Source organism: Nocardia sp. CA-084685, from assembly GCF_050955785.1.
In the GTDB taxonomy this organism is placed as follows: domain Bacteria; phylum Actinomycetota; class Actinomycetes; order Mycobacteriales; family Mycobacteriaceae; genus Nocardia.
Genome location: NZ_CP192094.1, coordinates 4,357,535 through 4,472,877, shown reverse-complemented (window position 1 = coordinate 4,472,877; position 115,343 = coordinate 4,357,535). Strand labels below are relative to the sequence as shown.

101 protein-coding genes and 4 pseudogenes (2 of these 105 running past the window's edge) are annotated in these 115,343 nt (G+C 65.3%); 46 read left to right on the top strand and 59 right to left on the bottom strand.

Going from position 1 to position 115,343, the window contains the following annotated elements; all coding sequences use genetic code 11:
• On the top strand, positions 1–155 hold the 3' end of the coding sequence (locus ACQP2U_RS20185; RefSeq protein ID WP_433716080.1) for an FAD-dependent monooxygenase. 1,363 nt of this gene lie to the left of the window's left edge; the window shows 155 of its 1,518 coding nt (coding positions 1,364–1,518); its start codon lies beyond the left edge, outside the window; it ends in the stop codon at positions 153–155.
• Between the two features lie 51 nt (positions 156–206).
• Here the strand turns inward: ACQP2U_RS20185 and ACQP2U_RS20180 are convergent, their stop codons facing one another.
• The 7 genes from ACQP2U_RS20180 to ACQP2U_RS20150 form a co-directional block, all read right to left on the bottom strand.
• Positions 207–716, bottom strand: a complete 510-nt coding sequence (locus ACQP2U_RS20180) for a nitroreductase family deazaflavin-dependent oxidoreductase (protein ID WP_433716079.1) — start codon at positions 714–716, stop codon at positions 207–209.
• Positions 717–949: 233 nt separating this feature from the next.
• Positions 950–1,387, bottom strand: a complete 438-nt coding sequence (locus ACQP2U_RS20175) for a nuclear transport factor 2 family protein (RefSeq protein ID WP_433716078.1) — start codon at positions 1,385–1,387, stop codon at positions 950–952.
• A gap of 89 nt (positions 1,388–1,476) precedes the next feature.
• Positions 1,477–2,373: an N-acetylmuramic acid 6-phosphate etherase gene (gene murQ / locus ACQP2U_RS20170; RefSeq protein ID WP_433716077.1), complete on the bottom strand. Its 897-nt coding sequence runs from the start codon at positions 2,371–2,373 to the stop codon at positions 1,477–1,479.
• A 16-nt stretch (positions 2,374–2,389) separates the two neighbouring features.
• Positions 2,390–3,253: a MurR/RpiR family transcriptional regulator gene (locus ACQP2U_RS20165; RefSeq protein ID WP_433716076.1), complete on the bottom strand. Its 864-nt coding sequence runs from the start codon at positions 3,251–3,253 to the stop codon at positions 2,390–2,392.
• Between the two features lie 3 nt (positions 3,254–3,256).
• Positions 3,257–4,417, bottom strand: a complete 1,161-nt coding sequence (locus ACQP2U_RS20160) for an anhydro-N-acetylmuramic acid kinase (protein ID WP_433716075.1) — start codon at positions 4,415–4,417, stop codon at positions 3,257–3,259.
• Positions 4,417–5,946, bottom strand: coding sequence for a sodium:solute symporter (locus ACQP2U_RS20155; RefSeq protein ID WP_433716074.1), 1,530 nt, complete (start codon positions 5,944–5,946; stop codon positions 4,417–4,419). The genes ACQP2U_RS20160 and ACQP2U_RS20155 overlap by 1 nt, the downstream gene beginning before the upstream one ends.
• A gap of 63 nt (positions 5,947–6,009) precedes the next feature.
• On the bottom strand, positions 6,010–6,939 hold the full coding sequence (locus tag ACQP2U_RS20150) for a BadF/BadG/BcrA/BcrD ATPase family protein (RefSeq protein ID WP_433716073.1): 930 nt from the start codon (positions 6,937–6,939) through the stop codon (positions 6,010–6,012).
• 196 nt (positions 6,940–7,135) lie between these two features.
• On the opposite strand from ACQP2U_RS20150, the gene ACQP2U_RS20145 reads away from it, so the two are divergent.
• The 7 genes from ACQP2U_RS20145 (at position 7,136) to ACQP2U_RS20115 (ending at position 14,555) form a co-directional block, all read left to right on the top strand.
• Entirely contained in the window at positions 7,136–7,729 is a 594-nt protein-coding gene (locus ACQP2U_RS20145; protein WP_433716072.1) for a hypothetical protein, read from the top strand.
• A 57-nt stretch (positions 7,730–7,786) separates the two neighbouring features.
• Complete coding sequence (locus tag ACQP2U_RS20140) at positions 7,787–8,194, top strand: TIGR03668 family PPOX class F420-dependent oxidoreductase (protein WP_433716534.1); 408 nt, start codon at positions 7,787–7,789, stop codon at positions 8,192–8,194.
• Between the two features lie 87 nt (positions 8,195–8,281).
• On the top strand, positions 8,282–9,112 hold the full coding sequence (locus ACQP2U_RS20135) for a mycofactocin-coupled SDR family oxidoreductase (RefSeq protein ID WP_433716071.1): 831 nt from the start codon (positions 8,282–8,284) through the stop codon (positions 9,110–9,112).
• 25 nt (positions 9,113–9,137) lie between these two features.
• Entirely contained in the window at positions 9,138–9,347 is a 210-nt protein-coding gene (locus ACQP2U_RS20130) for a TOBE domain-containing protein (protein WP_040690806.1), read from the top strand.
• A gap of 324 nt (positions 9,348–9,671) precedes the next feature.
• Positions 9,672–12,023 carry an arylsulfatase gene (locus tag ACQP2U_RS20125; protein ID WP_433716533.1) on the top strand — a complete coding sequence of 784 codons (2,352 nt, stop codon included), beginning with the start codon at positions 9,672–9,674 and terminating at the stop codon, positions 12,021–12,023.
• A 400-nt stretch (positions 12,024–12,423) separates the two neighbouring features.
• Positions 12,424–12,954 carry a hypothetical protein gene (locus ACQP2U_RS20120; RefSeq protein WP_433716070.1) on the top strand — a complete coding sequence of 177 codons (531 nt, stop codon included), beginning with the start codon at positions 12,424–12,426 and terminating at the stop codon, positions 12,952–12,954.
• Positions 12,955–13,490: 536 nt separating this feature from the next.
• Positions 13,491–14,555: a fatty acid desaturase family protein gene (locus ACQP2U_RS20115; RefSeq protein ID WP_433716069.1), complete on the top strand. Its 1,065-nt coding sequence runs from the start codon at positions 13,491–13,493 to the stop codon at positions 14,553–14,555.
• Here ACQP2U_RS20115 and ACQP2U_RS20110 read toward each other — a convergent pair.
• From ACQP2U_RS20110 to ACQP2U_RS20085, 6 genes are all read right to left on the bottom strand, one after another.
• Complete coding sequence (locus ACQP2U_RS20110; RefSeq protein WP_433716068.1) at positions 14,492–14,743, bottom strand: LuxR C-terminal-related transcriptional regulator; 252 nt, start codon at positions 14,741–14,743, stop codon at positions 14,492–14,494. The genes ACQP2U_RS20115 and ACQP2U_RS20110 overlap by 64 nt on opposite strands.
• A gap of 114 nt (positions 14,744–14,857) precedes the next feature.
• On the bottom strand, positions 14,858–15,757 hold the full coding sequence (locus ACQP2U_RS20105) for a glycoside hydrolase (RefSeq protein ID WP_433716067.1): 900 nt from the start codon (positions 15,755–15,757) through the stop codon (positions 14,858–14,860).
• A 381-nt stretch (positions 15,758–16,138) separates the two neighbouring features.
• Positions 16,139–17,131: a TIGR03557 family F420-dependent LLM class oxidoreductase gene (locus tag ACQP2U_RS20100; RefSeq protein ID WP_433716066.1), complete on the bottom strand. Its 993-nt coding sequence runs from the start codon at positions 17,129–17,131 to the stop codon at positions 16,139–16,141.
• Between the two features lie 130 nt (positions 17,132–17,261).
• The gene (locus tag ACQP2U_RS20095) at positions 17,262–17,735 is read right to left on the bottom strand and encodes a CinA family protein (protein WP_433716065.1); all 474 of its coding nucleotides are present in this window, start codon (positions 17,733–17,735) and stop codon (positions 17,262–17,264) included.
• 49 nt (positions 17,736–17,784) lie between these two features.
• Positions 17,785–18,855, bottom strand: a complete 1,071-nt coding sequence (locus ACQP2U_RS20090; protein WP_433716064.1) for a CHAP domain-containing protein — start codon at positions 18,853–18,855, stop codon at positions 17,785–17,787.
• A 382-nt stretch (positions 18,856–19,237) separates the two neighbouring features.
• Entirely contained in the window at positions 19,238–21,403 is a 2,166-nt protein-coding gene (locus tag ACQP2U_RS20085; RefSeq protein ID WP_433716063.1) for an acyltransferase family protein, read from the bottom strand.
• 196 nt (positions 21,404–21,599) lie between these two features.
• Here ACQP2U_RS20085 and ACQP2U_RS20080 point away from each other — a divergent pair, with 196 nt between their 5' ends.
• Both ACQP2U_RS20080 and ACQP2U_RS20075 read left to right on the top strand, forming a co-directional pair.
• Positions 21,600–22,301: an SDR family oxidoreductase gene (locus ACQP2U_RS20080; protein WP_397035504.1), complete on the top strand. Its 702-nt coding sequence runs from the start codon at positions 21,600–21,602 to the stop codon at positions 22,299–22,301.
• Positions 22,302–22,329: 28 nt separating this feature from the next.
• Complete coding sequence (locus ACQP2U_RS20075; protein ID WP_433716062.1) at positions 22,330–22,752, top strand: tautomerase family protein; 423 nt, start codon at positions 22,330–22,332, stop codon at positions 22,750–22,752.
• A gap of 60 nt (positions 22,753–22,812) precedes the next feature.
• Here the strand turns inward: ACQP2U_RS20075 and ACQP2U_RS20070 are convergent, their stop codons facing one another.
• From ACQP2U_RS20070 to ACQP2U_RS20040, 7 genes are all read right to left on the bottom strand, one after another.
• A complete protein-coding gene (locus tag ACQP2U_RS20070) occupies positions 22,813–23,496 on the bottom strand; it encodes a hypothetical protein (RefSeq protein WP_433716061.1) in 684 nt (227 codons plus the stop codon).
• A gap of 203 nt (positions 23,497–23,699) precedes the next feature.
• Positions 23,700–24,479, bottom strand: coding sequence for an enoyl-CoA hydratase-related protein (locus ACQP2U_RS20065; RefSeq protein ID WP_433716060.1), 780 nt, complete (start codon positions 24,477–24,479; stop codon positions 23,700–23,702).
• A gap of 157 nt (positions 24,480–24,636) precedes the next feature.
• Entirely contained in the window at positions 24,637–24,762 is a 126-nt protein-coding gene (locus tag ACQP2U_RS20060; RefSeq protein WP_433716059.1) for a hypothetical protein, read from the bottom strand.
• Between the two features lie 127 nt (positions 24,763–24,889).
• Positions 24,890–25,501, bottom strand: a complete 612-nt coding sequence (locus tag ACQP2U_RS20055) for a flavodoxin family protein (RefSeq protein WP_433716058.1) — start codon at positions 25,499–25,501, stop codon at positions 24,890–24,892.
• Between the two features lie 366 nt (positions 25,502–25,867).
• Positions 25,868–26,437 (bottom strand): hemerythrin domain-containing protein, encoded by a 570-nt coding sequence (locus tag ACQP2U_RS20050; protein ID WP_397035510.1) that lies wholly within the window; start codon positions 26,435–26,437, stop codon positions 25,868–25,870.
• Positions 26,438–26,681: 244 nt separating this feature from the next.
• Positions 26,682–27,572, bottom strand: coding sequence for a manganese catalase family protein (locus tag ACQP2U_RS20045; RefSeq protein WP_433716057.1), 891 nt, complete (start codon positions 27,570–27,572; stop codon positions 26,682–26,684).
• Between the two features lie 444 nt (positions 27,573–28,016).
• Positions 28,017–29,213 carry an Ig-like domain-containing protein gene (locus ACQP2U_RS20040; RefSeq protein ID WP_433716056.1) on the bottom strand — a complete coding sequence of 399 codons (1,197 nt, stop codon included), beginning with the start codon at positions 29,211–29,213 and terminating at the stop codon, positions 28,017–28,019.
• Between the two features lie 890 nt (positions 29,214–30,103).
• Here ACQP2U_RS20040 and ACQP2U_RS20035 point away from each other — a divergent pair.
• The 13 genes from ACQP2U_RS20035 to ACQP2U_RS19975 all read left to right on the top strand — a co-directional run bounded on the left by ACQP2U_RS20035 (position 30,104) and on the right by ACQP2U_RS19975 (position 50,929).
• Positions 30,104–37,072, top strand: coding sequence for an SDR family NAD(P)-dependent oxidoreductase (locus ACQP2U_RS20035; protein ID WP_433716055.1), 6,969 nt, complete (start codon positions 30,104–30,106; stop codon positions 37,070–37,072).
• Entirely contained in the window at positions 37,065–41,534 is a 4,470-nt protein-coding gene (locus ACQP2U_RS20030) for a beta-ketoacyl synthase N-terminal-like domain-containing protein (protein ID WP_433716054.1), read from the top strand. The genes ACQP2U_RS20035 and ACQP2U_RS20030 overlap by 8 nt, the downstream gene beginning before the upstream one ends.
• Complete coding sequence (locus tag ACQP2U_RS20025) at positions 41,531–41,869, top strand: acyl carrier protein (protein ID WP_397035515.1); 339 nt, start codon at positions 41,531–41,533, stop codon at positions 41,867–41,869. Before ACQP2U_RS20030 ends, ACQP2U_RS20025 begins: the two co-directional genes overlap by 4 nt.
• Before the next feature lie 8 nt (positions 41,870–41,877).
• Entirely contained in the window at positions 41,878–42,615 is a 738-nt protein-coding gene (locus ACQP2U_RS20020; protein WP_433716052.1) for an alpha/beta fold hydrolase, read from the top strand.
• The gene (locus tag ACQP2U_RS20015; RefSeq protein WP_433716051.1) at positions 42,608–43,447 is read left to right on the top strand and encodes an alpha/beta fold hydrolase; all 840 of its coding nucleotides are present in this window, start codon (positions 42,608–42,610) and stop codon (positions 43,445–43,447) included. Before ACQP2U_RS20020 ends, ACQP2U_RS20015 begins: the two co-directional genes overlap by 8 nt.
• Entirely contained in the window at positions 43,444–44,610 is a 1,167-nt protein-coding gene (locus ACQP2U_RS20010) for a glycosyltransferase (protein ID WP_433716050.1), read from the top strand. The genes ACQP2U_RS20015 and ACQP2U_RS20010 overlap by 4 nt, the downstream gene beginning before the upstream one ends.
• The gene (locus ACQP2U_RS20005) at positions 44,607–45,698 is read left to right on the top strand and encodes a hypothetical protein (protein WP_433716049.1); all 1,092 of its coding nucleotides are present in this window, start codon (positions 44,607–44,609) and stop codon (positions 45,696–45,698) included. The genes ACQP2U_RS20010 and ACQP2U_RS20005 overlap by 4 nt, the downstream gene beginning before the upstream one ends.
• A complete protein-coding gene (locus tag ACQP2U_RS20000) occupies positions 45,695–47,590 on the top strand; it encodes a class I SAM-dependent methyltransferase (protein WP_433716048.1) in 1,896 nt (631 codons plus the stop codon). Before ACQP2U_RS20005 ends, ACQP2U_RS20000 begins: the two co-directional genes overlap by 4 nt.
• Positions 47,587–48,777, top strand: a complete 1,191-nt coding sequence (locus tag ACQP2U_RS19995; protein WP_433716047.1) for a glycosyltransferase — start codon at positions 47,587–47,589, stop codon at positions 48,775–48,777. Before ACQP2U_RS20000 ends, ACQP2U_RS19995 begins: the two co-directional genes overlap by 4 nt.
• Before the next feature lie 178 nt (positions 48,778–48,955).
• On the top strand, positions 48,956–49,456 hold the full coding sequence (locus ACQP2U_RS19990; protein WP_433716046.1) for a hemerythrin domain-containing protein: 501 nt from the start codon (positions 48,956–48,958) through the stop codon (positions 49,454–49,456).
• A 124-nt stretch (positions 49,457–49,580) separates the two neighbouring features.
• A complete protein-coding gene (locus ACQP2U_RS19985) occupies positions 49,581–49,754 on the top strand; it encodes a CsbD family protein (protein WP_433716045.1) in 174 nt (57 codons plus the stop codon).
• A 78-nt stretch (positions 49,755–49,832) separates the two neighbouring features.
• Positions 49,833–50,294: an SRPBCC family protein gene (locus ACQP2U_RS19980; RefSeq protein ID WP_397035524.1), complete on the top strand. Its 462-nt coding sequence runs from the start codon at positions 49,833–49,835 to the stop codon at positions 50,292–50,294.
• 479 nt (positions 50,295–50,773) lie between these two features.
• Positions 50,774–50,929 (top strand): DUF6131 family protein, encoded by a 156-nt coding sequence (locus ACQP2U_RS19975; RefSeq protein WP_433716044.1) that lies wholly within the window; start codon positions 50,774–50,776, stop codon positions 50,927–50,929.
• 241 nt (positions 50,930–51,170) lie between these two features.
• Here ACQP2U_RS19975 and ACQP2U_RS19970 read toward each other — a convergent pair whose 3' ends face one another.
• The 9 genes from ACQP2U_RS19970 to ACQP2U_RS19930 all read right to left on the bottom strand — a co-directional run bounded on the left by ACQP2U_RS19970 (position 51,171) and on the right by ACQP2U_RS19930 (position 59,813).
• Entirely contained in the window at positions 51,171–51,611 is a 441-nt protein-coding gene (locus tag ACQP2U_RS19970; RefSeq protein WP_433716043.1) for a hypothetical protein, read from the bottom strand.
• Between the two features lie 97 nt (positions 51,612–51,708).
• A complete protein-coding gene (locus tag ACQP2U_RS19965) occupies positions 51,709–52,017 on the bottom strand; it encodes a hypothetical protein (RefSeq protein WP_433716042.1) in 309 nt (102 codons plus the stop codon).
• Between the two features lie 28 nt (positions 52,018–52,045).
• Positions 52,046–52,966 (bottom strand): universal stress protein, encoded by a 921-nt coding sequence (locus ACQP2U_RS19960; protein WP_433716041.1) that lies wholly within the window; start codon positions 52,964–52,966, stop codon positions 52,046–52,048.
• A gap of 15 nt (positions 52,967–52,981) precedes the next feature.
• Positions 52,982–53,857: a universal stress protein gene (locus tag ACQP2U_RS19955; RefSeq protein ID WP_433716040.1), complete on the bottom strand. Its 876-nt coding sequence runs from the start codon at positions 53,855–53,857 to the stop codon at positions 52,982–52,984.
• A gap of 37 nt (positions 53,858–53,894) precedes the next feature.
• Entirely contained in the window at positions 53,895–54,809 is a 915-nt protein-coding gene (locus ACQP2U_RS19950) for a universal stress protein (RefSeq protein WP_433716039.1), read from the bottom strand.
• Positions 54,810–55,067: 258 nt separating this feature from the next.
• Positions 55,068–56,804, bottom strand: a complete 1,737-nt coding sequence (locus ACQP2U_RS19945; protein WP_433716038.1) for a GAF domain-containing protein — start codon at positions 56,802–56,804, stop codon at positions 55,068–55,070.
• Between the two features lie 59 nt (positions 56,805–56,863).
• Positions 56,864–57,514 (bottom strand): response regulator transcription factor, encoded by a 651-nt coding sequence (locus ACQP2U_RS19940; protein WP_433716037.1) that lies wholly within the window; start codon positions 57,512–57,514, stop codon positions 56,864–56,866.
• 32 nt (positions 57,515–57,546) lie between these two features.
• Positions 57,547–59,058 (bottom strand): AAA family ATPase, encoded by a 1,512-nt coding sequence (locus ACQP2U_RS19935; RefSeq protein WP_433716036.1) that lies wholly within the window; start codon positions 59,056–59,058, stop codon positions 57,547–57,549.
• A complete protein-coding gene (locus ACQP2U_RS19930; protein ID WP_433716035.1) occupies positions 59,055–59,813 on the bottom strand; it encodes an SDR family NAD(P)-dependent oxidoreductase in 759 nt (252 codons plus the stop codon). Before ACQP2U_RS19930 ends, ACQP2U_RS19935 begins: the two co-directional genes overlap by 4 nt.
• A 228-nt stretch (positions 59,814–60,041) precedes the next feature.
• On the opposite strand from ACQP2U_RS19930, the gene ACQP2U_RS19925 reads away from it, so the two are divergent.
• Together ACQP2U_RS19925 and ACQP2U_RS19920 are read left to right on the top strand one after the other, a co-directional pair.
• On the top strand, positions 60,042–61,034 hold the full coding sequence (locus tag ACQP2U_RS19925; RefSeq protein WP_433716532.1) for an Acg family FMN-binding oxidoreductase: 993 nt from the start codon (positions 60,042–60,044) through the stop codon (positions 61,032–61,034).
• Between the two features lie 129 nt (positions 61,035–61,163).
• Complete coding sequence (locus ACQP2U_RS19920) at positions 61,164–61,580, top strand: universal stress protein (RefSeq protein WP_433716034.1); 417 nt, start codon at positions 61,164–61,166, stop codon at positions 61,578–61,580.
• Positions 61,581–61,836: 256 nt separating this feature from the next.
• Here the strand turns inward: ACQP2U_RS19920 and ACQP2U_RS19915 are convergent.
• The 5 genes and pseudogenes from ACQP2U_RS19915 to ACQP2U_RS19895 form a co-directional block, all read right to left on the bottom strand.
• Positions 61,837–63,695, bottom strand: a pseudogene (locus tag ACQP2U_RS19915) (putative PEP-binding protein).
• Positions 63,696–63,716: 21 nt separating this feature from the next.
• Positions 63,717–64,271 (bottom strand): flavodoxin domain-containing protein, encoded by a 555-nt coding sequence (locus ACQP2U_RS19910; protein ID WP_433716033.1) that lies wholly within the window; start codon positions 64,269–64,271, stop codon positions 63,717–63,719.
• Between the two features lie 109 nt (positions 64,272–64,380).
• On the bottom strand, positions 64,381–64,605 hold the full coding sequence (locus tag ACQP2U_RS19905; RefSeq protein WP_433716032.1) for a hypothetical protein: 225 nt from the start codon (positions 64,603–64,605) through the stop codon (positions 64,381–64,383).
• A gap of 272 nt (positions 64,606–64,877) precedes the next feature.
• On the bottom strand, positions 64,878–65,072 hold the full coding sequence (locus tag ACQP2U_RS19900) for a hypothetical protein (protein ID WP_433716031.1): 195 nt from the start codon (positions 65,070–65,072) through the stop codon (positions 64,878–64,880).
• Positions 65,073–65,215: 143 nt separating this feature from the next.
• Positions 65,216–65,746, bottom strand: a complete 531-nt coding sequence (locus ACQP2U_RS19895; RefSeq protein WP_433716030.1) for a DUF2267 domain-containing protein — start codon at positions 65,744–65,746, stop codon at positions 65,216–65,218.
• 370 nt (positions 65,747–66,116) lie between these two features.
• Between ACQP2U_RS19895 and ACQP2U_RS19890 the strand changes: the two are divergent.
• The 6 genes and pseudogenes from ACQP2U_RS19890 to ACQP2U_RS19865 form a co-directional block, all read left to right on the top strand.
• Positions 66,117–66,878: pseudogene (locus tag ACQP2U_RS19890) on the top strand (AMP-binding enzyme); the annotation flags it as partial.
• Positions 66,875–67,354 (top strand): annotated as a pseudogene (locus ACQP2U_RS19885) (thiamine pyrophosphate-dependent enzyme); the annotation flags it as partial. The pseudogenes ACQP2U_RS19890 and ACQP2U_RS19885, both read left to right, overlap by 4 nt.
• 13 nt (positions 67,355–67,367) lie before the next feature.
• The gene (locus ACQP2U_RS19880) at positions 67,368–67,712 is read left to right on the top strand and encodes a transketolase C-terminal domain-containing protein (protein ID WP_433716029.1); all 345 of its coding nucleotides are present in this window, start codon (positions 67,368–67,370) and stop codon (positions 67,710–67,712) included.
• A 129-nt stretch (positions 67,713–67,841) separates the two neighbouring features.
• Positions 67,842–69,149, top strand: a complete 1,308-nt coding sequence (locus tag ACQP2U_RS19875; protein WP_433716028.1) for an E3 binding domain-containing protein — start codon at positions 67,842–67,844, stop codon at positions 69,147–69,149.
• Positions 69,142–69,462: a 2-oxo acid dehydrogenase subunit E2 gene (locus tag ACQP2U_RS19870; protein WP_433716027.1), complete on the top strand. Its 321-nt coding sequence runs from the start codon at positions 69,142–69,144 to the stop codon at positions 69,460–69,462. Before ACQP2U_RS19875 ends, ACQP2U_RS19870 begins: the two co-directional genes overlap by 8 nt.
• Positions 69,463–69,485: 23 nt before the next feature.
• Positions 69,486–69,740, top strand: coding sequence for a phosphopantetheine-binding protein (locus tag ACQP2U_RS19865; protein WP_433716026.1), 255 nt, complete (start codon positions 69,486–69,488; stop codon positions 69,738–69,740).
• An 87-nt stretch (positions 69,741–69,827) separates the two neighbouring features.
• Here the strand turns inward: ACQP2U_RS19865 and ACQP2U_RS19860 are convergent, their stop codons facing one another.
• The gene (locus ACQP2U_RS19860; RefSeq protein ID WP_433716025.1) at positions 69,828–70,814 is read right to left on the bottom strand and encodes an Acg family FMN-binding oxidoreductase; all 987 of its coding nucleotides are present in this window, start codon (positions 70,812–70,814) and stop codon (positions 69,828–69,830) included.
• A gap of 287 nt (positions 70,815–71,101) precedes the next feature.
• Here ACQP2U_RS19860 and ACQP2U_RS19855 point away from each other — a divergent pair, with 287 nt between their 5' ends.
• Both ACQP2U_RS19855 and ACQP2U_RS19850 read left to right on the top strand, forming a co-directional pair.
• Complete coding sequence (locus tag ACQP2U_RS19855; protein ID WP_433716024.1) at positions 71,102–71,335, top strand: SHOCT domain-containing protein; 234 nt, start codon at positions 71,102–71,104, stop codon at positions 71,333–71,335.
• A gap of 363 nt (positions 71,336–71,698) precedes the next feature.
• Entirely contained in the window at positions 71,699–72,658 is a 960-nt protein-coding gene (locus ACQP2U_RS19850) for an acyl-ACP desaturase (protein WP_433716023.1), read from the top strand.
• Positions 72,659–72,762: 104 nt separating this feature from the next.
• Here ACQP2U_RS19850 and ACQP2U_RS19845 read toward each other — a convergent pair whose 3' ends face one another.
• Positions 72,763–73,764 carry an Acg family FMN-binding oxidoreductase gene (locus ACQP2U_RS19845; RefSeq protein ID WP_433716022.1) on the bottom strand — a complete coding sequence of 334 codons (1,002 nt, stop codon included), beginning with the start codon at positions 73,762–73,764 and terminating at the stop codon, positions 72,763–72,765.
• A gap of 68 nt (positions 73,765–73,832) precedes the next feature.
• Positions 73,833–74,504, bottom strand: a complete 672-nt coding sequence (locus ACQP2U_RS19840; protein ID WP_433716021.1) for an SRPBCC family protein — start codon at positions 74,502–74,504, stop codon at positions 73,833–73,835.
• Positions 74,505–74,784: 280 nt separating this feature from the next.
• Here ACQP2U_RS19840 and ACQP2U_RS19835 point away from each other — a divergent pair, with 280 nt between their 5' ends.
• Positions 74,785–75,681, top strand: a complete 897-nt coding sequence (locus ACQP2U_RS19835; protein ID WP_433716020.1) for a universal stress protein — start codon at positions 74,785–74,787, stop codon at positions 75,679–75,681.
• A gap of 51 nt (positions 75,682–75,732) precedes the next feature.
• On the opposite strand, the gene ACQP2U_RS19830 is transcribed toward ACQP2U_RS19835, so the two are convergent.
• The 7 genes from ACQP2U_RS19830 to ACQP2U_RS19800 all read right to left on the bottom strand — a co-directional run bounded on the left by ACQP2U_RS19830 (position 75,733) and on the right by ACQP2U_RS19800 (position 82,341).
• Complete coding sequence (locus tag ACQP2U_RS19830; protein WP_433716019.1) at positions 75,733–76,581, bottom strand: universal stress protein; 849 nt, start codon at positions 76,579–76,581, stop codon at positions 75,733–75,735.
• A 159-nt stretch (positions 76,582–76,740) separates the two neighbouring features.
• Positions 76,741–78,282 carry an HAD-IC family P-type ATPase gene (locus ACQP2U_RS19825; RefSeq protein ID WP_433716018.1) on the bottom strand — a complete coding sequence of 514 codons (1,542 nt, stop codon included), beginning with the start codon at positions 78,280–78,282 and terminating at the stop codon, positions 76,741–76,743.
• Complete coding sequence (locus tag ACQP2U_RS19820) at positions 78,279–79,397, bottom strand: HAD-IC family P-type ATPase (RefSeq protein WP_433716017.1); 1,119 nt, start codon at positions 79,395–79,397, stop codon at positions 78,279–78,281. The genes ACQP2U_RS19825 and ACQP2U_RS19820 overlap by 4 nt, the downstream gene beginning before the upstream one ends.
• Positions 79,398–79,779: 382 nt before the next feature.
• On the bottom strand, positions 79,780–80,229 hold the full coding sequence (locus ACQP2U_RS19815) for a CBS domain-containing protein (RefSeq protein ID WP_433716016.1): 450 nt from the start codon (positions 80,227–80,229) through the stop codon (positions 79,780–79,782).
• Between the two features lie 288 nt (positions 80,230–80,517).
• Positions 80,518–81,117, bottom strand: a complete 600-nt coding sequence (locus tag ACQP2U_RS19810; RefSeq protein ID WP_433716015.1) for an Rv1733c family protein — start codon at positions 81,115–81,117, stop codon at positions 80,518–80,520.
• Positions 81,118–81,122: 5 nt separating this feature from the next.
• Entirely contained in the window at positions 81,123–81,422 is a 300-nt protein-coding gene (locus ACQP2U_RS19805) for a DUF1918 domain-containing protein (RefSeq protein WP_433716014.1), read from the bottom strand.
• A gap of 19 nt (positions 81,423–81,441) precedes the next feature.
• Complete coding sequence (locus ACQP2U_RS19800; RefSeq protein WP_433716013.1) at positions 81,442–82,341, bottom strand: hypothetical protein; 900 nt, start codon at positions 82,339–82,341, stop codon at positions 81,442–81,444.
• Between the two features lie 211 nt (positions 82,342–82,552).
• On the opposite strand from ACQP2U_RS19800, the gene ACQP2U_RS19795 reads away from it, so the two are divergent.
• Complete coding sequence (locus ACQP2U_RS19795) at positions 82,553–83,032, top strand: hypothetical protein (protein WP_433716012.1); 480 nt, start codon at positions 82,553–82,555, stop codon at positions 83,030–83,032.
• A gap of 281 nt (positions 83,033–83,313) precedes the next feature.
• Here the strand turns inward: ACQP2U_RS19795 and ACQP2U_RS19790 are convergent, their stop codons facing one another.
• On the bottom strand, positions 83,314–83,586 hold the full coding sequence (locus ACQP2U_RS19790; RefSeq protein ID WP_433716011.1) for a hypothetical protein: 273 nt from the start codon (positions 83,584–83,586) through the stop codon (positions 83,314–83,316).
• 123 nt (positions 83,587–83,709) lie between these two features.
• Between ACQP2U_RS19790 and otsB the strand changes: the two genes are divergently transcribed.
• Both otsB and arsA read left to right on the top strand, forming a co-directional pair.
• A complete protein-coding gene (otsB, locus tag ACQP2U_RS19785) occupies positions 83,710–87,708 on the top strand; it encodes a trehalose-phosphatase (protein ID WP_433716010.1) in 3,999 nt (1,332 codons plus the stop codon).
• 251 nt (positions 87,709–87,959) lie between these two features.
• Positions 87,960–89,738: an arsenical pump-driving ATPase gene (gene arsA, locus ACQP2U_RS19780; RefSeq protein ID WP_433716531.1), complete on the top strand. Its 1,779-nt coding sequence runs from the start codon at positions 87,960–87,962 to the stop codon at positions 89,736–89,738.
• Between the two features lie 76 nt (positions 89,739–89,814).
• Here the strand turns inward: arsA and ACQP2U_RS19775 are convergent.
• Positions 89,815–90,084, bottom strand: a pseudogene (locus ACQP2U_RS19775) (glyoxalase/bleomycin resistance/dioxygenase family protein); the annotation flags it as partial.
• A 288-nt stretch (positions 90,085–90,372) separates the two neighbouring features.
• On the opposite strand from ACQP2U_RS19775, the gene ACQP2U_RS19770 reads away from it, so the two are divergent.
• The 3 genes from ACQP2U_RS19770 to ACQP2U_RS19760 all read left to right on the top strand — a co-directional run bounded on the left by ACQP2U_RS19770 (position 90,373) and on the right by ACQP2U_RS19760 (position 94,036).
• Entirely contained in the window at positions 90,373–91,863 is a 1,491-nt protein-coding gene (locus ACQP2U_RS19770) for a GNAT family N-acetyltransferase (protein ID WP_433716009.1), read from the top strand.
• 113 nt (positions 91,864–91,976) lie between these two features.
• Positions 91,977–93,815, top strand: a complete 1,839-nt coding sequence (locus tag ACQP2U_RS19765; RefSeq protein WP_433715866.1) for an AMP-dependent synthetase/ligase — start codon at positions 91,977–91,979, stop codon at positions 93,813–93,815.
• 80 nt (positions 93,816–93,895) lie between these two features.
• Positions 93,896–94,036, top strand: a complete 141-nt coding sequence (locus tag ACQP2U_RS19760) for a hypothetical protein (protein WP_433716008.1) — start codon at positions 93,896–93,898, stop codon at positions 94,034–94,036.
• Positions 94,037–94,135: 99 nt separating this feature from the next.
• On the opposite strand, the gene ACQP2U_RS19755 is transcribed toward ACQP2U_RS19760, so the two are convergent.
• Together ACQP2U_RS19755 and ACQP2U_RS19750 are read right to left on the bottom strand one after the other, a co-directional pair.
• Positions 94,136–96,568, bottom strand: a complete 2,433-nt coding sequence (locus ACQP2U_RS19755) for a hypothetical protein (protein WP_433716007.1) — start codon at positions 96,566–96,568, stop codon at positions 94,136–94,138.
• Between the two features lie 825 nt (positions 96,569–97,393).
• On the bottom strand, positions 97,394–97,837 hold the full coding sequence (locus ACQP2U_RS19750) for a pyridoxamine 5'-phosphate oxidase (protein ID WP_433716006.1): 444 nt from the start codon (positions 97,835–97,837) through the stop codon (positions 97,394–97,396).
• A gap of 315 nt (positions 97,838–98,152) precedes the next feature.
• Between ACQP2U_RS19750 and ACQP2U_RS19745 the strand changes: the two genes are divergently transcribed.
• The 3 genes from ACQP2U_RS19745 (at position 98,153) to ACQP2U_RS19735 (ending at position 101,718) form a co-directional block, all read left to right on the top strand.
• A complete protein-coding gene (locus tag ACQP2U_RS19745) occupies positions 98,153–98,551 on the top strand; it encodes a hypothetical protein (RefSeq protein ID WP_433716005.1) in 399 nt (132 codons plus the stop codon).
• Between the two features lie 290 nt (positions 98,552–98,841).
• Complete coding sequence (locus ACQP2U_RS19740; RefSeq protein ID WP_433716004.1) at positions 98,842–99,078, top strand: hypothetical protein; 237 nt, start codon at positions 98,842–98,844, stop codon at positions 99,076–99,078.
• 630 nt (positions 99,079–99,708) lie between these two features.
• Positions 99,709–101,718, top strand: a complete 2,010-nt coding sequence (locus ACQP2U_RS19735; RefSeq protein ID WP_433716003.1) for a polyprenyl synthetase family protein — start codon at positions 99,709–99,711, stop codon at positions 101,716–101,718.
• A 64-nt stretch (positions 101,719–101,782) separates the two neighbouring features.
• Here ACQP2U_RS19735 and ACQP2U_RS19730 read toward each other — a convergent pair whose 3' ends face one another.
• The 4 genes from ACQP2U_RS19730 to ACQP2U_RS19715 form a co-directional block, all read right to left on the bottom strand.
• On the bottom strand, positions 101,783–102,607 hold the full coding sequence (locus ACQP2U_RS19730; protein WP_433716002.1) for an ABC transporter permease: 825 nt from the start codon (positions 102,605–102,607) through the stop codon (positions 101,783–101,785).
• Complete coding sequence (locus ACQP2U_RS19725; protein WP_433716001.1) at positions 102,604–103,209, bottom strand: ABC transporter ATP-binding protein; 606 nt, start codon at positions 103,207–103,209, stop codon at positions 102,604–102,606. Before ACQP2U_RS19725 ends, ACQP2U_RS19730 begins: the two co-directional genes overlap by 4 nt.
• Positions 103,210–103,258: 49 nt before the next feature.
• Positions 103,259–103,384, bottom strand: coding sequence for a hypothetical protein (locus tag ACQP2U_RS19720; RefSeq protein WP_433716000.1), 126 nt, complete (start codon positions 103,382–103,384; stop codon positions 103,259–103,261).
• Between the two features lie 203 nt (positions 103,385–103,587).
• On the bottom strand, positions 103,588–105,603 hold the full coding sequence (locus tag ACQP2U_RS19715) for a polyprenyl synthetase family protein (RefSeq protein ID WP_433715999.1): 2,016 nt from the start codon (positions 105,601–105,603) through the stop codon (positions 103,588–103,590).
• Between the two features lie 263 nt (positions 105,604–105,866).
• Between ACQP2U_RS19715 and ACQP2U_RS19710 the strand changes: the two genes are divergently transcribed.
• Positions 105,867–106,457: a TetR/AcrR family transcriptional regulator gene (locus ACQP2U_RS19710; protein ID WP_433715998.1), complete on the top strand. Its 591-nt coding sequence runs from the start codon at positions 105,867–105,869 to the stop codon at positions 106,455–106,457.
• A gap of 243 nt (positions 106,458–106,700) precedes the next feature.
• Here the strand turns inward: ACQP2U_RS19710 and ACQP2U_RS19705 are convergent, their stop codons facing one another.
• Positions 106,701–107,927, bottom strand: coding sequence for a glycosyltransferase (locus ACQP2U_RS19705; protein ID WP_433715997.1), 1,227 nt, complete (start codon positions 107,925–107,927; stop codon positions 106,701–106,703).
• A gap of 774 nt (positions 107,928–108,701) precedes the next feature.
• Here ACQP2U_RS19705 and ACQP2U_RS19700 point away from each other — a divergent pair.
• Positions 108,702–109,193, top strand: coding sequence for an STAS domain-containing protein (locus tag ACQP2U_RS19700; RefSeq protein ID WP_433715996.1), 492 nt, complete (start codon positions 108,702–108,704; stop codon positions 109,191–109,193).
• A 118-nt stretch (positions 109,194–109,311) separates the two neighbouring features.
• On the opposite strand, the gene ACQP2U_RS19695 is transcribed toward ACQP2U_RS19700, so the two are convergent.
• The 6 genes from ACQP2U_RS19695 to ACQP2U_RS19670 form a co-directional block, all read right to left on the bottom strand.
• The gene (locus ACQP2U_RS19695) at positions 109,312–110,589 is read right to left on the bottom strand and encodes an MFS transporter (protein WP_433715995.1); all 1,278 of its coding nucleotides are present in this window, start codon (positions 110,587–110,589) and stop codon (positions 109,312–109,314) included.
• Entirely contained in the window at positions 110,586–111,713 is a 1,128-nt protein-coding gene (locus ACQP2U_RS19690) for a PLP-dependent cysteine synthase family protein (RefSeq protein ID WP_433715994.1), read from the bottom strand. Before ACQP2U_RS19690 ends, ACQP2U_RS19695 begins: the two co-directional genes overlap by 4 nt.
• A gap of 102 nt (positions 111,714–111,815) precedes the next feature.
• A complete protein-coding gene (locus tag ACQP2U_RS19685) occupies positions 111,816–112,250 on the bottom strand; it encodes a hypothetical protein (protein ID WP_433715993.1) in 435 nt (144 codons plus the stop codon).
• A gap of 200 nt (positions 112,251–112,450) precedes the next feature.
• Positions 112,451–113,302 (bottom strand): hypothetical protein, encoded by an 852-nt coding sequence (locus ACQP2U_RS19680; RefSeq protein WP_433715992.1) that lies wholly within the window; start codon positions 113,300–113,302, stop codon positions 112,451–112,453.
• 281 nt (positions 113,303–113,583) lie between these two features.
• The gene (locus ACQP2U_RS19675) at positions 113,584–114,258 is read right to left on the bottom strand and encodes a TetR/AcrR family transcriptional regulator (protein WP_433715991.1); all 675 of its coding nucleotides are present in this window, start codon (positions 114,256–114,258) and stop codon (positions 113,584–113,586) included.
• Between the two features lie 345 nt (positions 114,259–114,603).
• Positions 114,604–115,143, bottom strand: coding sequence for a MarR family winged helix-turn-helix transcriptional regulator (locus ACQP2U_RS19670; RefSeq protein WP_364352622.1), 540 nt, complete (start codon positions 115,141–115,143; stop codon positions 114,604–114,606).
• Between the two features lie 120 nt (positions 115,144–115,263).
• On the opposite strand from ACQP2U_RS19670, the gene ACQP2U_RS19665 reads away from it, so the two are divergent.
• Positions 115,264–115,343, top strand: the beginning of a protein-coding gene (locus tag ACQP2U_RS19665; RefSeq protein ID WP_433715990.1) for an MBL fold metallo-hydrolase. The gene runs 883 nt beyond the window's last position; 80 of the gene's 963 nt are visible here — the first part of the coding sequence; the start codon lies at positions 115,264–115,266; its stop codon lies beyond the right edge, outside the window.

Sequence of the window (115,343 nt, the reverse complement as noted above, 5' to 3'; positions counted from 1 at the left end):
ATCGGGTGCGCGTGGTGACCGCGAAACCCGTTGCACCACGCGAGCTTTCCGCAATGCTGATTCGACCGGACGGTTGCGTTGCCTGGGCAGCGGATTGCGGCGATCGCGATGGACTTGCCGAAGCGCTGTGCCGCTGGTTCGGCGATAAATCCTGATCGGCTGGTGCCAGCCCGGCGATCAGGGACCGGGCTGGCACCATCGGAGCATCAGGCCTCTTGGCGATACACCGCGACGACCGGAATCACCCGAGACGTCTTCGCTTGGTACTCACCGAAACCCGGCATGATCTCGACCATCCGCGCATACAGCTCATCGCGTTCGGCACCGGTCACCACCTCGGCCTTCGCCGTATAGCTTTCGGTACCGAGCTCCACGGTGAATTCCGGGTTCGCGCGCAGGTTGTGGTACCAGGCCGGATGCTTGTCGGCACCGCCATTCGAGGCGATCAACACGATTCGTTCGCCGTCGGGGAGATAGACCAGCGGGCTGGTGACCTGGCGGCCGGATTTGGCGCCCGTCGTCGTGATCAGCACCATCGGCGCACCCTCGAACATGCCGCCGACCTTGCCCGCATTGGCGCGGAACTCATTGATCACCTGCGCGTTGAAGTCGTTCACTGCACTCCCATCGGTTGTTTTCCGCACCAACCCCAACAGCGGTCCGGAAATTCCGGCCCACGCCTTGCCGACCAGCGGACGCGGAATCAGTACCTCCATTCTTCGAACTACTCGGCAGACCGGCTGATCGCCTGGTTATACTTCCCGGCTATAGCTCAGGCGGCAAGCCCTACTTCGGAAAGGTTTTGGGATGGTTCCCCAGCGTTCTTCCCTGTGCTTGTGGTCCGGACTGCCGGTGCGGTTGCCAGGATGGCGGCAAATGCTCCTGCGGCGATAAATGCCAACACGAATGATCGATCGAGGCTCCCGAATTCGGGAGCCTCGATTCGTATTCAGGCACTGCCGGGCGCGACGAACATGAAGCTCTTCTCCTCGACACGCTGCTTGATTCGCCACCGACCATCGATACGGGCGAACGTGTCGTGATACCAGAGCCCGCACAGCATCAGACTCTGTTGACCTTCGCCGGTCGAGACCAGCATGGGGTTGTGACACATGGTGCGCCCGGTTGCGCTGTCGCCGTCGACACTGATGGACGAATTGCTGATCAGATGTTGGAACGCAAGGAAGTTCGGCATGACCGTGGACAGGAACTTCTTGGTGGATTCCAGATCACCGGCAGGGCCGCCCATCGCCGAGTAATCGATATGCGCATCCTCGGTGAAGATCTCATCGAGCAGAGCCCATCGCTGGGTGTCGACCGCATGTGAGTATCGGACCATGAGGTCCTCGATCTCCAGGCGGTCGGAAATCTCCTGCAGGGACAGCATGGTGCCTCCGAATCGCCGACACATCGTTCCGGCGGTGTCGCGGAACTGTGGGTCAGGGTAGCCGGTTGGTCGTGCGGCGAAGGGGATATTCAGTGCTGGACCGCGTCGCGCACGCGACCGTCCGCTTCGTACAGCAGTGCGCGGGCCGCCGACACGTCGACTCCGGCCAGGCGCATAACGATGGCCGTTTTGACCTGACCGTCGGCCGCGTCCAGTAGTGCTGCGGCTGTCGCCGAGTCGGTTCCGGTCGCCTCGGCGACGATACGGCGGGCGCGGTCCACGAGTTTGGCATTGGTGGGCTGCACATCCACCATCAGGTTCCGGTAGACCTTGCCCGACCGCACCATGGCTGCGGTGGAGAGCATATTGCACACCATCTTCTGCGCTGTGCCCGCCTTCAACCGGGTGGAGCCCGTCAAAACCTCAGGGCCCGTGTCGATTTCGATGCCGACGTCGGCGCAGCTGCTGGCTTGCGCATTGCGGTTGCAGGAGATCGCGACCGTCGCGGCACCGATCGAGCGGCCGTATCGCAGCGCACCGATGACGTAGGGGGTTCGACCGCTCGCCGCCAGCCCGACAACGACATCGTCGCTGGTGAGTGCGATGGCGGACAGGTCGGCGGCGGCCAACACCGGATCGTCCTCGGCGCCTTCGACGGCCCGCAGCAGTGCCTGCGGTCCACCCGCGATTATGCCGAGGACCTCGCCGGGAGCGGTGCCGAAGGTCGGTGGGCATTCGGCGGCATCCAGTACGCCGAGGCGACCGCTGGTGCCCGCGCCGAGGTAGATCAGCCTGCCGCCCCGCCGCCGCGCCGCGACGATGAGCTCGACCGCCTGTGCGATCTGCGGGATCGCCTGCGCGACAACCGAAGCCACACCGGCATCCGCGGCGTTCATGGTGCGCAGCAGCTCAGCGATCGGCATCGAATCCAGCGTGGTGGTGCGTGGATTCGACGCTTCGGTTGTCAGCGAACCGATTTCGGTCACCGCGACACCGGGTACTTCATTCGGCCTCCTTGTTGCGACGATCGGCTACCGCCTCGTAGGTGCGCCGCAGCGCCCTGGCCGCCGACGGTGTGCGTTGCAGGACACCGACATACAGCGCATCGACGATGAGGAGTTGACTCATCCGACTCGCCATCGCCGCGGAACGGAATCCGTCCTCCCGTCCGGCTACCAGCACCGTGTGCGCGGCGGCATTCGCGAGTCCGGATCCCGCCCCGGCCGTCACAGCAACCGTCGTCACGCCCGCGTCGACGGCCCGGTGCACGGCTTCGACGATCGCGGCGGTTTCGCCCGAATGCGAGAACGCGACCGTTACATCACCGGTCTCCAGCAGGCTGGCCTGCACAAGTGCGTCGTCCTCGGATGTGCATGCCCCGCACCACATTCCGATGCGCGTCAGCTTCTGCGCCATATCCATCGCGACAAGTCCGGACGCGCCGATGCCGACCAGATGCACCCGCCGCGCGCCCACCAGTGCGTCGACGACGGCTTCCATGGTCGCCGGATCGGCGAGTTCGGCGGTTGCCATCATGCCCTCGGTTTCGAAGGCGGTCAGTTTGTGCAGCACCTTCGATAGGGCGTCGTCGGCATCGATATCGGTGGCGAATACCGGCGTGCCCTCATCGCCGCCGACCGCGGCCATGGCCAGTCGCAGCTGCGGATAGCCTTCGTAACCGAGGGTTTTCGCCAACCGGACCACCGCGGAGGTGCTGGTCGCCGACCGCTCGGCGAGTTGGCTCACTGTCAGCTGTGCGGCGGCGGCCGGATCGAGCCGGATCACCTGCGCGACGCGCAGTGCGGTCGGCGTGAGTCGTGGCAGCGCTGCCAGCAAGCGAGTGCGTACGTCGTCGGAATCGGGCATCGTTCATCCCGCCAGCGTGAGTCGTAGGGGCACGGTTATCGGCGCAGTGGGCAGCGTGAATCCGGCCGCACCCGGGGTGATGGAACCGAGCACCGCCGCGCGACCCGCTCCGGTACAGGCGCGATGGTTACCCGCGAGACCGTGAGCGGTGAGGAAGCCGAGCACGGCGAATGCGGTGGCCTCCTTCGCCGCCGACGGTATGCCGAGTTCATCGGATGTGCGCACTTTCGTGGGCCCCAGATATGCGCCGAGCATTGCCATCAGCGTGGGATTGCGTATGCCGCCGCCCGACGCGATGACCTCGGTCGGGCGCAGTGGTGCGAGGGCGTCGGCGATGGTATGGGCTGTCAGCGCGGTCACAGTGGCGACAATATCGTCGGCGGAGGCCGCATGGCCGTCCAACACGCGCTCCAGGTAGGCGCGGTTGAACAGCTCCTTCCCGGTGGTCTTGGGGGTCGGTGCGCGGTAATAGGGTTCCGCGAGAAGGGTTTCCAGCAGATCGGTATCGATATCGCCGCGGGCGGCGCGTTCCCCGGCGCGGTCTAGATGCTCGACGCCGCCGGTGCACAATTCGACCGCCGCATCGATCAGTGCGTTGCCAGGTCCGGTGTCGAAGGCGACCGGTTTGTCGCCGGTGACCGTGACATTCGCGATCCCGCCGATATTCAGCGCGGTCGCGCGTTCGGAACGTCCAGCCAGCCACAGCAGATCGAACAGCCCGACCAGCGGTGCGCCCTGTCCGCACGCCGCGATATCGCGCGCACGAAAGTCGCTGACGACCGACAACCCGGTGCGTTCGGCGATCCATGCGGGCTGACCCAGCTGCAGCGTGCCTCGCACCGCACCGTCGCTCACCCAGTGGTAGACGGTCTGCCCATGGGAGGCAACGAGATCGGCTGTGCCGCCGAAGAACTCGTACATTGCCGCGATTGCCGCATCGGCGAAGGTCTGGCCGATCGCGGTATCCAGACGGCACACGGTCGCCATGTCTATGGCACCGGGCGGCAAGGCGGCGATGAGTTCCGAGCGCAGTTCGTCGGGATACGGTCGGCTGAGATGTCCGACGAGTCGCACCTGAATCGTCGTATCCCGCAATACGATATCCGCGCCGACGGCATCGATACCATCGTGCGAGGTTCCCGACATCAGCCCGATGACACGCACTACGCCACCGCCGCAATAGGCTCCGGCTCATCGGGAGCCGACGCTGGATGGAACAGGCTCGCGATACCACCGACGACCAATGTCACGAGCACGCCGATCGGCACCAACCACTGTGCCGCGATACCCTTTTCGACCACCTTCCCGGCGACGGTCACATCGATCTTGACCACCCGCACCACGAATGTCATCACGATCACCGTGGCGATGAAGGCGAGGATCGCGTCGAACTGGTTGGCGCGCGCGACCAGTCGCCCGAGCAGGAACGCACCCAGCAGCGCACCGTAGGTGTAGCCCGCGATGGTGAGCGCCGTCAGATACACATTGCCCGTCGTCGCACTGAAACCCATGGCGAACAGCGCCATCAGCGCCGCCCACACCAGTGTCATCACGCGCGCCAACCGCAGCAGCGTGTCATCGGCGAGTGTGCGCCGGGAGAAGCTACGAATGATATCGGCGACCGTCGAATTGGCCATGGAATTCAACGCCGAGGACAGCGAACCCATTGCCGCGCCGAGGATTCCGGCGACCAGCAGCCCGGAGACCACCACCGGCAGCCCGTGCAGGATGAAGTTCGGATACAGGCTGTCCGAACTGGCCAATCCGAGTTCCTTGGCCGTCTTGCCGCCGTTATAGGACCACAGCAGCACACCGACCAGGGAGAAGGCGGCGAACTGGATGGCAACGAAGATGCCCGAACCGACCATCGCCTTCTGACTGTCGCGCAGCGACCGCGTCGCCAGAATGCGCTGCACGATCAGCTGATCCGAGCCATGCGAGGCCATGGCGAAAATCGCGCCACCGACGATCGCGGTCGGCAACGCAAAAGTGCTGGTGAGAATGTGCGCGAGACCGAAATCGGTATCGAAGACACGGAATTTGCCCGCATGCAACGCATCCGACCAACCGGAAGCACCGACATGGCCGGTGAGCACGCAGATCGCGATGAGCGCACCGGTGAGGTAAAGGCCCATCTGCAAGGCGTCGGTCCAGATCACCGCCTTGATGCCGCCGAGGTAGGTATACACGACGGTCAGCAGCGTGAGTGCCACAATGATCGCGTCGTAGCCGAAGTCGAGTCCGAATTCGTTGAGCAGTAATTTGATCGGAATGGCGGAGGCGAACAGCCGCACGCCCTCGGCGAGCAGCCGGGTGAATACGAAGGTTACCGAGGCCACTCCCTGCAGATAGCGACCGAAACGCAGCTCGAGGTATTGATAGGCGCTGACGAAACCGCCGCGCTTGTAGAGCGGGATCAGCACGATCGCCACGGCCGTGCGCCCGATGACGTACCCGATGGCCAATTCCACATTTCCGAAGGCTTGATCGGTGTACGCGCCTCCCGGAATCGAAATGACGGTGAGCACACTCGTTTCGGTGGCCACCACCGAGAAACACACCGTCCACCACGGCATACGGCCCTCACCGACGAAATAATCGCTGCTGGACTTCTGTTTTCCGGACAGCCGCAGCCCGATCCACGCGACGGTGAACAGATAGACGACGATGACGGCGAGATTGAGGGCGTTCAACGCAGCTCCCCGGTGACGCGATGGACTGAGTGCAACTAAGTGTCAGGCGTGTCACTGATGCTGTCAATAAGTGTCAGAGATTCGAGTGACCAGCGCTTCGAGCACAGTGGTGGCATCGACGGCGAGCAAGGCTGCGCCGTCGATCGGATCGCCGAGCGGATCGCGGCGGTCGATCGCGTGCGCGATCTGGCGGTCGAGCGGCTCCAGGAGTGGCGCGCCGAGTTTGGTGAGACCGCCCGTGATCGCATAGGGGACCGGTGGCCGAATTCCGGATCGTTCGATCGCGGCAAGGACGGTGCGAGCGAGTGCGCCTGCGGCGGCCGCCATGATCGCGACCGCGGTATCGTCGACAGCGGCCGCTACGGCGGGTGCGAACTCGGCGGCGACCAGAGCCGGATTATCTTGTTCTCCAAGATATTTCGGCAGCGCGTCCAGTTCGATGCCGTAGTGTTCGCGAACCTTCTCGACCAGGGTGGTGCGTGGCCCGCGGCCGTCATGGGCACGTAGCGCGGCGCGTAGACCTTCGAGGCCGATCCAGCCGCCACTGCCCTCGTCGCCGAGTTGCGGCCCCCAGCCGTCGACTCGGGTGAACCGGCCCGCCTCGTCGACGGTGGTAGCGACGGCTCCGGTTCCGATGGCAAGCACGACTCCCGGGGACCCGCCCAATGCCCCGGCGTGTGCGGTGACGGCGTCGGAAGTCACGGCGACCGCTGCCGCGCCGGGGATTTGCGCCAGCCGTCGAGCAAGCGCCGTCGCCGCGTCCGGTGCTGATGCGGCACCCGCTGCGCCGACCGACAGCGTGAATGTTGTTGGCAGCGAGGCGATCTGATCTGTCACCGCGTAGATCGCACGCTCTGCCGCAATGACACCCGTCGCATGTGCCAGCCCGGGCGCACCCGGTGCTTGCGCATAGGCGACCTGGCTTCCGTCGACGCGCAATGAACCGCGACAGCCGGTCTTGCCGAGATCGATAGCGAGGACATGGCGGGTCATAGGAACATCTTTACCGTCCGTGGACTGGAGTCGCTTCGCATCGTACGGCCGGACAGTGTGCGGACCACCGTGGCGATGCGACGAGCGCGCTCGAGTTGATCTCGTCGGATTTCCAGCAAACTACCGGCACACCGTCGTATGCTCCGTCAAGAATTCGGTTTGCACCTGCTGCGATGACGTCCAGGAGGTCATGCGCGTGGAAGACAACCGATACCTGGCCGAAGCCGACGACGAGACCGTGCGCGAAATGCGCCGCAGAATCGCGCTGGCGCCGCCAGCGTTCGGCCTGATGCTGCCCGTCGTCTGGAAGGGCTCCAACGGTAACGCTGTCGAGCCGTTGACAGTCGAATTTCCGACCATCGCAGACCGGTCTCCGGGTCCGGGCACCACGATTCACGGCTTGGCCGACCTGAACTGGCAACCTGCTCCCGGCGCACCGCCCCAGAGCTTCGAAACCGCCGACGTGCTCGGCTCACCTCGCGGCCCCGGTTTCTACGCCAGTTATGCCCGCTGGCACCCCGGTTGGATAAGCGCACCGCACGCCTACGCCTTCGACCGCCATGCCGTAATGCTCTCGGGCGTATGGACCGTCGGCGCGGGCCCCACCATCGACCTCACCACCACCGCGCCCATGTACCCCGGCGAATTCGCCACGCGCACAGCGGGTACACCGCACTACGACGGCACTTTGAGCGACAGCCCGGAGCCCGCGGTGTTCATCCTGTTCGGAATCGGCCCTGCCGTACCGATTCCCGTGGATCCCGCGCGGCCACTGTTCGTCCGCATCTAGTCACCGAGCGGGTGAGAATGGGTCTATTGCCGATCGTAAGGCGGAGGAGCGGTGCGACTGAACGCGAAAGCAGCGCGGGAACGGTTCACAGCAGAACCGGTGGCCCGACTCGCCACCGTATCCACGGACCTGCATCCACACATCGTGCCGATCGTATTCGCGGTCATCGACGACATCATCTACAGCGCCGTCGATGCGAAGCCGAAGACGACAACAGCGTTGCGCCGCTTGGCGAATATCGCAGCGAACCCCACCGTCGCCGTGCTCGCCGACCACTACAGCGACGACTGGACGCACCTGTGGTGGACCAGAGCCGACGGCACCGCACGAATCGCCGACGCTCCCGAAGCGCAGCAGGCGCTGAAGCTTCTGACCGCGCGCTATCCCATCTACCGCACCCAGCCGCCCCCCGGACCGGTGCTCGCCATCGACGTCACCCGCTGGTCGGGCTGGTCCGCGACCTGACCCGTGGTGTGGATCGCGCTGCTATTTCGACTGCGCATGTGCCACGGATCATGAAAGCATGGGATCACCGGTCGAAAGGGGACGCGCATGGGGCAGCTGGCGGGCAGGGTTGCGGTGATCACGGGCGGCGCTCGCGGTCAAGGACGTTCGCACGCGGTGACTTTGGCGGCCGAAGGTGCCGACATCGTGCTGTGTGATATCAGCGAACCGATCGGTAGCGTGCCTTATCCGTTGAGCACCGAAGACGACCTCGCCCAGACCGTCAAGCTCGTCGAGGAGACCGGGCGGCGCTGCGTCGCGGTACAGGCCGATGTTCGCAGCCGCGCGGCGATGGACGAGCTCGCCGACCTGGCCATCGCCGAATTCGGCCGGATCGACATTCTGCTCGCCAACGCGGGCATCGCCTCGGGCGCGGCCATCGCCGAGATGGACGAGCAGATGTGGCAGGACATGATCGATGTCAACCTCACCGGCGTCTTCCACGGTTTCCGCGCCGTCGTGCCGCATATGATCGATCGCCGATGGGGCAGAATTGTTGCCACCTCGTCGATCGTCGGCCGTATGGGGGCTGCGAACTCCGGCCATTACGCCGCAGCGAAGTGGGGCGTCATCGGATTGGTCAAATCGCTTGCCCACGAAGTAATTCCGCACGGCATCACCGTCAATGCGGTACTTCCGGCCGGTGTGCGCACCGATATGATCATGAATCCGGCAATGTATTCGGCGATGGTGCCCGATATCGAGAATCCCACGCTAGAGGATGTGGAGGCGATGTTCGCCGGCGGTCCACCGAATGGTGATCTGATTGTGCCGCAAGAGGTTTCCCAAGCGATCCTGCTCCTCGTTGGTGAATCCGGGCGCCATTTCAACGGCGAAGCGATCACCATTTCCGGCGGCATGAGCGCGGGCACCACCTGAGACTGAAACCCGTAGGATCACAGCCATGCGACTATCCACACGTAACCAACTCGATGGAACAGTCGTCTCGGTCACCCGCGGCGAAGCGATGGCCGTGGTCCGTGTCCGGCTGGCCGGCGGCGACGAAATCACCTCCTCCATCACCCGCGACGCGGCCGACGACCTCGAACTCAGCGACGGCTCCCGAGTCACCGTCCTCATCAAATCAACCGAAGTCGCCCTCGGCGTCGACTGAAACTCCCGCTGGCGCGACCACCTGCCCGGCATTGCGCCCTGCGGGACTGACCGCAACTGCTGACACGGCGCCGTCCGACGCCGTACTCTCTGAGTACGGAAGGCGTTGATCAGCAAATATTCGGACATCATGTCCGCGAGGTGCGTGACCACCACACGTCGAATCGAATATCCGTACCCCTCTCCGCCATCACCGGAGCTGGGCGTGCCCGTCCCGACATCACGGCCGCACCGATCGGTGTTCGCGTTGTACCCCGCATGAGGTCCGGAGCCTGGGCAGCAGGACGAATGGCAAACGAACAGCTCTCGTTATCGGAGGTGGATGATGGCCAGGAAGTTCGAAGGGAAGGTCGCGCTCGATATCCGTGATTCGGTCCCCGATTGGGGGCCTTATGCGGAGCCGACCGCACCACGGGACGCGCCGAATGTGCTGTATCTGGTGTGGGACGACATCGGAATCGGCACCTGGGACTGTTACGGCGGTCTGGTCGAGATGCCGAATATGAAGCGCATCGCCGATAGCGGTGTGCAGTTCACGCAGTTCCATACCACCGCCCTGTGTTCACCCACGCGTGCCTCCTTGATGACCGGCCGGAATGCGACCTCGGTCGGTATGGCGACCATCGAGGAGTTCACCGACGGGTTCCCGAGTATGTGTGGTCGCATACCGGCCGAAACCGCGCTGTGCTCGGAGGTTCTCGCCGAGCGCGGGTGGAATACCTACGCGGTCGGCAAATGGCATATGACTCCACTGGAAGAGGAGAATCTGGCCGCGTCCAAGCGGCATTGGCCGCTGGGTCGCGGGTTCGAACGGTTCTACGGCTTCCTGGGCGGCGAGGCCGACCAGTGGTATCCGAATTTGGTCTACGACAATCACCCGATCCCACAGCCGTACCCTCCGGAAGACGGATATCACCTGTCGAAGGATCTGGCAGAGAAGGCGATCGAGTTCATCCGCGACTCGAAGGTGGTCGCCCCAGACAAGCCGTGGTTCACCTACTTGTGCCCAGGGGCCGGGCACGCCCCGCACCACGTGCCGCGGGAATGGGCCGACAAGTACCGCGGCCGGTTCGACATGGGTTATGAGAAGTATCGCGAGATCGTGCTGGAGAACCAGAAGCGCATGGGTCTGGTGCCGGAGAACACCGAGCTGTCGCCGATGAACCCGTATGCGAATGCCACCAGTGCCGACGGAAAGCCGTGGCCGATGCTGGACACGGTGCGAGCGTGGGATTCGTTATCGGAGGACGAGAAGCGGCTGTTCCGCCGGCAGGCGGAGGTGTTCGCCGGATTCCTGTCCTACACCGACGCGCAGATCGGCCGGCTGCTGGACTATCTCGAAGAAAGCGGCCAACTGGACAACACCATCATCGTCGCCTTCTCGGACAACGGTGCCAGCGGCGAGGGCGGTCCGAACGGCACCGCCAACGAGATGAAGTTCTTCAACGGCTACATCGACACGGTCGAGGACAGTCTGGCCAAACTCGACGAGCTGGGTTCGCCGACCACCTACAGCCACTACAGCATCGGGTGGGCGATGGCGTTCAACACCCCATACAAGCTGTACAAGCGATACGCCTCGCACGAAGGCGGCATCGCCGACCCGTGCCTGATGTCGTGGCCGGCCGGGGTGGCGGCCCGCGGCGAGTTGCGCCACCAGTACCTCAACGTCTGCGACGTCACACCGACCGTCTACGACCTGCTCGGCATTACACCACCGGACACGGTGAAGAACGTGCGACAGCGTCCTTTAGAAGGCGTCAGTTTCCGAGCGCTGTTCGATGACGCGAACGCGGACGTCGGCAAGCACACGCAGTTCTATTCGATGCTCGGCACGCGCGGGATCTGGCACGACGGATGGTTCGCCGACGCCATTCACGCGGCATGCCCGTCCGGTTGGGGGCATTTCGACCAGGACCGCTGGGAACTGTTCCATATCGAGCAAGACCGCAGTCAGATGCACGACCTGGCCGAGGTTCATCCCGAGAAGTTGGAGGAGCTGAAGGCGCTGTGGTTCTCGGAGGCCGAGAAATACTACGGCTTCCCGCTCAACGATCTCGACGTCGTCTCGATGATGACCCGCTCCCGCCCGACGTACGGCGCCAAGCGCGACAATGCGGTCTACTATCCGGACGTCGCGGAGGTGGGACCCGGTGCGGCGCTGGAGATTCAGGGGCGGTCGTTCGCGCTGCTCGCAGAGGCGACGATCGACAGTGCCGATGCCGAGGGGGTGCTGTTCGCCCACGGCGGCCGGCTCGGTGGACACACCCTGTACGTCAAGGACGGCCGCCTTTGTTACACCTACAACTTCCTCGGCGAGGAAGAGCAGACCATCGTCTCCGATCGGACCGTCCCGCTGGGCGACCACATCCTCGGGATCCGGTACGAACGCCGCGGTACCCGCCCCGACAACTTCACACCCACCGGCGAGGCCGTCCTCTACATCGATGAGGACCCGGTCGGCTCCCTCGATGACATGCGGACCCAGCCCATCGTCTTCTCCGGCGTCGGCGAAGGAATCCGCGTCGGCCGTGATAGCGGTCAGTCCGTATCCGCGAGGTATCGCTCACCGTTCCCGTTCACGGGCGGAACGATGCACCAGGTCATCGAGGACGTGAGCGGCAAGCCGTACCAGGACCTGGAAATGGCTGCGGCCGCGGCGTTCTCGCGTGATTGAGGCGGCGATCCGGGGCTATCGGGACCGGTGCCATTTGGACCACTGGCGCCGGTGGTGGTAGGTGCCCGGCGCATGCTGGCGTCCCCGCGCGGGCCCGGCAGCACTCTCGACGGACGCGATCGTCACCCGGCCACCCGGGTCGCCCACGAGGACGCGGCGGCATACGCGGCCTAGTTCGGCAAAAGCTGCCGACCGAGGCCGAACGGGAGTATGCCGCCCGCGGCGGACTGGACGGTGCAACCTAGGCCTCGGGGGAGCAGCTAGAACCCACCGGCCGAGGTATGGCCAACATCTGGGTCGGCGCATTTTGCGTGGCAATTCCCCCGGTCGCGGGCAGGCCGCGACGCCCGGCACCACAGCGGTCGGGACTTATGCACCGACCGGCTACGGTGTGCATGATATGGCGGGCAACGTGTGGGAGTGGACTTCCGCCCACAGCACCCGACGTCGACCTGCTGTGCCCCACACAACCCTCGTGTGGACACCCCCGAACCAACAGCGCCGCAACGATTTCCACGCCGCATCATCAAGTGCGGATCGTATCTGTGCGCGGCGATTCTGCCTTCGGCACCGGGCCCGCTGCCCGACGAGGTCAGACCGCGGACACCGCTACCGACCGTCTCCGCCTGCGGTGCGTCGCGCACGACGCACCGCAAGCATGAAATTGCGTCCTCGACCGGCTAGCCCAGTTCGAGGGTGCCGAGAAGCTCAGATGCACCAAACGACGCTACCGAGAGGGAAACAAATTGCGACCGAACCACCACCGGCCGGAGTGGCGGCCGACGGCGAGTCAGCAGAAGCTGCGGGCGCTGCGAGGACAAGCAAGGGCAAGGCCATAACAGTGGCGGCAACGGTTTTCACTGTCTTAGTGGACATTTTTCATCCTTCAACTAAATGGTTGAATCGAGAATTATTCTCAACATCTCCGTAGTCGCCCTGATGGGCCATGCACCCCTTTGTCCAGTTCGACGTGGGCGCCGAATTCGGTGATGTAGACCCCGACGAGCTCTATGACGTCCGCGAACTCGGCCACGTTGCCGAGTTGCCGGAGTCGAGCTCTGAATGCGTCACGTGCCGTATCGACTACTGCTGACACGCGATGGTTGGTGAAGTTCACGTAATTTGCCCCGGGTTGGAGCACATCTTCCGGCGGGGCCGACATTTGCTGCATCGGCCGGACCGAACGGGACGCCATCTGGTACCACGGAAAAGCGTCAATAACAGCTTACCGCTGGCTACCACGCGAATCGGCCGAAACAAGGCAACATTTCGAAGATGACTGTCCGGTTTAAGACTTGAAGACCGAGCCACCCTCGGTTTTCAGTCGCCGAAGTGGGAGCTCTGTTCGGCAGTCGATCGCCACACCGCCCCCCGAGTGTTCGGGCTGTGTGAGGCTATTGTTCGGTTCACACCGCTAGATTTGTGGGCATCCTTGGCGACCGGTGATGTATCGATAGGGGCCAACGCGTGACACCAACCGAAACCGACCCGCGCGTCGAACGCGACCGAGTAGGGGAGCGGGGCAGCGACTACGCCAGATTGTCTCGCCGAGTGCGACAGGCGGGACTGCTCAACCGGCGGCCGCGGTACTTCGGTTGGCGGATCGCGGTCACGGTGGCGGGGCTGACCGCCGGGTGGACGGCGTTCGCGCTTGTTGGTGACTCGTGGTGGCAATTGGGCACTGCGGTGTTTCTGGCCGCGATCTTCGCTCAGTTCGCCTTCCTGGGCCACGACGCCGGGCATCAGCAGATCTTTCGCACCCGGCAGGCCAATCAACTGTTCGGCATGATCTGCGGAAACCTCGGCATCGGGGTGAGCATCGGCTGGTGGGTCGGCAATCACAATCGGCACCACGCAAACCCCAATACCGAGGGCGCCGACCCCGATGTCATGGGCGTGCTGGCGCATTCCGAGGCGCGGGCGCGGGACGGCTTCGGCATCCGGCGACTGATATTCCGATACCAGGCATGGCTGTTCTTCCCGATGCTGTTCTTCGAAGCGGGCAGCCTGCACACCGCAAGTGTTCGAGCCGTGGCACGACGGGCGACGCCGTACTGGGCCTGGGAAGCCACGCTACTGGGCGCCCACGCGATCTTGTATCTGTCTGCCGTGTTCCAGGTGTTGTCCCCGGCTAAAGCGATTGCCTTCGTGGTGGCGCAGCAAAGCCTGTTCGGGTTCTACATGGGGTGCGCTTTCGCACCCAACCACAAGGGGATGGCCGTACTGCCGACACCTGGTTCAACCGACTTTCTGCGCCGTCAGGTGCTCACATCTCGTAATGTCCACGGCGGGTGGTTGACCGATGCTGCCCTCGGCGGCCTGAACTACCAGATCGAGCACCACCTGTTCCCATCCATGCCCCGGGCCAACCTGCGCCGGGCCCAACCGCTGGTCGCCACATTCTGCGCTGAAATCGGTGTTCCCTATTGCCAGACCAGCCTGTTCAGCTCATACGCCCAGGCGCTACGTCACCTGCACACCGTCGGTCGATCGGCCGGCGCGACCTCCTCCTCGTTGCGTTCGACGAACTGAGCTGTTCTGGACAGCGAAGCCGTCAGCACCCGAACCAGTTCTGCCTGTCGATGCGTACCGGTCTTTTCGAAGACGTGTTGCCGGTGCGTGCGCACGGTGTTGGCCGACACCGCCAGTTCCTTCGCGATCGACGGCGAGCCTTCGCCGCGGAAAGCCGCCGCCGCGACGCGCGCCTCGGCTGCGGTCAACCCGTGCAGTTGCCGAAGCGCTTTCGGTCCTCCGGGTATTTCATGATCCGGGTCGACGATGACCGTGCGCGCCGCCGATGTGCCAGCCCGACGCTCGCCACCACGGCGGTCGCATCAACTATCGGGCTGTTCGATGAACTCCGGGTAGACCGTGAAATGACGAACCGTGCCCGATAAGTCGGGCAGTTCGAGAGGTGTTGTCCACGTACGGAAGTCGTCGTGGCAGTCGCTGTAGAGGTACTGATGATCGGTGTAGGCGTCGAAATAGATTCGCCAGCCTCCGCCAGGTAGCGCGATGACGCATTGTCCTTCGACGGGCGCGCCCCAACCGGCCCAATCGTCGGTTGCCACAAAGGTGTACGGGCCGAGCAGATGATCGGCGACGGCGAGTTCGATGTATTTGGTGGATTCGTTCTTGGTGAACGCGTAGTAGCGCCCGTCGGCGCGGACCACGGTGGTGTCGATATAGCCGTAGGAGGTGTTGTCGGGCTGGGCCAGCCCGATCATCGGCCTCAGCGCGCTCCATGAGCGCAGTTTCGGATCGGCGGTGGTCAGGTGCGGTGTGAACCGGTAGCCGTCCGACAGTGAGACGATCACATTGATGCTTGCGTCGGTGTCGATGAACCACTCCGGCGCCCAGGTCGATGTGACGCCCGGCAGCGGCACCATGATGTCGTAGAGATGACTCCAGTTCAGCCGGTCCGCACTGTAGGCGAAACCGATGGTTCGCCCTTCCCAGCCGGTTGTGTATGTGAGGTAGTAATAGCCATCGACATTGCGAAAGACGCTGGGGTCGCGCAGCAGACCCGCCGGCGGCCGGTAGGCGGGCCCGCTCAGCTGCCGGAAGGTGATCGCATCGTCGGATTCGTAAACGTACAGATCGGTTTCGCTGGCATCGGTGAACGCGGTCATGGTGTACCGCGGGACCGAAGGTGGCCGCTGCGCGGCCGCCGCGTGCCCGGCGGCAGGTAGCGCCGCGGCCAACGCCAGCAACGATCTTCGGCTGAGGACCATCCGCTGATTGTCCCGCCAAGTCGGTTGAGCTTTTGCCGACACGCCGAAAGGTGTCGATGGGTCTAAAAGCAAGGCCTGCGGGGTTTTTCGCACAACACCGCGCCATGTAACCGCTTACCCCTGCCGGGGCACTCGATCTGGTAGGTCACCTCGACAAGAGATAAGGAGTAGTCGCCTACCCGTGTCCGTAGCTATGCGCCATTCGAGAATGAATGCGCAGGTCGAAGCCGGTCCAGGCGGTAAGACACAAGCCTTTGATGTGTTCGGCAACCGCACGGCAACGAGTTGATTGACAGCGCCACCAGCGGAGCCGACTAGCTGAGGCAGATCGCCCGATAAGAACACAGCCATCGTAGGCGGCTCGACCGGTGGCCCATGAGCTCAGGAATCGGTATCGGCGGCACGGAGTTTCGCCAGCAGCGGTTCGGCTGCCTCGGCGAGGAACCGGTCCTGCTGTTCGTCGCCGATTTCGACGACAGCGATGTCGGTGAAGCCAGCGTCCTGGTAGGGCCGCACCGCCGCAACGATGGCGTCGAGGTCGGGACCGCACGGGATCGTCTCGGCGATATCTTGCGGGCGAACGAACTGCGTCGCGGCCGCGAAACTCGCCGGCGTAGGCAGGTTCGAGTTGACATCCCAGCCGCCCACCGACCACCGGAACTGTTCGTGGGCGCGCTGGATTGCTTTGTCGCGGTCGGTATCCCAGCTGATCGGCAGTTGTCCGGTGACGCGGGGCTTCGCCGCAGCGGAGTCGGTCGCGCGCATGCGATGCCATGACCGAACGAGTTCAGCATCGGGACTGGTGCTGACCATCTCGTCGGCCAACGGGGCGAGTCGTTGCACTGATCGTGGTCCGGATACCGCGACCGCGATCGGTACCGGCTGGTCCGGCAAGTCCCATACCTTGGCGGCGTCGACTCGATACCAGTCGCCGAGCCGGCTGACGGTCCCGCCCGCGTGCAGATCACGAATGATGCCGATGGCCTCCGCGAGTCGCTCCAGCCGTTCCTCGAGCCCGGGCCAGCCCGCGCCGATCACGTGTTCGTTGAGGCTCTCGCCGCTTCCGAGTCCGAGGGTGAACCGCCCTTCGGCCAGGATCTGCAATGTCGCCGCCTGCTGCGCCACGATCGCCGGGTGGTAGCGCATGGTCGGGCACGTCACGTAGGTCATCAATGGGATTCGCCGGGTCGCCTGTGCGACGGCCCCGAGGGTGGTCCAGGCGTTCGGGGCGTGTCCCTGCTCCTCGAGCCACGGTGCGTAGTGGTCGCTGCTGACCAGGAAGTCGAATCCTGCCTTTTCAGCGGCGACCGCATAGCGGACGAGTTCGCGCGGGCCGCTCTGCTCGGTCATCAGTGTGTATCCGAATCGGGTCACTGTCGCTCCTTCTCGCTCGGCGGTGGATATCGGTGGGCTACCCGTCTACCGCGTAGTTATCGGTGACGCTTTCCACGCATGCGAGCAAAGGGAAGTCGCGACCCTGGTAGTACCGGGACCGCCGGATATGTCAGTGTGCGGTGTCGTCCATCGCCTCGCGCACCATGTCGAGCGCGACTTCGACCGTGCGCCTCAGCACGTCTTCGGGTCCGCCATCGAAGTGCTCATGCCGTGCCCAGGTCACGGTCTCGCCGTGCACCGCCAGCCATACCGATCCCGCCGGTTCACCGTCCTGGGGATCGGGACCGCCCACCCCGGTCACAGCCACGGCGACGTCGGCGCCGAGCAATTTCCGCACGCCGCCCGCCATGGCTCGCGCCGCGGTCTCCGATACGACAGGTACCTGGGGCACCCCGAGCACCTGGTGTTTGACATCCGCACTGTAGGCAACCACACCACCGCGCAACCACTGCGCCGAATCCTGGGCTGCGCCCAACGCAGACGACAACTGGCCGCAGGTCAAGGATTCGGCAACCGCCACCGTCCGTTTCGACCGCATGGCGACCGCGGCCACTCGGCTAGCACACTCATCGATTCTGGACATCGAACCACCCTATCGACTCCAGCGGATCCGCCGCCCTTCCAGTTGGCGGTTACACGTTGGCCGGAGTCTTGGCCGGTGGGTGTATGACGCCGGTGAAATTTCCGCTGGCCAGGTTGTAGGTGTGCTGGCGTACGGCGTCGCCGGAATTGCCTTCGATGGTAGTGATGGTGTTGCCATTGCGGGCCACCACGACACCGATGTGGTGTTGGCCGCCGAAAACGACCATGTCTCCGGGGCGGGCGCTCGACATGTCGCTATCGGCCAAGCCCTTACCGGCGGCGTCGGACCAGACGCTGGGCACGTAGTTCTTGTTGCTCCAGTCGACGTCGATGCCCGACTGTTTCCAGACCCAGGTCGCGAAGGACGCGCACCACGCGTCATCGATGTTGTACGGGCGGTTCACATGGTTGGTTCCGATTTCGGTGACGCCGAGTTCGTTTGCGGCGAATCCCTTGATCTTGTCGATGGTGCTGGCGTCGGCGGGTGGCACGTAGCTGTGGCCGGACCACGGTGTCGTCAACGGCGCCGTGGTCCCACCGTAGCCGCTGCTGATCGGGTTATCGGGGGCGGAGTTGTTGATATGGTCGGCATGGCGCTGGATATCGGTCGCGGCGTCGCGCATCCGCTGCTCTACTGTCGCGGCGGCGGTGGCGCACGCGGTCCGGAGTGGGCCCTCCACCGATTCCGGCCAGTATTGTTTGCCTGTCGGGTCGACGCTGGGCCCGGGCGCCTTCATTGCGTCGTTGATGGTGCCTTGGAGCTGGTTGACCGCTCGCTCGATATCGTCATATGTGTCGCCCGCGACGGAGTAGGTTCCGTAGGTCGAGCTGTCGACGCCTTCGTCGTTCGCGTCCATCGAGGCTTCGATGTCGCGCAGTGCGGAGACGGTTTCGTTGTGGTTGGTGGTGGCGATCGACTGATTCTTATCGTCGATAAGCTTGTTGTCCCGCAGCAGTTTCACAAATTTCGGGGCCCTGGCCGGCGTGCCAGCGCCCAGATTGTCGACGTTGGCTTGGATCGCCTTGCGGGTGGCGCTGACGATGCCTTTGAGTGTGTCCGATGCGTAATCGGGAACGGTCAGCTCCGGAACGATCCGATAGTGGTCGACGGTCGGGCTCATCTCAGTACCCCGTTGTCGCTCGGCTGCGGACCAACGAATCGCGACATCCGTCATCCTCTACTGACTCGGACCGGTGCGAATCGAGTATCGGCCATTCCCAGCATCGGGAATCCCGGTCCAGCCACTGTTGCCCTGATCGCGCGGTAGTGACCACGCGGAACACATTGGGCCGCTGTGGTTTCACCGAAAGTTGAGCCGGGGACCGCGCATCGCGGCTGTCGTTGCGGCCGCGGAGGACGAGGAAGGCCATCCATGCGGCGCCGAGAACACCGAGTAGAGCGACGATGCCGATCCCCGACTGGGCCACAGACTTTCTGGGAAACAGATGAACGCATTGATGTTCGGCTGCCTGAACATCCAACTCGCACCTGCATGGCCAGCTTCACCCATTGGCGAGCGCATGGTCAGCGAGTGCGGCGATGACCGGTCCGAGTGTTCTGGCGTAACCGACGGTGAGGTGATTATCGTCGCGGTACACCAGGTTGTCACCGATGATGAGGGGGCAGCGGGCGGCCGTGCAGAACAGCGGGGTCAGATCGGCGTACTGGCCGCCACCGGCGGTGGCCGCCGCCTGCTCGGCCGCGATGCCCGCGTCGTTGACCGCGACCGGCCGTGCCGGCGTGCATGGCGCGGGATCGTCGATATGTTCGGACAGGCATACCGGCACAGTGGTGTGCGGATCCGGGATCGACCCGAGAACCAGGACCGCCGCTCCGGTCGCTCGCAGTTGGCCGACGAGGCGGTTGAGGCTCTCGACCCAGGCCTGGTCGTAAGAGCTGAAGCCGAAGTCGGCGCCGTAGCGCCGGGACATGCTCAGCACGATGAGGCTGGGGCGTTCAGCCCGCAATCGGGTCAGGATCTGGTCGCGCCACTGCTCGCATTCGGTGTACTCCCGGCCCAGATAGGGGCTGGTGATGGGCAAGCCGAGCAGTGGGCAGGTGACCTTGGCCATGGTTTCCAGGCGCCAGTGCCGCTGCGCGGCGATCGGCTCGAACGCCGGATGCCACATCGCGGCATGCGAATCGCCGACCAGGGCCACTGTCGTGGTCGAGTCCGGATCGCCGGAGGCGCACTCGGCCTGTCCCACCTCACGCCACGACCGCACGCAGCCGTCGACGAACACGCCCGCCTTGTCCCCGGGCGCGTCGGCCAGCGAGGGAGTGAGATTCGAAGGGACAGCTGGGATTTCGGCCGAGGCAGCGACTGCGGCCTGCGTCTGTGCGGTCAGCTGCCGGACCGCCGCGTCGCGCGCGTCGGCGCTGGAAGTCGCCGGCGCGGCGGGTGTGGCGAGCGTGAGAGCCGCGGCCGCCGCACCATGGCCGACCGGGACGGGAGTGAGCACGAGCAGCGTCAATCCCACACAACCGGCCACCGCGGTGATCGCGCCACCGCAGGCGAGGCTGCGTGCGGCCGATCCTCGCAACGCAGCGGCGAAGCGAACCGGATTCTCGACCAGCCACAACGTGAGCATGGCTAGTCCACCAGCCATCATGACCGCGCCCATTGAGCCGCTCAGTCCGAGCTGATGACCGAGCACACGCGGCGCCAACAGCAAAACCGGCCAGTGCCACAGATACCAGGAGTACGACACCCGGCCGATCGCCCGCATTACGGGCAGTGCCAGTCCGCGCCCAACCCCGAATCGTGTTCCCACACAACCCGATACGATCACCAGGGCAGTACCGATAACGGGCAGTATGGCCGCGGTGCCGGGATATGGTGTCTGCCCGTTCAGCCGGGCACACGCCACGACGATCAGGACCAGCCCGATCCATCCGGCAGAGGCGGCGACCGCTTTCGGCAAACGCGACCACGCAACGGCCGACAGCGCGATCATGCCGCCGACACCCAGTTCCCACGCCCGCGTCGGCAGCGAGAAGAACGCCCATGCTGGCAGATTGCGGGTCCAGATCAGCGAGATCGCGAAGGAGAGCGCGGCGACAATCGCAAGAACACTCAGGTACGGGAACACAGCTGCCGTGCCGATCCGGCGGCGCCGCGCGAACCAGGCCGTTACCGCGATCAGTACGGGCCACAACAGATAGAACTGTTCCTCCACACCCAGCGACCAAAAGTGCTGAAACGGCGACGGAGACGTGTCACCGGCAAGGTAGTCGGTGCCGCGCAGCGCGAGCCGATAGTTCCCGGCATACAAGGCACTGGCGATCCCATCGCCGAGCACCTGGCGAGCCTGCAGCGGTGGCAGCAGTACGGCCGCTGCGATCGCGGTGACAACCACCACGAAACCTGCTGCGGGCAGCAGACGGCGGGCCCGCGCGCCGTAGAACCGGACCAGCCCGACGGTGTCGGCGGAAGCCGCTTCCCGCCAAAGGATTCCGGTGACGAGGAAGCCGGAAATGACGAAAAAGACGTCGACACCGACGAATCCGCCCCCATCCCCGGGCATGTTCGCATGAAAGAGCACAACGGCTAGTACGGCAACTGCTCGCAACCCCTCGATGTCGGGCCGAAATGTCGCGCGCGGTGTCGTATTGAGCGCCTGATCAGCCCGCCGATCTATCAATCCGCCGCTCGCCGCCACCGTCATGCGCGGCATTGTTATCGATCACGTCAGCTATGTCACGGCAACTCACCGCACGCCAGGCTTCGGTCTTGCGGCCCCACCGGCGATGAAACGCGACCACCGCCCGAGCCTTATCAGTGGCCAGTTCGTTATACACCTCTGCTATTTGACTATAGTGTTGTATAGTCAGCGGCGACGTCATCGCATCAGGAAGGCAGACATGACCACAATCGAAGGCGCTATCGCATTGGTGACCGGCGGGCAGCGCGGCCTCGGCCGTGCTTTCACCGAGGAGCTCCTGGCGCGTGGCGCGGCCAAGGTCTACGCCACCGCACGCAAAGTCGAGGCAGGCGAAGACTCTCGGGTCGTCCCGCTCGAATTGGAAGTTACCGACCCGGATTCGATTGCGGCCGTGGCTGATCGGGCCACTGACGTGAACATCGTCATCAACAACGCGGGTGTATTGCGTCCAGCGCCGCTACTGCACGCCGAAATGGCCGATGTTGTCGAAACATTCGAGACCAACGTCTTCGGCCCCCTGCGCATCGCCCAGGCCTTCGCCCCTATCCTCGCGGCCAATGGTGGTGGCGCACTAGTGGATATCCACTCCGTGCTGTCCTGGAGCTCCGGGGCCGCGGCGTACGGCGCGTCCAAGGCGGCCTTGTGGTCTCTGACCAACTCCCTGCGCGTCGAACTGGCGGCGCAGGGTACCCAGGTCGTCGGCGTCCACCTCGGCTTCGCCGACACCGACATGGTGAAGGCCATCGATGTCGTCAAGCTCAGCCCCGCCACGGTCGCCGCCGCACTCGCCGATGGCCTGGAACAGGGTGCGCACGAGGTCCTCGTCGATGAGTTCACCCGGCAGGTGAAGGCCTCTCTCTCCGGTCCCGTGGAAAACCTGGTCCTTCCGTTCCGTCGCTGAAACTTCGCTTCGTCCAAAGGAATCCACCATGCCGCTCTGGCACATTTACCACCCCCCGAACACCTACACCAGTGAGGACAAGCAAAACTTCGCCCGGGACATCACCGCCTACTATGCCCGCGTCGGTCTGCCGGAGTTCTACGCCGTAGCGCTGTTCCACGAACTCCCCGCCGACTCCTTCTATGTGGGCGGCGAACCCACCACCGCCTCGGTGCGCATCACCATCGACCACCTCGCCCGTCAACTCGACGACCCCGAGATGCGAAAGCGCATGACCCGGGGCCTCGACGCCCTCATGACCCCTTATACGCACGACCGCGGCCTGTACCTCGAATTCAATATCAACGAGGTGGCCCGCGACACCTGGATGATCGCCAGCCTCTTCCCGCCGCCGATCGGCAGCGATATCGAGCAGACCTGGGCCGAGGAAAACAAGCCTATCCCGTACTGAAGCCGGGGCCGTATCGCAGCTAAGCGGGGCGATGCCGACTGTAGCCGGGGCGGCCGTTCCTCACTGGTTTACGACGCTTTTGGCACCCACCATGCGTACCAAGCTCAGGATCGGCAGTCCGATCACCAAATGTTCGATCGCGGTGGAGATTCCGATCCAGAGGTGGCTCGACAGTGCCAGGGGAATGATCACGGCCGCGGCGGTGAGGATTCCCACGATCCAGTTGAAGAACAATTCCGGTGACGGAGTGCCGAGGCGCAGCAGATACCAGAGCACCCCGGCCAACAGCGTGCAGATGAAGGCCACGGCCGCGAACCAGTACGCATCCTGCGCCATCGGGTTCCACACCCCGAACTTGCCGCTCTCGGTCACCCGGGTGGCAATGATCTCGATGATCCAGGCGCACAGCCAAGCGGCGAGCGCGGTCACCACCGCAGCCGCGAATACACCGCCGACGAACATACCGATGTTGACATCCGGACCTTGCTGTCGTCGAGACTGCCGGTCCGGATAATCGGATTGCTGATACGTGCTGTATCCGCGGTCTCGGCTATATCCGTGATCCTGGCCGTAACCGTGATCCTGGCTGTAACTGGCGTCTTGACTGTAACCGTGGTCTTGGCTGTAGCCAGGATCCTGGCTGTATCCGTGATCCTGGCTATAGGCGGGGTCACGGTAGTTCCCCGGCTGAAAACCGGATTCGTAACGTGCGGTGTGCTGGTCGCGCGGGTCCCTGGGGTTCAACCGCCGATCACCTCCGTCGAGAGCATGCGTGTGCGTCGAGTGTAGGGCGGCCGCGAACAGGCCGCTGCCCGCTTGTCTTTTCCGGCGTTCCGTTCACTCTGGGTCGGCACAGCTTTACATACGCCGCTGTCGGGTTCGCCCGTGGCCGTCGACAGACATGCGCTGAGCGCCAACAATGTTCGATCGGCAACGAGCGGTGAGCATTAGTCGCGCCAGACGGGCGGGCGCTTCGTGAGAAAGGCCGCCATCCCTTCGCGGGCACCGGGAAGTTGGGCGGCGGCGGCCATGACTTCCAGGGCGAGGGCGTAGGCATCTGCTTCGGGGCGGTCGAGTTGGCTGTAGAGGGTGCGTTTGCCGAGCGCCTTGCTGGCCCGGCTGCCTCTGGTTGCGCGGGCGAGCAACTCATCTACGGCGGTGTCCAGCTCGGCGTCCGGCACCGCTCGGTTGATCAGCCCCCACTGCTCGGCGGTGCGGGCATCGATCGGGTCGCCGGTGAGCGCCAGTTCCATCAGGCGTTTACGGCCGACGGCGCGCGCCACCGGCACTGCGGGAGTGTGGCAGAACCAGCCTCCCTTGCCGCCGGGAAGTGCGAAACCGGCCGATTCGGCGGCGACGGCAAGATCGCATGAGGCCACCAGCTGGCAACCGGCGGCCGTGGCCAAACCGTGCACCCGGGCGATCACCACCTGCGGCACCGACTGGATGGTCGACATAAGCTCGGTGCACAGTGTGAGCAGTTCCCGCACGCCGAGTAGATCGCGCGCGGCGACGTCGGCGAAATCATGTCCCGCGGAGAACACCGGACCGTGCGCCCCCAGCACTATGCCGGTGGCGTCGGTCTCCCCAGCAGCCCGGAATGAGGCGAGGAGTTCTGCCAGATACTCGCCTGACAGCGCATTGCGCCGCTGCGGCCGGTTCATGGTGATCCGCACGGTGTCGCCGTCCCGCGCGACCAGCACATGCTGATATTCCAAGGCGGTCATCTGTCCACCGTAGATCGTCGACGCCGCCTCAACAGGGCCTATCGACCCACGACAGTGGGACCAGTGGCCCTGTCCCGGCCACGCTCGAGTAAATACCGTCGGACGAAGCGATCCACGAATGAGCAGGGCGGAAGGGCACGAGATGACATCGGTGAGATCAGATAGGGCCACGTCCGACTTCGTTGTTGCCGATGCGATCGAGCACCTTCGACACGACTTCCCCGCTGTCGCCGCCGATGTTCTGCACGCCGCCGCTGCCCGCGCGCGCCACGATCTCTGCCATTCGCCAGCTGATTGGTTGCCCGAACTCGCCGAACGGTTGGCGTGGTGGCGGCTCGAAACGGCTTCGGCTGCGTTCCACCCGTGGAGTCCGAGCCGTCCCGCGGCAACGACCTGATCAGGTTCAGCGGTCAAGCTGACGCGGGGTAGAGCTCGGAGTGCAGCAGGCGGGCCAGGTGTGCGGCATTGCCAGCAAGTGTGCGTGTGGTGGTGGCGACGGTCTCCGGGGTGCTGTCGAGGTCTCGGAAATCGGTGCTGCCCATGGCTTCTCCGTTCCAGTAGGTGCAGCCCTGGGCGGGGATGGTGAAGCCGATGTCGTTGAGTCCCTGGAACAGATCGGCGACGATCTTATGTGCGCCGTCTTCGTTGCCGACTACCGCGGCGACGGCGACTTTGCCGAACATGGCGGGACGCCCTTGTGAGTCGGTATTCGAGAGCTCGGCGTCCAAACGTTCGAGCACTCGCTGGGCAATCGACGACATGTGCCCCAGCCAGGTCGGGGTGGCCATGACGAGGATGTCGGCGGCCACGATGTGGTCTCGCAGCACGGGCCATTGATCACCCGGTCCCTCATCCGCGGTGATGCCGGGGCTGACACCGAAATCCACCACCCGCAGCATATTTCCCTTGACCTGATGCTCGGCCAACTCGTCGAGAACTTGTCGGGCGATGGTCTCGCTACTCGACGGCGCCGGGGACTTCTTCAAGGTGCAAACCAGTGCGACTGCGTTCAATACGGGCATGGTCTATGCAGCTCCTGTGAATAAAATTGTCCGAACTCAGCTTTCGACGGATACCCGTTCAGGCCCGGCCAAACGTATTCGCGGCCGTGGGTTTTCGATCACCGGCGGATCATCGCCGCCAACCACGGAACGCGGAGCGGTGAGTACAGCCCATATGCGGCATCGGCTGCTGCGGCCGCCGGTTTCTCCGTTGAGATCACGCGTCGCCATCGCCGTTGCACGCGGACCACGCTGCCGGGCGGCTCGTCGCAATGCGATCACGAGGCCGCGGATATATTGGGAGGCAACGGCGTGGTCCGCGCTCACCACGTCAGGAAATGGTGTCGTCAACGGCTGAAAACAGGCCCCGCACCGTGTGAGTGGTGATCATTTCGTGTGGGGTTTGCTGATGGCGTCTTTGGCGCGGTCCATCATCGCCGCGAATGGTCCCACGAGCAGATTCGCGCCCGCGGACTCGACGCCGGGATGCGGACGTGTCGGTGCCATGGCTTCGGCGAATTTCACCGCATTGCGCAGACGTGCCAGCTCATCGGGTTCCAGTTCGGAACGCAATCGGTTGAACTCCTCGTGCTCCTCGTGTTCGGCGTGTGCGAGCACCCCGTCGCGCAGGGCCGCGAGCTTGGCGTCGAACTCGGGGGAATCGATATCGACCGCTTCGATGTCGGCGAGCTGGCGCTTGGCCTTGTTCTCCTCGTCGAGACGCGCCTGGATGATGTCGGCACCGTCATGGACTTCTCGCCGGAAGCGCGGGTGGATGATTTCTTCCTCGGCGGTTTCGTGGACCGCCAGCAAGCGGCGCAGTTCGTAGAACTTCTGCTCCCGCTGCTCAGCCGTTGGGGCCTGCTCGACCTGGGCGAACAGTTCGCGGATACGCACGTGCTGCTCGATCAAAAACGTGACGACATCATCGGTGGTGTTGATCGACGTTGCTTCCACGATGGTCTCCTTGGACAAGTAGTACGGTCAGCGCGACTTGCGCTGCTGCGGCCTTACCCTTGGAAGGGGACAGCAAACACCTCGCGAGCTGGGCACCGGTCTGCGATAACGGTGCCGAGCAGCGCGGACTGCTCGGCACCGCGAAAGTCCTCTGCAGGCCAGAAGAATTGCTACTCGCCGGCGTCACACCGGGAGGCGACCATCACCGATCTCGTGGCGAAATCTGATCGAATGATCGAACTGGTCAGCCCGGAATGTGCTGTTCGTGCGTGAACGGCTTGCTGCCCTGCACCACGGGCTCACCGCCCGGGTTCATCTGCGTGCCGTGGTTCTCGCGCTCACCGCTGCGCAGCCACTGGCCGACCGGATCCTCGACGTAGCGCCATTCCATCCCTTCCGGCCACGGACCGCGTCCCTCGTTCCATGGCCCGCGCGCACTCTCGGCGCCGTTCGACATGTTGAACGCGACGTTCTGGAAACGATCGTCTCCTGGCAGCGTTCCGGGAGGGAAGTTGACCGGCAGGTCGTTCAGCGCCGCGGTGAACTGCTGGAAATGCGCGACCTCACGAGTCATCAGGAACGACAACGTATCCTGTACACCCGGGTCGTCGGTGAACTGCTTGAGGTATTCGTAGACGATCTTCGCCCGCGACTCCGCCGCGAGGTTGCTGCGCAAGTCCACCGACGGCTCGCCGTTGGAGTTCACGTACGCCCCCGACCACGGCACACCCGCGGAATTGCCAACATCGGGGCCGCCACCCTGCAACGCGAAGAACAACGGATCCGCGGCCACGTGATGGATCGCCTGTTCCCGTCCATCCGAGTTCGTCACGACCGGCATCCAGTCACACCGTTCGTTAGCCTGCTTCAGATCGTCGTTCAACCCGTCCAACAGCATCGTGATCATCGAACCGACGATCTCGAGATGACTGAACTCCTCGGTCGCGATGTCCATGAACAGGTCGTACATCTTCGGGTTCTTACGGCGCAGGACAAAAGCCTGGCTGAAGTACTGCATCGCCGCCTTCAATTCGCCGTTGGCGCCACCGAATTGTTCCTGTAGCAGGGTCGCGAACCGAGGGTCCGGTCGATCCACCCGCACCTCGAACTGCAGACCCTTGTTGTGAATGAACATCGCTCTCCTTGGTCGTCGACGTCACACTCCGAATACCTCGCGCCTACTCGCGATCATCGACCGGAAACCGCGCCAGCGGAACTCGGCTACGGCCGACATCCGCGTCACAAACGGCTATTCGACGACGAAACGGCACCGCGCCTCTGACGCATCTCGATTTTGTCCGTCACCCGCCGCAGTCGTAGAACTGCGATGCCGCCCCACTGACATCGCTCATCTGGCCCATCATGCTCCCTCTCCACATACAAGGGGTCACTATCAGTAAATTTTCAGCAACACTGCTCGATCGTGCACGTCGCGTCCCTTTGGCCAAACTGCGGGTTCGGCAGAACGACCTGTCAGCAGAGCACGAAGTTCATCCGCCCGGGTCCTGAGGTGCCGCTACCTCGCGCCCACCCTGAGCGGAAGTGATGAATTCTGTTGCAATGCAACGAATCTGCATTGTCATGTGTGGGCGCCGCCGTGCAGCCAGTCGGACCAGGGGATGCCCCAATCGCCGTTCTGCCAGATGTCGAGGGGGTCGCCGCCGGTATTGCGGACTTCGACGACGTCGCCGGGGATCACGAAGTCGTAAAACCATGCGGCGTCGTTGGGGGAGATGTTCAGGCAGCCGTGTGAGACGTTGGTGTTGCCTTGGGCCCACATGGTTGCGGCAAGTTCGTGCACGTAGATTCCGTCGTGGCTGATGCGGACCGCATGGTTGATGCTGGTGCGGTAGCCGAGTCCGGAGTTGGTGGGCAGGCCGTAGCTGGCGGAGTCCATGATCACCGGGTCTTTTTGGTCCAGCACGGTGTAGATGCCCGGGCGCGTCCAGAACGACATGGCTCGGCCGCCGATGACCGCGGTGCCGCCCCTGCCCATCGATGTGGGCATGGTGCGCACCAGGTTTCCGTTGTCGAAGACCTCGATCTGTTTGGTGTCGTCGTCGGCGATCGCGACGTGCGCGGGCCCGATGATCACCGACACTCGTTGGTCGCGCAGGCCGTAGCGGCCCTCGCCGAGCGCGAGGCCGAACAGTTCGGCCGCGATCGTGATCCTGGTTCCCGGTGCGTGATAGTGCTCTGGGCGCCAGTGTGCGTTCTGATCGTCGAGCCAGTACCAGGCACCGGTGACACGCGGATCGGTGGTGACCTCGAGGTGGGGTTCCACGGCTGCCCGGTCCACGGGTTCGTCGAAATGGGCGACGAGCACGAAACCTATTCCGTAGGTGTCGTTTTCGGCCAGTTCGACGAGATTGGCGGAGCGGAGGGAGACGTCGACGAGCTGTCGGGGTCGCACCGTGGTGCAGGTTGTCGTCGCGGTGACATCGCCGGTCTCGCCGTTGGCCACCGCTGTGGCGGTGTAGGTGTGTCCGTAGCCGAGTGGTTCGGCACTGGTCCAGCTGCGGTGATCGGGCGACGATGCGCCCGGCAGCGATCTGCCCGTTTCATCTGTCCAATCGACCGACCGCAGCGTCCCGTCGGTGACGGTGATCGTGGCGCGGCTGCGCGCTTGGACATCGTGGGTGCCGGGTGGGGGATCGAATCCGATTGTGGCGGATGTGGATGGCGGCGCGGATTCTCGCACCCACCCGCACCCGGTCAGGGCCAGGCCTCCCGCACCAGCGAAGCCGATCAGCAGCCGACGACGTCCCAATGCCACCGTCTATCTCCCTTCTCCGGGGTGCTGGGCCGACCTGTGTCCCGTCAGCATGCGGCAGCTATGTGCCGACCGGGACACCGACGACCAGCATCTCCACCGATCCGTCGCACAACCGATACCGTTCGGCGATTGATCCGGGTATCCGCTGAGACGGTCATCGGCGGTCCGCAAAAACCTCTGACGGTCACACGGGCTGATTGCGCAAAGGTCAGCTGTAAACCGACTCAGGGCCGCACGATGGCGACCAGGCTGATCAATGATCGGCGGCTGAAGTGCGGCCGATACCTCGGATGTAGTCCCGGGTCGAACGGGTGCACCGGAAGATCCGAATGGCCAGCATGCCGGCTTCAGCCGCTCCAGTGGCCGGATCGCCGTTCTACCGATGCGGGATTCTTTGTCCCACAACCGACCTGCTAGGACATATGCGTCAATTACACAGCGCCGCTGAGGTTTTCAGATTGGCGCGGGCTCGTTCCTCGACGCCCGTAGCTATCGGTGTTTCCCGAACTGCCGCAGCACCTTTCGTGCGCAGGTGCTGGACTTTCTGGAGCGCTACCAGCGTCGGACACGATCAACTTGCCAGGGACGCGAGTTGGCTGGCCAGGCCGGTGTCCGACTCTTGGCGACGCTTCCGATCCGGCTGTCGCGGCACACCGCCATCCACGCGCCGCTGCGTATCGCTGAATAGCGCGAGACCTCAGAATATCGGACTGATGGGCTCCCGCCGCAGCCTCGGCGAGGACTATGCTCGGGTAAGAGCGTCAGGGGTGTTGACGTCAGCAGGAGCTGTTCGACGATCCTTAGCAGAACCATTCGACTCCTCCGTTGAGTCGGCCGCAGCAATGGTCGCGCAAACGAAGGGGCAAGCGGTCCTCCGGAGGGAGCGGCGCATGCTTGGTGCACTTGGTTCGAACGACCTGATCATAGGTATCAATCCATTCGATGAGCCGAACGCACGGCTGGTCGTCGCCGTGGAACGAGCAGGCGGCCTAGGTGTCCTGGCTCTGAAGGGGGAAACGGCACAGGCAGACCTCGCGGAGGTGTGCGCTTGGTGGCCGGGAACTTTCGGGGTTCGGGTGCCGCGAGATTGCGATCTCACCCCGCACGATCTGCCTGAGCGGGTCGACACCGTAGTACTGCCATGTGTGCCCCGCCCGGACTCGCCTTGGTGGCCAGCGGTCGTCGAGCCAGGTCAGCGGGTGTTGATCGAAGTGATCTCGCAAGTCGAGGCACGCGCCGCTGTCACGGCCGGGGCGGACGGCCTGATTGCACGTGGCGGTGAAGCAGGCGGGCGAGTCGGTCGTTCGACCACTTTTGTGCTGATGCAGCAACTGTTGGCGGATTCGCAGATCACGGTGCCCATCTGGGCCGCAGGTGGGATCGGCGTACGCACGGCCGCCGCCGCGATCGCGGGCGGGGCCGCTGGCGTCGTATTGGACGTCCAGTTCGCACTAACCGCCGAGATGGATCTCCCGTCGGAGGTGTCGAGCGCAATTCGGGCGATGGACGGCAGCGAGACCGCGGTGGTCGGCGGGTACCGCTTCTACGTCCGGCCGGACCTTCCGCTGGCCAGGAGCATGGCCAGCGCCGGTGAGGTCGACCCTGAGACGATCGCCGCTCGGTTGGGCGCAAGTGACCTGCGTGAACAACTGCTGCCGGTCGGTCAGGACGCCGTCACGGCGGCGCAGCTGGCGTCGCGCCACGTCACCGCGGGCGGTGTGGTCCATGCGATTCGCGGCTCCGTTATGGCCGCGTTGACTACCGCGCAGACATGCCGGCCGCTCGACTCGGGCGCGGCCTTCGCCGTCGCGCACGGACTGCGCTTCCCTATCGCGCAGGGTCCGATGACACACGTGAGCGATAGAGCCGCCTTCGCGTCGGCAGTCGCGGACGCAGGTGGACTGCCGTTCCTAGCGCTGTCTCTGCTGTCCGGGGAGAAAACCCAGGCACTGCTGGAGCAGACTGCCGGGCTGCTGGGCGATCGGCCTTGGGGCGCGGGAATCCTCGGGTTCGTACCGACCGAAATCCGCGAGGCGCAGCTTGCGGCGATACTCGCGGTCCGTCCACCTTTCGCGCTCATCGCGGGTGGGCGGCCGTCGCAGTCGGCGGAGCTGGAAGCGGCTGGCATCCCGACCTTCTTGCATGTGCCATCACCAGGCCTGCTCGACCAGTTCTTGGCCCAAGGCTCGCGTCGGTTCGTTTTCGAGGGCAGTGAGTGCGGCGGCCATGTTGGTCCCCGCAGCAGCTTCGCGCTGTGGGAGACCCAGATCGAACGCCTGCTGGCGTTCGGCACAAGCCCCGCTGCGGGCGAGCGGTACTTCGAGGAGCTGCAGATCCTGTTCGCCGGCGGCGTGCACGACGAGCGGTCGGCGGCCATGGTCGCTGTGCTCGGCGCTCCGTTGGCCGAACGCGGCGCCGGGCTCGGCGTGCTCATGGGCACCGCGTACCTCTTCACCGAGGAGGCCGTCGCATCGGGCGCGATCACATCCACATTTCAGCGCGCGGCACTGGACTGTGCGCACACCGTGCTCCTGGAGACCTCGCCCGGGCACTCCACCCGGTGTGTGGACACGCAGTATGTGAGTACATTTCTGGAAACCAAGCGCCGGCTGACCGCTGATGGAGTCGGACAGCAGCAAATGTGGGCCGAGCTGGAGAAGCTCAACCTCGGCAGGCTGCGCATCGCAAGTAAGGGGCTGCGCCGACAGGGTGCGGACATCGTGCCGGTCGACGAGAACTTTCAAAGCGCCGACGGCATGTTCATGATCGGCGACGTCGCCACGCTACGGGCGGCCACGACGACGGTTGAGCGACTGCACAACGAGGTGAGTGCGGGCGCCACCGATATGGTCGCGGCCAGGGCTGCCGAGCTGGGGCTCACCTCGCCATCAACTCCGGCCGGGAAATCGGATGCGGAGGCATCGACGCTGGACGTGGCGATCGTCGGCATCGCCGGTGTCTTTCCGCAGGCAGGAGATACCGCACGGTACTGGTCCAACGTGGTCGGCGGCGTAGATGCCATAACCGAGGTCTCGGCTGACCGCTGGGATCCCGCCATCTACTTCGATTCGGATGCGGTGGGGCGCGTCGGGGGAGGTAAGTCGCCGTCGAAATGGGGCGGATTCCTGCCGGACGTTCCGTTCGACGCGCTCGCGTACGGAATCCCGCCCGCGTCCCTCTCAGGTGTCGAGCCGGTCCAGCTCCTCGCGTTGGAGGTAGCCACCAGAGCGCTGCGTGATGCCGGATACGGTGACCGCGAGTTCGATCGGCAACGTACCTCCGTGGTGTTCGGAACAGAGGCGGGAACCGACCTGGGAACGGCGTACGGTTTCCGATCGCTTTTCCCCGCCTATTTCGGTGCCCTGCCATCAGCTCTGGACGCCCACTTGCCCGCCATGAGCGAGGATTCGTTCCCGGGCGTGCTCGGCAACGTGATCGCCGGTCGCATCGCCAACCGGCTCGACCTGCGCGGCGTGAACTACACGGTGGACGCAGCGTGCGCCTCGTCGCTCGCGGCCCTCGACTCGGCCTGCAAGGAGCTGGGGGCCGGCACCAGCGACATGGTGCTGTGCGGGGGTGCGGACACCCACAACAGCATCTACGACTACCTCCTCTTCGCCGCTGTGGGCGCCCTATCCGGCAGCGGACGGTGCCGAACGTTCGACGCGGCGGCCGATGGGATAGCTCTCGGGGAAGCGGTTGGTTGCCTAGTCCTCAAACGTCTGGCCGATGCCGAGCGCGACGGTGACCGCGTGTACGCGGTGATCAAGGGGATCGCCGGCTCCAGCGATGGACGTTCGTTGGGGCTCACGGCCCCGCGGCTCGAGGGGCAACAGCTTGCGATGGATCGGGCTTACCACATGGCTGGCCTGTCGCCCGCGAGACTCGGTCTCGTCGAAGCGCACGGCACCGGCACCATCGTGGGGGATCGTACCGAGCTCGCCGCGCTGACCCGGGTGCTGACCGAAGCCGGCGCCACCCCGGGTGTCTGTGCGCTGGGATCGGTGAAGTCCCAGATCGGCCACACCAAATGTGCGGCCGGTATCGCAAGCCTGATCAAGGTGGCGCGGGCGATCTACGCAGGCGTGCGTCCGCCGACAAGCAACATCACGGCGCCGAACGGATACTGGAAGCGAGAGTCGAGCCCGTTCTTCTTCGATACAGCGGCTCGGCCATGGCTCGCGCACCCGGCCGATCGGATCGGGGGTGTCAGCTCGTTCGGGTTCGGTGGCACCAATTTCCACGCGGTGCTCGCGGGGTACCGCGGCGCCCCCGAGCCGGCGCATGGCCTCGACGAGTGGCCAGCGGAACTGTTCTTTTTCCGCGGCGCCGATGAAACCGAGGCAGTGCGGGAGATGGACCGCATATCTGAGCTGATCGCAACCAATGACACCGCCGGACGGCCCTGGCGGCTGCGGGATCTCGCTCGCACCGCATCGGTGACCCCTTCGCAATGCCCGGTGCGAGTCGCGGTTGTGGCATCCGATCTGGACGAGCTGGCGGGCAAGCTGGCTCGCGCTCGGGCTTTCGAACCCGCGCCCGAGGACGGGATTTTCGTTGCGTCGGATGGGAGCGAAACCGGTCAGGTGGCGTTTCTGTTTCCTGGCCAGGGATCGCAGCGAGTCGGGATGCTCGCCGACCTTTTCGTGGCCTTCCCCCGGCTGCGGCGCTACCTGCACCTCGGGGCCCAGTGGTACGAAGCGATGTTTCCGCCGGCAGCCTTCTCGCCGGAGGAGACCACTCGCCAACGCGCCACGCTGACCGATACCCGGGTTGCCCAGCCCGCGCTCGGTGTCGCAGAGATCGCCATGTCCGACCTGCTCGCCACGGTGGGCGTTCGACCTGATGTGGTCGCGGGCCACAGCTATGGCGAACTTGTCGCGCTTTGCGCAGCCGATGCGCTCGACGAGGGGGAGTTGCTCGGGTTGAGCCGGGCGCGTGGCGAGGCAATCCTGGCCGCGGCCGGGGAAGACCCGGGTCAGATGGCGGCAGTGAGCGCCGCACCCGAGCGGGTGCGGGATTTCCTCGCGCGCGACAAGTCGTGCGCCGAACTGGTGGTAGCCAACCACAACGCCCCCGAACAGACTGTTATCGCCGGCGCGACTCGAGCGATCGAAACGGCACTCGCCAAGCTCGGCGAGCACGGCATTTCCGCGACGAAGGTGCCCGTGGCGTGCGCGTTCCACAGTCCGGTGGTCGCCGCGGCTGGTGACCTGCTTGCCGACGAACTCGGCCGTTGCTCAGTGAGCGCGCCGAGAATGCCGGTGTGGTCGAACACGACCGCCTCACCGTATCCCGCCGACGCGGATGGCATCCGTGAGCTGCTCGTGCGCCAGGTCGCCGAACCAGTTCGCTTCGTCGAACAGATCGAGACGATGTTCGAATCCGGCGTCCGCGTTTTTGTCGAGGCCGGGCCCGGGCGTGTGCTGACCGGACTCGTCGACAACATCCTCGACGGTCGCCCACACCGGGCGATAGCTTGCGACATTCCGGGCGAGCCCGGACTGCGTCGGTTGTTGCTGGCGCTCGCTGAACTCGCGGTGGCGGGGGTGCCGGTCGATCCAATGCCGCTGTTCCGCGGGCGAGACGCGGCCGTGGTATCGGCGTCCACAGCGCCGCGCCGACCGGGCTGGGTCGTCAACGGCTATCTGGTGCGCACCGCCGATGGCCAATATCTCCCCGGCGCGTTTCAGCCGGCGCGGGAGCTGGGGACGCAGGCAGCTCCCGCGCTTCCCGGCATGCCGACCGAGGTCGGCGCAGCCCGCGACAGCACGATGATGGACTTCCTACGCTCCACTCGCGAGCTGATGGCCGCACAACGCGACGTGATGCTGGGCTATCTCGGCGCGCCGGTTGAGCCGCGCCTCACGAATTCCGCGCCGGACAACGTGGCGTCGGCGCCGAACAGCGCTGCCCCCGCTGCCGCGGATGTCCCCTTACCCACTAACGGCAGTGCGCCGCAACCTGATGCCCCGTTGACGCCGGACCACGCGCTGGCGGCGCTGCGGACGATCGTCAGCGAGCGCACCGGATACCCCGAGGACATGCTCCAAGCAGACCTCGACCTCGAAGCCGATCTCAGCATCGACTCGATCAAGCGCACCGAGATCCTCGGCGCCTTGCAGGAGCGGGTAACCGCGTTCGGTGCCGGCCTCGCGGCGGTCGACGAGTCCGGTGTGGAGCAGTTGGCCCGCCTCAAGACGCTGCGCGCCATCGTCGATTGGCTCATCGGCCGCTCGAATGGGTCGCCGGTCCCGGGCGGATCGCACGAGGCTGGCGAAGACGTGGCCCCCAGCGGTCAATCCACGCCGACGAGCGCGGGTTCGTCGCCCGCCGCTGGGTGCGAGCGGTTCGTGGTCGAAGTCGCCGAGCTGGAGGAATCCGTCGTGGCGGCGAACAGTAACGGCGCTGCCCTCGCCGATCGCCGGTTCGCAATCGTCGAGGCGGGGCTTGGCATCGACCACGAACTTGCTGCCCTGCTGGAGCGGCACGGCGCGCAAGTTTGCATTGTGCGCGGACTCGAGGACGATGACGCAGCGCTGCGGGAGGCCGATACGGTCGTGCACCTCGCTGCCGTCGTTCCAGGGACAAAGCCGGTACTGCCGGATGGGTTTTCCGGGATCCGCGACATCGTTCTGGGCGGAACTCGTAAGTTGCTGATAGCGACCGGGTTCGGCGGTAGGTTCGGCAGGGAGGGTACCGAGAGCGAACTCGTGCACGACGCGGGACTGGGCCTGCACGGATTGGTCCGCGCGCTTGCCCGCGAATTCCCGGAGCTCGACGTACGTGCCGTCGATATCGACGTCAACGACGAGCCGCACCGGATCGCTTCATACCTGCTTGCCGAATTGCTATGCGCGGATGCCCCCGCTGTTGTCGGTTACCGCGACGGCAAGCGTGCCGCACCGCGTGTCACGTCTGCTCCACTGCCAGTCGCGCCGACCAATGGCGATATCGCGGCACTCGGGCTCGAGCCCTCCTCCGTTGTTCTGCTGACGGGAGGCGCTCGCGGAATCACCTCCGATGTCGCGATCGGCCTGGCCCGAGCGACCGGCTGCCACATCGAGCTGGTTGGGCGAACTCCCGCGCCGAGCGGCCAGGAGGATCCCGAGACGGCGAAGGCAACCGACCGCGTCTCCATGCGACGTGTGGTGGTCGAGCAGGGCATCCGTTCTCCGTCCGAGGTCGAGGCGGTGACCAGTCGGCTGCTCAAACAACGGGAGATCCAGGCCACCATGGCCGAGCTGAGTCGGTATGCCGGCTCGGTGCGCTACCACGCGGCCGACGTGCGAGATTCCGCGGCGATGCGCGGTGTTGTCGAGGACATTTACGGTCGGCACGGACGTCTCGACGGTGCGGTCCACGGCGCCGGCGTGCTGGACGACCGGCTGCTATGCGATAAGACTCTCGCCGGGTTCGAACGAGTCTTCACGACCAAGGTCGACGGCGCCCGGGCACTCATTGCCGCAGTCCGGCCCGACCTGCGTTTCCTCGTGCTCTTCGGCAGCATCGTCGGCGTATACGGAAACCGCGGCCAGGCGGACTACGCGGCGGCCAACGACGCTCTGGACACCATGGCCCACGCGGCCTCATCGCGATTCGCTGGGCGCGTCGTGTCGGTGGACTGGGGCCCATGGGCGACCGCCGAGGGCGGTATGGTCTCGGCCGAACTCGAGCATGAGTACGCCCGTCGCGGGCTCGGGGTCATCGACCACGACGACGGTGTGGCCTGCCTGCTTAGGGAACTGGCTCACGGTGGCGACTCGGGCGCCGCGCAGATCATCTATGTGCGTGGACATCCCGAAGCGATTGTCGGGAATGGGCAGGCCCACGGTAGGCAAGAGCGGATCGATGCCTGAATCGCCACTCGGGCTCGACGCGGCGGTCGTCGGATTAGGGGCACTCTTCCCGGGGGCGCCCGACACTGCGACGTTCTGGCGCAACATCGTCGACGGCGTGGACGCCATCACCGAGGTGCCGGCGTCCCGCTGGGACCCGAGTTACTACGAGCCGGACGCGCCCGCCGCAAGTGACCGTATGTACTGTCACAGGGGCGGTTTCGTCGACGAACTGGCAACTTTCGACCCCGCGCGACATGGCATCATGCCGGTCGCGGCCGCTGGCGCCGAGCCCGACCAGCTCCTGGCGCTACGGGTAGCGACCGAAGCGATCGATGATGCCGGCGGCGAAGACCGGTTACCGGATCGCAGCCGGGTAGGGGTCATCCTGGGTCGCGGCGGGTACCTGTCGGCGGCCGGAGCCCGCTTGGACCAGCGGGTACGAACCGCGCACCAGCTCATTGCGACCCTTCGTGACCTTGTTCCGGGTCTTGCAGAGGCGGAGCTGAACAAGGTACGGGAGGCCTTCCAGGAACGGTTGGGACCCGAGCGGCCCGAAGCGGCGATTGGTCTGGTGCCGAATCTGGCTGCCTCCCTCGTCGCCAGCCGGCTCGATCTGGGAGGTCCCGCATATGTCGTGGACGCGGCCTGCGCGTCCGCTCTGATCGCCGTGGATCAAGCCATCGTCGAACTCGCCTCGCGGCGGTGTGACGCGGTAATCGCCGGTGGGGTGCACCACACCCACGACATCGTGATGTGGAGTGTCTTCACCCAGCTCGGCGCTCTCAGCCGCAGCCAGACCATCCGCCCGTTCCACCGTGGCGCCGACGGCATGCTGATAGGCGAGGGCACCGGGATGGTTTTGCTCAAGCGGCTGGAGGACGCCCAGCGTGACGGCGACCGAATCTATGCGGTTATCCGCGGCACCGGAGTGTCCAGCGACGGGCGGGCTTCTACTCTGATGGCGCCGCGGACACAGGGGCAGGTGCTCGCGCTGCAGCGCGCCTGGCACGCTGCCGGCCTCGATCCCACCGCTCCTGCGTCGATCGGCCTGCTCGAAGCGCACGGCACCGCGACGCCGCTCGGTGACGAGACCGAGCTCGACACGCTCACTCAGGTCTTCGGACCTGGTAACGGCACTCGCGAGAAGCGCGGGCCGCACCCGGATATCGGCATCGGCTCGGTCAAATCCATGATCGGGCATGCCATGCCCGCCGCTGGCATCGCTGGACTGATCAAAGCTGTCCTCGCGGTGCACTACGGTGTCCTGCCACCGACGCTGCATTGTGAGGAGCCCCGCCGCGCCCTCGCCGGCACCCGGTTCATCCCGGTCACACAGGCCCGGCCCTGGGATGGCCCAGCCCACATTCCGCGCCGCGCTGCGGTCGACGCCTTCGGATTCGGCGGGATAAACACCCACGTGATTGTCGAGCAAGCGCCGGGAGCCTCGACCGCCGCCGATGCGCCGCACTCCACCAACCGGCATGCGGATATCGAGGGCGAACACCTGCTGCTGTTGACCGGCGCTGACACCGATGAAATCGCCCGCAGCCTGGCTGTTGATGACGCGCGGCTGCTCGAGCGGGACGATGCTGCGGGCCACGCGGTGGACGGCGGACCGAGTCGGCTGGCGATCGTCGCCCCGGATCCGCGGCGGCTGGCCTTGGCGCGCAAGATCGTTGCCCGAGGCAGCCCGTGGCGTGGGCGCAACGATATCTATTTCGAACCGTCGCCCCTGCTCAATGGGACTGGCGGGATCGCCTTCCTCTTCCCCGGTCTGGAGCAGGACGTCGAGTACCAGGTCGACGATGTGGCCGAACACTTCGGCCTTCCGGCGCCGCGACTGCGCCGCGGCAGCCACTTCATCGAGCAAGCGGTCGACGCGATCACTGTCGGCCGTCTGTTCGCAACAGCCCTCGGCGAGTTGGGCGTCGTCCCGAACGTGGTGGCCGGGCATAGCCTCGGCGAGTGGACTGCCATGGTCGTCGGCGGGATCTACACACGGGAGAGTCTGGACGGTTTTTTGGAATCGCTCGGGCCTGACTTCGCGCAGCCGCTCGACCTTGTGTACGCGGCGCTCGGCTGTTCCGCCAAGCGGGCCGTTGCTGTCCTCGGAGACTTGGCGGGCGCGACCAGTGTCGTTGTGTCGCATGACAATTGCCCGCACCAATCGGTTATCTGCGGTCGCCCGGACCGCATCCGAGCCGCGGTAGCCAGATTCCGTGACCATGCGGTACTCGCTCAACTGGTTCCGGTTCGGACCGGCTTCCACACGCCGATGATCGAGCCGTACCTCGCCCGGGCTCACGACGCGCTGCACCAACTGTCCCTGCGGCCGCCCGACGTACCGGTCTGGTCGGCAACTTCCCTCGCCCCATTCCCGGACGCACCCGACGAAGTCCGCGGTCTGGTGATCCGACACCTGATCGAGCCGGTGCGGTTCCGACAGCTCATCGACGAGCTCTACGACTCCGGGATCAGGGCGTTCATCCAAGTGGGACCCGGCAGTCTGCCCGGGTTCGTCGAGGACACGCTGCGCGGACGTGAGCACTTGGTGGTGGCGGCCGCTGCGCCGGGTCGAACCGGCCTCGATCAACTGCGCAGAGTTTCTGCTGCGCTGTGGACCGCCGGCCGGTCTCCGCACTTTCATCGGCTGCCCGGTGCGCGCGTACCGACCACGCAATCGGCCACGGTCATGCGGCTCGACCTGGGTAATCCGCTTGTCCACATCCACGAAGCGATCAAACCGCTCACCATCTCGACAGGACCGAACCCTCTCCCCGTCGACCACGCGCGCGACCACCCCGTTCTCGCCGAATTCGACACCCTTCTTTCCGATGTGACCGCAGAGGCGAGATCGGTGGTCGATGCCTGGCGCGCCGGCGGGACTTCGACCGCGCCGGTCGTCGGGGACCCCATCGCGCCTCCCACCGAGGTCACGATCAGCCAAGTCTGCTCGCTGGAAACAATGCCCGAGTTGGTAGACCATTCCCTGGCCGCCGTACCGGCGGGGTGGCCCGATCCCTCCGATGCGTTTCCCGTGGTTCCGCTGACGGTGATGCTCGAGATGATGGCCGACGCCGCGCGAACGTTGTTCCCGGACCGGGTGCTGGTCGGCTGGGCGAAGGTGCGTGCTGTTCGCTGGCTCGTCGCCGCCCCACCAACGACCGTGACCATACATGCCAAGGCGGACGGTCACGGTACCGATGGTGTCGAACGGGTCACTGTGCGAATCGAAGGGCATGCCAGCGGTACGGTCCTGCTCGCCGCGAGCTACTCCGAACCTCCCGCCCCGAGCACCGAGCCGCTGACGGGAGAACGGCCACCGGTAGTCGGCGCGCCAGCGGTGTACACCGACCACTGGGCGTTCCACGGTCCGCGCTTCGCCGGGATCGCCGATATCTTGTGTAGCGCGGACAACGGTCACCGCGGCGTCCTCGTGAACCTGCCGACCAGGGGAGCGCTGTTGGACGCCGCTGGGCAGCTCATCGGCCACTGGGCACAGATCAGCCTGGACGCCAACAGGGTTTGCTTTCCGGTCAGCGTCGAGGCGATCCACGTCTACGGGCCATATCCCGACGTCGGAGCGCGGTTGACCCAGACCGTGTGGGCTCGACGGATCACCGATACCGAGGTGTGCGCCGATTCCGAACTCGTCGACGAGACAGGCCACCTCTGGGCTCGGATGCAGAGCTGGACCGACCACCGTTTCGCCAGCGATGAAGTCACCTGGCCGATGAAGTTCGACCCGGCGTCGACCGGGATCGGCGAGATGCAGCCGGGAGACTGGTGTCTGGTGCGGGAACGCTGGCCCGATACGGGTTCGCGTGAGCTGGCGATGCGCCGATACCTGCGAGCTGATGAGCGTACCGAGTACGAACACTTGCCCCCGCTAGCCCAACGACAGTGGCTACTCGGCCGGATTGCCGCCAAGGACGCGGTACGGAATTTGTCCTGGGGTCGCGGCGGCGGTCCGGTGTACCCGTGCGAGGTCGGTGTCGGCACGGACGAGCAGGGCCAGCCGTACGTTATCGGTGGACCGGTCCCCCCGGAGTTACGGGTCTGCATCGCGCAGAGCGAATGTCGGGGGCGCGCATCTGGCCTCGGTGTCGCGCTCGCCGGAATGAGGCCGGTCGGCATCGATATCCAAGCAGTGGCCCAGCGAACCGGCACAGCCGACTTGTCGCTCACCGAGAGCGAACGGACGCAGCTGGATCGTCTGGCCGGGGATCGGACGACATGGTCGACCCGGTTCTGGACGGCTAAGGAGGCACTCGCCAAAGCACTCGGGACAGACCTGCGTGGCCAGGATTTCGTCGTTTCGGCCACGGCAAGCAGTGATGACGGTGACGAAGTCCTCACCGTGAAGGCGGTCGCCGGCGACTCAACGACCTGGCGAGTCCGCACCCGCCTCGTCGACCGCGCGAATGAAGCACACGTAGTCGCCTGGACAGGAACGGACGATCGAGAGGACGCTCAATGACACTCGACAGCAAAGAGATTCGCGTTTTCGACGAAGTGGTCAGCCTGCTGACCCAGGTGATCGGCGCAGACTTCCTCTTGGACGTCGAGATCACCCCGGCTACTACCTTCAGCGACGACCTGGCGATGGAAAGCATCGAGATGGTGGCATTGGGGGAGAAGCTCCAGGAGCGCTTCGGCGCGAACGTCGACTTCGTGGCTTTCGTCGCCGACATGGATATCGACGAGATAATTTCGATGAACGTTGGCCGCCTGGTGACACACATCGAGCGCTGTCTCGCGAGCCCCGCCGCTGACACCGTGCCGGGCCAGGAGCCGGTCCCGACGCCGGAGTGAGCGAGGCGATGCCATTCGTAACCGCACGCGGGGCGCGTTTCCACACGGTGGAGCTGGGGACGTCGGGCCCGTTGGTCGTGATGCTGCACGGATTGTTCACCGGCAGCGTGGCCTCCTGGTACCTGACGGTGGCCCCGCTGCTCGCGGCACGGTGCCGGATCCGACTCATCGACTGGCGCGGCCACGGGCTCAGCGAGCGAACGCCGTCGGGTTACGGCTCGACGCACATGGCCTCAGATCTGGACGCGTTGACCGCGGATCTGGAGCCGTTCGCGGTCGTCGGGCACAGCTTCGGCGCGATCGTCGCGTCGCGTTTCGCACTCACTCATCGCGATCGAGTCACCCGAATCGTCATGGTCGATCCGCCATTAGCGGAACGGGCTCGGCCGTGGTGGACGCCCGACGAAAGCTCGCAGGCGCTCGAGCAAGCACGAACGGCTGCGGTCGAATCCTGCGGGAACCGCCGGGCTGGACTGGCTCTCGGCTTGGTCGAGGAGACGACTTTGCTGGCCGAACTCGAGGCGGAACCTGCGCTCACCGCCACCGACCTACGGGAATTGGCTCGGATTCCGACATTGATCGCCGTGGGATCCCAGTCCAGGTATCGCGCCGTAGCCGAGGGGATGGCCCGTGACCAGTCTGCGATGACCTGCCGCGTCCTGCCGGGCGGTCACGATCTCCACGTCGAATCCCGGCGTCCGCTCGCCGACATCGTGAGTAACTTCCTGGGGGTTACCGATGACTGAGATCGTCGCCAATCGCCTTCGGTTCCACGTCCAACGGTTGGCACCGAAGGGCCCGAGTTCGGCGAATTCCCCGACGGTGGTGTTCCTGCACGGCCTTGCCGTCGACGACCTGTCCAGCTTCTACTACACGCTCGCGGGCCCGGTGTCGAAGGCCGGCGCCGAGGTGATTCTCTACGACCAACGTGGCCAGGGCCGGTCGCAACGACCGCGGACCGGTTATCGCCTAGCCGACGCCGTGGGGGACCTGTTCGCGATTCTCGACGTCTTGGACCAACGCCAGCCGGTACACCTGGTCGGCAACAGCTACGGCGGCATCTTGGCCGGGCTCGCCGCGCTGGAGCGCCCGGATCGGGTTGCGAGCGTGGTCTTCATCGACTCCTGCTGCGCGGGCGCGGCGGTCGAGGCGTGGTTGGAGAGCATGCTCAACACCCTCAGCGCGGCGGCCCTGTTATACGAGTACGACCGGCTCGACGAGCAGTGCGCGGCTGTTGGCTGGCGCAAAATAGCCAGGCAAGTGCGCGGCATGTCGGGACTGCTGAGCGAGACCACACTCATCGAAGACTTGGCCGCCAGCCCAACGGTCGACCCGACGCGTTTGGCCGAGATCCGCTGTCCAGTGCTCGCGGTGTTCGGCGAACGGTCCGACATGGTTTCCGCAGCCGGTGATCTGACCCGCCACGTGCCGGACTGCACCTTGGAGATCCTTCCGGGAATGGCCCACACGGTGCTACGCGAGTCGACCGACGTGCTCTGTGAGGTTGTGGTGTCGTGGCTCAGCCGACACGGATCGAACGCGCGCACTGCCGCCCGCGGAGGCGGTGAAATCCGTTGAGTCGCTTCCTCTTTGTCGTACCGCCGCTGACCGGGCACATCAACCCCACGGTATCCGTGGGAGGGGAGCTGGCCCGGCGTGATCATGAGGTGGCGTGGGTCGGCCACACCGAAGCTCTCCGAACTCTGCTGCCCGGGAATACCCGGATATTTTCAGTCGCCAACGACTTTTCCGCCGATCGGCTGCATTCCTTCGGGGATCAATGGTTGCGCCTGAAGGGATCGGAAGAACTGAAGTTCTTCTGGGAGGAGTTTCTGGTCCCGCTCGGGCACGCGATGCTCCCCGCGGTTACGGCGGCAATCGATGCGTTCGCCCCGGACGTGATCGTGTCCGACCAGCAGGCGCTCGGCGGTGCGGTAGCCGCACGCCGATCGGGAGTGCCATGGGCGACCTCGGCCGTCACATCCTCCGAGCTGGTTCGGCCGCTTGCCGCCATGCCTAAAGTCGAGGAGTGGGTGACCGAGTGCATGGCTGGCTTCCAGCGAGCCCACGGCATCGCCGACCCGGTCGATCTACGCTGGTCCGACCAGCTGGTGCTCATTTATTCGACCGCGGCGCTGATCGGCCCACTCGACGGTGTTCCCGCGCACTACGTGTTCCCTGGCCCGGTGCTCACCGCCCGGCCGCAAACAACTCCATTCCCCTGGTCGTGGCTGGATCCGGAGCGGCGAAGGGTGCTCGTTTCACTCGGGACGCTGAACACCGACGTGGGTGGCCGTTTCTTTCGTACGCTGCTGGACGCAGTAGCCCAGGAGGGCGAGCGGTGGCAACTGATCGTGGTGGCCTCGCCCGCGTCGATCGGTCCCACCCCGCCGCATGTTCTCGTCCAGGAGTCCGTTCCGCAATTAGCGCTGCTATCCCGCATCGACGCAGTCGTGTGCCACGGCGGCCACAACACAACCTGTGAGGCGCTCTCTTATGGGTTGCCGCTGGTGGTGGCACCGATCCGGGACGACCAACCGATCGTCGCCCAGCAGGTCGCCGACGCCGGTGCGGGAATCCGAGTGAAGTTCAATCGCGTGCGATCCGCAGAGCTGCGCGAAGCGGTACTCGCCGTTCTCGACGAACCCTCTTACCGCCACGCTGCCCGCCGGGTGCAGGCATCCTTCGCGGCAGCCGGCGGCACTGTTACGGCCGCGGACCATCTGGAGAAAATGACATGACTGATCTTGTCTCGCAGCTGGACGCGGCCCTCGACCTCCGCGTGGTCGGCCATTTCTACAAGAAGCTTCACGGCAAGCACCCCGCTGGATACTGGCATGCCCCCGGTGCGATCACGCTGCTCGGCGACGGCGATGCCGCGCTCGCGATGGCAGTTCGGTGGGGGGCGATCGCGGCTGTCGAACCCCGCAAAGACGACACCATCATGCTGCGATCGATCAATCGCCTCGGTGAGAAGTACAAGTCGAATCTCGCCGACCTCGCTCCGAACGCATATGGCGTCGGTGCGGCGACTCGAGACTGGGTCGTCGAGCCCCTGGCGGTCCTGTGGGCCATGCGCGAAGCCGGGCATAGATTCGGCGGCGCGACCGTCACCGTCATGACCGATATTCCGCGCGACTCAGGACCGGCGGTCTCGGTGGCCATAGCCTGTGCGACCGTCCTCGCCTTCCGTGACCTGTACGGGCTCGACATCCGGTCCGCCGAGAGCGTCGAACTCGTCGGCCGCGCACTCAGCGCCTTCCGCGTTCCCGTCCACGGGCCCGGTGTGGCAGCCGCCTCCCTGCTCCTGGACGGCGGTGTGGCACTTGCTCGCGACGGCCGGGACACGGCGAACCAATACCTGCCGCTCAACCTCGGGTCGGCGGGCTTGCGCTTGTTGATCATCGATACTCGGGTACGTCAGGGCACCGCCGAGATGCTCCGGACCGACGCCCTGGATGTAGACGAGCGCGACGTGGTGCAGGCTGGGGTGGCGAGTCTGCGCCGCGGTGACGCCGAAGGCCTGGGTCCACTTCTCACCTCGGCTCACAGCCGAGCACGCGATGCCGGACGGACCAGCGCCGAGCAGAACCTCGCGGTGACCACCGCGGTCGCGGCGGGAGCGCTGGGCGCTCGGGCAATAGCAGACCGAATGGGGCGACCGGCGATCGTGTTGGTGCCCACCGCCCGAGTCGCCGCCGTCCGATCCTCGATCGTTCGGGCATTCGGTGAAAGTGGGTGGCGTACACCACGATTCATGACCTCGGCTGCCGTCCGCCGCGCCGGACGCATCGCCGGACCGACTACGAAGACGGAGAGCCGATCATGATCTCATTGGCATCGAACCGAAGTAAGTCGTTCGGCCTGCTGCCGCTGCTGACCGCGGCAGGGATAGTGGGAAATGGGATCCGCATCCGCATGCGCCTGCGCCGCCTGCCGGTCCTCGAGCCATCGACGGAACCGGTCGGGCCCGCCCACCGATTTCTTACCGCTGCTGGAGTGCGGTTGGACGACGCGACCCGGCGCGCCGCAAGCGCGCACGCCGCTCGGCGCGGGTTGCAGGTTCTCGACCTCATCCCGGATGGTCTGCCAGCAGAGACGATATTGGAATTGCTGCGCAGGTATAACCCGGCTACGTTCCGTTCCGATCCGTTCGCCCCAGCGCGCAGCGCATCGCACGCGATACTCGCCGACGCGGATGTGCTGGAGCGAGCCGGTATCGGCCAGTTCGAGATGCTCGAGCCAACGGAGCTCGCCGGAATCGCACTGCGACTCAAACAGTACGCAGGAACCTCCACCGACGCTGCCCTTGTGCCTGGTCTGTCCGCCCTGCCCGATCACAGTAATGTGCAGCGTGCGTGGATCCGGGCCGTAACGGATCAGCCAGCGTCCGCTGCCGAGTTGCTGACCACCTTCGCGGGACCACCTTTGACCTTCGCTGCCCTCGTTTTCGGGTGTGCCATGGCCAATCCGGTCTGTGGCGCCCTTGCCGTGTTGGCATTCGGACTGCAGCCGTTGCTGACTTCGGCAGGGTCCGGTTCGATCACAGCTGATATCTCTGTGCGAGGCGTGATCGGCAGGACGTGGCGCAGGCCGAAGGTGTGGGCGGGGGCCGTGCGAGAACAGAGCGCGGCTGCGCGGTCCGAGCTCCTGGAACAGATCGAAGAGCGCCGGCCCGCCTACGAAACCGAGCTGGCCGCCGGGACGCAGCGATTCTTCGAGGCGCGCCGGGAAACCTGTCCGTGGTGCGGCGCGGCGGACTTATCGGTTCGCCTGGTCACGGCCGACCTGCTCCAGCACAAGCCGGGCAGGTTCACTCTGGAGGAATGCCGCAGCTGCCGGCACGTCTTCCAAAACCCTCGGCTGTCGCTGGCCGGTCTCGAGTTCTATTACCGCGACTTCTACGACGGTCTCGGCGGTCCGGTCACCGAACAGGGTTTTTCGCTCACCAAGGGCACTTATCTGGATCGAGCGCGAATGGCGCTGCCGTTCACCACACCAAAATCTTGGCTCGACGTAGGAACCGGTCATGGCCATTTCTGCACTGCCGCCCGCGAGGTCTGGCCGCAGACGGTCTTCGACGGGCTGGACCGTGCCGACGCCATCGAGGAGGCCGAGCGTCGCCACTGGATCCGCCGGGGCTACCGGGGAATGTTTCCCGGGTTCGCCGACGAGATGGCCGGCCGGTACGACGTGGTCAGCATGTTCCACTATCTCGAGCACACCCGCGAGCCGTTTATCGAGCTCGATGCGGCCGCTGCGGCTCTCACCCCCGGCGGTCATCTGCTGATCGAGCTGCCGAACCCCGAGTCGAGTTTCGGCCGGCTCCTCGGACGGTGGTGGATGCCCTGGCTTCAGCCACAGCATCAGCACATGATCCGGCCGGACAACTTGATCCGCGCACTGACGGACCGCGGCTTCACGACGGTGGCGGTCCACCGCGGCGAGGCGAACCAGCGGGGTAGCGACCTGACGTGGGGACTGGTCCTCGCCGTGAACGCCATTACCTACGACCCGAAGCTGCCGTGGCTGCCGCAGACCCGGCTGCGCAATTCACCGATGTTCCGAGCGGCTCAATTGGCGCTGCTAGCCGCCGCGTTTCCGGTGGTCCTCGTCGCCTGGATCGCCGACTCGGTGTGCCACCAGGTCGTTCGTCATACCGGCGGCGGCAACGCGTACCGGGTCCTGGCCCGCAAAGAGCGCGGGACCGGTGTCGCATGAGCCGATTCCTGTTCGTCGTTCCTCCGCTGGCCGCTCATGTCCACCCGACCGGAGCGGTCGGGCAGGAGCTGGCCGCGCGCGGTCATGACGTCGCCTGGGTTGGGCACTGCGAACGGATCAGACCGATGCTGCCAGCGGGCAGTCAGCTGATCGAGGTGGGTTATCCCGCCGACGGTTCCGCCGAGCCGGTTGGGTCGTACGGGTGGGGATGTTCGATAGAGGCACGCAGACGGGGGAGGCGGGGGCCTGAGGCGTTTCGCTTCCTATGGGAAGATTTCCTGATTCCGCTGGCCAACTCGATGGTGCCCGGTATCGAAGCCGCCGTCAGTGACTTCAACCCCGACGTCCTCGCCGTCGACCAGCACACCGTGGCCGGGGCGCTGGTCGCGCGTCAGCGCGAATTACCCTGGGCCACTTTGGCAATTATGTCGGCGGAGTTGGTCGAGCCGCTCGGACCCAAACTGCAGGACTGGGTCGGGCAGCACCTCGACGGCTTTGCGCGCTGTTGGGGGCTGACCGAGGATCAACTGCTCGACTTGCGCTTCTCAGACGATCTGGTGCTCGCATTCACGACCCAAGCGCTGGTGGGTCCGCTGGACCGGTTTCCTACCCACTACCGGTTTGTCGGACCGGCGGTCGCCGCGCGAGACGGGGAGTTCGCCTTCGACTGGCTCGATCCAGAGCGTCAGCACGTCCTGATCACCTTGGGAACCGTCAGCGGCGACATCGGCCAGTCGTTCCTGACAAAAGCGATCACGGCTGTCGAGGGACTCGGCGACCGGCTCCAAGCGGTCGTCGTCGCCCCGCCTTCGTGGATCGACCTGCCCGCCGAGCACGTGCTGGTGCGGGAATTCGTGCCCTATTTGAAACTGCTGCCACACCTGGACGCTGTGGTCTGTCATGCCGGCCACACCACAACGTGTGAGGCCCTGGCACACGGAGTGCCGCTGGTGGTGGCTCCGATCCGCGATGACAATCCGGTCGTCGCGGGTCAGGTCGTCGGCGCCGGTGCCGGCATCCGGGTGAAATTCGGCCGCGTACGCCCGACCGAGTTGCGGGAAGCGATCTCGGCCGTCATCGAAGATCCGTCCTACCGGGTGGCCGCGCGCGCAGTGCAAGAGTCCTTCGCCGCAGCGGGCGGCGCGGTCGCCGCGGCCGACCACCTGGAGAAATTGGCAAGGATTTGACCGCGCTCGCCGAATACGGCGAGCGCGGTCGAGTTTGCTCGGCGGCTGAGCACCGCGGCTGCTCGAAGCCTCACCGCGATTCGCGATCATGCCGATCGCAGCTATCCGATGGCAGCGGTTTTGCTGGCGTGCCAGCGGGAATAACGGGCGAAACCGTCCATATCCCTGGGGAGTAACCATGAGTACCGACGCGATCGTGCTGCTGCGCGACGACCACAAGGCAATCCGCAAACTCTTCCGTGAGTTCGAGAAGGCCGAGCAGGACGCGTACGCCACCAAGGGGCGGGTGGTCGACAAGATCATCGAGGCGCTGACAGTGCACACCTACATCGAGAACGAGTGCATGTATCCCGAGGTCCGCAAGCTGGCGCCCGACCTGGAGGACGACATCCTCGAGTCCTACGAGGAACACCATGTCGCCGATCTGCTGGTGGGGGAGTTGGCGACGATGAAGCCGGAGGACGAGCGCTTCACCGCCAAGACCACCGTGCTGATCGAAAGCGTGGATCACCACATCGACGAAGAGGAAAACGAGTGGTTCCCCAAGGTCCGTGAGGAGCTGGGTCGCAAGCAACTGCAGGAAATCGGCGCCCGCATGATCGAACTGAAGAAGGAGGCGCCCACCTCGCCCGCCCAACCCTCGGCGCTGAAGAAGACCATCGACGCCGTGATTTCCTGAGAACAGCTAGCCCTCGGCCCCGGCAACTCTCCTCAGCAGCGTTTGGCTGTCCGAATGCGGGTTATCGCCAGAAGACCGGCTGGAACCAGCAGGCCGGGCACCTTCGAACAAAGGGGCCGCAATCATGGGCACTGTAGACAAGGCAAAGAATAAGGCCGAGGAACTCTCCGGTAAGGCCAAGGAGAAGTTCGGCCAGGCAACCGACGACCGGGACAAGAAGCAGGAAGGCAAGACCGAGCAGACCAAGTCCAACCTCAAGGATGCGGGCGAGAAGGTCAAGGACGCCTTTCGCGACTGACTTGTCCATGCGTGCATGTTCCATCTCGGCCGGACGCATAGGCGTCGGCATCGGGACGAGCCTGGAAAGGAAGCTGATATGAGCACTGTGGCCGCGACCGTCGATGTCGAAGTACCGGTTCGCACCGCCTACAACCAGTGGACACAGTTCGAGACATTCCCGCAGTTCATGCAGGGTGTGGAGGCGGTAGACCAACTCGACGACAAGCACACCCATTGGCGTATCCACGTCGGACCCTCGACCCGGGAATTCGACGCGACCATCACCGAGCAGCATCCCGACGAACGTGTCGCGTGGAAGTCCGATAGTGGTCCCGATCACGCGGGCGTGATCACTTTTCATCGGCTGGACGACACCCACACGCGGATCGCCGCGCAGATGGATATCGATCCGGAAGGGTTCGTGGAGAACGCCGCCGACAAGCTCGGCCTGCTGAAACATCGCGTCAATGGCGACATGCAGCGCTTCAAGAAGTTCATCGAAGGCCAGCAGCATGAAACAGGCGCCTGGCGTGGTGATATTCCACGCCCTGACGCATAACTCGGATTACCTGACGCTCGCGCTCTAGGGCCTTCCAGCAGCAAGAGCGCGAGCGGGTCCGGGCCGAGCAGGGCTGAGTAGCGGCCACCGTCGAAGAGCCCTGCTCGGCCCGCTGCGCTGGACCGCGAATACTCAACCAGTCTCCGAACCATCGGTACGCCGCGCTCGGTCCCGGGATACGAAATGACGAGCCATGGGCGACGAGCACTCAACTCCCGCGAACGCGCCGCTAGCCATTGCTGAGCGTACTGTCAGCAAACATGCGATCGGGCTGCAACTTCGATAAATGGGTGTACATCCTCGGTCCTGAGGCGTCTACTTAATATGCAGCACACAGGTCGATCGTCGTGGCCGTGTGCTTCCCGTGGCCGTGGCTGGGTGTGCGTAGTGACGCGTGCTGGCATTGCGCACATGACCGATACAGCACCGGAGGGTTTCTGAGCCCCTTCGAACACAGCAGCGAAACGAGGTAGCTGGCCATGATCGTTCTCGGAATCATTCTTCTTGTGCTTGGTTTCATATTCAACATCCCGATCCTCTGGACTATCGGGATCGTGGTTCTTGTCATCGGGCTCGTGTTGTTGCTGTTGGGGTCGACGGGTCGCGCCGTCGGCGGCCGACGCCATTACTACTGACCCGGCGCGCGTTTGCGCTCTGATCGGGTCGCTGCGACCGCTATCGGCTGAGCGCGCTCGGCGTCGGCGGCAGCCGCTAGCGCTCGTGCGGCAAACTTCTCGATCATGGGACCGCCGGTCGAGTCGTCGGTGCCGCGTTCACGGCGGGCATCGATCCCATGAGACGGGCATTCCCGAAGGTTGTGCTCGATCGGCTCGGCCGCAACGATTTCCCGTTGCGGCCGGGCTCATGCGGACAAGATTATGTGGCGTCGCGATGTGGACGTTCGAGTGTGTTCCGCGCGCGTTCGAGTACCTGTCGCGGTTCGAAATGGTCGGCCTGCCACGAGTCGGTGCCGATACCCACTTTGCCGCGCCAGGCGCGCACGACCTTGGTATGCACCGGCCATCGCACGAATCGGCGCATATCCTCTTCCGATTCCCACACCGTGATGGATCCGCCGCGCAGCGCGGTGGGCCGGCCCCACAGCCATAGGCCCACCGCGCCCTGCATGACCGGCCAGGTGTTCCCCAGCTCGAGCCCGATCTCATAGATGCTGCGGACTTCCTCCTCGGACCGAGCCAGAAAGTCGGTCACGCTGACGAACACACTCCCGGAAACATCCTGGCGCGGACCGGGTTTCCACGGCATGAGCATGATGCCGTCCGCGAACGGCTGCTCGGGTATCTCAATAGTACGCACGTGCCTATAGTAGGCATATGCGTACTATTATGGGAAGCGTGTGGTTCAACTCATTGCGCGCATGGTCTGCGAATCCAGGCCATCCCGGGACCCGACCTCACGGTCCGGTGACCTCCACGGCCGCTGGATCCGTCGCGACGGCCTCGGTCACCGCGCCGCTCGTCGCTAGGCGGCGCAGCCGTTCGTGTTCGAGGAGGAACAGCGAAATGCTGGTAAGAAGCAGCAGTGCGGTGGTTAAGGCGCCGAGTTTCGTCCAACCGGCGAAACCGTAGGCCGCGGCGGTGAGTGTCGACGCCAGGCCGACAACCCCGAGCGCGAACAGCACAATGCCCGGGAGGTTGAATGGGTCGGCCAGGCTCTCGCCGGGTTTGGTGTGGAAGGGCGCATCAAATGTCGCGTTGCTCATGATGACTCCTCAGAGGTCGAAGTGTCAGCTATTTCGGATGTACGACCATGACCGGACAGTCGGCGTGCTGCACGAGCCAATTGCTGGTCGATCCCAGCAGCAGGCCACGAAATCCGCCGCGACCACGACTGCCGACCACGATCAGCTGTGCGAACTCCGACCATTTGCCCAGCAGCCCGCGTGGTCCGAGAACCGAGACCTTGCGGGTCACGGTGACATCGGGATACTTCTCCTGCCAGCCCGCGAGCCGCTCCGCCAACAGCGCGTGTTCGGCGATCTCCAGGTCGACGATCGGGACTTCCAGATAGTTGGTTCCTGCGAACGCGCCGACATTGAGATCGCTCCAGGCGTGCACGGCGACGAGTTCGGCGTCGCGTTCGGATGCCTGCGCGAATGCCGCGGCGATGGCGGCTTCACCGACCGGGCTGCCGTCGACGCCGACCACGACCGGACCGCCCGGATGAGCCGGTTGCCCTGTCTCGGCGCCCCGTACGACGACCGTGGCACCGTGCGCATGGCTGACCACCGCCAGCAAGGTCGACCCGAGGTGAGCGAGGGTACCGACACCCGGCGTGGCACCGAGTGCGACGAGGTTGGCGGTTTGCGAGAGTTCGATCAACAATTTCGCTGGATTCGCCTCGGAGAGCTCCGTGGCGATGGCCAGTGCGGGGTCGAAGTCGTGCGCGAGTTCAGCGGCCTTGGCGAGGATGTGCTCACCGTCGGCATGCATTGTCGCGATGACCGAGGGCTCCATGGAGTCATAGCTCCCCAGGACCGCGCGGGTACCGATGAGGTCGAGGCAGTGCACAATCAGCAGCCGCCGTCGGTTTCGAGCCGCCGTTTGCGCGGCCCATCGAACGGCGGCATTGCTGGTTGTCGACCCGTCGGCTCCCACCACTACGGCAGCTGATGCCAGTTGGTGCAGATTCTCATCGCGTTGAGCAGTCATTGTCGATGCCTTCGGTTAGTTTTCTGTGCGGGCGATGATGAGGGGGCAGTCGGTGGCGTGTAGGACGGCTTGGCTGACCGAGCCGAGGGTCATGCCCGCGAAGCCGCCGCGGCCGCGGCTGCCGAGGACGATCAGTTGCGCGTATTCGGCCTCGGCGAGTAGGCGTCTGGCTGGTCGATCCTCGACGACCAGGCGCTCGACCTGGAGGTCGGGATAGTTTTCCGCGTAGCCGGCCAGGCTCTCGGAGAGCAGTTCCTCGGCTTCTTTCTGCATATCGTCGCGGGCGGTGTAGCGGTTGAATTCGGACCAGGTGAGCACCGCGCGCAGTGCGACTTCGCGGTGGGCGGCCTGGTCGTAGGCGACCTCGATGGCGCGGGTGGCGCTGGGGGAGCCGTCGACACCGAGGAGTACCGGTCCGAGCAGTCGATCGGCTTTGTCGTTCTCGGGTTCGGGGATCACGGCGACCGGGCAGTGCGCGTGGCGTGCGACGGCGGTACTGACCGAGCCGAGCAGGCCACGGCGGAACGCGCCGAGTCCGCGGGTGCCGACGACGAGCATGCGTGCTTCTTTGGAGCGGTCGAGCAGGACCGGGATCGGTGGTGCGTCGATGACAAAGGTGGCGATATCGAGGTCGCCGATGGGGGCGGCTGCCGCGGTCGCGTGGTCGCGGGCGGCGTTGACGGCGGCGGTACCGGTGGCTCGATAGGTGTCGTAATCGATGGGGTCGAAGGCGATTCCGGGACCGAAGTCCATCGGCGCGCCGATGCCGTACACGATGTGCAGGGGTGCGCGGTGGCGCACGGCGTCGATCGCGGCCCAGCGCAGCGCCTCGGTGGCGGCGTCGGAGCCGTCGACGCCGACGAGTACGGGGGGATTGATGGTGGTGGACATGAGATTTCACGGCCCCTTCGGGTTGGGGGGTGGCGCTCTACTGGGGGTGGACGACCATGACCGGGCAATGCGCGGTCTGTACCAGCGCATTGCTGGTGGAGCCGAGTAGCAGTCCGCGGAATCCACCGCGCCCGCGGCTGCCGAGGACGAGCAGCTGCGCCGAGCGCGACCATTCGCGCAGGGCTTGGCGCGGGCCCGACAGGTACACCTTGCGGATGACTTGCACCTCCGGGTACTTCTCCTGCCAGCCCGCGAGCTGTTCGGTCAGGATTGCCTGTCCGGCGGTCTCGGCGTCGTGATCGGAGACGGCGTAGGGCAGTCCGGCGAAGCGGCCGAAATACAGGTCACTGCACGCGTGGACGGCGATGAGTCGGGTGTTGCGTTCGCTGGCTTCGGCGAACGCGGCCCCGACCGCGGCGGTGCTGACCGGGCCGCCGTCGGCGCCGAGCACGACCGGGCCGACGTGTCGGGTCTGTTGTTCGGTGTCGGTGTCACGCACGACCACGATCGCACCGCGGCCGTGGCTGGCGACCGCGAGCAGTGTCGATCCGAGATGGCTCAGGGTACCGGCGCTACCCGTCGCGCCGATCGCGACGAGATGCGCCGTCTCGGACAGCTCGATCAACATCTGTGCCGGATTGGCTTGGTAGAGTTCGGTTTCCACGGTCAGACCGGGATCCACGTCGTGGGCGAGTCGGCGTGCCGTGCGCAGTATGTCGGCGCCTTCGCATCGAATCACGTCGATCACCGGTGGCATGATCACCTCGTAGATCCCGTACGCAGACCCCGCCGCAGCGAGGTCGAGACCGTGCACGATGCGCAGGCGCCGACCCCGCTGTGCGGCGGTTTCGGCGGCCCATCGCACGGCGAGATCGGCCGCTGCGGAACCGTCGGTTCCGACTATTACGTCCGCCGACGCCAGCCGGTGTGGATCGTCGTGCTGGGTCGTCATGGGTGGTGCCCCTTCGGGTTTGCGATAGATCGGCTACCCGTAGGTTAGGAATCCGAGGCCCTCGCGCACGCCTGGCATTGGTCACGAACCGCAGGGCCCAAAGACCGCACATGCCAAGGGATATGCACACATCACTCAGCGCACGCACAGCCGAGCTCAGGGCATAGCCGCCGACCAGAGAGCAGCACTGCGCTCGGGTTAGCCCTTCGTGACACCTGAGCTGCGCCGGCCATGTGAGCACCTCCAGGGTGCATTCGCTCAGGGCAGCGGAGCTGACCAGCGCAGCACCGTGCCGCTGTCGGTGCCTTTGGTGACACTGAAACTGCCGCCGACCTCTTCGGCGCGTGCGGCCAGGTTCGCCAACCCGCTCAGACGTGCCACATCGTCGGGCACGCCGACGCCGTCGTCGATGATCTCGATGGTGACGTCGTCGCGCACCCGCAGATGGACCGATACCGTGGTGGCCGACGCGTGCCGGACCGCATTGCTCACACCCTCGCGCAGCACCGCCTCGACATCCTCCGACAGGGGCGGCTCCAGCACCGAGACCGGTCCGGCCAGTCGAATCGTGGTGCGCAGCCCGCTTTCTCCGATCATTTCGGCGATGATGCCGTGCAACCGCTTGCGCAGCGTCGGGGCATCGGCGGTGGAGCTGCCGTGCAGGTCGAAGATCGAATGCCGGATATCCTGCACGATCGACTGGATGTCCTGGATGATCTCGGTGAGCCGGGATTTGACCTCGGGCGCGCGGGCCCGTTGGGCAGTGCTCTGCAGTGATAGGCCGACCGCGAAGAGGCGCTGGATGACGTGGTCGTGCAGATCGCGCGCGATCCGGTCGCGGTCGGAGAGCACATCGAGCTCGCGCATCCGCCGTTGGATGGTCGCCTGCTGCAAGGCCAGGGCTGCCTGATCGGAGAAGGCGGCCATCATCGATTGCCCGGCCTCGTCCAAGGGCTGCGCATCCACGGGCTGTACGGTGGCCAGGACGCCGATGACCGAGTCCTCGGCCCGCAGCGGCAGGATCAGCGCCGGGCCGAATTTGGCCGGCTCGTCGAACATCGGGGTGAAGTCCAATTCGTCGACGGCGACACCGCGGCCGTCACAGAACGCCTGGCCGGAATGCGATTCGCTGATCGGGATGCGCTCGCCGATGAGCGAGTCGGCGCCGATACCCGCTGCGGCGACGACGACCAGTTCGCTGACATCCTCGGTGGGGATATCGCGATCCTCGGGCATGGCCAGGAAGGTGCACGCCGAGCGGGTCAGCGTCAATGCCCGGTCGGCGACCAGATCGAGTGCGGTGCCGGGTTCGCCGCCCGCGAGCAGTTCGGTGGCGACATCGCGGTTGGCTTCCAGCCATTGCTGGCGGATGCGGGACTGCTCGTAGAGGCGAGCGTTGGCGATGGCGATACCCGCCGCGGCGGCAAGCGCTTGCACCACGACCTCGTCGTCCTCGGTGAATTCCTGACCACCGGACTTCTCGGTCAAATACAGGTTGCCGAACACCTCGTCGCGCACCTTCACCGGTACGCCGAGGAAAGAGTGCATCGGCGGATGATGGGCAGGAAAGCCGACCGAGGAAGGATGCCTCGAAAGGTTGGTCAACCGAAGGGGTTTGGGCTCTTCGATCAGCAGGCCGAGCACACCGTGACCGCGCGGCAGATCGCCGATCATGACGCGAGTGCGGTCATCGATGCCCTCGTAGACGAATTCGGACAGCTCATTGCTGGTCTTATCGGTTTCGCGCACGCCGAGCGCGCCGTATCCGGCGTCGACCAATTCGATGGCGGTGTGCACGATCGAGCGCAGCGTGTTGTCCAGGTCGAGTCCGGCGGTGACGACGAGCATGGCCTCGATCAGGCGATCCATCTGATCGCGGACCCCGACGATCTGCGCGATGCGGTCCTGGACCTCGCCGAGCAGTTCACGCAGCCGCAGCTGGGACAATGTTTCCGTCAGCGGCGTCGAACCGGAGACGGTCGACTCACCTTCCATGATCTACATTCTGCCCGGATGGTGTACCGCGTGTCACACCAAGGGAGACCGAACCCCGCTCACTCCTGCTGCTTGGCCGGGGTGTTGAGTTTGGAGGCCAGCACGGCGGCCTGGGTGCGGCGTTCGACACCGAGTTTGGTCAACAGCCGCGAGACATAGTTCTTCACGGTCTTCTCCGCCAAAAACATCCGACCCGCGATCTGCCGATTCGTCAGCCCCTCACCGAGCAAACCGAGCAGGGTCCGTTCCTGTTCGGTGAGACCGGCCAGCGGCCCGGTCTTTGCCTCGGCCTCCTCACGCAGCTTCGCCATCAACGCCGCGGCCGCGCGATTGTCCAGCAGCGACTTACCCGCGCCGACCTCGCGAATGGCCTCGACCAGCTCGATGGTGTCGATGTCCTTGACCACATATCCGCTGGCACCGGCCAAGATGGCATCGAGCATGGCCTGTTCGTCGGTGAACGAGGTGAGTATCAGACACCGCAGCTCCGGATGCTGATCCAGCAGCTCGCGGCACAGTTCGATGCCATTGCCGTCGGGCAGGCGCACATCGAGGACCACGACCTGCGGGCGCAGCGCGGGTATGCGCGCCAAGGCCTGCGCCACCGTGCCCGCCTCGCCGATGACCTCGAGATCGGACTCGGACTCGATCAGATCCCGCACCCCACGACGGACGATCTGATGGTCATCGACCAAGAACACGCTGGTCATCGCCAAGTACCTCCCTCGATTCACATTTCACCCTACTGAGCCATCGGGCACGCCGTGTCGGAGACAGACCCGGTTTGATGACGAAAGTCCCTAGCCGCGTTCTGTTCGGTCCAGGCGCGAACGGCTGCGGCCACGGTGTGGTGGAGTGGTATTGCTGTGTCGAGAGTTATCGCGTCGGACCATGACGACGCCTCTGCCGCCATGGCATCGGCGATATCCGGTGTCGCATCGGATTCGCATGCCGCGCGTTGTCCGATCCGGCGACTCGCCACGGCTCGCGGGCAAACGCATTGCAGCGCCAACAAGTCGCCGTGGGTTTCCTCGGCGAGTGCCGCCGCGCGACCGCGTTCGGACGCGTCGATCCAGCTCGCGTCGAGAATGACCGAGACACCGGACGCCAATAGTGCGTGAGCCTGGGCGAGCATCTCGGCGTAGACATAGGCCTTACCCGCCGGGGCATACGCGCCCGCCGCGTAGGTACCGAGCGAACCCGTCAGCTCATGCCCAGCCAGCAGCTGCCTGCGCACATGATCGCTGGATATGACGGTCGCGCCGGTGGCCGCCGCGAGTTCGGCGGCCACGGTTGATTTCCCCGTGCCGGGCAGACCGCCGACAAGGACGAGCCGCACTGCGGCTTGTTCCAGATGGCGCGCGGCGATCCGCAGGTGCCGTTGCGCGCGTTCGCATGCGGCGGTTTCGCCCTGTCCGAAGCGGATGACATCGACCTTTGCGCGGACCAGCGCACGATAGGCGATGTAGTGATCGCGTAGCGAGGTCGGCGCCGGATCCGCGGTGGTTCGGAGGTATTCGTCGAGCACTCGATCGCCCAGTTCACGATGGCCGAGGAATTCCAGATCCATTGCGAGAAAGGCGATGTCGTCGAGGCAGTCGACGTAGCGCAGTCGATCGTCGAAGTCCAGACAGTCCAGTACCCGGAAGCCGTCGGCGAGATCGAAGATGTCCTCGGCGAGCAGGTCGCCGTGCCCGTCGACGATGCGGCCATCGGCAATACGCTGCGCCAGCAATGGCTTTCGGCCCTCGATGTAGCGCATCGCGAGTCGATCGATGCGCGCGAGTTCCGTCGGATTCACGAGATCGGCTGATTGCTCCGCGAGCGGGTCGAGTAGTGCACGCCAGCGCCCAAGTAGTTGCTCCGGCGTCGCGGCGTGATCTATCTCCGGTCCGCGCCGTGCCATGTGGTGGAACAGGGTAAGCACCTCGACCAGTGCGGTCAGTTCCGATCCGCGCACCTGCGGGTCGGCGAGCACATTGGTCAGGCGTCGTTCTTCTGGCATCCGCCGCATGACGATTACCGGTTCGTCAGGGCCACCGGTCGGATCGGTGAGGTGTGCGACGCCGAGATAGACATCCGGCGCCAGTCGCCGATTCAACTCGACCTCGCGGGCACAGGCGTGCTCGCGCAGCGGTGCTGTGCTGAAGTCTAGAAAGTCGGTGGCGATAGACTTCTTGCTTTTGTACGCCCGGTCCCCGCAGAGCACCACGATGCCGGTGTGGGTTTCCCATAGTTGGGCGGCCGCAGTCATTGCCACGTTCCGTGCGCCTGCGCGGGTTCGACGAGGGTCATGCCCGCGCTAGCACCACCGTCGATGACGAATTCCGACCCGGTTGAGAAAGTGGCCTGGGTGACGATGAAACCGACCATCGCCGCGACCTCCTCCGGCTCGCCGAAACGCGGCAGCGGCTGTCCCGCGATGACACTCGCGTCGAAGCCAGCGGTCATCGGGGTGTGAATGGGGCCCGGATGCACCGAGCAGACCCGGATCCCGGCGCCGCCGAGTTCGAGCGCGGCGGACTTGGTCAGTCCGCGCAGGCCCCATTTGCTTGCCACGTATCCCGCGATCCCGGAATAGCCCATGAGACCGGCGGTCGAAGAGATGTTGACGATGACGCCGTCCCCATTGGCACGCAGCCGCGGGGCCGCCAGATGCATGCCGAGCCACGCACCGTACAGGTTGACGTCCACGACATGGCGGAACATTGCCGGGGATTCGGACTCGACGCCGCCGAAGTCGACGATGCCCGCATTGTTCACCAGGACCGCGAGGGGCCCGAAGGTCGCCTCGGCATCATCGAGCGCCTGCCGCCAGCCGTATTCGTCGGTGACGTCGAGGTGTCGGAACATGGCTCTCGGGCCGAGGGATTGGGCCGTCGCCTCTGCATCGAGAAGATCGGCCACGACAACACTGAGCCCGGATTTGACCAGCGTACGGGCGATGGCCGCACCGATGCCGCGCGCGCCACCGGTGACGACGGCACTGCGGCCGTGGAATTCGGACATGGTGTCAACCTCCGTTTTCGGTGACGCAGCTCGGGGTACTCACTGCTGCATTCAGGATTTCGCAGTGGGTAGCGCAGCGTGATGGCCGAAGGTCATTGATGTGGCGGGACTTCCGTACCGTCCCCTACACGCGACGTCCGAAGTCCCGTAAGGAGAGGCCGTCCTGCTCTAACCGGCAGAGGTGCATCGGTGGCAGCGTGAAATGGAATGAAGGAAGGGATGACGAGAATGGACCGCGGACTGCCCGATGATCACACTGTGAAGGCAGCGCTTGCGCTCGCGGTGCGGGCGCCGTCGGTACACAATACCCAACCGTGGCGATGGCGAATCGCCGATCACTGCGTGCAGCTGTACCTGGACCCCGCCCGGGCGCTGTCGTCGACCGACGCCGATCAACGTGACATGGTGTTGAGTTGCGGTGCGGCACTGCATCATCTGCGGGTCGCCTTCGCCGCGCTCGGCTGGTCGGCGGTGGTGCACCGGCTGCCGAGCCCGGCTGAACCGAACCACCTGGCGACGATCGAACTGGTGCGGCATCGGCCGAATTCCCAAGATCTCGCGCTGAGTGCCGCGATCCCCCGCAGAAGGACCGATTATCGGCATTTCAGCTCATGGCCGGTGCCGCCGGGGTATCTGGGACTGGTCAGCGAGCGCGCCGCGAGATTGGGTGCGGTCGTGCGGCAGGTGAGCGGTACGCCGCGTGAGCTATTGGACGATCCCCTACGTGACGCGGCCCAGCGTCGGGCCGAGGATCTGGAGAAGTACCGATTGGAACTGGCTGAGTGGAGCGGCAGGCACGGAATACAGGATGATGTGCTCGCCGGAGGCGCTACGCGAGTTCGGACCGATGATGAATTTCCGGCCGGCGCGTTCGCCGGTCCGCAATTGACCGGTGAGGTGCACGAACCCGACTTCGCCGAACTGCTCGTGCTCGGCACCTCAGGCGATGATCGACAGTCGCGACTGTGCGCGGGCGAGGCGTTGAGCGCCGTCCTGCTGACAGCGACGAACGTCGGCCTGGCCACCTGCGTACTGACCGAACCGCTCGAAATCCCGGCGCTGCGCCCCCAGGTTCGTGCCGCAGGCTTGGAGGGCTATCCGCAGGCTCTGATCAGGGTCGGTTGGGCGCCGACGAGTTCCGATCCGCTGCCCATGACACCGCGCCGGGAGATCGAGGAAGTGCTCGATACCATCGATACCAGCGAGGCAACAGCCTGCTAGGGATCGACTACGTCGAAGATCGGCGCCTCTGTCCGGGCCGCGCTCGGGTCGGTCAGTACTGCGATCACCCATCATGCGCACTGCCCGGTCGCGGTGATACACGGAAATTCAGCGCTCGATCCGGTGTCTGTGGGTAAACCCGTCCTGGTCGGTGTCGACGGATCAGAGAACAGTGTGCCTGCCATCGAGTTAGCGTTCGAGGAGGCGTCGCGGCGCAAGGTCGGGCTGACGACGCTGCACACGTGGAGTGATGCCAGCGGGATCGATCTGCCGCATTCGGGCTGGGAGGCCGCGCGCGAGTCCGAGCAGACGCTGCTGGCCGAGAATATGGCCGGCTACCGGGATCGGTATCCGGACGTGGCCGTGATACGAATCCTGAAGCTGGACCGCCCCGTTCGAGCGCTGCTCGAGGAGTCGTTGAATGCGCAGCTGCTCGTGGTCGGCAGCCACGGCCGCGGCGGATTCGCGAGCATGCTGCTGGGATCCACCAGCAACGCCTTGTTGCATACGGTGGAGTGCCCGATGATCGTGGTGCGCAAATCCTGATCCGATCCCACCGGAGGCGCGGGTGTCCGAATCGGACCCCCGCGCCGATGTTCGCGCGGCGGTGGGTGTGCATTGGACAGAGCACGAGAGATCTATGAGCGTCGCACGCGGCGAACCCGTTGCTTGTGATGACCAACTAAAATCGGGGTGCGCACGGGAGCGATCCGGGTGTGAAGCGAGGTGCACGACGGAGGTGCTGTTCTGTGACGCACAGTTGTGGCCCTGGCAGCGGAATGCCCAGGGCCACAACTGTGTTTCAGCGCGGTGTCGCCGAACCGGGTTCGCCGAGCGCTCGGTCGAGCAGGAGACGGCGTTCGGCGGCGGCGACTGCGCGGCGTGCCGCCGGTGCGGCGTCCGGGGTGACCGAGATGGACGTAATACCCATGCGGACAAGGTGTTCGGCGAATTCTGGACGGTTCGATGGTGCCTGTCCGCACAGCGACGAGGTGATGCCGAGGCGGCGGGCGGTCGAGACGATGCGGGTGATGGCATCGAGTACCGCGGGATCGGATTCGTCGAACAGCTCGGCACATTGCTCGGAGTCGCGGTCGACGCCGAGCATCAGCTGGGTGAGGTCGTTGCTGCCGATGGAGACTCCGTCGATGCCGAGACCGATGTATTCGGGCAGCCAGTGCACCACCGAGGGCACCTTCGGCCATGACCCAGCGGTGCAGTCCACGCTGGCGGCCGAGTGGGCTGGCATCGACGAGTTCCAGACAGGCCGCCAGCTCCCAGCGGGTGCGCACAAACGGAATCATCAAGTGCAGGTTGGGGGTTCGTTCGCGCGCCTGGGCCAATGCGGCCAGCTCGAGTCCGAACAGTTCGGGTTCGCGGATGTAGCGGTAGCAGCCGCGGTAACCGATCATCGGATTGTGTTCGACCGGCTCGTAGCGGGGTCCGCCGGTCAATGCACGGAATTCATTGCTGCGCATGTCGATTGCCCGGTAGACGACCGGTCGCGGCGCGAAGGCGGCGGTAATGCGGTGCAGTGACTCGGCCATTCTCGTCACGAAGGCCTGTTCCTCTCCGCGGGCGATGAGATCGCGCGGATGCCGTCCGCCGAGCGCCTCGGTGAGCAGTGTCTCCGCGCGCAATAGGCCGACACCGTCGACATCGGATGCGGCGACACGCTCGGCGGCTTCGGGCAGTGCGAGGTTGACATAGATCCGGGTGGGCGTCGGTTCGGATGCCGCGACCGTGGGCGCGGATGCGGCGGTAACCGTGGTTGTACTCGATTCCACTTGTCCCGCACGGACTTCGCCCGTCCTGCCGTCCACGGTGACCAGTATTCCGTCGGCGAGTGCTCTAGTGGCCGTGCGGGTGCCGACCACGCACGGGACACCGAGCTCCCGCGCGACGATCGCGGCGTAACAGGTCATCCTCCCGCCGCTGTCGGTGACGACCGCCGCGGCTCGAGTAATGGTGGGTAGCCAATCCGGATTGGTCATCGGCGCCACCAGCACCTCACCGTCGCGCAGTGCTTGGCCCTGCGCTGGTGAGCTGAGGACACGGACCGCACCGCTCGCCTGGCCGGGTGCGGCGGTGAATGCCACGCCGGACCGGCGCGCGCGCACCACAACGGCCATCGCCGGTCGCTGCCGCAGTCCGCGCCGTGCTCGATAGGTCACCCACACGTGGGGTGAACAGTGACGCCCAGCAGTCGATCAGGGCGGCGATCAGCTTGTCATCACCGTGCACATTAGTGCGCGAGAGATTCATTCCCGCGAAAGACGAGGTGGCGCTGTCCTCACCGACCGCCGACGAGCGCACCGCCACCGTGACCTCGTCGCCGAGTGCGTGATACGCGGCCAGAATGATGCTGCGCACCGTGTCATCCAGAGCGGTCCAGTGCACGAGTTCGCGCATCCGGCGGCATAATTCGGTCACCCGAGGGCCGTCGGCGCTCGCGTCGAGTGCCTCAGTGTGCAAACTGTCAAGTTCCGCACCGTTCGGCCCGTCCGCGATCACCTGCTCATAGCAGTGGCGCAGGATGACGAAACCCGGTGGTACGCGCAGACCGGTCGTGACCAGTTCGCCGAGGTTCGCGCCCTTGCCACCGGCCCGGCCCGCGTCGGTGAGTCGCAGTTCGCCGAGTTCGGCTACGTAGTCGCCCATGTCGACTCCCATGTGTTCGTGTTATGGATGGATCGGCGTCGATTTGGCCTGGGGCAGGCCAAGCGAGTGGGCGATGCTCGTGGTCCAACCCAGGATCGCCTCCCAATCGCGGAGATCGCCGTAATGTCCGCCGCCCATCAGCCGGTACAGCGTGCGTGCTTTCAGCGAGACGCCCGCACGCTCGTAGTGTCCGGCGAAGGCGTGATAGCCGCGCGGTGCGATCGAATCACGCAGCGCCGCGATCTTTTTCGGCACGGTGCGGCCTATCCACCGACCGATCGGACCGCGCAGCGCCGGGCCGAGCCCGACACTGAACAGCCAGACCTGGGCCTGCGTCAGTTGGTCGTGGTGAGTATTCACAAAGGAAGTCATCGTCGGGAGCAGTTGCATGTTGTGCACCGCACTGCCGAGGATGATGGCATTGAAACCGGACAGTTCCGGCGCATGCTCGATATCGCTCAGCTCGATTTCGGCCCCGCGCGCGGCGAGCGCGTCAGCGATGAATTCGGCGATATCGCGGGTCGATCCTTGTGCGGTCGCGTAGAGGACCGCGATGCGGGTGGTATTCGATTCCATACCGATAGCGTCGCGCCGTACGGTGCTGCCGGGCAGAGGCGTGGTGCCCGCAGTGCCGGGACCAATGGCCCATCGGTGTGCTCGAAGAGCCCGGTGGCGTCGGAGGGTTTCAGAAAAGACGCCTGCGGCGGGAAGCAGAAGGTCGCCAGCCGGTAGGCCAGAACACCGGCGAGCGCGGGCCCGCTCGACACGCCGCCGCCAGCGCGGCCTCTCCGATACCGAGGCACGCGGGGTCGGGTTCGCCGCCCTCCGGGTCTACCATCGCCACCCCGATCGCCTCCGCGGCCGCGGCAAGCACATCGGGCAGCAGACCGGGCTGGTTGCGGGTCGCCATCAGCCAGCGCCAGCGCCAGCGCCAGCGGCGGCAGAGGCAGATGCGCCGCACTGAGCAACGCGTCGGCACCGCGCACCATCGCGCACCGGCCAGGCATTGCGCAGCGCGTCGAATACTTCGTCGGCGGCGACGGGTTCCACTCGCCATCGGCGATCGCGACGCGCTGCAATTCCAGCAATTGCCGGATCACTCGGGCCTCACACAATCTGCCCGCGCCGAAAGCGGCCGCGAAGCCGTTCCCCGGGGTAGGCATCGGGCCAGTCCGCCTTAGCTCATGGCTCAGCAGGGAGATCAACACCCGACGGCGCCGACCGCGGCAACCAGCAAGGCCCCGCGGAGTTCCCATGGATTTCGCTGAGCGAGCGGCCGAGGAGAAAGGCGAAAAGGCCGAGGGTGACCAGTGCCGACCAGTGCGCGCCGATGCGGATGCCCGCGACACGTCCCAGCGGAATCGTCGCACGCAACATATCAACGCTCCCGCGCTTCGGTGCCGACCACACCTTCGGCGAGCAGAATGCGGTGAGGCTGCTGGGCCGCTCGGGTCGACCGGTCGTCGCCGGGTCTATCGGCGGGAAGGCGCTCGAGCCCGCGCGCCAGCACGGCGATGGCATCACCGAGTGCCTGGATACTGGATACGGTTATCGAGGTTGGCGACCGGATCGGCCTCTTCGGCCACGGCGACCGGTTGCCACTCGATCAGCGACTCCTCGACCTCTGGGCGCGCACCGCACAGTACGCCGTACAGATGCGTGGGCAGCACCGCGAAGATCCGATTCAGTTGGCCAGGGGAGAACAGCTCCGACAACGCCGCCGTGACCGCACCCGCGACCGGGCCGACCTCGTCCTCGTCGATACCGGCCTCCCGCGCGAACTGCCGGATGAATTCGGCGAGGCCATGCCGGACCGGCACATGGGTCGGCACCCATCCTTCGTAATATGCGCCGCGCAGTATTTCGGGCAATTGCGCGGCCAGATGCGCCGAACTGCTGACATTGATGCGGTCGCGCACGGTGTGCAGCCAGGCACGCAGCGCCCGGTAGGCGAAGGCCGGGGCGTCGGTATCGAGATTGTCGGCGACGGCGCGCAGCCAATCGTGCGCGGTCTGCACGGCGGGCGCGAGGGGATCGGCGGAGTGCGGCATGGCTGGCCTCCAGGGTGCTTGCCGATGTTGTAAGCCCCAGCCTGCGACGTGCGCGGCCACCAACCTAGGGCCGAAGGGTGCCCTCGAGTGAGCCGATGGTCCCGCGTTCGGATCGGCGTTCGCCTTATCACGGCAGCGTGTCGGCATCGGCGAGGGCAGAGTCGGAAGTCCCTTCCCTGATAGACGTTTCGCACCAGGTCCGGGTCCGGAGACTCCGCCGTGTGATGCTCGGGCCCGAGACGATGGCGATATGACAGATACGGTCCCGGTCGGCGCAACGACGAGCGGGGCGTTCGGCTGGACGCCGATCGACAAGCCGCAGGCCGAACAGGCGCGGGCCAATCTCATCGACTACGACCGAACGCGTCGCAGCGTCGGGGAGCCGCTGAATCCGGAGGTCGTGGTGTGGGGTGAACGGGTACTCGGTCGACCGGTGCACGATAACTGGTGGCAGACCGAGACCGGCGCGATAATGATCGCCAATCTGGCCGCCGCGCAGGTGCGTCCGGGCTCAATGGGGCGACCGCTCCCCGGTATCGAAGCGACCACGCTGAAGCGCGGCCCGGATGGTCGCGCGGCGGTCGTCGACGGCGCGGTAACCCCCACCGAGCCCGGGGAGCCCGGCGAGTTGGCGCTGCGCCCGGGCTGGCCGTCGATGTTCCGTACGTACTGGGGCGAATCCGAGCGCTACGCACGGTGCTTCGCGGGCGGCTGGTACCTCAGCGGTGATCTGGCCCGCCGCGACGCCGATGGCTACTACTGGTTCGTCGGCCGCGCCGACGACGTCATCAAATCCGCCGGTCACCTAGTCGGCCCGTTCGAAGTGGAAAGCGTCCTGATGGGGCATCCCGCGGTCGCGGAGGCCGGCGTCATCGGCACGCCGGATTCGGTCGCGGGGGAGCTGGTGAAGGCGTTTGTGCTGCTGCGTCCCGGCTTCGAAGCCTCGGAGGAACTGCGTGCCGAGTTGACGGCATTCGGTCGTAAGGCCCTCGGCGCGGTGGCTCCCAAGCAGATCGAATTCACCGAGACTATGCCGCATACCCGCAGCGGCAAGGTGATGCGCCGACTGCTCAAGGCCCGCGAGCTCGGCCTGCCCGAAGGCGATACCTCGACATTGGAGGGCCCGTCATGACCGGACCCACATTGGACAAGGACGAGCGCATCGAATTGTTGCGGCAGATGGTGCGGATCCGTCGCTTCGAGGAGCGCTGTGTGCAGCTCCACAGCGCCGGCTCGATCCGCGGCTTCCTGCACCTGTACATCGGTGAGGAGGCGGTGGCAGTCGGTGTGCTCGGTGCGATCGGTCCCGATGACGCGGTGGTCTCGACCTACCGTGAGCACGGGCACGCGCTGGCCCGCGGCCTGTCGATGGACGCGCTGCTGGCCGAAATGTACGGCCGCGCAACAGGTTGCAGCCGTGGACACGGCGGGTCGATGCACCTGTTCGATGCCAAACGGCGTTTCTACGGCGGCAACGCGATCGTCGGCGGCGGGCTGCCGATCGCGGTCGGGCTGGCCCTGGCCGATGCCTTGCGGGACCGTCCGATGGTGACGGTCTGCCTGTTCGGCGACGGCGCGGTGGCCGAGGGCGAATTCCACGAATGCCTAGGACCCGGACCCGGTGCTGATCTTCGAGCCGTCGTCGCTGTACAACGCCGAATCGGAGCCGCCCGCCAACGCGGGCGCGACCGATATCGATCGTGCGGTGGTTCGGCGCGCGGGCACCGACGTGACGCTCGTTGCCTACGGCGGCACGCTGCGGGTGGCGCAGGCGGCCGCGGACGCGCTGGTCACCGACGGTATCGAGGCCGAGGTCATCGACCTGCGCACGCTGCGCCCGCTGGATGAGAAGACGCTGCTCGATTCGGTGACGCGCACGCACCGGCTCGTCGTGGTCGACGAGGGCTGGCGCAGCGTCGGCATCGCCGCCGAAATCGCCGCGCGCGCAGCCGAATACGGCTACTAGGAACTCGACGCCCCGGTGCAGCGGGTATGCACCGCCGAGGTGCCGATACCCTACGCCAAACACCTGGAGGAGGAGGCGCTGCCACAAGCCGCCGATGTGGTCGCGGCGGCGCGCCGGGTGGTGAGCTGAATGACCGAATTCCGGATGCCCTCACTGGGCGCGGACATGGAGGAGGGCACTCTGCTCACCTGGCGGGTGCATCCCGGCGACGTCGTGCACAACGGCGATATCGTAGCCGAGGTCGATACGGCCAAGGCGGCCATCGAAGTCGAATGTTTCGATGACGGCACAATCGGTGAGCTCCTGGTGCCGGAAGGGGCCACGGTCCCGGTCGGCACCGTGCTTGCCACGATCGAGCCGAACGGTGCCGGGTCCGGCGCGAGCGCTCCGGTGAAACCGGTTGCGGTTACGTCGCCTGCGATGGAAGCGGATCGGACGGAAACGGTTTCGGCAGAATCCGGTGCGGCCGAACGGCCGCCTGCTATCGAGAAGACCCGGGCGCGGTCGAAAGCCAAGCACACCCGGCGTTCACCGGACAAATCGGCCAAGACCGGTCCTGGGCATGCGGCGCCATTGGTGTCCACAAGTGCCGACGTGCACGCCACACCATTGGTTCGACGCTCGGCCCAGGAGGCCGGTATCGACCTGGCCACTATCCATGGGTCGGGACCTGATGGGCGCATCGTTCGCGCCGACGTGGAACGCTTCATCGCCGCCCGCCTCGATACGACCCGCGCCGCAGGTACGAAAACCACAGGCACGCAACGTGAAACCACCCCGGACACCGGCGACTCCACGACGCTATCGGTTGGTGCGCAACCGGTAACCCGCTCGGACGCCGGTATCGTCTCCGGCGTGGTGCGGGCCTCCGGATATGCCAGACGCCTGGCCCGTGAGCTCGGAGTCGATCTGTCGGTAGTGCTCGGCGGTGGTCCGACCGGAGCGATCCGGGCCGCAGATGTCCGGGCGGCGCAAGAAGTCGCCGTGCACGAATCCGCCGCGAAAGTGCCGCGAACCGAAGAGGTCTCGCCGTACGGCGCGGTGAGACAAAGTGAACCGACGCAGGCTGCCTCGCCGCAGCACGGTACGGCGGCCATGCGCCGGACGATCGCGGTGGCCATGACCCGCTCGAAACAGACCATTCCGCACTACTACCTATCGACCACCATAGATGTCACCGACGCCGCCGAATGGCTGCGTGAGGTGAACAGGGCCGCTTCGGTGCCGGATCGAATCGTGCTGGCGGCCTTGCTCTTACGTGGGGTCGCACTGGCCGCGCGCACCGTCCCAGCGATGAACGGGCACTGGGTCGAGGACACCTTTCGTCCGGCCGACACCGTCGACCTCGGCATGATCGTCTCCCTGCGTGGCGGCGGCATTATCGCCCCCCCCTTTGGCACATGCGGACACTACGCCGATCCCGGAATTGATGGGTAGGCTGCGCGGGGCCGTCACCCGGGCCAGGTCGGGGCGGCTGCGCTCCTCGGATACTGCCCTGGCGAGCATTACCGTGACCAATCTCGGTGAGCTCGGTGTGGAATCGGTATTCGGCGTGATCCCGCCGCCGCAGGTGGCGATCGTCGGTTTCGGCGCGGCCATGGAACGCCCCTGCGCGGTCGGCGGATTGCTCGGTGTCCGGCCACAGGTGACCACAACGCTGGCAGCCGATCACCAGGCCAGCGACGGCGCGGTCGGCGCGCGCTTTCTCAACACCATCGCCGAACTGCTGCAACATCCGGAACAATTGTGAACTCCGAAAGGTCGTGAACGGCCATGTCCCACACCCTGTCTCGCGACGAGGCCGATGCTGTCGTCCGAACCGCGCTGCGCGGATTCGCCTCCGATGCCGAACTCGCGACGCTGGCGCGCACCCAACCCCTGCGCCCGACTCTGGACCTCGACTCCCTCGACTTCCTCACCTTCGTCGAAAAGCTCACGCGCGCAACCGGAGTACGCATCGATGAATCCGACTATCCACGGCTCGCATCGATCGACTCGTGCGTGGAGTTCCTCACTGCTGTCGAGTAGCCGGGTTCGGCAGTATCGGTCGGCCACACCGCACGGGTGGGCCGTCATCAGATACCTCGAACATACGCATCTCGCGCTCAGTTCGGTTCAACGGAGCTCGAGGACCTCGTCGAGCGGACGGCGCGGAGTCGGGGCGAGTTCGGCTTCTTCGGGTGCACTGCCGATTCGGATTACCACCTGGGGGATGTCCGGATCGGGGATCAGGTCGGCAATTACAGAGCGGCTGGTGGCGAGTTCGGTGATGTGGGTCAATGGGCAGGTGGCCAGGCCACGCGCGGTGCATTCGAGCAGCACCTCCGAGAGCGCCTCGCCGGTGTGCAGCCAGTGCGCCGGGGTATCGCCGACGGTGCTGAGCACCACCAGACGGGAGCGATCGGCGAGCTCGGCTCGGCGGACCGAATACGGTGCCGGCGGGAAACCGCGTCCGAACTCGACCCTGGCCGCCTCGGCCTCTGACACCAGCGCCGCGGTGGGCACGCCCTGCTGAGTATCCGAATGTCCTGTCCACCAATGTAATTCATTCTGATAAGGCATATCGTAGCGGCGCAGCGCGGTGGCATGCTGGGCCGCCGCGGCCAGTCGCGGCCGACTGCGGTCGGCGATCTCGTCGGTTGCCACGTGATGTGGTCGTGCCAGTTCGCGCACGGCGTCGAGCACGTCGCGCCAACCGTCCGGCGCCAGCATCGGCAACCGGTCGGTGTAGCGGTCGTGGATGGCGCGCACGCGGGCGGCCGTTGTATTCAGCGCACCGGTCCAGGGCCGAAACTCGAGTGTGGCCAAGTGATCGGTCACATCAGATTCGGGCAGCCGGATGACATCGGCGAACCAGCCCATCGATACGAAGGCCAAGCGCGCGTGGTCGAGCACCGCGCCGCAGCTGATGACCAGCTGTCTGCCAAGCGGGTCGGCCGAGCGCAACAGTCGGCTGGTATCGCGGTAGAGATGCAGTCGCGTTCCGTCGTAAACCCAGCGCCACGGCTGGGTATTGTGCACCGATGGGGCTCGGCAGGCGAGCATCAGTGCCATCCGCACTGTCCGCAGATCGGGTGCACTCCCATGGTCACTCGCATTCACACCCTGATCTCACACCACCCGCCCATCCCACCACGACAGCCCTTCCACACCAGTCCAAGGGCCGATGGTCACCCACACCTGATCGACTGGGTACCACGCGCTGACAGCAACGGCGTGGAGGTCGTTTGTCCCTGGCGGAGGAGGCCATCGACACTGCCGGGGCCCGGTGACGTGCACGCACAGTTGATCGGAGCTGGCGACACTGTCAGCGGCATCAGTCGTGAGCCGAGGAGATGCCGAGATGATGTATTGGTACGACCACGATCTCAATGGATCGGAGTGTGTGGATGAGCATCGGAATGGTGCTGTTCTGGGAGCTGCTGATCGCCGCCTTCGTGATCCTGGTCCGCCTCTCTACTCGACCCGATCCTTCATCGACGAACCGGCACGAACGGGTGGCCGAAAAGCTACTGGCCGAACGTTTCGCGCGTGGCGAGATCGATGAGAAGGAGTACGCGGATCGCCTTGCGACGCTGCGCGCCCACATGGCAGCCGGATCGCCGGATAGTCGCAATGTATGACGACGTCGCTGTACCGGTGGGGCGCAGGGCGTCCTCGCCGACTCTCGAGTGATCCGCGAGGAGTCGGGGAATGTCATGCGGGGGTATTCGAACATTGTTGGCCGCAGGAGCGTGATTCATCCCACGGCCTCGATCAAAGAGCACTCGGTCTGTGGTTGGCAGGGACCTTCGGCTCTGGGCGGCGGCGGGGCGCGATGGTGGCATGGGGAGCCGATGGATTCCACCCGTAACCGATCCCGAGCGCGTCGCCGACTACCGCGTCCGCGGCCGAGGCTCGAGGACGTGATGGCCACCGTGATCGAGATCGAACCGAACATTGTCACCAGCATCAGACTCATCGAACCCGAAAGGTAGGCAACACCATTGACACATGAGCTGACCCAGCGCGAAATATTGAGCGAACTCGAGCCAGTAGCCGAGGACTGTGTCCACCGGCACCTTTCGATGGCCAAGGACTGGTACCCGCACGACTACGTGCCATGGGATGAGGGCCGCAACTTCGTGGAACTCGGCGGGATTGATTGGGCGGCCGAGCAATCCGCGCTGAGCGAGGTTGCCAAGGCGGCGATGGTCACGAATCTGCTCACCGAGGACAATCTGCCCTCCTATCACCGCGAGATCGCAGAGAACTTCTCCCGCGACGGCGCGTGGGGTACCTGGGTGGGCCGATGGACCGCCGAGGAAATGCGGCACAGCACCGTGATTCGCGACTATCTGGTGGTCACCCGCGGCGTCGATCCGGTCGCGCTGGAAGAGGCCAGACTAGTGCATATGACCAACGGCTTCTCGTCGGGGGTGAGCACGGCCGATGTGGACAGCGGGGCTGGATTCTTACATTCGGTTGCCTATGTGAGCTTTCAGGAGTTGGCCACACGGGTCACTCACCGCAATACCGGCCGGGTGTGCAATGACGCGGTCGCCGACAAGATGTTGCAGCGCATCGCGGCCGATGAGAACCTGCACATGATCTTCTATCGCACCGTGTGCGGCGCTGCGCTGGATCTGGTACCGGATCAGGCGATCGAGGCCGTCGCCAACATCGTGCAGAACTTCCGGATGCCCGGTGCCGGGATGCCGAACTTCCGTCGCAACGGCGTGCTCATGGCCAAGCACGGCGTCTACGACCTGCGTCAGCATCTCGAAGAGGTACTGCAACCGGTACTGCGGCAGTGGAATATTTTCGGCCGCAACGATTTCAGCGCGCGCGGCGAACAAGTACGGGAACGGTTGGCGGCGTTTCTCGAGGATATGGAGCGGGTGAGGATTCCTCGCTTCGAGGAGCAGCGTGACCGCGCATTGGCTCGTGAACGTGCCCGTGTGTGATCTACCGGCCACCGGCACGGACCGGCCCGGCGGGTCTCGGCGTGGCCGCTGCTCTAGTATTCCTCGCTCTTCCAGGACTATTGGCTGTCGCTGCTGTAGTCGGCCTATTCGTGGCGAATGGTCAGGATGTCGGTGAGGGGGCGGCGCGGCGTCGGCGGAGTTTCCGGTTCGTCGGGTGCGGTGCCGACCCGGATCACCACCTGGGGGATACCGGGGCGAGGGAGCATGCTCTCGATAATCTCTCGGGCCGAGGGCATTTCGGTGATGTGGGTCATCGGACAACTCGCCAGACCGGCGGTCGTGCATTCGAGCAGCAGTGCCGAGAGCGCTTCGCCGGTATGCAGCCACGCGGTGACCGACTCACGGGGCGAGCTGAGCACCAACAGTCGCGCATTGTCCTCGAGGTCGCCGCGGCGGGCCGAATGCGGCGCGGACGGGAAGGTGCGCCCCACACTGACGCGGGCGAATTCGGCATCGGAGGCAAGTGCCTCGCGCGGGACGCCTTCTGGATCACCGGAATGCCCGGCCCACCAATGCAATTCGGCCTGGTATTCCATGTCGTAGCGGCGGACGGTAGTGGTGTGTTCGGATGCCGCCGCGAGCTTCTGGTGGGCGCTGTCATCGAGGAGATCGAGCTCGAGGTCGTGGGGTGTCACCAACATGCGCGCGGCGTGCAGAAACTGTGCCAAGTCGGTCGGCGCGTACATCGGCAGTCGGTCGGTTCGGCGCCGATCGATAGCGCGGGCCCGGACCAGTACGCCGGCTGGCGGCTCGGGCCACGGCCGGAACTCGATGACCGCCAGATAGTCGGTGCGGTGAGAATCGGGTAGCCGGGTGGTATCGGTGTGCCAGCCCTTGGCGCCGAATGCGGTGCGCACATGGTGCAGCATCGCCCCACAGCTGATCACCAACTGCCTGCCGAGGGGGTCAGCTGAAGTCAGGAGGCGATCGTCGTCGCGGTACAGATGCAGTCGGACCCCGTCGAACACCCAGCGCCAGGGCTGGGTGTTGTGCAGCGACGGCGCTCGGCTGGCCAACCGCATGGCCGCCAGCGTCGTCTGGTGGTCCGGCACGGAACGTACGGAAGAAGCGCTGCTATCGGTCATACCATCGAGTGTCATCGGCCGCTGAGAGAGCCGATATGGGCCTTGCTCACGTTCTCGAAGGTCCATGGTCACCCGCCGACTCGGGCCGGTGCGCCGGATATTGCGATGCCCGGGGCCTTTTGTTCACTCTCGGCGCGCTGTTCGATGCCGAGCAGCATCTTGCGCTCCATGACCCAGCTGCCCGGCTCCATGATCAGCCGGTTGAACAGACGCAGGGGTGCCATTGCATCGGGCAGCGCGATGCGGTTGCGGCTCACCAGGCGCGTACCCTCGGCGTTCGGGTAGAGCCCGAATGCCCATACCCAGTGACCGTCCGTCGAGGCGAATACGAGTGCCCGTTCGGGCTCCAGTACGGCGACTCGCAGGCTCGGCCCGCTCTGGCCGAGCGCGAAAGTGTCACCGACAGTGAGATTTTGGTACTCCGGCAGGATGGTGTCGGCACTGTGCATATCCAGTCCGAGCAGGTTCTCGATCCAGTCGTAGGTGTAGGCGCCGCCCCGGCCGGGACCCATCTGGACCAGCCACGGCCAGATCCGCTCTGGGGTGGCGTTGATCGTAATCGACCTGGTCGCAACGATATCCGGGTCGGTGAGCAGACCGTCACCGGGCATGGTGCGGGCCACTTCCTCCTTGGTGGAGCCCCAGTTGAGGCAGCGATCGCGCAGGATCACCTGATAGCCCCATGCCAACCCGGCCAGGTATGTGCCGACACCGATCACAGCAGCAGTCGTTTTCTTCATATCCGCTACTGTCCGCCGAAGCCGGCGGCGGTAACAGGGGCCTTCGGTAGCAGAGGAGGCGACTTTGGTCCGCGACGGTCGGCACCTCCATGACAAGTGCCGTTTGTCCTGGTTGACGCGGTTCAGTCGGGCTCGATCTCGCCTCAGGCGTCCCCGTCGCGGTGGAGCGCGGTGGAAAACGGACCGATCGGCGTGCTGAGCAGGTCTTTAGGCCCTTTCGCCAGGTAACCGACGCTGCGAGCGTGACTATCGAACGGTTCAACAAAGCAGGAGGACGAAGATGCCGAGCCAAACCCCTACGCATGCGCCGCTCAACGCGCCGATTGTTGTCGCGGTCGACGGTTCGGCCATATCTCTCCAAGCGGTGGCGTGGGCGGCGGTCGACGCCGCAGTACGTCGGCGCCGCCTGGAAATCGTGACATCATTCGCGATTCCGTTCGGCTTCGGACCGGCGGCGACGGTGACCCAGACCGATATCGACCTGCTCCGCAGTGACGCCGAACGAGTACTCGACCAGGCCATTCGGGTCGCGCGCGGCGCGGCGTCGGATGCGGCCCTGGCGATCACGACCGAATCGATCGACGAGCCGATCATTCCGGCGCTGTTGACCCGGTCGAAGCAGGCCAGCATGCTGGTCGTCGGTGGCCGCGGCCTCGGCGCCGTGCGCCGCGTGCTGCTGGGTTCGGTCAGCGCCGCGATCACCCGACACGCACACTGCCCGGTCACCGTGGTGCACACCGACTCGGAGACCAATGCGATCTCAGCCTGCAAACCGGTACTGGTGGGCGTCGACGGCACCGAAAACAGCACGGCCGCCATCGAATTAGCCTTCGAGGAGGCATCGCGGAGGAGGGTGAGTCTCATCGCCCTGCATGCTTGGAGTGACGTGAGCGGTCTCGTGGCCGAGACGGGCTGGGCGAACATTCCGGAATCGGAAAACGCGCTGTTCGCCGAAGCCCTCGCGGGCTGGGCCGAACGCTACCCGGATGTCTCGGTCCGCCGAGTCCTGGTGTGCGATAACCCCGTTCGCTCTCTCCTCGAAGAGTCGGCGAACGCCCAACTGGTAGTGGTCGGCAGCCATGGGCGCGGCGGCTTCGCGGGCATGCAACTCGGTTCGACCAGTACCGCATTACTGCATTCGGTGGAGTGCCCGATCACAGTCGTGCGGGTTGAATGATGCAGTCCGCGGGTGCTGGATCTGTGGGCCAGCAGTGTCGGTCTCCTCGGTTCAGCTCCGGCAGACGAGTACCGGGCATGTGGTGTGGTGGAGCAGGTCTCGGCTGGTCGATCCGAACAGCAGCGCCGAGGCGGCGGGGTGGCCGTGGCTGCCGACGACCAGCAACTGCACGTCACGCGCCATCTCGCTCAGCACCGAGCGCGCCAGGCCCGGGACCGGCACCTCGATGACCTCGACATCCGGATATTCCGTGCGCCAGCCCGCCAGTGACTCGGCCAGCAGCGCGCGCTGCTGCTCATTGTGGTCGAGACAGTGGCCAACCGGTTCGATGCGTGACGGCCAGCAGTGCACGGCAGTGAGCTGCACCTCGAGCGCGGCGGCGATTTCGAAGGCGTGGGCAATGGCCGGAACGCTGAGTTCGGTACCGTCGATGCCCACCGCCACCGGCTTACCGCGCGGAATGGGCTTACCGTTCGCCCCGCGCCACACCCCGACCGGGCAGAGCGCATGCTGGGCGACCCGCATGGTGGTGGGTCCTACCAACCGGTCCCCATAGGCGGTCCGCGCCCCGACCACAACGATGCGGGCGTGTGCGCTCAGCGCCACGAGCGCCTGGGCGGGCGGCCCTTCGGGGTACACCGCGTTGATGGTCAGGTCCGGATTACAGGTGTACACGAGTCTGCGGGCGCGCTCGACGGTAGCCTGGGCGGAGTGTGGCGGCGCCTGGATAACTTCGACCAACTGCTGTTCGGGCATGGCCGAGCGCGGTTGTGCATAGGTGATCAACAGCGGTGCGTGTAGAGCGCCACCCAGATAGGCGGCCCAGCGTGCCGCGTTGAGTGCCGTCGGCGAATCGTCGACGCCGACGACGATCGAGCTGCGATCGGCCCTGATATTCATCGATTCGCACTCCTTTGCCCGCGAGATCTTCGGTTGGCGTCACAGCGACTACCACACATTCCACCCTCGTCCTCGGCAGACCGCCGTGGTAGGGACATTGGTGCTCGAAGGCAAGGCCCTCGGTCAATCGGAACACGGATGCGGGAGGGACTCGCGTACTCAGTTCGAGTGCTGCGGCGCAGCATGTGCCGACCGTTGCGCGCGGCCGGTGGTGAAGCGCGCCGCGCGGCGGTCCACGCGATGGCTGGTGACTCGGGACCTTTGCGGGGCAATGGGTTTCGGGACACGGAAGAAGAAATGTTTGCCCAGCTCGACTAGAGCAAGGTAGGCGAGCACCATAAGTGTCAGGGCCAGAAAGAAATCACCGGGCAGTGGCGTGAAGCCCAGGTCATGGGCGAAGGGCGTGGCGGGCAGCAGGGCCCCGGTCGCCACCGCGGCCAGCGCGGCCATGACCAGCGTGACGCTGGGGTGGCTCCGGAAGAACGGGGTGCGGCGAGTCCGGATGACGAACAGGACCAGGGTCTGGGTGGCCAGCGACTCCACGAACCAGCCGGTATGGAACAGGGCTTCGTCGGCGTGGAACACCCCTAGCATGATCGCAAAGGTCGCGAAGTCGAACAGCGAGCTGATGGGCCCGAAGACCAGCATGAAGCGCCGGATCAGGCCGACATCCCAGCGCGATGGGCGCGCCAGTTGCTCCGGATCGACGGTATCGGTGGGAATGGCGAGTTGGCTGGCGTCGTAGAGCAGATTGTTGAGCAGGATCTGCGACGGCAGCATCGGCAGAAACGACAGGAAAACGGAAGCACCCGCGGCACTGAACATGTTGCCGAAATTGCTCGACGTGCCCATCAGGACGTATTTCATGGTGTTGGCGAAGATGCGTCGGCCTTCCACCACACCATCGGCCAGTACATGGAGGTCCTTTTCCAGCAACACCACATCGGCAGCGTCCTTTGCAACATCGGTGGCCGACTCCACCGAGATACCGACGTCGGCGGCATGCAGTGCGAGTGCGTCGTTGACACCGTCCGCGAGAAAGGCGACATCGAGGCCGGAGGCCCGTTCCGCACGCACGATCCTGGCCTTCTGTTCCGGGTCGACGCGCGCGAATATCGTGGTGGTCGAGATGCGTTCGCGCAGCTGTGGGTCCTCGAGGCGATCGATGTCGGGCCCGGTGAGGACCCCGCCCGGCGGCAGTCCGAGCTCGGTGCAGACGTGGCCGGCGACGTCCGGATTGTCACCGGTGATGACTTTCACCACCGTGCCGAGTTCGGCCAGCCGCAGCAGCGCGTCGCGTGCGGTGGCCTTCGGCGGATCGAGGAATACCAGGAAGCCGCGCAGCCGCAGGCCGCGCTCGTCGAGCCCGACGAGGGCGTCCCGGCCGGGCGCGGGACGCGTCGCCACCGCGACGATGCGATGCCCGGCCCGGAATTCATTGTCCAGCACGGCTTTCGCGGTATCCGGCAATTCGGCGCACAGCTCCAGCACCGCCTCCGGCGCGCCCTTGGTGATGATCACAGGTTCGTCGTGACCCGCGGCGGCGAGTACAGTGACCAGGCGGCGGCGGTGATCAAAGGGCAGCACGGCCAGTTGGGTGTACTGTTCGGCGGCCGCCCGCGGTGCGGTCGGTGCCCGCCAGAGGGCGGTGTCGAGCGGGTTGCCGTCGCCGCCGCGGGCCGTGGCATCGGTGCAGATCAACCGAGCAGCATCGTTTCGTCCGAGGCGGTGCCATCGGGACCGAGGGCGCGCATGAATTCGACCCGGCCCTCGGTCAAGGTGCCGGATTTATCGGTGAACAACACCTCGACATCCCCCAGATCCTCGATGCACACCAGACGTTTCACCAGCACCTTGCGGCGCGCGAGCTGCCGCGCGCCGGCGGCCAGACTGATCGAGACCACGGCGGGCAGCAACTGCGGGGAGATGCCTACGGCGATGGCGAGGGAGAATAGCAGTGCGTCCAGGATCGGTCGGTGCAGCGTCACGTTCACCACGAAGATCCCGATGGTCAGTACTGCGGCGACCCGTACCAGCAGCAGTGAGAATCGGCGCAATCCGAGCTGGAATTCAGTGTCGAGCTGGCGTTTTCCGAGTCCGAGAGCGATTCGGCCGAAGACCGTCGAGCCGCCGGTCGCCACCACCACTCCGCGTCCCTGGCCGGCACTCACCACTGTGCCCATCAGTGCGCAACTGCTCAGCTCCGCGAGCGTGGTGCCGGGCGGCACCGGCGGGACGGATTTCTCGGCCGGTATCGATTCTCCGGTCAGCACCGACTCGTCGCATTGCAGTCGCGTCGTGCCGAGCAACCGGATATCCGCTGGTACGAGCTGCCCAAGCCGAAGTTCGACGAGATCGCCCGGGACCAGCTCGACCACGCCGACAGATTGGGCCGTACCATCGCGAATCACGGTCGCGCGGTGTTGGATTCGATCATGCATCGCCTCCGCAGCCCGCTCGGCGCGGTACTCGTTGGACAGACCCAGTCCGACCGAGGCGGTCAGGATCACCCCGATGATGAGCGCGTCGGTGTGCTGGCCGAGAATGAAGGAGGCGCTGGCGGTGGCCGCGAGCAGTAACAGCAGCGGAGATCGCAACTGCCGCCACAGCGCCGGGAGCAGGCGAGCCTGATGTGAGCGGATCGCGTTGGGGCCGACGGCCCGCGACCGGCGACGGGATTCCGGTGTCGTGAGACCCGCGTCGGTGCTCGACAGCGCCGAGAGCACGTCCGCGATCGGCATCGCACCGGCGACCGATACCTGGAGTAGGTCGAAACCTGTGGTGTCACGATCGACTAGACGCGGCGCGGTGGTCATCGCGATGCGACATGTAGGCGGCTGGATCGAGCAGGCTTGCGTGGCGCGACGACCTTGTCGGCTAGCTCGACCTGCGTTTCGGTGAGCCGCTCGACGGCCTTGGTCGACAGTGTCTCTGGCCGGACCGTCACGACCGGTCGCCTGAGTATGTCATGTGCGTCAATAACTGCCACCTCAGGAAATAGTCGGACTTCTCGACTCATCATCGGTGGCGGACCGCCGCGGGATCGAGGGGCGAAGGTCCGTTTCTACCGAGAACTCGGTCCTACACGGACTACCGCGAACCATCGCGCCACCCCGGGCCCGTCAGTGAGCGCATCGCCGTCGCAGACGGAAACACCGATTGCGATCGATCATGGCGATTTCGGTGTGACCGGTGGCGTTATCGCGAGCTCTCGGTGCTGGCCGGAAGGTGTTGTGCGCATATAGCTTCCACGAATTCGCCGACGGTGCTCTCGGGCAGCCGCCGGGACAGGTCGGCCTCGGTGATGATGCCGACCAGCTTGCCCGCCTCGGTCACCAAAAGTCGTCGGATTTGGTGTCGCTCCATCAGTGTCAGTGCGGCATCGATTTCGGTGTCGGCGTCGACGGTGAGCAGCTCGTCGCCCTGGGCCATTTCACCGGCTGTGGTCGCGCGCGGGTTCGCCCCGGCGGCAATGCATTTGACGACGATATCGCGGTCGGTGACGATGCCGACCGGATGTCCCTCACCATCGCAGATCGGCAACGCGCCGACATCGAGCTGACGCATCCGCTGCGCCGCGGTCTCCATGGTGTCGCGGACCGTAATACTCGCGACATCGGACTGCATGATGGCCTGTGCGGTGGTCATGGCTGGCTCCCTTGTCGAATGAGTCGTGCACTGGTCACACCCATCATCGACGGTGTCGATGCTGCTCAGCGAGGGCCGAAAGTCACCACGGCGACGACTCCCCGATACTGGTCCTGATGGCTGTACGGGGTCGGCCATCCTCGGTGAATTCGGCTCGCTTCGGCGCCGCACCGGAAATGATCGCGGCCGCTGCGATTCCGCAGACTGATATGCCGGTCGGAATCATCGAGTTCGATGAGTCCCGAATCCAAGGAGCGTATTCGGTCACGATGGCGCCTATCTCGATCGTCACGAATCCTGTCCGACGGGCCGGCTCATCCCGCGCCACTCCCGGTCCAGCGCCGCGTAGCGGCGCGCACGCAGCAGCCCGCCGATCCCGTAGCTAAAGAGCACTGTGCAACTCCAGACAGTGACGAGAATCATCAGGCCGATGCCTATACCGCTGTTGGCGGCGTTGATCGCACGAACTGGCGGGGTGGTGACATCCCCACCGCGGTCGAGCCACACCTGCACCGCATCGCCGGGCGCGGACTTGCCGGGAACCTCGGTGGTCGTCGTTTCGGAGCGCCCGTTGCGATCCCAACGCACGGTCGCTTCGAACCGTTCGGTGCTCGCCCCGTAGGGGTCCACCGTCACGATCCGTTCCGGTTTCGTCGTGATCGTCGGGGGCACAGCGGCTTTCGTTGCGTTCTCGACCCGGATCCGGCTCGCGGCCGCGGTGTAGCCGGCGGTGCCCGCCGCGCCCGCGACCGGCACCGCGACGAGCATGACGATGATCGCGAACAGCCACACCAGCGCCTCGAATCGGTCCGATACCCGCATCAGCGCACTGGTGTGCCACGGTCGCCGCCGCCACAAACGGGTAGACAAGGACGGGTATTCCGGCATGATGATTACCTCGAATCCTGTGTCGTGGCGTCAGGCTCGGATAACGGGTTCGGCTGCGACAACTCATGTCGCAAAGCTGCCAAGCGCGCCGCCGCGTGCAGCTCCCGATCACGTAGCTGCGCGCTGCTCAGGACATAGGCGTCGGGGCCTGGGAAGGTCAGCGCGCGATGCCCGGTATCGGACCAATGCACCAGGTACGGTGGCGAACCATCGGGCGAATGCACCTCCTCGATGAGGCCGCGCCGAGTCGGGCCGTGGTTGCCACCGCCCTCGACGATCAGCCAGTCTCCTGGTTGTGCGTGCATGACCGGACCTCCGAGTAGTTCAAGCTGTCGTGCGCGGGGTGCGCAGGATGTGGATGAGGAAGTAGCCGGTGACGGCGGCCATTGTCGCGGCCATCAACATGCCGCCGGTGATGCCGATCAGCACCACAAGCGCCGTGGACTGTCCGGGCTGCCACAGCGGGCTGGTGAACGCCGTGAAAACGAGCAGTCCGGCCAACCAGGCAAGTGAGGTCGCCCAGATCCAGCGGTTCGCACCGATTACAAAGTGGCGCAATACAAACCACTGTGCGACGCCGATCGACAAGAGCAAGATGATCCCCCCGATCACCGCCGCAGGCACCAAGGTCCATGGCGACCATGTGTCGAGTCCGTCAGCGGCCAGTACCGGGACCGCGCCGATCGACCAGGCGACCAATGCCCCGAATGCGGTGGCGCGAATCCAGTCACCCGGACGCATTCCGGGCACGGCCGACCGCAATACCCTCGCCTGGAACCAGCCGAGCACACTGCCCTCGACAAGACCAGCTATCAGCAGCGCAACGGCGGCGACGAGCGGTGCGGCATCGCGTACCACGGCGCCGGTCACTGCTGGCGCCGCGAAGCCCAGCAATTCTCCCGATGTGACGCTGGTGAACCAGTGCCGCCATAGTCTCTGCGGTTCCGTGCGCAGTTCCAGGATGGCGCCGACAATCGGCTCGCGCGTACCGGACAACTCGATCACCACGATCGGATCGGTCGTAGGTACCTCTGCGCGCGGAAATGCCGCCTGATAGATCGCTGCTGCTTCCTCGCGTTCCAGCGAATCCGGTTGTGTCACATGCCCCGTTCCGCGATACCACTGGCCGTCGAGCCATAGCGAGAGCGGCTGGGAGGTGCGGAAGGTGCGCCACCACGTCTTCGACTCGGCGCGGCCGACCCGGACGATCACTTTGCCGTCCATGCGGGCATAGGACACGGGTAAACCAATACGACGACCCGAACGCCGCGCCTGATACCGCAGCTCGCACAGGTTGTGGCGCAGGCCGCGGGCAAGCGGAGAATGCAGTGCCGACAACATTACGGATGCGCCGAATCCCGACGCCCGGTATCGAGCCGCGCTCGTCGTCATCTGTCAATCGTCACGCCATCGCGCGCTACGGCGGCAGGACCGAATGGCACCGATTCCGCAGCCGTTCGCCCCTGAGATTGCGCCGCTGTTCCAAGACCGGAACCACGTGATCGAGGTCGACAGCGACCGGCACAGAGTCTTTGGTCCCACCGATCCCAGGTCGGCCCAGAACGAGTGGATCGCGACAGATGATGCGACTGTGTTCACACGCCGGAGATATCGCGTCGATCGAAGATCGGCAAGGCGACCAGCAGGCACTCGATTCCAGCGCTTCCAGCGGCCCACGTTCCTGTTCACCGGCGATCCCAAGCGACCCGTTACCGATGGCGAACACCAGAAAAGGATCGGCAGCAGCATGCTGAACAGTTCGCCGCTCAAAATCCCGCGCCGGAGAAGAATGGTCCAGGTTGAACAGTTTGCGCAGAGGCTCCGTGCGCCGCACCGTCCGCACCCCGTAGATGCGGCGCAGGCCAGCGAGAACCGGTGGTGTGCTCGCGAACACGAGGGCGAGCCGCCGCAGTGAGCGCGTCATCGAGTGGGCGTCGCGGGGAGAGTGGCACGTGCGCGGCACTGGTCGAGGCCCAGCCGATTCGGACGATCAGCTGTGGGAAACCGCTGTTGGACAGGACATCCGCGCGCACCAAGTCCCGAGTGCCAGGCACTTCCAGCGGTTCGGTGAGCGGACAGGTGGCCAACCCGAACGTGGTCGCGGCGAACAGCGCCGCTGGTGGCCTCGTCTGTGCACGACCGGGACACGAGGTCGTCGGCGGTGGGCGTGGTCGCGCTGAATTCGATGGATGCGAGCTATTGCGGCTCGGCCGGATTCGGGACCCGGTGCACCACGGCGTGCCAACCGAACGACCGCGCCGCCACCCGGAAGTGGTGCAGTGCTGTCCCACAGCTGAGCAGCAGATCGCGCCGATCCGGATCGGTCAGTGGCGGCTGTCGACTGTAATCGGCGTGCAGGCGCACCGTGCGGTCGCCGACGCGCCACTGCGACGGCTGGGTGGCGGGCACTCCACTCGGCGCATTGCCCGAACTGTGTGAGCGGTTGGACCGCCAACGCCTGCTCGACACGATGCCCACACCCCGCTGCGTGCGGGTAGAGCTGCGGAGTTCGATGTGGACGTCATTGCCGCCGCGACCACACCGGGACTTCTGGCCCTTGATCACAGGGACGGATCGCCCGAGTCTGAATAGGTGAGAGCAAGCGGAGAGCCCGCACCGGTGATAGATGTCCGCCGACACGACGCGGTGATCTTCGATATGGACGGGGTGGTCACCGACAGCGCGTCGATGCATGCCGCCGCGTGGACCGAACTGTTCGACGCATTTCTCGCCGAACACCCCGCCGAGCCGGGCCAGCACCGATCACCGTTCACCGAGGCGGATTACCAGTGTTTCGTGGACGGTAAACCGCGCTACAGCGGTGTGGCGGATTTCCTTGCGTCGCGCGGAATTTCGCTGCCTTGGGGTGACCCGTCCGATCTGGAGCACGACGCCACCATTTGCGGTCTCGGCAATCGTAAGGATCATCTGTTCTGGGACCGGCTGGCCCGCGACGGAGTCCCGGTTTTCGAGTCCACGGTCGCGCTGGTGCGTGAGTTGCGTGATGCGGGGTTCGGTACGGCGATCTTCTCAGCCAGCTGCCACTGTGCCCAAGTGCTCGAGGCCGCCGGTGTCGACGATCTGTTCGCGGTGCGCGTCGACGGGACGGTCGCCGAAGAGCTGGAAATGACCGGCAAACCCGACCCGGCGACCCTGGTCGAGGCCGCGCGCCGGCTCGGTGCGGATCCGAGCCGGACCGTCGTCGTCGAGGACTCCGAAGCGGGAGTCACCGCCGGTCGACGGGGTGGGTTCGCCTTGGTGATCGGCATCGACCGGACCGGGCACGCAGACCAGTTGCATTCCCAAGGCGCCGATGTGGTGGTCACCGATCTGGCCGAGGTCCGCGTGCGTGCCGGATTCCGGCACATGTCCGAGGTTACGGGTGCGCTGGAGTCCTGGCCCCGGATCTCCGCCCTGCTCGATACCGAGAACGTGGCCGTACTGATGGATTTCGACGGGACGGTCGCCGAGATCGTTCCGGACCCGGATACCGCCACCCTGGTCGAGGGAGCCGCTGCGGCGATCACCGCGCTCGCCGACGTATGCCCGGTCGCGATCGTCAGCGGCCGCGATCTGACCGATCTGCGCAAGCGGGTGGGGTTGTCAGGAATCTGGTATGCGGGAAGCCACGGCTTCGAACTGGTCGCCCCCGACGGCAGCTATCACGTGCACGATGCGGCACCGGCCGCCGAACAGGCGATCGCCGCAGCGGCCGCAGAACTCGGCCGCCGGGTCGCCGATATTCCCGGAGTTCGGGTGGAGCACAAGCGATTCGCCGTCGCGATGCACTATCGAAACGCCGCGCCCGAAGTCGTCGCCCGGGCGATCGGTGCGGTGCACGCGGTCGCGCAGCAGGGCGGGCTGCGAGTGACGAACGGCCGAAAGGTCACCGAGTTGCGCCCGGATGTGGATTGGGACAAGGGGCGAACTCTGGACTGGATCCTGAATCATCTGCAAGGCCCGGAACTGCCGATCTATCTCGGCGACGATCTCACCGACGAGGATGGCTTCGACGCCGTCGCCTCGCACGGGATCGGAATCGTGGTGCGTCACAGTGAGGACGGGGACCGGAGCACGGCGGCGCGATTCGCGGTGGACGGTCCCGGCCGCGCCCGTGAGCTCCTCGACCGGATGGCGGGGACCCTGGCTCGCGCATCCGACTCGGCAACGGCCGATGCGTGGACACTCGTCTTCGACGGGTACGACCCACACACCGAGAAGTTGCGCGAAGCACTGTGCACGGCGGGCAACGGCTACTTCGCCACTCGCGGTGCCGCACCCGAATCGCGAGCCGGCGAGTACCACTATCCAGGCACCTACGTGGCCGGAATCTACGACCGTCGCAGTGACAAGCTCGCAGGGCGAACGGTGGACAATGAGAGCCTGGTGAACCTGCCGAACTGGCTGCCGGTGTCGTTCCGAATCGATGACGAAGAATGGTTCGACATCGACACCACCGAATTGCTGTCCTACCGACAAGAACTCGATCTGCGCCGAGCAGTGCTCACCCGCAGTTTCCGATTCCGCGACACCGCGGAGCGGATCACGCGGGTCACACAGCGACGGTTCGCCGCCATGCACCGGTCACACGTATGTGCCATGGAGACGACGATCGTTGCCGAAAACTGGTCGGGACGGCTGGTGATCCGCTCGACACTCGACGGCGCCGTACAGAACTCGTTGGTGCAACGCTATCGGGCCCTGTCCGGTGACCATCTCACCCCGGTGTTGGCTACGAAGCTGTCCACCGATTCGGTACTGCTGGTCGTGCAGACCAGCCGTTCTCGGATTCCAGTGGCGATGGCGGCCCGCAACAGAATTCAGCGAGACGGGGAAACGATCACCGGCACAGGACAACTCGTCGAGCACAACGGCATGATCGGACACGATATCGATATTCAGATGACCGCCGGGACTGCGGCGATCTTGGAAAAGGTCATTACCGTCTTCACCGGGCGCGACCACGCGAGCTCCACTCCGGAGGAGGAGGCCGCCCGCTGGATGAGCTGCCAGCCCGGCTTCGCGACGCTGCTGGACGGGCATACGGCGGCGTGGGAGCACCTGTGGGACAGGTTGCGTATCGATCTCCAAGACCGCGAGAACGCCGTGCGCATACTGCGCCTGCACCTGCTGCATCTGCTGCAGACACTCTCCCCCAACACCGCCGACCTCGACGTGGGTGTCCCGGCGCGGGGCCTGCACGGGGAAGCTTATCGCGGACATGTTTTCTGGGATGAGCTGTTCGTATTCCCGGTGTTGAATCTGCGTTTCCCCGCCCTGACCCGATCGCTGTTGCGCTACCGCTACCGCCGTTTGGCCGAAGCACGCCGCGCCGCGGCTGAAAACGGTTGGGCAGGTGCGATGTTCCCTTGGCAGTCCGGCAGCGACGGCCGCGAGGAAAGCCAGCAGATGCATCTCAACCCCCGGTCCGGGCGTTGGAACCCCGACCCCAGCCATCGAGCCAGGCACATCGGCATCGCGATCGCCTACAATGTCTGGCACTACTATCAGGCGACCGGTGATCGCGAATTCCTCACCGAATACGGCACCGAAATGCTGGTGGAGATCGCCCGGTTCTGGGCGAGCATCGCCACCTATGACGCCGAGCGCGACCGTTACCGCATTCGTGGCGTGATCGGCCCGGACGAATTCCACTCCGGCTATCCGGCAGCTCCGGACGACGGCATCGATGACAATGCCTACACCAACGTCATGGCGGTCTGGGTGATTCTGCGGGCGCTCGACGCAGTGGAGCTGCTGACGCCGCGCGATCGCGCCGAACTAATGGAGACCCTCGGCGTCGCAGCATCGGAGCCGGCGCACTGGGCCGAGGTCAGCCGCCGCATGTATGTGCCGTTCCACGACGGCGTCATCAGCCAGTTCGAAGGCTACGACCAATTGGGGGAACTGGATTGGGACCGCTACCGGGAGCGCTACGGTGACATCCGAAGGCTGGACCGGATCCTCGAGGCCGAGGGCGACGACGTCAACCGATACCGGGCGGCGAAGCAGGCCGACGTGCTGATGCTGTTCTACCTGCTGTCCTCGGACGAACTCCGAGAAATTCTGCAACGGCTGGGGTACGACCTGCCCGGGGAGATGATCCCACGCACCATCGACTATTACCTCGCCCGCACCTCACATGGGTCGACATTGAGCAGTGTCGTACACACCTGGGTGCTGGCCCGTGCCAACCGGGACCGCGCCTTGGAGTTCTTCGACAGTGTCCTGGAATCCGATATCGGGGACATCCAGGGCGGAACGACCGCCGAAGGTATCCACCTGGGTGCGATTGCGGGCAGCATCGATCTGGTGCAACGTTGTTTGACCGGGATGGAAACTCGTAGCGGGCGTTTGATATTCACGCCACACTGGCCCGAATTCCTGGGTTCGTTGGAGTTCCCGATCAGCTACCGCGGTCACCGGCTGACCATCAGGATCAGCGGCGACGGCGTGGAAGTGCGGTCGGAGCCGGGTGAGTTGGCGCCGATCGAAATCGAATGCCGAGGCCATGTAGAGCAGCTCGCGCCCGGCTGGACCTTTCGGGTGGAGCGGAGGTCGGCGCGACCCCAGATCTACGCCAGCCGGTAACTCCTGGAAGCGGATGAACACGAGGCGGTGATCGTCTCGACATCCGCGGTCCTGGGACAACGGGCGACTCTGTCGATCAGGCTGTATCGATGAGCAGCGATATCGGCGGATGTCGACATGATGGGCAACGGTCGGCCCGCGCCCTGCGGGACGTTCGGCCCTGCCGCGCGGGGCGGGAGTGCGATCGAATGAGGCACAGGTTCGGGTGGCCGGGCGTCGGCTGTGTGGAGGTGTCGGACACGGTGGATGAGATGAAGTTTCTGGCCGGTGTGCCGCGGTTCGTGTTCTTCACCGGCAAGGGGGGAGTGGGCAAGACGTCGATCGCGTGCGCTACGGCGGTGGCGTTGGCGCGGGCGGGGAGGCGGGTGCTGCTGGTGTCGACCGATCCGGCGTCGAATGTGGGGCAGGTATTCGGCGTCACCGTCGGCAACAAGGTGACCGCGATTGCCGGTGTGCCGGGGTTGTGGGCGCTCGAGATCGATCCGGAGCAGGCCGTGGCCGCCTACCGGGAGCGGATCCTCGCGCCGATGCGGGATGTCGTGCCGGAGGCGGATATCGCGTCGATGACCGAGCAGTTGTCGGGGTCGTGCACGACCGAGGTGGCCTCATTCAACGAGTTCACCGCTCTGCTCACCGACGAGACCAGCGGCTACGATCACGTGCTGTTCGACACCGCGCCCACCGGACACACCATCCGGCTGTTGCAGTTGCCGGGCAGTTGGAGCGAATTCCTCACCGGCGGCGGCGACGCCAGCTGCTTGGGCCCGCTCTCAGGACTGGACAAGCAAAAGACCGTCTACGCCGCCGCGGTCGCCGCGCTGGCCGACCCGCACCGCACCCGTCTGGTGCTGGTAGCGCGCCCGTCACGGTCGACGCTGGCCGAGATCGCCCGCACACGCACCGAACTGGCCACGGTCGGGCTGGCCGACCAGTATGTGGTGATCAACGGCGTGCTGCCCGACAACCTCGATTCCAGCGACCCGCTCGTGGCCGCGACCCGCCGACGCGAGCGCGCCGCAATCGAGGCCATGCCCGCAAGCGTGGAGGAATTGCCGCGGGATCTGGTCGAACTCGAGGCCACCAACATCGTCGGTGTCGACGCCTTGGCGACCCTGTTCGATCCCACCCCGCCTACCACCGGTGCCGTGAGGGCCCGGCAGGTGGCGGCGGTGGCCGATGCGCCGTTGGCCGGGCTGGTCGCGCAGATCGAAAACGAGGGACCGTGCCTGATCATGTGCATGGGCAAGGGCGGGGTCGGCAAGACGACCGTGGCCGCCGCGGTCGCGGTGGCGCTGGCCGAGCGTGGCCACGACGTGCATCTGTCGACCACCGACCCGGCCGGTGACCTCGCCGACACCATCGCCGGCAGCCTCGAACACCTCCAGGTCTCACGCATCGACCCCGCCCAAGCCGTCGCCGACTACCGAGACCGTGTCATGGCAGGAAAAGGCGCCGGGCTCGATGACGCCGGTCGTGCCGCTCTCGCGGAAGACCTGCGCTCCCCGTGCACCGACGAAGTCGCGGTCTTCCAGGCCTTCTCACACGTCATCGCCGAATCCCGGCGCCGGTTCGTCGTCATCGACACCGCGCCCACCGGTCACACCCTGCTGCTGCTGGACGCCACCGGCTCCTACCACCGCGACATCGCGCGCCAGATGGCGCCCGGCACCCGGTTCATCACCCCACTCATGCGACTGCAGGACCCCCGAGCCACCAAAGTCCTGCTGGTCACCCTGCCCGAAACCACCCCCGTCCTCGAGGCCGCCAACCTGCAAACCGACCTCGAACGCGCCGGCATCCACCCCTGGGCCTGGATCATCGACAACAGCCTCGCCGCCGCCGCACCCACCGACCCGCTCCTGCGCCGCCGCGCCGCCGCCGAACTCGACCAGATCCACCAGGTCACCACCCACACCACCCGCTACGCGGTCATCCCCGCACTCGCCGAGGAACCCGTCGGCATCCCCGCTCTCACTGCACTCACCCACACCGCGACCGGACGACGATCCCCCCACGCCTCGCCCGCCTGACCCACCGCAGGGCCCACCGCCGAGGAGAACCCCGGCAGGCGCGGCCGTCGCGGGGGTCACGCTCGGCCCGGTTACGTCAGCCGCAGCAGCCGGCGCCCGAGGCGACCGCCTGTTCCTCCGCGGCCGATCCGCAGCACGCGCCCTCGGCGGCAGCCTCCTCGGCGCTACCGCAACACACGGCCGCCGCCTCGGCATCAGCGGAGTTGGCGGCGAGTTCGGATGCGGTGCCGAAGGTTTCGCTGTCGGCAAGCACCGTGTACACCTCCCACCGCTCGGCGTCGGGCGCGGTCACCCACACCTTGTCCTGCGTCGCGAAGCAACACGTGGTGCCGACCGACTTCGAGGTTCGGGGGCGACATCAAGGACCGGAGTCCTCGGAGGAAGGACCGTAGGCCCTACTGCCCAGTGCGGGCACCGATTGAAATCAAGGAGCCATAAAGCTCTACCTACTGCCAGCACATTCGCCGGCACGGGCGATGGATTGGCGAACGCGCCCCGCCACGCTGACAGCTGGCGGAACTCGCTCGAGGACCCCTTTTTACATCGATGCGAGTTGCGCCACGCCGGCTTGACCCAGCCACTGATCCACCGACGGCCGGTGGCGGAGAACAGGCGAGGACGACGGGAGGACCGCATGACCGCACATGGGCATTCCCCGATCGTGGTAACCGTCGACCAGCAGCCAATCGGGCACGCCGCCGCCATGTGGTCCGCCCGCCTCGCCGAACAGCTGCACTGGCCCCTGCGGATCGTCTACCTCGCCTATGACCTGTCGGCGGGCATTCCAGCGACCGCACCAGATCGGCCAGCCCGGGCCCAGCCCGAGACTGCAGCCGTCGTCGACGACGCCATCGCGGCAGTACGCCGCGATTATCCCGACCTCGAGCTCAGTGGCGAGTCGATCGACGGACCGGTCCAGCAGGCGTTCGCCTGTGTGGGAGCGGACGCCCGGATGATTGTTTTCGGTGATTTCGACGTGCCAACACTCGACGTGTCAGCGGCCACCTTCCACACAACAACGGTCGGCGAGTGTGCCACTTGCCCGGTAACCTTCTGGCGGGGACAGCCCGGGCAGCTCCCAGACCAGCGCCCCGTGGTCCTCGCCGAGGACGATTACGTCGACGGCGCCGATGCCGCCCTCGCCGCATTCGGCTACGCCAACCTGTTCGGTGCACCGGTCATCGCCGTCTACGCCCGATCGGTAGCATCCGATACGGCCGCTGCTGACACCCGCGCAGAACCCGTTCCAGTCGCGTCAACTGAGCGCGGCTCCCTCGACGCCCATCTAGCCGCAGCACACGAAGTCTTCCCCGACGTCACTGTGTCCGCCCCCGCCGACATTTCGCATCGGGTGTTGCCCGAAGATGCGACCGGTGCGCAACTGGTGGTCACCGGAACCGATGGCCGTACACCTGTCTCGGAAGCGCCCGGTTTCAGGTCGTACCTGCTCCGCAGCAGCCCATGCCCCGTCATGATATGTCCGTCGCGGATACCTCCGGTGGGCCTCGACGCGGATCCGACCGCAACCACCGCTCGTACCGCATCGGCACCGACTGCCACGCCGGTTTCCGGGATGACCGTCCGTACGCTGACACCCGAGGACCGGGACGCGGTCGCGTCTTTGCACGAACAGATGTCGCCGCACGATGCTTATCTCCGGTTTTTCAGTGCCCGCCCGAAGCATATCGATGAGTTCTCGGATCAACTGTGCCGCCATGATTCCACGCACCACGCGCTCGGCGCTTTCGATGGTGATGACCTGATCGGGGTCGCCTATTACGTCGTCACCGGCACCACCCCGGGACACATCACCGCGGAGATGGCGCTAGTCGTCAATGCGCATGACCAGCGACACGGCATCGGCACATTGCTTGTCCGGCGACTGGGCGCGACTGCGAACCTCCACGGGGTGGCACATCTGACGGCGGAAATACTGGCGGAGAACACCCTCATGCTCGCCATCATCACCGAGCAGGGGTGGAGTGACGCGCTTCGATACGAGGGTGCCACCGTGCACTTCGATCTCGAACTCGCCGCCCACGAACAGGAAGATTTGGAAACACCCGTACTCCCGCAAAAGGAAAGTGCCCGCCGAACAATCCGAAAAGGACGCCAAGGAACGTAGCGTCAGCCATCCGCGTCCAGAGCGTTTTCCGAGAACCATGCCGGTCTCTGCACGTACACGCTTTTCTCGTTCGAGCGCCTCATCGATCGGTCGGGACTCGGTAGAATGAAGTGATGACGTTCCTCCAACAATCAGAGGAACTTTCCGATCTCAGCAAGATCGAGGACCGGGCGTCTTCGGTTGCCCAGATGCTGGTCGACCGCATCACCGCGACTCCAGACGCGGAGGCGTTCCGATTCCGTGACGGCAAGGGCTGGACCAGCGTGTCCTGGAGGCAACTCGGCGACCGCGTCGATATCCTCGCCGCCGGATTGATCGCACTGGGAATCCAGGGCGAAGACCGGGTCGCGCTCGTATCGTCCACACGCTATGAATGGGTGCTCGCCGACTTCGCCGTGATGTGCGCCGGTGCGGCCACCACCACCGTGTACCCAACCACCAACGCCACCGGCGTCGCGTTCATCGTCGCCAACTCGGGCAGCCGTATCGTGATTGCCGAGGATCAGACCCAGCTCGACAAACTGATCGAACACCGCGTCGAACTGCCCGACGTGCAACAGGTAGTGATCGTCGATGGCGAGGGCGACGGAAACTGGGTCATCACTCTCGACGACCTCGAAAAGCGCGGACGCGGACTGCTCGCCGAATCCCCCGACGCGGTCGCCGACCGCATCCGCGGGATCCGGCCCACGCATCTGGGTAGCATCATGTACACCTCCGGGACGACGGGCACTCCGAAGGGGGTTCGGCTTCCGCATTCGGCATGGACCTACAGCGCCGCAGCGATCGACGCCGTCAACGTGCTCGGCCCCGACGACCTGAACTTTCTGTGGCTGCCGCTGTCCCACGCGTTCGGCAAGGTGATGTTGGCGCTGTCACCACTGATCGGCTTTCCCACAGCGATCGACGGCCGGGTGGACAAGATCGTGGACAACATGGCGGTACTGCACCCCACCATCGTGGCGGCCGCCCCGCGCATCTTCGAAAAGGCGCATGCCCGGATCGAGGGCATGATGGCCGAAGAAGGCGGGCTCGAGAAGAAGCTCTTCGACTGGGCGATCGGGGTCGGCCTGAAGGTCTCGCGTGCCACACAAGCCGGCGAGAAACCGTCGCCTCTCGTTTCACTGCAGCACAAAGTTGCCGACAGGCTGGTGCTTTCCAAAGTCCGTGAACACTTCGGTGGTCGGCTGCGGTACTTCGTTTCGGCATCGGCCCCCTTGGACCGCGATGTCGCGCAATGGTTCGACGCGATCGGCGTCATCGTGCTCGAAGGCTACGGCCTGACCGAGACCGCCGCCGCCTCGTTCATCAACCGCCCAGGTGCATACCGGTTCGGAACCGTAGGCAAACCGTTCCCTGGCACCGAGGTCAAGATCGCCGAAGACGGTGAGATCCTGATCAAAAGCCCGGGTGTGATGAGCGGCTATCACGACCGCCCCGACGCCACCGACGAAGCTTTCGACGCGGACGGCTGGTTCCGCACCGGCGACATCGGCGAGGTCGACGCAGACGGGTTCCTCCACATCACCGACCGCAAGAAAGACTTGTTCAAGACCTCGCAAGGCAAATACGTCGCGCCCTCCGCGATTGCCGCCACATTCAAGGGAATGTGTCCATACGCAGCGGAATTCATCGTCTACGGAGAGACACGACCCTATTGCGTCGCCTTGGTCGGCCTCGACGCCCAGGCCATCACCGAATGGGCCGGCAAGCACGACCTAGCCAACAGACCGCTCGCCGAAATCGCTCGGCACGAAAAGACCCACGACGTCATCGCCGCCTATGTCGACCAACTGAACACCCAACTCGATCGCTGGGAACAGGTCAAGAAATTCGACATCATCGACCACGAACTGTCCGTCGAGGCAGGTGATCTCACACCGAGCATGAAACTTCGCCGCAAGATAGTCGTCGAGAACCTCGCCGACAGCATCGACACCCTCTATCACTGAAGTCGATCGCTACCTACGCTTCTCATATGGGCGGTTAGGGCACGCCGACACCGCCAGCGCGACCGAATCTTCGTGGAACGGTGGTCGATTCGAAGGAAGATCTGTCCGCTGGCAGGTTGCTGCCCTTCGTCCGGGATCTCATGGCCGAGGGGCACATCGTGGACATCGGCGCGCGAGAGTTCACCGCGACCGCGATTCAGTGCCTGACGAGTCTGCTGTGATGCAGTGTTCGTACTTGCCCGTCCCAGGGGACGGTGGGCCGGGAAGCGCCGTGGCCTTTCGAGCGTGCGGGCACTTCCCGGTGTTTTCGTAGTGGCAGGTCAGAGATCCATGAGATCAGCTGCGAGACTGGTCAATTCGTTCCGATAGGTCGCGGCGAGTCCGACCAGCGATTCGGCTTGGGCTTGCTGCGCTTTGACCATGGTTTCGAGCACCATCACCCGCCGTCGAAGTTTCGCGATGATCCTCGCCTGATCGCTGATGATCGCTGCATGGTCGGTGATCCTCGCCGCTGCACCCGTACCGCCGGACGCCGGTTTCTCGGTGGCCAGGACGACTGAACTCGAATAGGTCACCAGGCCCTCTGCTCCGACCGCCACCATGCCCATTTCCTCTTCGGGCTCGACGCCTGTCCCGCCGTCTGTCGCTGCGGCTACCTCCCTCTCAGTGGGCGTGCCCTCGTCAGCGTCTTGCTCGACCGCACTAGCGGTTTCGCTCTCGGCTACCTTGTCGGGTTCCGCGACGTCTGCCACGGCCTCCGGCTCTGGTGCCTCCGCAACCACAATGACTTCCTCGGCTACCGCCTGTACTTCAGCGGCCGTTTCCGCCTCGAGGGACTGGGCGACGCCCTCTACAGCGACCTCGATGTCACCCACCTCGACCACGGTCTGGTCCTCGGCGACTTCATCAGCTTCCGCCACCGCAACCTCACCCTCGGCATCCGGCTCTGCTGCCTCCGCAAACGCTGGCATTTCCTCGACCACCGCCTGTATTTCAGCGCTCGCTTCCGCCTCGAGGGACTGGGCGACGCCCTCTACAGCGACCTCGATGTCACCCACCTCGGCCAGCGTCTCGTCGTCAGCTTGCGCCTCGATTTCAGCATCCGCTACCTCGACGGAGGCTTCGGTCTCGACATCCTCCTCATTGTCAGCTGCGGCGTATTCCTCGGCTGCTTCCACACCCAGTGCCGCAGATTCCGCTTCCGCTTCGGTCACCGCTGGTGGCTCGTCCTCGGCTACTACCTGTCCATGTTCGACCGCTTCGAAGACCCCTGCTTCCACAATGGGTGACTCCGCCGCAGTTGCCTCGGCCGCCAGCCCTATCACTCCGGACTCTTCCGCCTCGGGGGCAGTGGTCGCATGTCCTTCGTCGGCTACTTCGCCCACAACTGATTCAGCCGCGGCCGGCCCCTCGCCGTATGCGGGTGCCGCGCTTTCAGCGGCCACAACCGGCGCAGAAACCTGCTCTGCTTCTGCTTCAGCCGAGGCACTGCCCATCTCCTCGGCCACCGTCCGCCCCCTTTCGCCGGTGTCGGCGTATTCGGCGATCTCGACTGTGGCTTCGGCATCGACTACCGGTTCGGCTTCCAGCACTTCTTCGGCGACCGCTTCGCCCTCATTCACAGCAACGGCAGCCGTCTGCGCCGCCGACTCCGCACCTTCGGCCGATCCTTCAGCTTCAGCGTCAGATTGGGCCACGCCAACTTCACTCGCGGCAACGACTTCGTCTTCGATGTCCGCCCCCTCCGTTTCCTCGGCCGCGTCGGCAACCGCAATTTCGGTCTCCACTCTCGAGTCCACTTGCAGCACTTCATCTTCGGCTGCGGTATCTGCTTCGATCTCGGCGGCAAGAGCGGCGGCTTCCGCGACCGGCGCCACGACTTCAGCCTCGGCGTCAGGCTGAGCCTCGGCGGTCGCTTCGTCTTCGGCGCCGCTCGCCTCCGTTTCCTCGGCCGCGTCGGCAACCGCAATTTCGGTCTCCACTCTCGAGTCCACTCGCGGCAGTTGGTCTTCGGCTGCGGTATCCGCTTCGGTCTCGGCGGCAAGAGCGGCGGCTTCCGCGACCGGCACCGCAACTTCAGCCTCAGCGTCAGGCTGAGCCTCGACGGTGGCTTCGTCTTCGGCGCCGCTCACCTCCGCTTCCTCGGCTGCGTCGGCAATCTCGGCTTCGACCTCTACTCTCGAGTTCACTTGCGGCACTTCATCTTCGGTCGTGCGCTCATCTTGGGCGACTGCCGCACCCTCGACTGCCGCAGTTTCGGTGATCATCTCAGCCTCGGCAACCGGATCGCTCTCGGCGATGGGGGATTCACGGACGTCGGGCGTCTCAGCTACGGCTCCCGCCTCAGCATCGGCGACGGACTTGCCCTCGGCTACCGCCGCTTCACTCTGAGCAAATGCTGATTCGCTCCGGGGCGCTTCGGTATCCTCAGTCGCAGCTGCTGGGTCCCACTCGGCCGCCACATCGTGTTCAGCCGCCGATACCGTAATCTCCTGGGCTGCTTCACCTTCAGCAACCGCTGCTTCACCTTCAGCAACCACCGCTTCACCTTCAGCAACCGCCGCTTCACCTTCGGCAGCCGCCACTTCGCCTCGAGCGAGCACGGCTTCGCCCGCTGCGGCGGGCGCGTCGACCTCGGCCGCAGCGGCCGTCTCCGGCTCAGTCACGGCCCCCTCGCCGTCGGTAGCTGTCGTCTCTTCCTCGGCGGCGGCCGCGTCGTCGATGGTCTGCGCCCGGTCGTCGGTCGTTGTCATATTGTCTGCCCTTTCGAACACTGCGATAGTTCCCCGGTTCGAGCCGCGGGGGCCTACAGCGTCGCACGGGATGGCGGTTGCTGCTTCCGAATCCAGCGGTGCTGGTACGGAATTCAACAGAAGTGCGCATTGGACACCGATCTGTAACCCGAAACGCCGGTAACGTCGAGTTGGCTTGTTTCGAGCGGTTGCACCCCGTCGCGCGACTGCGTACGCACGACTCCGGTAAACCGATGATGCTGGCATGTTGCTACGTCGGGGAAAACTCGGTCGGGGCGAACCGGCCGCACCTGATCGAGTCAGCTCTCCAAGCCGCAGTAGCGCAGTCCTAGCTGTAGCGGCCCTGTTGAAGGCCAGGTCAACGGATCAAGGTGCTCGAGCAACAATGGTCAGCCTCGCCGAGTTCGACCTACTCGCGAACGAATCCCGTTGAGCACCTGACCAATCCGAGGTCGGGATCATCGAAAGCGAGACCGAGCCGACTGAGCGCACCGACGTGACGGAGAGTCGATGCCAACCGTTCTATTCATCAATGCGGTCCACTGGCCGACACGAAATCCTGACTTCGCATGCCGCGGAACCTAGGGTCTCAATACGTGGTGTGAGCTCCGGGAATATATCGGGGGAACTCATGTTTGGTCGACAACGGCGTCGACCATCTGGTGATCCACCCCGCCGAGGGTGTGCCGATATCAGCCCATCGCCACCCGCCATCGCGACCATCGAGGGGTTACCTACGTCGCCTGGTTCGGCACCGACTGCCAGATCAACATCGCCGCCCTCGGCTCCAGGCGGCAGCGGATAGCCGCCTGCACTTTCGCCGCCTCAGCCGTTTCCGTAGATACGATCAGGGACGACGAGAACGACTGCTCGGCGCTCGGCAGCCATGACCCGGTCATATTCGTCCCAGTCGTCGTGCGTGCCACCCGCCGCGGTGAAAACCTCCCGTAGCAACTGTCGCAGCCGTTCGGCATCGATGTCCGGCATCGGGTCGTCGGGACCCGCGATCCACACCGGTCCCTCAACGGCCGCCCACGCCCATCCGACACGGACGACAACGGTCATTCGTGCCCGAAACCGGAGATTGTCCAATTTGCGCGTACCACCGCGGACTACCATGCCCACCACGGGCTCGCCGGTCTGCGGGTGCGCCAACACACCTGCGTTGACGAGCGAGGACTGAACAGTGCCATCGGCCCGCGAGGTCGAGACGACACAAAGGCCATGATCGCCGGCGATCAGCCGAGCAAAGTCCGCGATATCAGTCACGGCCGAAGTCTACGGACCGCGGGCGACGATGCGGACCTTCCGATGCCGAGTCCCGTGCAATCTCATTACGTCCACCAGGCCTATCCCAGTGCGCGAAAGCCATGGTCTCCGGGGGCGGCACCGGTCGGATTTCGAAGAGCGTCGTCGTCACCCGACATCGTCACTGTGGTCTTGAAGACCGACACGCGCCCCGACACAGCCGATCCAGTGGGACGAATTCGCCGCGTCGCGCAGAGATCATTGCCGGACGTGGCGAAGTCGGAATTACGCGAGGACACTGAAAGTGTAGCGCCGAATTCAACTAGGAGCAATGTCATGGCATCCGACAGGCCTTTCGGGATCGATCCGGAAGAATTCGAACGCGCGCTGCGCGAGGCGGGGATCGAATTCCGTGACCTCCTCGGAAGGGCCAGCGGGTACATCGATCGCACAACCGTGAGTACGCTGGCGTCGCTGCTGGGTCAGTTCGGTCCGCCGCAGCGCCAGCGGCCACCACAACCGGAGGGCGAGACCACCGGCGAGACCGGAAGTGGAGTGTGGGCCATCTACAGCATCGATGAGGCCGGCGAGGCCAGGGTCGAGCAGGTTTTTCCGAGCGAGCTCGAGGCCTTGCGTGCGCATCGCGACAATACCGACGAACGCCGTCGCGTGCGGTTTCTGCCCTACGGTGTCCCCACAACCGCGCTGGGCACCCAAATGCCGGGCTCTGATTGATGGCAGCGCAATAACCGAGTAACCCGTGTCAGCGCCGCCCACATACTTCGCCAGCGAATATCGCTGTAGTTAGGACATGAGCCCGGCAGGCTCGCACGGGCGTTGCCCAGCGGGACCGGCGCGCTATGCTGCCGGGATCTTCCAGCGGACTTCCGCCGCGCAGCACCGCGAAATACACGTCACTCTCCAGATTATCGATGGCATTGTCCGATCCTTTTGCGCTATCCATTGTTTGAGCACGCTCGCGATTCGAATACGAATACGCGTGTCCGAGGGTGTACGCAACCGGAGTGAGTGACACTTTCACCGATAGTGATGCTCGGTACGTTGTCCGCCGTTATCTGTCCCGAGTCATCGGAACGCCGGCGAATCCGCACGATGTCGAGAGTAAGTACCGCTTGGCCTGCATGGGATCTGCGATGGAAAGCGATCCAGGCATGCTCTCCGGCAGCACCCGCTTTGTCGAGGGTGAGATGAGCTCGCCGACGATCGCGATCCACGACCCCAAGTGCCCGCTCGTGAAGTGACGAGTACCCGTGACCACGCCTGCGTCAACTTCGATTTACCTGCCTGTCAACGGTTTCCGTACCCAGCAAATCCCACTGCCTGTCCGTCGGCACACGATGCCGATCACCCGCCAGCCTCGACACATCGAACATGATGTACCACCGAAACATCCCGACCGAGCGGACGGCAGCGGCATCTTCCTGATCTCCCGGTATCGCATGAGCGACGGTCTCATCGTCGGATACGGGACCGTCGCCGCCGATCGACGTCGCCCACACGCTCGACCTGCTGCACACCGCGCTGGAGCGGAACCGGGCGACCACGCATTACACCGGGATGTCATGCCTAGCAGCGATTTCACGGTGGCTGCGGATCCGCAGGACACTGATACGAAGAGCGCCGGTTGTCCGCACGCCACATACCGGGCCCAGGCGTTGCGGCTGCTCGGAGACGTTCTCCGCTGCTGATCGACCAGCTCGACAATGTCGATCCGGGACACATTCGTGCGCGACGGCGCTCGCCACTCAGCGACGCATACGTTGCACAGGCACCAAAATTGGCCGATACCAACATCTTCCGCGTGAATTGGTGTCCAATTCCACTGTTCAATGGTGTTGCAGATGACGATGTAACCAGTCAGGAGCGCCCTCGTGCCACGTGAAATCGATGCGACCGTCTTCCCACATCTGGATGCGGACTTGGACCGCGTCCGTGATGTTCTCGGACCCGTTCGACTGGAGGGCAGGCCCGAACTGGCCGCGCTCACCGACGAAGGACCCGATACCTCTCGCCGTCTGGTCCGCCCTACTTTGACCTTGTTGTCGTACTATTTGCTCGCCGATCCCGCTGCCCCGGCCGACGACCGGGTGGTGCGCGCCGCTGCTGCCGTCGAGTTGCTGCATCTGGGCTCGCTCTACCACGACGATATCGTCGATCACGCGTACGAGCGTCGTGGCCGTCCCAGTGCCAACGTGGTGTGGGGTTCGCATATGGCTGTATTGGGTGGGGACTCGGTGATGCTCACGAGCGTGCGCATGCTGGCCGAACTCGGTCGGCGTGAAGTTCACGCGGGGGCGATCGCGGGTGAGCAGATGTGCGCAGGCATGGTGATCGAGGCCGCCGACCTCTACGTGACCTCCCGAAGCGAGCAGTCCTACCTGGACGCGATCGATGGCAAGACTGCGGCGGTGCTGTCGCTGGCGTGCCGGGTGGGCGCGATGCAGGCCGGTCGGCCGGAGGATGAAGAAGAGGCGCTGGCCCAGTTCGGCCGATACTTCGGATTGGCCTACCAATTGTGTGACGACATCCTCGACCTGACCTCCACCGCCGAAGAAATGGGTAAGCCCGTCAACGCGGATCTGTCCGAGGGCATCTACACACTTCCCGTGATCCGCGCGGCTGCCCGCGACCAGGATCTTGCCCGCCTGCTGCGCAGAGCGATGACGGGTGAGCAAGCCGCACACGCCCGTGAGCTCGTCGTCGCCTCCGGTGCCGTGGACGAAGCACGGGCCAGGGCCGATGAATTCATGGATCAGGCTGGCGGGCAGCTCGCCAGTGTGCCCGTCGACCCACGCGCCCGCCAGGCGATGATCGCCTACGCCCGGTCCATACTCGACCGGCGCACTCCTGGTCCCGCGGTGCCCCGGCAGCCGACGCGGTCATCCCGAGCCCACGGTGCTGGGCTCTCGCCACAGCTCGCACAATGGTTGCGAAGCTGGATGGTGGACACCGGACTTGCCGTCTCCACGGCCGAGGCCGACTACCACCGGTGGATGGGAGCGATCAGGATCCCAGCGCAATCCTTGGCCCCAGCAGCGGACCCGGCCCGTGAACAGACCGCCTACGCCATGGCGGTGCTTGTCCTTGCCTGGGACGACCTCTTCGAGGACCCGCAGCTGAGGGACCCCGAAGCCGTTACCGCGCTGAGGCGTGGCATGGTGGCAATGCTGCGCCAGGACCCGCAGAAACCGTGGCGGTCCGGTGCGATCCCGACGGCGTGGGCGAGTTTGTGGCCGCGCCTACGGGAGGGCCGGAGCACCCGCTGGCAGGAGCGGTTCCTCGACGGCATCGAGGACTGGTTCCAAGCCGCCGAACGTGAAGCGCACCATCGCATCAACGGCTATATCCCCTCCGTAGCCGACTATCTGCCGCTACGGATGTCGACCAGTGGGATCGACACTGCCATCGCCTGCATGGAGGTGCGCCAGGACCGGGAACTGCCGTTGAAGCTGCGCAACCACCCCGTGATCCGCCGTCTCGAGGAACTCGCCTTCTGGGTGACCTTCGTGGAGAACGACCTGGTGGGACTGGATCAGGACGAGGCAGATCAAGTCCCTTACAACCTGGTGCGGGCGGTCCGTCACGAGACCGGCTGCACCCGCCGCGACGCGGTCGAGCAGGTGCAGAGCCAGGTAGCGGATCAGCGCGCCCAGCTCGAGGCGCTGATCCGCTACGTCCCCGCGCTCCTGCGCGTGCTTCCCGGCCTGTCGGGCGAGGGGAAGGACTACGCGGAGATGTACGTGAATATGACGAACGTGGGGCTCTGGGGTCGTGAGAGCGATCGGTACGAGCCAACCTCCGCTTCCGCAGCACCGGACTTGGAACGCTTGCGCCGTGAGATCTACTACCGGGCCGACGAACCGGCTACTACCGCGCCGTAAGCCGCCGCAGCCGGCAATCAGGGTGTCCCGCGCAATCCACCGTCCTGGTCGCGCGGGACACCCCTCAGTGCTGCCCAGACCTCGTCGCTCCGGGGATGCGGGGTCCGGGGATGCGGATCCACATCGTGGATCGAAGGGACGAGCGGGTGCGCAGATGGAAAGCGACCAGTCCGACGAGGGCGCTCGCGGCGAACCAGGCCAGTTGCACCGCGAAGCCCCCGAAGGGCGTGGCATCGGAGAAACCGGCGGCCGTCGAAGCCTGCATTGCCCCGTAGGAGGGCAGCCAGCGCACGAGCTCGCTGTCTGCCCCGATGCTGGCGATGGGGTTCTGCACGGCCATGTCGAAGCAGCTGATCATCGCGATGGCGAACATGCCCTCCACCTCGCGGCGCAGCAGCGCGCCGAGCGCGACACCCAGCGCCCCGTAGGTCATCGCCGCGCCGAAGAGCGCCGCGGCGACCAGGACAGGTTGACGAGGCGACCAATAGCAGCAGATGATCGCGGTGGCGTACGCGCAGACCACCACGGAGGCGACCACTAGGCAGGCGATCTTCGCCAGCCCCAGCGCGACCCGGGGATACCCGGCCATCGAAAGTCGCCGATCGAATGCACCACTGCTGAAAGTCGCCGCGAACATCATGAACCCGATGATCAGTGAGACCGCCATTAGGGCGCCGCTGAGCTGAGCGAGCTGATTGCCGTTGGCGCGCAGCACGAGACCGGTGTCTCGAAGCCGGAACGGTACCTCGATATCGGTGACGGCCACTCGCACCAGGGTGATCAATATGGGGACGAAGGCGGCCACCAATAGCATAGCGAACCGGTTACGTGCGTGCTCGATGAGACCGTAGCGGGTCGCGATCAGAAACAAGCGCATACCGTTGCTCATCCAGCCTTCTCTTGCCTGCCTTGTAGGACCCCGTCGTGCAACCGCCACACCTGATCCAGCTTGTCGGTGTCGTGAGCCAGATGCGAGACGATTAGAACGGACCGGCCGGTGTCACGAAATTCTGTGACCAGATCCCAGAAACGCAGATAAGTCTCCCAGTCGAAACCTTGGTATGGCTCGTCCAGCAGCAGAACCTGCGGGTCGTGCATCACCGCCAATGTCAGGTTGAGTTTCTGCCGGGTGCCGCCGCTCAGCGTCGCGACCCGCTCACCGGTGTACTCGGAGAACCGGAGGATCTCCATGGTCTCCTCGGTCCGCCGCAGATCCGGTACGGCATAAGCGGCGGCGAACAAGTCCAGGTGCTGGCGTACGGTGAAGGCGTCGTTCAGGACGACCTGCTGCGGGCAGTAACCGAACCGCCCACGGTGCCGGATCGTTCCCCGATCCGGTCGCAGTTCTCCGGAGAGCACCTTCAACAGCGTCGACTTGCCCACGCCGTTCTCACCGACGATACCCACCAGTGTCCCCGCGGGCAGCACCATATCGATGCCACGCAGTACCGACCGCCTGCCGTATGAGTGGTGGACGTTCTCCACTTCCATCCTCGCCCCTTGCCTGCCGCCGATGCATGGCCCGGCAACCGTTCGCATGCTACCAACCAGCGACGAAAATCCGTGCGGCGACCAGCAATTCGCGCACTATGAAGACTTGGCCTACCGCCTCGGCGAACGCATTGATGGAGCGGGCCCGACCTGCACCCACGTATATACTCGCCATTCGGCAGATGGCAACGCGTCGAATTCGAGGTCGAAAAGCGAAATATTCTGCGGTTCAGCTTGTCTCACCAACCGTCGTTGTTGACACATCACGCCAGAGAATGTTCGTCAGCCAGGCACAGCAGCTACGGCAACCGGCTCTCGGCCTGGGCCGACGGGGTCCGGGGAGTCAGAGGAACAGTAAAGTGCCGCGACTGCAAGGGTTTACGGCCTGCTTCGAGCCGAATCGGCGGCGGGGTAGTAGTAGAGCTCACCGCGCAAGCGTTCCAAATGCGGTGCTGTCGAGGCCGAACTCTGCGTGTACCGATCGGCGAGCCGCGCCGTGAATGCCGCATCTCGCATGCTCTCGTAGAGCGACACGTACTCCTTCCTTCGTCCGGATATACCCGGAAGTACGCGCAGCAGAGCGGGGAGGTAGCGGATCACCCCATCGATCCGAGCGCGTCTCTCATCCACCTGACGCTGCACCTGCTCGACGGCTTCACTGCGGGTGCACCCGGTTTCCCGACGGACCACCCTGACCAGGTTGTAGGGGATATGGTCGGCCTCGTCGCGTTCCAGTGACACCAGATCGTTCTCCGCCATGGCCACCCAGGAGATAAGTTCTTCGAGACGGCGAACCACCGGGTGTTTCCGCAGCGTCGACGGCACTTCCCAGTCCTGGCGCACCTCCAGAACGACGGCAGCGATGTCGAACCCACCGGTCGAGTTCCGCAGCGGTAGCCAGTCAGCCGTGGTGGGGACGTAGCGGTTGATACGGTGGTGCGCTTCGCGTTCGCAGGCTTCGAACCAATCTCCGACGGTTTCCAGGAACCGCTCCTGCCACTCGATGGTGCGGCCCTCGCGCACCTGCGGCCACACACCCGCCCATGCCGACGCGATCGTGCCGGACCGCCACGGTGCCTGCGGATCCTGGCGCAGCACAGCCACCAGGCCACGCCGCAGCGCGGTGACAGTTTCCGGATCCCGCAGCTGTGGATCATCGAACAGGTCATCCCATACAGCCAGCAGGGTGGTTATGCCGACGAAGGCCTGTTCATGAGCTGCGTCGGCCGGGGGCAAGAACTGGTGCGTCGGCAACCGGAACACTCCCACCCACCGGTGGTTGTGGTCGAACTCGGCCGAGGAGACGATCAGGCCGGTGTCCATCATGAAGCTTTTCAGCCATGACATGGCCTGCGGCGAGACCGACTCGCCCCTGGCCTCGGACGTCGGCGTCGAGGGCCCCGAAACGGCCGGACGGGAAGTTCGCCGATCGAGTACCGACCGGGCATAACCGGTCATCGCATGGCGAACGCGAGAGTCAGCGGGCAGACCGGCAAGCCGGTCCTGAGCCTGGTCGATGAATTCGTCGGCGACCGCCTGTGCCTCGTCCACGGCGCCCGAGGCGATTACGAGCTCACGGGCATGTGCGGCTTGCTCCCGCGTCATTCGCCGACCGAGCAGGCCGGCAAGACGTTGGTCGCGGGCAGCTGCACGGATCACGGGCAGTGTGTAGATGCCTTCGAACAGATCCGTATTGACCGGCTTGCCCATTTCGTCGGCGGTCGAGGTCAAATCCAGGATGTCGTCACACAACTGGTAGGCCAGCCCGAAATATCGACCGAACTCGGCCAATGCCTGCTCCTGCTCGTCCGAACAACCGGCCTGCATCGCGCCGACCCGGCATGCGAACGACAGCAACGCCGCCGTCTTACCGCCGATCGACTCCAAGTAGGACTGTTCACTGCGGGAGGCCACATACTCATCGGCGGCCTCGATCACCATGCCCGCACACATCTGCTCACTCGCGATCAACCCCGCGGACACTTCGCGATGGCCGAGTTCGACCAGCATCCGTGTGCCCGAGGTTGTCACGCAGTCACCAGCCAGTACAGCCATATGCGCACCCCACACCGCGTTGGTGCTCGGATGGCCGCGACGCTGGTCGGCATGATCGATGACGTCGTCGTGATACAGCGATCCCAGATGCAGCAACTCCACCCCGGCCGCGGCTCGCACCGCCCGGTGATCTGCCGGTGTCGCGGGATCGGTGAGCAGGTAGTACGACAGCAACGTCAGCGTAGGACGCACCAGCCGACGAGACGTGTTCTCGCCCTCGTCAGTGAGTGCGGTCAGCTCGGGCCTGCCACGAAACTGTACGGGCCCGAGCACATCACGGACACGGTCCAGGTCCGCATCCAATTGCGGAAAGACCGCGGAATCGATCTCACTTGGCACGCGCACGCTCCTGAGTAGTGGCATCGGTCAGCTATACCGTTGATGCAGTTGAAATTTGACACCATAGCGCGCGGAAAATGTTGGTATCAGGCAATTTTGACGCCACTGGCGAGCATGTCCGCGACCGGAGTCGCTGCCCGGCTGGCTGGAACGCCAGGGCGAGCATGGAGGCTTCCCTCCCTCGGCGATCGCATCCACTGCCCGGTGACGCCAGAGCGGCGTTCTACCCTCGACAGAATGTCTAGCGTTGCTATGCTGTCGTCATGTCCGCCATCAGCGAGCGCCGCGAACGTGAACGCGCCCACCGTCATCAGCTGATCATCACGGCCGCGCGGGAACTCGCGGAGAGCGAGGGCTGGGAGGCAGTGACGACACGGCGGCTGGCTGAACGTGTCGAGTACAGCCAGCCGGTGCTGTACAGCCACTTCAACGGTAAGGACGCGATCGTGAGCGCCGTCGCCTTGGACGGCTTCAGCGAACTCGCCGCCCACCTGAGCCGCGCCCGGCACGGCGCCGACCCTGGACAGGGCCTGCGCGCCGTCTGCCGCGCCTACCTGGAGTTCGCGACCGATCGACCTGCCCTCTACCAGGCCATGTTCATCCTGCCCACCGATCTGAAGTTCGCGAGCGCCGAAACACCGGCCCCGCTGCGGGCTGCTTTCGACGAGTTCGTGAGCTGCTTCCGGCCGGACAACACGCGACGCGAACTATTCGCCGAAGTCATCTGGAGCGCGTTGCACGGTATGGCCGTCCTGTCGGACAGCGGCCGGATCCCCGCAGACGGACAGGAGGAACGGCTCGACTTCCTCATCGCCCGGATCGCTGACACCCCAACGAAGCCAACGAGCCCGTAAGCGGCTCGAAACGCCAGGCCCCTGCCATGCACCGCGCCGGTCGCCCCGTCATCACAGTGCCGCGATGACCTGAGTTGCCGCCGTCCCAGATCGGCGAGCACCCGCTTCGCCGTGTTTCAGGACGTTGTTCCGCCCCACGCACCAATCCTCTGCCCATTGTCGAGCCGCCCATGGGAACCGGCTCTACCAGTTGGATCTCGAGCTTGTCTGGCGCGGCTCGACGATTCCGTCCGGTTCACATGGTTATGGGCGGCTTGTCCGGCTGGCTGCGTCGATGAGCAGTTTCGCGGCCACCGTTGCCCCGTCGGAGCGGATCGCGCCGGCCACGGTCCTGGCTCGTGTTCGCGTCTCAGGAGCCAGGGCCGTGGTGAGCGCGGCGGACAGGGAGTCGACGGTCGGTGTCGAGCCCGCGTGTGCCGCACCGATACCCAACTCGGCCACTCGGGCGGCCCAGTAGGGCTGGTCCGCGATCTGTGGCACGACCACCTGAGGCGCACCGGCCCGGGCGGCCGCCGTGGTGGTGCCCGCGCCGCCGTGGTGCACGACGGCCGCAACCTTGCCGAACAGCGCCTGCTGGTTGACCTCGCCGAGAACGAAGCAGTCGTCGGCGTCGTCGATCGGGGTCAGCTCGGCCCATCCGCGGGCAAGCAGGACCCGGCGGCCCTGCGCGCGGACCGCCTCGATGGCCACCCGGGCGATATCTTTCGGGGCGTACGCGGCCATGCTGCCGAAGCCCACGTACACCGGTGGCGCGCCGGCGGCCAGGAACGCCTCCAGCTTGTCCGGGAGCGGGCGTTCGTCGGGCAGGATCCACGCCCCGGTCTGCACGACGTCGAGGTCGGTCATGCCGTGCGACGGACATAACGTCTCGTCCGCCGCCAGCCACGGCTGGCCGGTAAGGACGTGGTCGCGCACATTGTCCACCGGTGCCAGGCCGATCGCCGCCCGATGGCTGTTGAGCGCCTCGCCGTACAAGGCGTTCACCCGCTGGGCGTCCTGCTCCCACAGCACCCGGTTGTCGGTCTCCTCCTGCGGGGACGGTGTGCCAGGCCGTCTTCCTGGAGGGAAGCGCCGCGACGGCAGCCCGAGAAGGTGAAAGCACGCGAGCACGTAGTGGATGCCCAGTTTCTCGGCCACGTCCCGTGCGCCAGCTGGCATCAGTCCGGTGGCCAGCAGCGCGTCACATCCCTCAGCCGCCGCGGTGAGCGTTTCGAACCGCGCGGCGACCAACGCGGGAGCGAGCCGGAACGCGTCTTGCGCCGTCGGCGGCTTCGGGTTGGCGACGATGGAGTGCACCGTCGGGCCGAGCGGCACCAGCGGCACGTCGATACGCTCCAGCAGCTTCGCGAACTCCTCGTCCGGCGGCGCGCACACCCGCGCCTGCGCGCCCAGCTCTCGCAACGCCGCCGCCAGTCCCGCCAGCGGTTCGACATCTCCGCGCGATCCCCACGTCGTCAACAACACTCGCACTTCGCAACTCCCCATTTCCGCAGATTCTGGCATTCGGCCGGTAATTCTGGGGTATGACCCGGGTCTTGCCGCAAGCCCCCCACTCCGATATATGTTGAAGTGGGGAGGAGTTGGGTCTCCTGGTCTTCGCCACTTCTCGTCCACTCTGGACGGACAGCCTCCACAGACTGAACCGTCACGGGTATCGTCGCCGAGGCCGGCTACCGCGCCGTATGGAGACCTCCAGCGCTGTCCGCACCCGACTGACCAGACACCCCAGGTTGGCGAAGGAGCATGCTTGGTGTCGTGGTTCCGGCTAGGCACAAGGTCGACGGTTGCGGTGGAATCGCCTGAATATCAGGCGGATTCGCGCCCAGCGTGTGGCGCGCGGATACGGATGCCCTCATTGGCTGATGGCAGACAGGTCGCGTCATAGACCATGCCGTCCCGGTCGGCGGCGTTCCAGACGAAGTCGGTCGAGAAAATCGATCGCTACCAGGCCCCGCCGTCGCGGATCAACGCCTCCCGGGCCCGCAAATCTGCCAGCTGGGATACAGCCCACTGCTGCTTAAGCGCGAAATCCGTCCCGCGCTACCGCTCGAACCCCTCGGTTTCCTCTGGTACGCCCGTACTGCCAGCGCGGTAAGATCAAGGTGAGGATCTGATCAGTTGGGGTTGAAACACACAACCCTGGACCTCGGAAACACCCCCAGGTGCGGCCATGGACAACTGGACGGCAGGAATCTTCGGCCCATATCTATCGCGCGGGTGCGAGAAGAATGCGGGATTCACGCTATGCCTTCCAAATACCTGATTCCGGTGACAAGAAGCAATCCGACGGATACAGGCTTGGTCGGACCCCCGATTCCGGAATTCGCACGCAGGGGCATATCTTCGCCGCCCGACGTCGGCCGCCGACCACGGACTGCCCACGTCCGTGTCGTCCGAACGCGGCCGTGTATCGGTGTCACGCTGTTCAGCGTGCTGGGTGAGGTCGACCTGCGCACCGTGGCGGAGTTCGAGCGGCAACTGCTCGCAACGCTGCACACTGCTGCACCGACCATCATCATCGACCTGTCCGAACTCGGTTTTCTCGGTGTGGCAGGAATGGAGGTGCTCGACGACGCGCGGGTGTGGTCGCAGCACACCCACGAGATGTACCTCGTCACCGGCACCGTGTGCGTGGACCGTGTGATCGCGGCCAGCGGTATGTCAGCGTGCTTCGACACCTTCACCAATCTCGACGATGCACTGCGTGAAGTGGCGAAGCGGCACGGTCACGTGTGAAGACATGAGTGCGGTTCGAAATGGGTGCGCGGATAGAAACGACAGCACCATCCGGATTGTGGTGGCGTCCGACGCGGCCCGCCGCATCCTCGGCGGGCCGCGCCAGCAATGTTGGGAGTTAGTGCCGTCCGCCGCTGATAGTGGTCTTCGGCTGATCGATACTGGTGGTGGCCTGCGCGGACTGGGACCGGTCGAGCCGATGCAGAGCCAGCGCGGCAAGCGCGCCGATGGCTGCGAAGCCGAACCAAACCGCCCAATCGGATCCGGCGGCGTGGGCGGCGCCGACCACTGCGCCGGTGGTGAGGTTGCCGATCAGGATTCCGATGCCGACGACGGTGTTGTAGAACCCGTAGTGGGTGGCCACCAGCCTGCCACTGGCCAGAGCGACGACGGTGTCCATCTCGAAGGGAAACACCGCCGCTGTCCCGATCGCCAGCAGAGCCGCCGCCACCAGGAGTGCGGCGATCGCGGCCACCGTCCCGAACCGTTCGGGATCCGGCACTAGCGCTACGGGGAGAAACGACACTGCCAGCAGGCTCATCCCGACGACCAGGCTGCGCCCGCCGCGCCACCGGGTCCGCAACCACGCGGTGATGCGCAACTGTCCCACAACCGCGACGACACCCGAGATCACGAATACCGCCGAGGTCACCTCCCGCGACCGCGCCCCGGCCACGTAGTCCGCTTGCAGTGGCAGCGCGAGATACACCTGGAACGACAGGACGTACGAGCCGATCATCGCCATCGCGAACGCCACGAACCGCCGGTTGGCGACCACGGTGCGCCAGTCCTCGAGCACCGTGGTCTGCTCAGCCGGAGTTTCGGCACGCCGGGCGGGCAAGGCGAACAACTGTGCCACTGTCAGCACCGCGAACACCAGTGCGGCCGCGCCCGCGGTCACTTGGAAATCCAGCGCCATCAGCGCGAGTCCGAGCAAGGGACCGGCCAGGATGCCTGCCTGGTAGAAGATGTTGAACACCGCGAACGCTTCCAAGCGCCGTTCTCCGGTGTCGGCCGCTAGGTAGGCGCGCACCGCCGGATTGAACAGCGCTCCGGCGAAACCTGTTGCCGCCGAGGCGATCAGCAAGCCCGGCAACGAGGTCGCGAACACCAGTAACGCGAAACCACTGGTCCGCAGGAAACATCCGGCCACGATCAGCGGTTTGTAGCCGAACCGGTCGGCGAGTGTGCCACCGATGAGGAACATCCCCTGCTGGGAGAAGTTCCGGACGCCGAGCACAAGGCCGACCGCCCACGCCGCCAATCCCAGGGGTCCGGCGAGGTATCCGGCCAGGTACGGCATCAGCATGTAGAAACCGAGATTGATGCCGAACTGGTTGATCATCAGCAGGCGGGCGGCGAGATCGAAGCTGCGGAACTTGGCGAGCAGAGTCATGACGCCTGCTCCCGACCATGGACGAGACGTTTCGGATCGATCACAGTGGTGCAGCGAGTCCAGGAGTGTACGACTCGCTCGGTCGGGTGGGTGATGGTGTCGGGTTCGATCGGCGGATCGACATCGAACAGCCCGTGCCGCTCGCAGTAGGTGTCGTTGTAGATGGTGTCGAAGTATCGGTGCGGCCCGTCGGGGAACACCGCCGCGATTCGCAGTTCGGAATCGTGCGTGCGGGCGGCCCAGCCCGCCACCAGCGCGACCGCGCCTACGCTCCAGCCGCCACTTGCGTGGTGCGTGGCGGCCAGTGCACGGCAGGCCCAGACGGCCTCCGACGGTGCGACCCAATGAATTTCGTCGAATGCGGCGTAGTCGACATTGCGCGGATAGATGCTCGAGCCCAGCCCACGCATTAGCCGCGGACCGGCGGGCTGACCGAAGATCGTCGAGGCCACGGCGTCCACCCCGATCAGCTTCAGATCCGGGTTGAACCGCCGCAGCACCCGCGCCACCCCGGCCGAATGACCGCCGGTGCCGACCGCGCACACCAGCACATCGACACTACCGAGCTGTTCGATCAACTCGATCGCAAGCGACTCGTAGCCGTCGACGTTATCCGGATTGTTGTACTGGTCCGGGCACCACGCATCGGGTTCACGATCGAGCAACTCGAGCACCCGGTCACGCCGGGCTTGCTGCCAACCACCGCGCACATGTGGCTCGGTCACCAGATCGACCTGTGTTCCGTACGCGGCGAGCATCTGCGCCATGATCGGCTCCAGGCCTGGATCGGTGACCATGGTGACCGGATGCCGATACACCAATCCCGCCAGCGCCAGACCCAAACCCAATGTGCCGCTGGTGGATTCGATTATCCGGGCGCCAGGCGCCAAGTCGCCGCGCGCTTTGGCTCGCCGCACCATGTGCAGGGCGGGGCGGTCTTTCATCCCGCCCGGGTTGACCCCCTCCAGCTTGGCCCAGAACCCTCGACCCGCCGGTGCCAGCGGTTCGCCGACCCACAGAATCGGGGTGTTTCCGACCAACGTATCCGGGTGCCGGGCCGGGCCCGGCGCGGCCACCAGGGCCGCGGGAACCTCGGCACGCGTGCCGAGCACAACTTTGTCCATGACTGTCGCTTTCTGTATCGATACCGCCCTGTAGGGCGCAGAGACGTGCGGGCAGCGGACACCGGCCGACAGAGGACAACTCACCGGCCTGGCGCTGACCGATCAGCGTCGGGCGATACAGATACGCGTCAGCAGGGCTCTGCCGCTGACGATAGGCACGGCCGCGGCAGGGGGACCACGCACTCCACCGGAACCAAGCCGGTACACCGGCGCGAAAATCACGGCCGCGACCAGCATAAATAGGTACGACAGCAGCGGCACGAGACCGCCGGCGCTTACCGGTAGCGCAACGGTGACGACGCAGTGGGCGTCATGCGGCGCACCGTGGTGCTCACCGGGATCGGCGATGGCATGTGCCGCGTCACCCACAGCCGAGGCGAACAGGGCAGTGGTGGTCTGATGGGAGTGCTCTCCAGTTCCATGGGAATGGCCACCGGCGGCGCGCAGGGTGCAGTGCAGCAGTGGCGCGATGAGCAGCCCTGCGGCAAGTAGCGCCAGCGCCAAGCCGGCGAGCCGCAACCGACCGGTGGGCTTCACAGCGACCACACTCCGGCATCGGACTCCTGGCTCACCATCGAAGCCTCCTCCCACACCCCGCTCGAACCGTTCCGACATCGGTGCTCTGGCACCGAGAATCCGGGAAAGCACTGCTCGCCTGGCATTTTCGGCTCGAACGTATGCATCTTCATGCTGTGGTGGGCATTTCAAGCCCCGCGGCGTTGGGGTCGACCAGCGCATCAGGCAGTCGGCAGCGTGAACGCGGCGGTACGGACGACATCGCCGTGCTTGAAGTCCAAGAACAGTCGGTAGGTTCCTGGGCCGGGGACGGCAGTGTGGAAGGCGACGCCCGGGCCAGGAGCGGTCACCCCGTCGCCGGGTTCGCCGTTCGGGTGGACGTGGACATAGGCCAGGTCGCCCGCTCGCAGGATCACCAGATGTCCGTAGGCGGCGAGGTAGGGCTGCAGATCGGTGACCGGCTCGCCGTTCTTGTGCACGGTTAGTGTGAGCAGTCGGCCGTCGCCGGGCACGAGATCACCCGCGAGGGTCACCTCGTAGCCGTCCACCGTCGCGGTGCGCGCGGCCGCCGGAACGGGTCGCGGTTCGTACGCGCCGGCGACAGCCAGATCCGCGCCGAGGGTGATTGTCTTGCCGAGCGCGCGTGGGGCGATATCGGTGAATACGCGGTACGCGCCCGCTTCCGGCAGCTTCAGCTTCACTGTCCAGGTGCCGTCGGTCGTGAGTTCGGGATGCACGTGCCAGAACCCGGTCAGCTCCCGTTGGGCGACGATCAGGTGCAGGTCACGGTCGTGGATGGCGGTGTAGTCGGCGACCGCCGCACCGTCCGGCCCGAGGATCCGGAACCGGAAGTCGATCTCACCAGGGGTCGTGATCGGCTCCGCGAGCGCCAATGTGTAACCGTCCTGGGTGATCTGGAGTCCGCCCGGCAGCCCACCGCCGTGCGTGGCGTGGTCGCCGTGACCCGTGTGGGCGGGTGCAACGGTGGTGCGATGGGCGTAAGCGTTGTGATCTGCATGTGCCGCGTGATCCCCGTGCGTGCCGTGATGATGGGTGTGCGTCTGCGTAGTCATCGCCGTCTCTCTCCGATCTTGCTCTGTATCTACACAAAGGAAAAGTAATACCCCTGGGGGGTACAAGTAAATATGGTGGCGTGTGATGCGCCTCACGTCGCCCCGTCCAGCCCCTCCGGGGATGCGGACCGGATCAGCGACAACAACGCCGGATGTTCGGGCAAGGCAAGCCAGACTTGCTTGGCAACTGAAATCTATTGAGCGACTGAATAAGCGATATGTTCGGGGCGAACCGATTTGCGGATAACCGATCGGCCCGGGAGGTGCCGACACATGATCGCTCAGGGCTGCTTGCGGCGCGCGGCCGCGGCCGCGCGGGCTCGGTTCAGCTGATCCGATGACAACGCGGCGGGGTGCAGCGGCAACTCGGGGGCAGCGTCGGTGCGGAAGCCGTTGAGCTGGACGGCAAGGTACCGCCGCCAGTTCTCCGGAGCGACCGGTTCGGTGATTGCCGCGACGAGGTGGATCATGCCGATGATTGCGAGAACATCGACCGGTTCCATGCTCTGCTCGACCACGCCGGCCTTTTTCGCGCGGTCGAGCAACACCGCGATCGGGAGCATGAGCTCGCCGCGATGGACTTCGAAAAGGATTGCTTCATTTTGCAACTCGCTCATCGCGGTGGCGAATCCGCGGTTGCCCGCGATGATTTCACAGGTGGCTTCCACAAATCGCGTGAGCGCTCGCCAGGGGTCGGGGTCGCGAGTCGCCGCTTGGGCCGAGTCGATGATCTGCCGAAGGTATCCCTCGAACAACTCATTGATCAGCTCCCTCTTGTTCGAGAACTGGCGGTAGACGGTGCCGACACCGATACCTGCCACGCCGGCAACGGCATCGAGTGTCATTTCCATGCCGCGCTCGGCCAGCAACCGTTCCGCGGCGGTCAGGATGCGCTGACGGTTGCGAACCGCATCCGCCCGTTTGGGGCGGGGTTCGACGTCGCGATCGGCAGTCACGGTTTTGTGCCTACTTCGGGGTCGCCGATCGTGCCGCAAGCCCGAGGACGGCCCGGTCGACGATGAGTCGCATCCAAGATCGTTTGGCGACTCGATTCGATTCGTACAGCCACATCAGGATGGTATCGCCACTTGTATTCGGAACGGCCGATCAACAGGTGCCACGACGCTCCGATATGAGACGAACCGTTTCGAACGAACACTTCGCCGTTCGACGCTGCGGGGCTACGCGGTATCCACACCTGCGCCGCGCACGGTTGGCCCGCATAGAAGGTGAGGTCACGATAAGTCGGGTGCTCGATCGCATCCGTGACATCGCTATCGACCAGAGGCCACGGGTCGGACTCAGCTGCGGCGTTTCTCGGCGACGTCGGCCATGCCGTACATAAGTTTCTCGAGCAGGCCGATGAAGATCGTCTGTTCCGGTTTGGTGAGGGCGTTGGCCCACGCCTGCTCGCGCTCGTTGTGCTGACGGAAAGCGTCCGCGATGGCGTCATGACCCCCTTCCGTCAAGGCGATCCGCACCGCGCGGCGGTCGCGCTCGGCGCGTTCCCTCGTGACCAGACCGTCGCGTTCCAGGGTGTTGACCAGGGCCGACACCGTGGCTCGGCTATTGCCGGACAGTTCGGCGATTCGTTTGGCCTCCAGTGGCCCGGCCAGCCACAGGACGAAGAGGATGCGGAAACCGGGCCAGCTCCAACCGTGGGGGCGGTGGACCGACGCTTCGAGGTCGTAGACGAGCGCGCTGGTGACCCGGTGCAGGGTCAGCACCATCCGCATGGCCGTGGGATCGACTTGGGGGAGTTCGCGATTGGCCTTGTTCACCGCGTAGTCGACGAAGGTCAGGTAGTCGAGGTTGCGGGGGGACTCCGGAGCCGTGGTCATGAGCACAGGGTAATGACGTCCGCGCGGCCGGCGAGAGTGACAGGGAACAGGTCTTGCCAATGGTGTGGTTCACGCTACACTCGGCTGAAATTAATCAAACCATTTACTAATGGAGGGCTGATGACCACGAAGGCTTTCGCCTCTTCGGCGGATCTCGGCGAGAAGGTGCAGACGCTCGAGGTGCTCGCCGACGGTGTGTA

Excerpts from the sequence above, each read along its gene's own strand:
- ACQP2U_RS19720 (WP_433716000.1), bottom strand. The coding sequence starts at position 103,384 with ATGGCGAGTATATACGTGGGTGCAGGTCGGGCCCGCTCCATCAATGCG.
- ACQP2U_RS19910 (WP_433716033.1), bottom strand. The coding sequence starts at position 64,271 with ATGGAATCGAATACCACCCGCATCGCGGTCCTCTACGCGACCGCACAA.
- ACQP2U_RS19700 (WP_433715996.1), top strand. The coding sequence starts at position 108,702 with ATGCCTTCCAAATACCTGATTCCGGTGACAAGAAGCAATCCGACGGAT.
- ACQP2U_RS19925 (WP_433716532.1), top strand. The coding sequence starts at position 60,042 with ATGGACCGCGGACTGCCCGATGATCACACTGTGAAGGCAGCGCTTGCG.
- ACQP2U_RS20130 (WP_040690806.1), top strand. The coding sequence starts at position 9,138 with ATGCGACTATCCACACGTAACCAACTCGATGGAACAGTCGTCTCGGTC.
- ACQP2U_RS20150 (WP_433716073.1), bottom strand. The coding sequence starts at position 6,939 with ATGACCCGCCATGTCCTCGCTATCGATCTCGGCAAGACCGGCTGTCGC.
- arsA (WP_433716531.1), top strand. The coding sequence starts at position 87,960 with ATGAAGTTTCTGGCCGGTGTGCCGCGGTTCGTGTTCTTCACCGGCAAG.
- ACQP2U_RS20090 (WP_433716064.1), bottom strand. The coding sequence starts at position 18,855 with ATGAGCCCGACCGTCGACCACTATCGGATCGTTCCGGAGCTGACCGTT.
- ACQP2U_RS20180 (WP_433716079.1), bottom strand. The coding sequence starts at position 716 with ATGGAGGTACTGATTCCGCGTCCGCTGGTCGGCAAGGCGTGGGCCGGA.
- ACQP2U_RS20085 (WP_433716063.1), bottom strand. The coding sequence starts at position 21,403 with ATGACGGTGGCGGCGAGCGGCGGATTGATAGATCGGCGGGCTGATCAG.
- ACQP2U_RS20060 (WP_433716059.1), bottom strand. The coding sequence starts at position 24,762 with ATGGCAGAGATCGTGGCGCGCGCGGGCAGCGGCGGCGTGCAGAACATC.
- ACQP2U_RS19980 (WP_397035524.1), top strand. The coding sequence starts at position 49,833 with ATGAGCACTGTGGCCGCGACCGTCGATGTCGAAGTACCGGTTCGCACC.
- ACQP2U_RS19940 (WP_433716037.1), bottom strand. The coding sequence starts at position 57,514 with ATGACCAGCGTGTTCTTGGTCGATGACCATCAGATCGTCCGTCGTGGG.
- ACQP2U_RS19765 (WP_433715866.1), top strand. The coding sequence starts at position 91,977 with ATGACGTTCCTCCAACAATCAGAGGAACTTTCCGATCTCAGCAAGATC.
- ACQP2U_RS19945 (WP_433716038.1), bottom strand. The coding sequence starts at position 56,804 with ATGGAAGGTGAGTCGACCGTCTCCGGTTCGACGCCGCTGACGGAAACA.
- ACQP2U_RS19900 (WP_433716031.1), bottom strand. The coding sequence starts at position 65,072 with ATGTTGCGTGCGACGATTCCGCTGGGACGTGTCGCGGGCATCCGCATC.
- ACQP2U_RS19815 (WP_433716016.1), bottom strand. The coding sequence starts at position 80,229 with ATGACCACCGCACAGGCCATCATGCAGTCCGATGTCGCGAGTATTACG.
- ACQP2U_RS20020 (WP_433716052.1), top strand. The coding sequence starts at position 41,878 with ATGCCATTCGTAACCGCACGCGGGGCGCGTTTCCACACGGTGGAGCTG.
- ACQP2U_RS19955 (WP_433716040.1), bottom strand. The coding sequence starts at position 53,857 with ATGTCCACCACCATCAATCCCCCCGTACTCGTCGGCGTCGACGGCTCC.
- ACQP2U_RS20000 (WP_433716048.1), top strand. The coding sequence starts at position 45,695 with ATGATCTCATTGGCATCGAACCGAAGTAAGTCGTTCGGCCTGCTGCCG.
- ACQP2U_RS19855 (WP_433716024.1), top strand. The coding sequence starts at position 71,102 with ATGAGCATCGGAATGGTGCTGTTCTGGGAGCTGCTGATCGCCGCCTTC.
- ACQP2U_RS19985 (WP_433716045.1), top strand. The coding sequence starts at position 49,581 with ATGGGCACTGTAGACAAGGCAAAGAATAAGGCCGAGGAACTCTCCGGT.
- ACQP2U_RS20125 (WP_433716533.1), top strand. The coding sequence starts at position 9,672 with ATGGCCAGGAAGTTCGAAGGGAAGGTCGCGCTCGATATCCGTGATTCG.
- ACQP2U_RS19930 (WP_433716035.1), bottom strand. The coding sequence starts at position 59,813 with ATGTCCGAATTCCACGGCCGCAGTGCCGTCGTCACCGGTGGCGCGCGC.
- ACQP2U_RS19990 (WP_433716046.1), top strand. The coding sequence starts at position 48,956 with ATGAGTACCGACGCGATCGTGCTGCTGCGCGACGACCACAAGGCAATC.
- ACQP2U_RS19845 (WP_433716022.1), bottom strand. The coding sequence starts at position 73,764 with ATGACCGATAGCAGCGCTTCTTCCGTACGTTCCGTGCCGGACCACCAG.
- ACQP2U_RS19830 (WP_433716019.1), bottom strand. The coding sequence starts at position 76,581 with ATGAATATCAGGGCCGATCGCAGCTCGATCGTCGTCGGCGTCGACGAT.
- ACQP2U_RS20175 (WP_433716078.1), bottom strand. The coding sequence starts at position 1,387 with ATGCTGTCCCTGCAGGAGATTTCCGACCGCCTGGAGATCGAGGACCTC.
- ACQP2U_RS19865 (WP_433716026.1), top strand. The coding sequence starts at position 69,486 with ATGTCCCACACCCTGTCTCGCGACGAGGCCGATGCTGTCGTCCGAACC.
- ACQP2U_RS19810 (WP_433716015.1), bottom strand. The coding sequence starts at position 81,117 with ATGCCGGAATACCCGTCCTTGTCTACCCGTTTGTGGCGGCGGCGACCG.
- ACQP2U_RS20080 (WP_397035504.1), top strand. The coding sequence starts at position 21,600 with ATGACCACAATCGAAGGCGCTATCGCATTGGTGACCGGCGGGCAGCGC.
- ACQP2U_RS19870 (WP_433716027.1), top strand. The coding sequence starts at position 69,142 with ATGGGTAGGCTGCGCGGGGCCGTCACCCGGGCCAGGTCGGGGCGGCTG.
- ACQP2U_RS19800 (WP_433716013.1), bottom strand. The coding sequence starts at position 82,341 with ATGGACGGCAAAGTGATCGTCCGGGTCGGCCGCGCCGAGTCGAAGACG.
- ACQP2U_RS19680 (WP_433715992.1), bottom strand. The coding sequence starts at position 113,302 with ATGACTACGCAGACGCACACCCATCATCACGGCACGCACGGGGATCAC.
- ACQP2U_RS19840 (WP_433716021.1), bottom strand. The coding sequence starts at position 74,504 with ATGAAGAAAACGACTGCTGCTGTGATCGGTGTCGGCACATACCTGGCC.
- ACQP2U_RS19975 (WP_433716044.1), top strand. The coding sequence starts at position 50,774 with ATGATCGTTCTCGGAATCATTCTTCTTGTGCTTGGTTTCATATTCAAC.
- ACQP2U_RS20165 (WP_433716076.1), bottom strand. The coding sequence starts at position 3,253 with ATGCCCGATTCCGACGACGTACGCACTCGCTTGCTGGCAGCGCTGCCA.
- ACQP2U_RS19895 (WP_433716030.1), bottom strand. The coding sequence starts at position 65,746 with ATGCCGCACTCCGCCGATCCCCTCGCGCCCGCCGTGCAGACCGCGCAC.
- ACQP2U_RS19875 (WP_433716028.1), top strand. The coding sequence starts at position 67,842 with ATGACCGAATTCCGGATGCCCTCACTGGGCGCGGACATGGAGGAGGGC.
- ACQP2U_RS19905 (WP_433716032.1), bottom strand. The coding sequence starts at position 64,605 with ATGGCGACCCGCAACCAGCCCGGTCTGCTGCCCGATGTGCTTGCCGCG.
- ACQP2U_RS19710 (WP_433715998.1), top strand. The coding sequence starts at position 105,867 with ATGTCCGCCATCAGCGAGCGCCGCGAACGTGAACGCGCCCACCGTCAT.
- ACQP2U_RS19795 (WP_433716012.1), top strand. The coding sequence starts at position 82,553 with ATGGCACCGATTCCGCAGCCGTTCGCCCCTGAGATTGCGCCGCTGTTC.
- ACQP2U_RS20015 (WP_433716051.1), top strand. The coding sequence starts at position 42,608 with ATGACTGAGATCGTCGCCAATCGCCTTCGGTTCCACGTCCAACGGTTG.
- ACQP2U_RS19755 (WP_433716007.1), bottom strand. The coding sequence starts at position 96,568 with ATGACAACGACCGACGACCGGGCGCAGACCATCGACGACGCGGCCGCC.
- ACQP2U_RS19670 (WP_364352622.1), bottom strand. The coding sequence starts at position 115,143 with ATGACCACGGCTCCGGAGTCCCCCCGCAACCTCGACTACCTGACCTTC.
- ACQP2U_RS19695 (WP_433715995.1), bottom strand. The coding sequence starts at position 110,589 with ATGACTCTGCTCGCCAAGTTCCGCAGCTTCGATCTCGCCGCCCGCCTG.
- ACQP2U_RS19995 (WP_433716047.1), top strand. The coding sequence starts at position 47,587 with ATGAGCCGATTCCTGTTCGTCGTTCCTCCGCTGGCCGCTCATGTCCAC.
- ACQP2U_RS19935 (WP_433716036.1), bottom strand. The coding sequence starts at position 59,058 with ATGACTGCGGCCGCCCAACTATGGGAAACCCACACCGGCATCGTGGTG.
- ACQP2U_RS20120 (WP_433716070.1), top strand. The coding sequence starts at position 12,424 with ATGGCGGGCAACGTGTGGGAGTGGACTTCCGCCCACAGCACCCGACGT.
- ACQP2U_RS19805 (WP_433716014.1), bottom strand. The coding sequence starts at position 81,422 with ATGCACGCACAACCAGGAGACTGGCTGATCGTCGAGGGCGGTGGCAAC.
- ACQP2U_RS20045 (WP_433716057.1), bottom strand. The coding sequence starts at position 27,572 with ATGTTCATTCACAACAAGGGTCTGCAGTTCGAGGTGCGGGTGGATCGA.
- ACQP2U_RS19820 (WP_433716017.1), bottom strand. The coding sequence starts at position 79,397 with ATGACCACCGCGCCGCGTCTAGTCGATCGTGACACCACAGGTTTCGAC.
- ACQP2U_RS20035 (WP_433716055.1), top strand. The coding sequence starts at position 30,104 with ATGCTTGGTGCACTTGGTTCGAACGACCTGATCATAGGTATCAATCCA.
- ACQP2U_RS19770 (WP_433716009.1), top strand. The coding sequence starts at position 90,373 with ATGACCGCACATGGGCATTCCCCGATCGTGGTAACCGTCGACCAGCAG.
- ACQP2U_RS20105 (WP_433716067.1), bottom strand. The coding sequence starts at position 15,757 with ATGGTCCTCAGCCGAAGATCGTTGCTGGCGTTGGCCGCGGCGCTACCT.
- ACQP2U_RS19730 (WP_433716002.1), bottom strand. The coding sequence starts at position 102,607 with ATGAGCAACGGTATGCGCTTGTTTCTGATCGCGACCCGCTACGGTCTC.
- ACQP2U_RS20005 (WP_433716049.1), top strand. The coding sequence starts at position 44,607 with ATGACTGATCTTGTCTCGCAGCTGGACGCGGCCCTCGACCTCCGCGTG.
- ACQP2U_RS20065 (WP_433716060.1), bottom strand. The coding sequence starts at position 24,479 with ATGACCGCCTTGGAATATCAGCATGTGCTGGTCGCGCGGGACGGCGAC.
- ACQP2U_RS20055 (WP_433716058.1), bottom strand. The coding sequence starts at position 25,501 with ATGCCCGTATTGAACGCAGTCGCACTGGTTTGCACCTTGAAGAAGTCC.
- ACQP2U_RS19745 (WP_433716005.1), top strand. The coding sequence starts at position 98,153 with ATGGCATCCGACAGGCCTTTCGGGATCGATCCGGAAGAATTCGAACGC.
- ACQP2U_RS20095 (WP_433716065.1), bottom strand. The coding sequence starts at position 17,735 with ATGTCCAGAATCGATGAGTGTGCTAGCCGAGTGGCCGCGGTCGCCATG.
- ACQP2U_RS19950 (WP_433716039.1), bottom strand. The coding sequence starts at position 54,809 with ATGACGACCCAGCACGACGATCCACACCGGCTGGCGTCGGCGGACGTA.
- ACQP2U_RS19690 (WP_433715994.1), bottom strand. The coding sequence starts at position 111,713 with ATGGACAAAGTTGTGCTCGGCACGCGTGCCGAGGTTCCCGCGGCCCTG.
- ACQP2U_RS20025 (WP_397035515.1), top strand. The coding sequence starts at position 41,531 with ATGACACTCGACAGCAAAGAGATTCGCGTTTTCGACGAAGTGGTCAGC.
- ACQP2U_RS19835 (WP_433716020.1), top strand. The coding sequence starts at position 74,785 with ATGCCGAGCCAAACCCCTACGCATGCGCCGCTCAACGCGCCGATTGTT.
- ACQP2U_RS19965 (WP_433716042.1), bottom strand. The coding sequence starts at position 52,017 with ATGAGCAACGCGACATTTGATGCGCCCTTCCACACCAAACCCGGCGAG.
- ACQP2U_RS19725 (WP_433716001.1), bottom strand. The coding sequence starts at position 103,209 with ATGGAAGTGGAGAACGTCCACCACTCATACGGCAGGCGGTCGGTACTG.
- ACQP2U_RS19960 (WP_433716041.1), bottom strand. The coding sequence starts at position 52,966 with ATGACTGCTCAACGCGATGAGAATCTGCACCAACTGGCATCAGCTGCC.
- ACQP2U_RS20135 (WP_433716071.1), top strand. The coding sequence starts at position 8,282 with ATGGGGCAGCTGGCGGGCAGGGTTGCGGTGATCACGGGCGGCGCTCGC.
- ACQP2U_RS20030 (WP_433716054.1), top strand. The coding sequence starts at position 37,065 with ATGCCTGAATCGCCACTCGGGCTCGACGCGGCGGTCGTCGGATTAGGG.
- ACQP2U_RS20075 (WP_433716062.1), top strand. The coding sequence starts at position 22,330 with ATGCCGCTCTGGCACATTTACCACCCCCCGAACACCTACACCAGTGAG.